Source organism: Rhodococcus sp. 06-235-1A (genome assembly GCF_002258785.1).
GTDB lineage: Bacteria > Actinomycetota > Actinomycetes > Mycobacteriales > Mycobacteriaceae > Rhodococcoides.
In genome coordinates this window covers 508,990-605,643 of the sequence record NZ_NOYI01000027.1, presented here as the reverse complement: position 1 = coordinate 605,643, position 96,654 = coordinate 508,990, and the positions used below count along the sequence as shown (strand labels likewise).

The window sequence follows — 96,654 nt, the reverse complement described above, 5'->3', positions numbered from 1 at the left end:
GGTCGTGGACGTGAGCCAGCCGGCGGGGCCGGGGAAGCCGAGTTTCTCGCGGCTCACGCGGGTGTCGATGTCGGCGACGAGGGCGATACGACGGGCTTCCAACAACTGGATCTGATGGGAGACCGCGGCGGCGTCGGCGAGGAGTTCACTCTCGCTCAGTTGCCAGATCGCGGTGGCCATGGGAGCAAGTGCATCGAACATGTATTCGATGCACAATGATAGTCGAATCGAAAACTATTGTCCTGCATAAGGATTCGTGAAACAGAATTTGTCGGTAGCTCCTGATATAGGTCGGCTCAACCGCCACGCTTCACGATTCGCGGTCTGCGATCACGGTTCCTTGGTGATGGAGTATTTTCCAGTCACCATCCCGTCTCTGCCACAAGGTAGTTCTGCGGGTATGCCTGCCGTCGAGCCGCAGTGTGTACGTCAGCAGGTAGGTGGCTGGGGCAATTTCCCGTAGCTCGAACGCGCTGGTCTCCCAATCACCGTCGAGCCGACCGCTCGGGTCGGACGAGTACCGGCCTTCGAGGACCGACCAGACGTGTTCGCGACTGTAGATCCGACCGAAGCTCCGATCTCCCAGAAGCTTGGATCGGTGAGGCGCTCGAAATCCCTCCGCGTGGTGCCGAACTCGCGGCGGTGGAAGATCGGTTCTCGTCCTTCGAGTTCCGCGAGTACCTCATGCAGCTCGGGCGCAGAGTGCCAATCGGGCCCGCGCACAGAATCAGCCCCCAACCGCTATCCGATGGTTCCCAGCGACGCCAGAGTCTTGACAACAGCCCGCGCTGCCTCGGCACCCTTCTTCTCCAGGTGCGCCGTGAAGAACTCGGTGTGGTCTGCGTGCTCGTGGAAATGGTGGGGCGTGAGCACCACGGAGAACACCGGGACGTCGGTGTCCAGCTGCACACGCATCAGACCGTCGATCACCGCCGTCTCCACGAAGTCGTGTCGATAGATTCCGCCGTCCACCACCAGGGCGGCAGCGACTATTGCGGAGTACTTACCCGTCTTGGCCAAGCGCTGCGCGTGTAGCGGGATCTCGAATGCTCCCGGGACCTCGAAGACGTCGACGGGAGTATCGGCCTGGCCGAGCCGCTCGAGTTCGGCGGCGAATCCCACTCGCGCGCGATCGACGATGTCCAGGTGCCAGCTGGCGTGGACGAAGGCAATGGATCCGGCGAGTGGAGTCGTCATGGGTGCGATGCTAGCGGTACCGCTCGTCGAGCAAGTCGAGTGTTGCGCCATCGAATTCACCGCCGAAATACTTTTGCAACACTTCGTCGAAAACGGACCGACCCTCGGTAGCCTCGGCGAAAAGGGTCATGGACGAATGCAGCTTCAGATTGTCGGGATAGCCGAAGATCTCGTCGACCGTCCGGCCCTCGATGCCGACGGTCAGCCGGGCCGCCTTCTTCAGGCGAGGCCCCAGCACCTCGTGAGACAGGTACAGCTCTGCCTCGGTCAGGTCTGCGATGCCGAAGTGTTGAGCGGTTGCGCTGCGCCCCAACCCTGCCAACTGCGGGAACACGAACCACATCCAGTGCGTCTGCTTCCGTCCCGCCTTCAGCTCCCGCGTCACCGCATTCCAGACGGGTTCCTGGGCGTCGACGAAGCGTTGCAGGTCGTATTCGGTCATGCCACTCAACCTAGGTGAAGCCACGCATCAGAGTGTCGACGGTTGCGTCCAGTAGATCCTCGGCCGGGACGCCGTCGAGCAGGTCGCCGGTGGCCAACATTGCAACGCCGTGCACGCTCGCGAAGGCCACTCGGGCAAGTATCGCCGGTGGAGCCTCGGTGATCACACCGGCCCCGATGGCATCGATCAGCAGCGACTCGGTTGCAGTCATACTTTCGTGCGCAACCTCTTTCAGCTCTTCGCTGGCATCGGGATGATGTTTCGTGCTGTACATGACGTCCAGTAATTCGGGATGCTCGACGGCGAAACCGAGGTAGGCACGGGCGACGCCACGGAACCGAGACATCAGCTCTCCGGAGCCGGTCGCAGCCGCAACCATCCGTCGGTTCAGTTCCTGAAAACCATGCAGCGCCAGTGCATCGAGCAGTGCCTGCTTGTCTCGGAAATGGCGAGCCGGGGCGGCATGACTGACTCCCACGTCTCTGGCCAATTGCCGCAGCGACAGCGCGTCGACGCCACCCTGCGCGATGCTCCGTTCGGCCGCGTCGAGCAATACCGCCCGCAGATCACCATGGTGGTAGCGCCGCGTTGCCATCCACTCACCCTAAAGGATGTTGGCATTGACAACAATGCTGGCACTGCCTACATTTGCATCCATGACTTCCACAGTGCTCATCACCGGAGCAAGCTCAGGCCTCGGCGAGGAATTCGCCAACCGATTCGCCGCACGCGGCGAGAACGTCGTCCTCGTGGCCCGGCGGGCCGATCGACTCGAGGCGCTCGCTCACCACATCGAAGCCGACCACGGCGTCACTGCCACCGTCGTGGCGATGGACCTGGGCGTACCTGGAGTCGGCGCGGCACTGCGAACCACGTTGGCCGAGAAAAGAATCACTCCCACTTCCCTGGTCAACAACGCAGGCTTCGGAACGCACGGCCGGTTCGCCGACGAGGATCCGGAGCGCGTGGCCGCAGAGATCGCCCTCAACGTCAGTGCGCTGGTCGACCTCACGCACGCATTCCTGCCGAACCTGACCGGTGCGCTGATCAACGTGGCGAGTACCGCTGCGTATCAGCCCACGCCCAACATGGCCGTGTACGGGGCGACGAAAGCGTTCGTGTTGAGCTTCACCGAGGCTCTGGCGTTCGAGCACCGCACCTCGTCGCTGAAAGTACTCGCGCTCTCCCCCGGCCCTACCCGCACAGAGTTCTTCGACGTCGTGGGGTCGAAAGACGCCGCAGTGGGCAACTTCCAGACGTCCGAGCAAGTGGTCTCGACGGCGATGCGCGCGTTGGACTCTCGTCGGACCCCGGCCAGTGTGGTGTCCGGCTTGTCGAACAAGATCAGCGCGGGCAGCGTTCGCCTCGCGCCGCGCGCCCTGGCAACAGTGATCAGTGGTCGCCTGTTGAAGGCCTGAGGCCTACCCCCGTGTACGACGCGAATCGATCACTCCTGTATCGAATCCGGCCAGATGTAATCCCCCGTGGAATCGCGCGTGTTCGATCTTGAGGCACCGATCCATGACGACGTTCAGTCCGGCTTCCTCGGCGTCATGGGCCACCTGCTCGTGCCACAGCCCCAGCTGCAGCCAGATCGTCTTCGCCTGCGCAGCAATTGTTTCGGAGAGAACATCGGGCAGGTCGTCGTACTTGCGGAACACGTCCACCAGATGAGGCGGCTTCGGGAGATCCGCGAGCGTCGGATAGACCGTCGTTCCTTCGATTTCGGCGATCGTGGGATTGACCAGAAATATCTCGTAGTTGCTCGTCGACGACAAGTACCGGTTGACGAAGTAGCTTGCCCGCGAGGGATTCTTGGACGCTCCGACGATTGCGACCGTCTTGGTTTCCCGCAGAATGCGCTGACGCTCTTGGGCGGACGGGCCCTGCCAGGTGCGTTCACTCACGAGCGTGCCTTTCCGGTTGCCAGCGTCAGGGCCTGATCCAGATCCCAGAGAATGTCCTCGACATCTTCGAGTCCGACGCTGATGCGGATCAATTCCGGGCCGACGCCCGCTCCGCGGAGTTGATCGTCGGTCAGCTGCCGGTGCGTGGTGCTGGCCGGGTGAATCACCAGCGTCCGCACATCACCGATGTTGGCGACGTGGCTGGCCACCTGGACGCTCTCGACGAATGCCTGCCCGGCGTCGCGGCCACCGTCGATTCCGAAGGCGAACACCGCCCCCGGGCCGGAAGGCAGATATTTCTGAGACCGACTGTGATGCGGGTGGCCCTGCAGCCCAGCCCATCTCACGTAGTCGATACGAGAATCACCGTCGAGCCATTCGGCGACGACGCGGGCATTTGCGACGTGAGCGTCCATACGCTGAGGCAAAGTCTCGACACCCTGGATCAGGGTGAACGCCGATTGCGGTGCCAATGCGCCGCCGATGTCGCGCAACTGTTCGCTGCGCAGCTTGGTCAGAAAGCCGTATTCGCCGAAGTTTCCCCACCACGACAAGCCACCGTACGAGGCCACCGGCTCGGTCATCTGTGGGAATTTGCCCGAGCCCCAATCGAATCGACCGGATTCGATCACCACGCCACCCAGCGTCGAACCGTGCCCGCCGAGAAACTTCGTTGCCGAATGGATCACGATGTCGGCACCGAACTCGATGGGCCTGCTCAGCCACGGCGTCGCCATCGTCGCGTCGATCACCAACGGGATTCCATGCTCGTGGGCAACGGCGGCAAGACCGTCGAGGTCGGCGATCTCCCCCGAGGGGTTGCCGATGATCTCGGCATAGATGAGCTTGGTCGAATCCGTCACTGCTGCGGCATACTCCGCCGGATCGGTGCCCGGTACGAACGTCGTGTCCACACCGAAACGTCGGAGCGTGACGTCGAGTTGAGTCACCGTCCCGCCGTAGAGACCCGCCGCGGCGACGATGTGATCCCCGGCGCCCGCGAGCGCGGCGAACACTGCGAATTCGGCCGCCAACCCGCTGGCGAACGCAACGGCTCCGATGCCGCCTTCGAGGCTCGCAATGCGCTCCTCGAAGGCGGCAACGGTGGGGTTGCCGATGCGGCTGTACACGTTGCCGTACTTCTGCAGAGCGAACAGATCGCCTGCGTCCGCTGAATTCTCGAAGACGTAGCTCGCCGTCTGATAGATCGGCACAGCACGCGAACCGGTGGAAGGATCAGGCCTCGCTCCGGCGTGAATTGCTCTGGTACGCAGGCCGAATGTCCGCTCGCTCATGAACTCAGGCCGTTTCGAGAACGGTGTGGATCGGGGTGGGATTGCGCGTCAGATCCAGCACGGGGCAATGATCGTCGACGGCCTGTTGCAGTTCCTCGTACCGTTCCCTTGTCTCGGGTCCGGTGACCGTGACGACGACGCGCACCTCGCCGAACCCGGGACGAACGTTGTCGTCGAAGCCGAAGAATCCGCGAACGTCGAGGTCCCCTTCGGCCTTGGCCTTGATGTCGTCTACGACTATGCCGAGCTTTTCGGCCCACACGCGGTAGGTGACCACCTGGCAGGACAGCAGCGACGCCAGGTAGTACTCGACGGGATTGGCGGCCGTGTTCTCGCCGCCGAGGGCCGGTGGCTCGTCGACCTCGACGCTGTATTTACCGAGCGTGACGGTGCTGGCGACGGCGTCATGCGCGGTTGCGGAGGCACGGAAGACCGCCTGGGCGTTCTTCGGGTCGGCCTGCACGGCGTCATCGGTGGCAGCGATGACGCCGCCGAGATGGGACACAGATGTGGTCATGAGAATTCCTGTTCGATTCGAGGGTTGCCGGAACTACCCGAGGAGCGCGAAATCTCGTCGGGGATGGGTTCGATCGACAGCTACGAACAGGAAGAAGTGCAGACGAGACCGAAGTCGATGGTGCGACGACGAACGAGCCTTCTGGCTGCGTCGGTCACGTGTGTCTCGGTCACGGTGCCGACAATAGCCTAGGAACGTCTCGCCTACGAGAACTGGTCCGCGCCGACGTCGGTCTCGTCGTCGGCGATGGCCGCGACGATCCGCGCTGCCACCGACTCCGGCGTCAGGCCCTGCGGAAGCTTCGGTGCCTGCCCCGCGATCGGCCGGGTTGCCAGACCGGTCTCGGTGTGTGGTGGACGCACGTCAACGATCCTGATCTTGGACTTGCGCGCCTCTGTCCGAACACTTTTCAGCAACGCACTGGCCGCTGCCTTGCTCGCCGAGTAGGCACCCATGTTCGGCATCGGCTTGTCGGCCACCACCGCGCTGATGTTGACCACGAACCCACCGGGCTGCAGGGTGGTCAGAGCTTCTCGCAATACCCGCAGCGGCGCGAGATAGTTCAGCAGCAACAGCTCGTCGACGGTGTCGTCGTCCACCTCTGCCACCGGACCGAACGCCACCACGCCGGCGGCGATGACGATCCCGTCCAGCCCACCGTGATGTTCGACGGCCTCCGCGACCGCCGCCTTTGCCGAATCCGGCAGCGTCAGATCGGCGTTCACCGTGTGGTGTTCCGAGGATTCCAGGCTGCGACCGCTGACGGTCAGCCGAGCACCGGCCTTCGCGAGCTGCTCGACGATCGGACCGCCGAGACCGCCACTGGCACCGAAAACGAGAATGCGTGCGCCGTCGAGAGTGGTCATGGTTTCGAGGCTAACGGCCGCCTCGCGGCCTCGCTGACGACTAGCTCAACAGCTTCTTCTGCACCTTGCCCATGGCATTGCGCGGGAGCGAGTCGACGACGCGAATCTCGCGGGGCCGCTTGTGAATCGACAGCTCGGTCGCCACCAGGTCGATCAACACTCGATCCTCGACAGCCGAGCCGACGACGAAGGCCACGATGCGCTGGCCCAGGTCTTCGTCCGGTAAGCCGACGACGGCGACCTCGTCGACGCTCGGGTGCCCCAGCAGCACCGTCTCGATCTCCCCCGCGCCGACGCGATAGCCGCCCGATTTGATCAGGTCCGTCGACGCACGTCCGACGATGCGGTGAAAGCCGTCCGGCTCGATGAGGGCGACATCTCCGGTGTCGAACCAGCCGTCCTCGGTGAAGGTCTTGGCCGTCGCCTCGGGGTTGTTCAGGTAACCGTCGAACAGCATGGGGCAGCGGATCTGCAGTGCGCCGATCGATTCGCCGTCGTGCGGCACGATTTCGCCCTGATCGCCGCGCAACCGGGTTTCGACGCCTGCGACCGGTAGTCCCACCGAACCCGGTCGACGCTCACCGTCGGCGCGGGTGCTGATCGTGATCAGGGTTTCGCTCATGCCGTATCGCTCGATGGGCGCCTGGCCGGTGAGTTCACGTAGCTTCTCGAACACCGGCACCGGCAGTGGCGCGCTACCGGATACCAGCAACCGGGCGTCGGCCAGGGCGCGAGCGGACGTCTCGTCTGCGGCGACCCTCGACCACACTGTCGGCACACCGAAGTACAGGGATCCGCGCGCTGCCGCGTAGAGCTCCGGAGTCGGCTTACCGGTGTGGATCAGCGGGCTGCCGACCCGCAACGGCCCGAGCATTCCGAGTATCAATCCGTGTACGTGGAACAGCGGAAGCCCATGCACCACAGTGTCTTTCCACGTCCAGCTCCAGGCCTCCGCCAATGCGTCGAGGCCGGCCGCAATGGCACTGCGGGAGATCAGGACGCCCTTCGGCGGGCCGGTGGTACCGGAGGTGTAGAGCACAAAAGCGATGGCCGACGGCTGCGGTTCGGCGTAGCTGTGCCACGAGCGTGCGTGTTGACGCACCGGCAGAACCTCGAGTCCCGAGGCATCGGGCGGCGCTTCACCGAGCCATGCCTGGGCACCCGAGTCGCGGAGGATGTGCTCACGTTCGGCAACCCCCGCGTCCGGCGGGACCGGCACCACGGTGACTCCGGCGATCAGCGCACCGACGACCGCGAGCACCGTCTTGACCGACGGCGTCGCGTAGATCGCCAGCCGGTCGGCCCGCGCGATGCGTTCGGCAACCGAGGTCGCCGCACCCAGGATGTCGGCACGGGAAAGCGAGACACCGTCGATGGTGATGGCGTCGGGAATATCGTCTCCCCGCGCAACGGCGAGTGGGTTCAGTGAACGAAGCAGCACATGGCTACCGTACATACATGGACGTGGACGGAATCGACACCGGCGACTACGCCGAGTACATGACGGTCGCCGCCGGCGACCTGCAAGCGGGTGTCTATCTGATAGGGACCGACGCCGAGCAGGACGACGATTCCGACGATGATCTGGACCTGGATCTCGACGACGAGGATTCCGACGACGACATCGAGATCGCGCATGTCACCGACGGTGCACCGCGGCTCGTCTACTCGGTGCAGTCCGACGATTTCTGGACCCGCGTCGAACTGGCAGATCTCCGAGCCACCCAGCTCTACGAGGAAGCCCACGCACGCAATCCCGAGGTCAACACCGAGCCGAAGCGCTTCACGACCGTCGAAGCATTCGGCAGCAACGAATTGGTCTACATCCTGCGCATCCGACGCGGCGGCTGGGACGTGAGCGAAGCGGACCTCGAGCCCTGAACAGCGATTTCTCAGGCGGCAGACCCGACCGTTCCGATGCCGAGGGCAACCAGGAATCCGGCGCTGATGCGGTCCAACCAGTCGGTCACCGCGGGCTTGCGCAGCAACGCGACCGCGCGTGAGGCCACGACCGAGAACACGCCCATCACGAGTGCGGCAACAACGACTTCGACCAGGCCCAGTGTCATGGCCCCGGTGAACGTGACCACGGTGAGGAACTGCGGCACCACGGCAAGGTAGAACAACCCGACCTTGGGATTGAGTGCGCACGAGAGGACTCCGGCACCGAACGCCGACCGCGCGGACGCGGCGACGGGTACCAGCGGCTCGCCGGCCACCTTGTTCTTCCGGCGCGCCCGAAACGCCTTCACACCCAGATACAGCAGATACAGCCCGCCGAGGACCTTGACCACGCGATACGCCGTCGCCGACTGCTCGACGATCGCCGCCAGACCGACGGCTACCAACACGGCCCAGAACAGTCCGCCGATCGCGACTCCCATCGCCGCCGCGATCCCGGGCTTGAGGCCGCCGATGCTGTAGCGGAGCACCAGAAACGAATCGGGTCCGGGCAGGATCGCCAGCAGAAAACACACGCCGGCGAAGCTGAGCAGGAGGGTGACGGTCATGGGTACATGAGAACACCCGGGCGGAGCCGAAGCCAACTGACTTTTCTGTCCACCAGAAGCCTCGAACTATCCGTGCAGGCGAGCCGCCGCAGCGTCGATGCGCTCGTCCGTGGCCGTCAGCGCGATGCGCACGTGCTGTGCACCGTTCGGCCCGTAGAACTCTCCCGGGGCGGCGAGGATGCCGCGTTCGGCAAGCCAGTCGACGGTGTCGCGGCACGGTTCGCCCCGCGTAGCCCACAGGTAGAGCCCCGCCTCGGAATGGTCGACGGTGAACCCCGCAGCCTCGACGGCCGCTTTGAGCACAGTCCGCCGGGCGCGGTACAGCTCGCGTTGAACGTTCTCGTGCTCGTCGTCGGCCAGTGCTGCGGTCATTGCTGCCTGGATCGGCAGCGGCACCATCATGCCGGCGTGCTTGCGCACCTCGAGCAACTCGGCGACGAGGGACGCGTCGCCGGTGACGAAGCCGGCGCGGTAGCTCGCCAGGTTCGAGGTCTTCGAGAGTGAGTGCACGGCAAGCAGATTGGTGTGATCGCCGTCGCACACGCGAGGATCGAGCACCGACACGGCGTCGGCGTCCCAGGTCAGTCCCAGGTAGCACTCGTCCGAGACGACGATGGCGTCGCGCTCGCGGGCCCACTCGACCACCTTGCGCAAGTGCTCGACGCCGAGCACCTTGCCCGTCGGGTTGGACGGGGAGTTGACAAAGATCAATGACGCCCGCTCGGGGCCGAGCCGCGACAACCCGTCGGCTCGCAGGATGCGCGCACCCGCGAGCAATGCACCCACCTCGTAAGTGGGGTAGGCCAATTCGGGGATCACGACCAAGTCGTCGGCTCCCAGACCCAACAGAGTCGGCAACCAGGCGATCATTTCCTTGGTGCCGATGGCCGGCAGCACCGCGTCGGTCGAGATTCCGGTGATCGAATAACGGCGCTCGAGCGCCGCCACCGCGGCCTCCCGCAGCGCGACGGTGCCGACGGTCGTCGGGTACCCGGGTTCGTCGGCAACCGAATTCAGCGCGGTGCGGATGACGTCGGCGACCGGATCGACCGGCGTACCGACCGACAGATTGACGATGCCGTCCGGGTGCGCCGACGCCTTCTCCTTGGCAGCGGTCAGCGAGTCCCACGGAAAATCGGGCAGCGCCGCTGCCACCGCTCTACGTGCCAAGGCGTCAGTTCTCGCCCATGGGAGGCAGAGCCTTGATGAACGGCGGGTCGTAATCGGTCTTGCCGAGCTTCGCGGCACCGCCGGGAGATCCCAGGTCGTCGAAGAAGTCGACATTGGCACCGACGTACGCGCTCCACTGCTCGGGAACGTCGTCCTCGTAGAAAATGGCCTCGACGGGGCACACGGGCTCGCAGGCCCCGCAGTCGACGCATTCGTCGGGGTGGATGTACAGCATTCGATTACCCTCGTAGATGCAATCCACCGGGCACTCTTCGATGCACGCTTTGTCCAGTACATCTACGCACGGTTCTGCAATCGAGTAAGTCACTGCTGCTCTCCCCTCCTGTATCGATCGTGGGCGCTCACGCGCCCTGAGCATCCTAGTATCGCGGTCCGAAGATGGGGCAAACCGACCAGGGTGGCCTCACCTGCCCCGGACGGCTATCGCCGCAGCTGCTTCGCGGGCACGTCTGCACCGAGGGCGGACGCCTTCTTGTGCGCCGCGAGCCACTTCCGGCCCTGCTTGGCGGCGCGCGAGAGCGCGCCGCGTTCACCGAGATATCCGGCGACGCCACCGACGAGCGGAATGGCTCCGAGCACTCGGTAGAACCCGCGTGGATGCGGGCGCTTCTCCAATTCGCCTGCGACGTCGCGCAGCACGTTGGCGATCTGCCACATTCCGCGCAGCAGTGCGAACGGGCCGGACTTCGGCGATTCTTCCTTCTTCGGGGGAGCACTGTCGGCCAAGGACGTCAGGTCGCGCTTGCACAGCACCGACCCGAGCAGCGCCACATGTGTTTCGCGGTCGGTCACTCCGGATTCGCGGGCCACGGCCACGAGCACCATCGCCTGGTTCGCGAACCCGAGCAGATCCTGGATCGGCAGACGGTTGACCAGGATGCCGAACACACCGGGGAATGCGACGGCAACGGTGTTGAGTGCGCCGATGCGATTGACCCACCACTGCGAACGAGCATCGCTGTCGAGCTTCTCCCAGCCGGCGGTACCCGGGAAGTCGGTTGTGTCGAAGGCTTTCGCGAGAAAGTCGATGACGTTGTCGAGGGTCGAATCGTCCGCAGAGGACTGACGGAACGTGCGCCCCTTCAGCCCGATCGGGTCACGTGTGGCCAGGATGTCGAGCACGGGATGAATGATGGCGACGGCACTGCTCAGCACCGCGGCGACTCGACGGTCGTCCATGTCAGACAAGCTCCATTTCAGACAAGCTCCATTTCGGAAAGCCAGGACTCAGGGTCATATCAGGCCGGCGACCGACACCGCCGGTGCCGGGCCGTACGTGGTGGTGCGCTGACGAACCGGTCGTCCGATGCCGTCGGCGATCTCGTGCAGTTCCGCAACGGTCTTCTCCGAACCGTTCTGCGAACCCGCCATCCGCGAGATCGTCTCTTCCATCAGGGTCCCGCCCAGATCGTTCGCGCCTCCGTTCAGCATCGCCTGTGTACCCGTGATTCCCAATTTCACCCATGAGGTCTGAATGTTGTCGATTCGGCCGTGCAGCATGATCCTGCCCAGAGCATGCACTGCGCGGTTGTCCCGGTTGGTCGGACCGGGCCGCGACGCACCGGCCAGGTACAGCGGCGAGGACTGGTGCACGAACGGCAGCGGCACGAACTCGGTGAACCCGCCGGTCTTGTCCTGGATCTTCTTCAGCACGTTCAGGTGCCCCACCCAGTGCGACGGATTGTCCACGTGCCCGTACATCATCGTCGAACTCGACCGCAGCCCCACCTCGTGGGCGGTGGTGATCACTTCGATCCACTCGGCAGCGGGCAGCTTGCCCTTGGTGAGCACCCACCGGACCTCGTCGTCGAGGATCTCCGCGGCGGTACCCGGAATCGAGTCCAGGCCGGCGGCCCGCAGCTCGGTCAGCCACTCGCGAATCGACTGGCCACCGCGCGAGGCCCCGTTGACGATCTCCATCGGCGAGAACGCATGCACGTGCATCGACGGCACCTTGGCCTTGACCGCCCGCACCAGATCGGCGTATCCCGTCACCGGCAGTTCGGGGTCGATTCCGCCCTGCATGCACACCTCGGTGGCTCCGACCACGTGCGCTTCCCACGCCCGATCGGCCACCTCGGTGGTGGACAGCGTGAACGCATCGGCGTCGCCCTTGCGCTGAGCGAACGCACAGAATCGGCATCCGGTGTAGCAGATGTTGGTGAAGTTGATGTTCCGGTTCACCACGTAGGTGACGGTGTCTCCGTTGACCTGTTTGCGCAGATCGTCGGCGAGAGCAGCGACGGCGTCCATGCCCGGGCCCTCGGCCGTCGCGAGCGCGAGGTACTGCTCGTCGGAAAGCCCCGCCGGGTCCTTCTCCGCGGCAGTGAGCGCCGACACCAGGTCACGGTCCACCCGCTCCAGCCCGGCGAGATCACGCACCTGCTCGCGGATCGATTCCCAGTCGCCGAACGCATTCGCCAGATCCGAGCGGGTCTCGGTGTTGCGACCCTGGGTGTCGATCTCGGTGTTCAGATCCACTCGGCCCGAGGACTCCCACTCCTCGTCCGGTTCCTGCCACGGCAGACCCGTCGGGTTCACGCCCTCGCGTGCCATTCCGGTCTCGGGATCGGCCACCGCCCGCACGTGCGCCGAGATCCGTGGGTCGATCCAGGGAGCACCGGCGAGAACGTACTGCGGCTGCGCGGCGGTGCGCTCGACCAACCGGTATCCGGCCGTTGCCGACAGCTCGGCGAGAGTGTCGAGATTCGGCCACGGCCGCTCGGGATTGACATGATCGGGAGTCAGCGGCGAGACCCCGCCCCAATCGTCGACGCCTGCGCCCAGCAATGCAGCGGTCTCTTCCGGTGCGACCAGATTCGGCGGAGCCTGAATCCGCATCGATGGGCCGAGCACCATGCGTGTCACCGCGATGGTCGCCAGGAATTCTTCGAGACCGGCGTCGGGCACCGACCGCATCGCGGTATCGGACTTGGCCAGGAAGTTCTGCACGATGATTTCCTGGACGTGCCCGAAAGACTTGTGCACCTTGCGAATTGCCATGATCGACTCGGCGCGGTCGCGCAACGTCTCGCCGATGCCCACCAGAATGCCGGTGGTGAACGGAATGTTCAGCCGGCCCGCGTCGGTCAAGGTCCGCAGCCGCACCTCGGGATCCTTGTCGGGGCTGCCGTAGTGCGCCTGCCCCTTCTCCTCGAACAACCGACGCGAGGTGGTCTCGAGCATCATGCCCATCGACGGGGCGACCGGCTTGAGTCGCGAAAGTTCCTGCCAGGACATCACTCCCGGGTTGAGGTGCGGCAGCAGGCCGGTCTCCTCGAGCACCCGGATCGACATGGCGCGCACGTAATCCAAGGTCGAATCGTAGCCACGGGAATCGAGCCACGCCTTGGCCTCGGGCCACCGCTCCTCCGGTCGGTCGCCGAGAGTGAACAGCGCCTCCTTGCATCCGAGCGCGGCGCCCTTGCGAGCGACGTCGATGATCTCGTCGGGATCCATGAACATTCCGTGCCCGGCGGCATTGAGCTTGCCCGGCACCGTGACGAACGTGCAGTAGTGGCACTTGTCGCGGCACAAGCGCGTGATGGGAACGAACACCTTGCGGGAGTACGACACCGTCTTCGGCCGGCCCGCGGATTCGAGCCCGGCATCACGGACCCGGGACGCCGACGCCATGAGATCGGTCAGATCGTCACCGCGAGCGTGCAGCAACACCGTGGCTTCGTCGACGTTGAGAGACACTCCATCGCGGGCACGGCGCAACACTCGTCGCATCGCGGAGGGAGCTGGTATGGAGTCCGGTAGAGAAGTCACCAGTCGATCATGCGCTTCCTGGTACGCACGTGCCACCCGCGGGTCGGGCTGTCGCCCTCGTGCGCGTTTTGCGGAGCTGGAAGTACGCAAAACGCGCACGAGGGATGAGGGCTAGGTTTGTACCCGTGATAACGATGACCGACCCCCAGTGGCAACCGTCTCCACGTGCGCGTCTGCTCTGGGCTCTGAGTGCCGGTCTGCTGTGGCTACCGGTCTTCGTCGCCCAGATCGTCTGGGCGGTCGTCGACTCCAATCGCACCACCTGGCCGCACGTCGCCGTCCTCGTCGCATCGATCGTGCTGGCACTGCTGCACATCGCGATCGTGCCGCAGTGGCGGTATCGGGTACATCGCTGGGAGATCAGCGACACCGCTGTCTACACCCGCACCGGCTGGCTGAGCCAGGAGCGACGCATCGCACCGATCTCGCGGGTGCAGACCGTCGATACCGAACGCGGACCGCTCGATCGCCTGCTGGGCTTGGCGACGGTCACCGTCACGACGGCGTCGTCCGCGGGCGCGGTGAAGATCACCGCGTTGGATCAGGATGTGGCGAACAAGACGGTTGCTCGACTGACCGATATCGCCGGCCGCACCGTCGGAGACGCCACATGACAGATCAGGAGCTCCTCGCCGTCGAGGAAGACCAGCCGTGGCTACGCTTGGACAAGCGAATGTTGTTGGTGCACCCGGTGAACGAGGGCATCAGGATTCTGCCGGTGCTGCTGATCTCCTTCTTCGTCGGCAGCCAGAGCGGTAATCACTATTGGAGCCTGGGCATCCTCGCGGTCGTGGTGGTGTTCGCGATACTGCGCTGGTTCACCACCAGCTACCGGATCGGCCCGGTACATGTGCAACTGCGCACCGGAGTGCTGCAGAAGAAGGTTCTGTCCATCCCGCGCAACAGGATTCGTTCGGTCGACGTGGAAGCGAACGTGCTGCACCGGGTGCTCGGATTGTCGATCCTGCGGATCGGCACCGGCCAGCAGGCGGGCAAGGGCGAGGCCTTCGAGCTCAACGCCCTCGACACCTCGCTGGTCCCCACACTGCGTGCCGATCTGCTGCAGCGAGTGTCGGGCCAGACCCCGGCAGCCGACGGTATCCCCGCCGCGGCACCGAATCCCGAAGTGGAGATCGCACACTGGCAGTTCTCGTGGGTGCGGTTCGCGCCGTTCTCCATCACCGGCATCGTCACCATAGCCGCGGCCGTGGGCGTGCTGTTCCAGTACGGACTGGGGCAGACGCTGGCCGAGTCGTCGGTGGTCTCGAACAGCATCGACTCCGCCGAGCAATTCGGAATCGCAGTGTTCGTCGTCGTGGCCCTGCTCGCGCTGCTCGTCGTGTCGAGCATCTTCGCGTGTGTCCGCTACCTGTTGACCTACGCCAATCTCACTGTCACCGACCAGGGTCGCACCCTGCACGTCAGCCACGGCTTGCTGCGCACCCGGCAGTCGACACTCGATCGCAAGCGACTGCGCGGCACCTCCCTGTCCCAACCGCTGCTACTGCGCGCGGTCGGCGGTGCCCGCCTGGACGCCATCATGACCGGCGTCAGCGCCGAGAAGAAGGAATCGTCCCTGCTGCTCCCCCAGGCCCCGCAGGCCGAGGCTCTGCGCATGATGACCACGGTGCTCGGCGACGCCGGTCTGCACGGCGGTGCCGAACGTCCCCTCCTGCAGCACGGGCCAGACGCGCGACGTCGCCGCTACACGCGCGCCGCGCTGCCTGTGCTGGTGCTCGGAGCAGGACTGGGCATCGCGGAATTCTTCGGCGCGCCCATCCCGATCCTCGCCTGGATCGCGCTCGGGGTGTTGTTCGTCGCCGCCTCGGGGCTCGCGCACGATCGCTACCGCGGTCTCGGCCACGCGGTGCTGCCCGGCTGGCTCATCACTCAGCACGGGTCTCTCGACAGGACTCGGCACAGCCTCGAGGCCGCAGGCATCATCGGCTGGACGGTGCGGCAGACGTTCTTCCAGCGCCGCGCCGGGGTGGCCACCATCGTGGCGGCAACTCCGGCAGGCGTCGGCCACTACGAGGTGATCGACATCCCCATCGAGAACGCGTGGGCCATGATCGACGCCGTCACCCCGGGAGCCGGAGACGTCTGGCTGCACCGGACGTGACATGACGCGGCCGCAGAGCATCGAGCAACTCGACATCGCGGTGTCGGAATGTCGCGCCTGCCCGCGCTTGGTGCAGTGGCGCGAGCAGGTTGCCGTCGAGAAGCGAGCCGCATTCGCCAACGAAACATATTGGGGCAAGGCAGTTCCCAGTTTCGGACCCGCAGATGCGGCAATGCTGATCGTCGGGCTGGCACCGGCCGCACACGGCGCGAACCGCACCGGGCGGATGTTCACCGGCGATCGAAGCGGTGACGTTCTCTATCGCGCGATGCATGCCGTCGGGCTGGCGAGCCAACCCGTCGCCACCCACATCGGAGACGGATTGACGCTCAACGGGGTCCGCATCGCCGCTCCGGTGCACTGCGCTCCGCCGCAGAACAAGCCGACCCCCGCCGAACGGAACACCTGCAGACCCTGGCTCGACGACGAATTGCGGTTACTGCGTCCGACTCTGAAGTCCATCCTCGTTCTCGGAGCCTTCGGCTGGCAGTCCCTGTTGCCCACACTGGCCGCGAACAGATGGGAGATACCAAGGCCTGCACCGAAGTTCGGTCACGGCGCTCAGCTCGACCTGGGATCGATCACCGTGTTCGCCAGCTATCACGTGAGCCAGCGAAACACATTCACCGGACTGTTGACTCCGACGATGATCGAGGACGTGCTGCGGGATGCGGGTCGACATGCACGCTTGCTGTGATCGCCTTCATCCGGAACATGAACAGCAATATTCCGGCGGGGCCTGCCCCGGCGATGATCAGCAGCATGGTGCGCCAATCGGCAAGCAGGAGGACATCGCCGCCAGGGCCGCCGAGCATGCACAGTACGACAGCGGCGAACCATCCGATCAGGGGCGACGCCACCCAGAGCGGCCGCTCGGCGACCTTGCGCGCGGCCAGAATCAACGCGACGTTGGCGATGCCGCCGAGTACCGCACTGATCGGAAATTGCACCGAACCGAGGTAGGTCGGGAGAAAGAAGACCGACAGGATTCCGGAGAGAAAGCCGTCGAACACCAGCACAGCGACCGTCGCCCAGGACACCAGGGCGACAGTATTGGATGCGGCCTTCGAGATCATGCGCCCAATACTGCCTTGACCCGTGTTGTTTCAGTGCATCGCATTCAAAAACCGGGCATCGGCACTCAGGAAACCGGCGGGTATCCCAGCGAGGTGAGCAAGTTGCTCGCACCCATGGCGATCTGACCCAGAACGTACTGGTACAGATCTGCCTGTGCGCCGAACTGTGGCTTGAGAGAATCGACGAACGCGACGATGGCGTCCTGCACTACCCAGTTGTACATATGTGTTTCCGCCCCTGTGTGGTGAGATCGGTGCTGCGACCTGTTCAGTGATGCACAGCACAGCCTAGTACGCCTGCGAAGAGGTCGTTCTCCCTGCCCGTCTCATCGGCGTCGAGTTCGCCTCGCACGAGCACGTACTGCTCGTCGAGCAGAATCGGCTGGGCGATGTCGTTGGACAATGCGTACTCGCGACCAGAAGGCGCAACGGTCACCTGAGTGGCGTGTGCGCGCAGGGCGTCGCGCTTGGCGTCGAGAACACCGCGGATGTCGATGCTGGTGGTGATCGTGTTCTCGGGAACGCTGGGTAGCTCACCGTCGACGGGCAGTCGCCATCCGGCCGGAAGGTCGCCGATCGCAGCAAGAGCCGACTGCAACTGGTCGTGGCCGGTGACGGTCCAGTAGAACTTCGACACCTCCCACGGAGCTCCGGCATCGGGGTAGGCATCCGTTCCGCAGACCTCGACGGCCTCGGTCACCAAAGAGTGCACCTGCTGGTGATCGGGGTGTCCGTACCCGCCCTCGGGGTCGTATCCGACGACGACCTGCGGCCGAAGCTCACGCATCACCGCCACGAGTGCTCCGAGAGCCTCGTCGCGGTCCGCGTTGACGAACGCGCGCGGCTTGCGGGCAGCCGACGTCCCGGCCATCCCCGAGTCTCGCCAGCGGCCGGCACCACCGAGAAAACGCGGTGGGTTGCAGCCCAGTGCCGCGAGCGCGCGATGCAATTCCAGAATCCGGTAGCCGCCGAGTTGATCTGCACGATCGACCACCAGATCGGCCCACGTCTCGCCGATCACTTCGCCCTCCTCGCCGAGCGAGCAGGTGAGTACCGTGACCTCGACCCCGGCGCGAACGTAGTGGGCGATGGTGCCGCCGGTGGTGATGGTCTCGTCGTCGGGATGCGCGTGTACCAGGAGCAACCGCTGTGGCTCCGTCATCGCCTGTTCGGTCATCGCCTGCCCTGTCATCGATCCTCGGCTCACTTCGTGGTTCGTCGCGGTGCCTCCGCTGCTATCGGTCATCGAGGCGTCCGCATCCACTGCACCGCATCGGCGAAGATCCCGACCTCGACCGGTCCGGTCAAGGAGACACCGGTGATGCCGGGAACCGCAGCAACCACGGACGAGTCCTGCATGATCGGCAGCGTCGACGCCAGCGCCCACAGCTTGGGCTCGACATCGTCGGTGGCCGTGGATGGATCGAGACCGCTCGCCAGAGCCCTGTCGATCGTCGGTTGAAGTTCGGGAACGCACAGGCCCGACAGATTCCGCGGGATCTCCACCCGGTCTCCACTGCCTGCGACTGCCTCTGGGACACAGCCGAATCGGGAGGCCAGCACTGTCGCAGGGTCCACTCCCGCGCTGTTCCAACCGACCACTGCGTCGACGGTGCCGTCGGTCAACGCCGTCGAATACAGCTCGTCGGCAGGCAGTGGAGTGACGGTCGCGTCGACGCCTGCACCGATCAGTTCGTCTGCGGCAGTTCCGGCGACAGCGAGCGCGATGTCGTCGTTCTCGACGGCGCCGATCACGAACCGCAGTGCGGTGCCGGTTGCGTCCGCAAGGCGAGTGACGCTCGGTACCGGAGGACTCGTGGTCACAGCTGCGCTCGACGGGTCGGCGGTGGTCGGCGGGGCTGCCGTGGTCGGTGCGGTCGCGCTCGGCGTCGACGTCACCATCGCGTCGGGTGTCGGAACGTAGCCGGCCCGACCGAGCAGATCGAGGGCGGCGGTCCTGCCGATGGGGGCGGGAGACGTTGCGGTGTATCCGGGGTCGGAGGGTGAGAGCAGCTGCGCGGCTGCTCGGCGATCCGTCGCGCCGCCACCGGCCCCGACGGTGGCCAGTAGATTCGGATCGAGTAGACCGAAAATCCCTTGCCTGACAACAGCATTCGACATGTTCGGGGCTCGTCCGTTCACAGTCATCGACAGCACCCGGGATTGTCTGATGGTATCGGTGCGCACACCGGGAATGGCCGAGAGTTGGGCGCGCAGTGCCGAGCCGCCACGAACCTGAGCGATCTGCGCATCGCTGGACCGCAGAGAATCGGCCAACTGAGCAGGGGTACCACCTCGACGAACGAGGACCTGGTCGGGTGATGCGGGCTGGTCCCAGAATCGATCGTTGCGCTCGAGCAGAATCTCGTCACGACCCTGATCGACGGTCTTGATGTTGAACCGGGAGCCGGAGACAGGCACGTTGTCGGTGAGGCCACCTTGGAAGCCGCCGGGTGAGTCCTTGAGCAGGTGCGAGGGCACCAGATCGGAGAACAGGCGCTGCCACGCCGGGTACGGCGATTCGAGTGTCACATCGACCGTTTTGCCACCGCCCGAGGACGCGACGTCGCTGATCAGTGCGTAGCCGGCCGGATCGACGACGCCCGGCTGGGTGATCATCTGCTGCCACAGGTAGCGGAAGTCCTCGGCCGCGATCGGTGCGCTGTCGGACCACTGGGCCTCGGTGCGCAGCTGGTACCGGATGGTGAACGGAGACTGCGACGTCACTTCGGCTGAAATCAACAGCGACAGGTCCGGCTCCCACGTCGTCGCGCCGGTGTCGGGGTTCCGGGTGGGGCGGAACGGGCTGGGCAACACCAGTGAACTCACCGCGGCGGTGGCAGGCGACTGGTCCGCCAACAGGTGCGGGTTGAAGCCGATGCCCACGTCGTCGATCGCCACCACGACAGGGTCACCGGTCTTGGACGGGACGGTCGTCGTGGTGACCGGTGTCTCGACGCTCTCGATCGGCGGGGGCGGATCCGCGGTGCACGCAGTGAGTACCAGAGCAATGGCGGAGGCCAGGACCACCGGCATCAGCACGTTACGCAACGAGGATCTCCTTCGTGATCGGCTACAGGTACGAGAGAAGCGACGTCTCACGATGGTGACACGCCGCTTCTCTCGTACAGGATCTGTCTTACAGAGCAGCCTTGTCGCGCGTCTTGCTGCGCGAGCGCTCACGGGCGCGCTCGTTGGAATCGAGGTGCACCTTGCGGACGCGGACGACCTCGGGGGTCACCTCGACGCACTCGTCGCCTGCACAGAACTCCATGGCCATTTCCAGGTCCAGCTTCTTGGGCTTGGCCAGGGTCTCCATGACGTCTGCGGAGGACTGACGCATGTTGGTCAGCTTCTTCTCGCGGGTGACGTTGATGTCGAGGTCTTCCTGACGCGGGTTGATGCCCACGACCATGCCCTCGTAGGTGTCGGCACCCGGCTCGACGAAGAACGTGCCGCGGTCGGCGAGCTGGATCATCGCGAACGGGGTGACGGTGCCGTTACGGTCCGACACGAGCGAACCGGTGTGGCGCGCCCGGATCTCTCCGGCCCACGGTGCGTACCCGTGGAAGACGGCGTTGGCGATGCCGGTGCCGCGTGTTTCGGTGAGGAAGTCGGTACGGAAGCCGATCAGGCCGCGCGAGGGAACGATGAATTCCATGCGAACCCAGCCTGCGCCGTGGTTCGTCATCTGCACCATCTTGCCCTTGCGTGCCGCGAGCAGCTGCGTGACCGCACCGAGGTACTCCTCCGGTGTGTCGACGGTGAGCTCCTCGAAGGGCTCGTGCAGCTTGCCGTCGACCTGCTTCGTGACCACCTGAGGCTTGCCGACAGTGAGCTCGAAGCCCTCACGACGCATCTGCTCGACGAGGATGGCAAGCGCCAGCTCGCCACGACCCTGGACCTCCCAGGCATCGGGGCGACCGATGTCGAGGACCTTGAGCGAGACGTTACCGATGAGCTCCTGGTCCAGACGGCTCTTGACCATGCGCGAGGTGAGCTTGTGCCCGCTGACGCGTCCGACGAGCGGGCTCGTGTTGGTGCCGATGGTCACCGAGATGGCCGGCTGGTCGACGGTGATGCGCGGCAGGGCGACCGGGTTCTCCAGATCGGCGAGGGTGTCGCCGATCATGATGTCGGGGAAGCCTGCGACGGCGACGATGTCACCTGCGACACCGCGCTCACCGGGGACACGCTCGACGCCGATGGTGTTGAGCAGCTCGGTGATCTTCGCCTTCTGGACGACGGGCTCGCCGTCGACCTCACGCATCCAGCTCACGGTCTGGCCCTTGGAGAGCTGGCCGTTGTGGATACGCACCAGGGCGAGGCGGCCGAGGAAGGCCGACGCGTCGAGGTTGGTGACGTGGGCCTGCAGCGGTGCGTCCACGTTGCCCTTGGGCGCGGGGACGTAGTTGAGGAGCACCTCGAACAGCTCGTCGAGGTTCTCGGCGTCGGGAGCGTGGCCGTTCTCGGGCTGCACGCGCGACGCCTTGCCCTCACGGCCGGAGGCGTAGAGAACGGGGAGGTCGAGTGCGAGCTCGGCTGCCTCGGATGCCTCGTCGTCGAGGTCGGACGCGAGATCGAGGAGCAGATCGTGGCTCTCCGAGACGACCTCTTCGATACGTGCGTCGGGACGGTCGGTCTTGTTCACGACCAGGATCACCGGCAGCGAGGCGGCGAGCGCCTTGCGGAGCACGAAGCGGGTCTGCGGCAGCGGGCCCTCGGATGCGTCGACGAGCAGGACGACACCGTCGACCATGGACAGGCCGCGCTCGACCTCTCCGCCGAAGTCGGCGTGGCCGGGGGTGTCGATCACGTTGATGACGGTGATGGTGCCGTCGGCGTTGCGCTTGTGGACGGCCGTGTTCTTGGCCAGGATCGTGATGCCTTTTTCTTTTTCGAGGTCACCCGAGTCCATGACACGGTCGATCGCTTCGGCACGTTCCTCGAACGCGCCGGACTGCCGAAGCATGGCGTCGACCAGGGTGGTCTTGCCATGGTCGACGTGTGCAACGATGGCGACGTTGCGGAAAGTGGTGGTGCTGTCGATGTTGTCTGCACTGCTTGGGGCGCTCACGCGAAAAATTCTCCTGGAGTCGAATGCGGGCTCTTGTTCGCTAGCGGGCTTATGTCGCTAGAGAAGCGCGCTGCACCGCGAAGTTCTCGCGACTGATCGAGTTTACCCGTAGTCCGACGGTACCCCGCGCCACCCTCAGGTCTGTGACCTGCGCCACCCATTAGTCTTGGTGCTCATGGGCAAGATAAAGGCAGTAGATGTCTCGGGGATGAAGCCCAAGAAAAAATGCTGCCGCAAGAAAGTCCGGTGCATCAAATGCCCGGTGGTCATCATGCGAATGAAGAAGCTCGAATCGGCAGGCGCAACGAAGAAGGATCTCAAGAAAGGCCTGAAGACCGCTCGGGCGAAGTGAGCAGCATTTCCAGCAGCTCGGGCAACCAGAGTCGGTCCGCATCGACCAGATCCATCGTCGACAACGTTGCCGCGTCCACCCACCGCAAAGCCGAATGTTCCAGCGGCGCAGGGGTTCCCGAGACGATCGAGGCTCGGTAGGCACGCAGAATCAGGCCGCCGGCAAGGTCGACGTCCCCGCTGAGCGCGGCACCGATCGAACACTCGACACCCAATTCCTCGCGCAGCTCACGCGTGAGTGCGGCGTCCTCGGACTCCCCCGGCTCGACCTTTCCGCCCGGCAGTTCCCACCGACCGGCCAGCTCCGGCGGACGAGTTCGTTGCGCGAGCAGCAGTCGGCCGCCGTCGATCAACGCGGCCGCGACAACAACAGCGGTAGGGGTGCCGGACATGCCACCATCTTTCTATGACCGAACTGCTGACCGACCGCGACATCGAGGACGCCCGGCTCACCGACTGGACGGTGGCGGGGAAATCATTGACGCGAACCGTCGAACTGGCGTCGTTTCGAGCAGCGATCGCGGTAGTGAACGGGGTGGCCGACGCTGCGGAGGCAGCAGACCATCACCCCGACATCGACATCAGGTGGCGGACGCTCACGTTCACGCTGTCGACGCACAGCGCCGGCGGCCTCACGCAGAAGGATGTGGATCTGGCGCGTCGGATCGACGCACTGATCGCGAATTGATGCGTCCCGCATAGGCGACCCAGCCGAGGAACAGCACCGAGCCGATCACGTCGACCGCGCCCGCCCATGCCTCGAAGGCCGGGCGGGGGATGGTCCAGATGGACTCCTGGAAGAAACTGAGCAGCCACGGCACCCCCACGGTCACCGTCACCAACCAGTAGCAGGCGACGAACTTGGCCCCGGCCACATCCCGAAGCGGCCCGTGCACCAGCCAGATCACCATCGGAATCACCCAGATCCAATGGTGTGACCACGAAATCGGTGATACCAGCAATCCGAACAGCTGAACGATCACCAGGATGCCGAGGTGATCGCGCCGATCGATCGCCCGCCACGCCGCGACCGCGAGCCCTGCCGCAACGACTGCGGCAACGATCCACAGCGGACCCTGACCGACGTCCTCGCCCACGATCCGACTGAGCGCTCCGCGCAGAGACTGATTCCAGACCGAGCCGACCGGGCCGATGCGGTCGGCATCGCCGAGCAGCGTGGTGAAGTAGGTGGCTGCCTGATGCCCCAACACCGCGTAGCTGAGCGCAACGGTGATCGCGAAGGCCACCGCAGAGAACGCCGCGGCCTTCCATCGCCGAGTGGCCAGGAAATACAGGCCGGTGATGGCCGGGGTCAGCTTGATTCCGGCGGCGAAGCCGACCAGCCCGCCTGCCACCCACCACCGACTGCTGCGTACCGCGAGAATCGCCAGCAACACCAGAAAGACGTTGACCTGGCCGTAGTCCAGCGTGGTGCGCACGGGCTCGGACCAGAGTCCCAGTGCGGTCCAGAGCATCGCGATACGCACCCAGCGAGGTTCGGCAGCGCGATCGTCACCCAGCACCATCGACAGTGTCAGCCGCACCACCGCGAACAGCGCGATCATGGTCGCGGCCTGCCAGACGACACCGACGAGGGTGAAGGGCAGATAGTGCAGCGGGAAGAAGACCAGCGCCGCGAACGGAGGGTACGTGAACGGAAGCGGAAAGTCCGGGGTCTGCACCGAGTACGTGTAGTCGTACAGGTTGTCGCCGAGCAGTGCTGCAGAGCCCTCGACGTAGACGTGCAAATCGACGAGATTCATTCCGTTGGGCGTGACGAACGCCCAGACGAAGCGGCTGATCACGGAAATTGCCAGCAGAACGGGGGCCAGCCGAACGAGTCGGTTCACTGTGCGTGCGGTTCCGTTCGGTATCGATGCCGTATATCGATCGCTGAGCTTATAGGTCGTCACAAATGTTCCCCAACCGCGCAGGCAGACGGATAACATTTGAATCACCTTTAACACTGGTAACTCCAGTAACAGGTTATCGTTTGCCTCTGCGGAGAATTCGCAGCGTGGACCATTTAGACTTCCCTGGCACAGATTCAACGGGGGAGGGTTCGGCGGCACTAGCTGTACATCGGGGATCGCGCTACATAGAGTGACCCCTCGAGCACCGGCTGTCGCCGAGGGCCCGCGTCTTGATCAGAATGGGGAATATCACCGTGCTTCGTACCCGCGGAACGCGTCGCGTCGTTACTGCATTTGCCGTAGCCGCAGCCGCAGCACTCGTCGTGCCGACCAGCGTATCCGCACAGCCGTTGGTGCCCATGGCACCTGCTGATCTGCCTGCACCCCCGGCCGATCCCGCCGCGTTGATCGCTCAATTCCTCCCCGCTCCCGGCGAGCCCATGCCCAGCCTGGCCGAGGTCGAGGCTCTCGCCTCGTTCGCACCGGCCATCCTCGGTGCCGCAGCCGGACCCGCCGACGTGGGTGCCGCCCCGGCCGCAGATCTGTTGGGACAGGCGCGTGCGCTGCTCGCGACCGCACAGCTGCCGGAACAGGTCAAGTCGCTGCTCGAGACGGTCATCACCTTCCTGGACGGATCCGGCGGCGGCGGACCGGAACTGCCGGCCGACGGACCTGCCATCGCCCAGTTCCTCTACCCGACGCTCGGAAAAGGGTGCATCTCCGACACCGCCGATTCCGTCGGGACCGCTCTCGCCGTACCGGGTCCGGCCACGTTGCCTCCCCCCGGACCGGCCGCAGGCCAGGCAGGCTTCGTGTTCACCGCTCTCGGCACCGCCCCCATCGCGGACCAGCAGGCCGCTCCGCTGACCGTCACCTGGCTCAACCTAGACAACCGTCGCTCGGGAACGCAGGACCTGACGGGCGCATCGAAGATCAACACCGACGGCCCGGCAACGCTGTCTGCCATCGCCGACACCGGCCCCGGACGCGTGCTCTCGGTCGTTTCCGGTTCGATCACCACACAGTCCAAGGAAGATCCGTCGGCCGCTCCCCGCAGCTGCACCTTCCTGCCCACCATCGGCACGGTCTACGTTCCGTAGTCCCGCTTCGGTACGACGCACTTCGCCCCCGGCTTCCGTATCAGCCGGGGGCGAAGTGCATTCAAGCCGTTGTTTCTGGTGGACGTGAGGCGATCGACGGACGACAAGAGTCGCGATGCGTTCTATCCACGATGAATTACATCGATGGAATTCAGGTGATATCGGCAGCAGATTTCGACCACTGGCCGTAGTCGGCTTTCAGAATGTTGTTGATGTCGACCTTGACGCCACCCACGAAATCCTTGTCGATTCGAATCTGGTGAATGTGCGCCGCGGGGTGGACGAAGCCCTTCGGCGAGCCCCAATTGTGCTGCCAATACCACTGGCCGAGACCGGCCACCGACGCCAATTCGATGGTCGGCGAATTGGCGTAGATACCCGTGTTCTCGGCTCCGATCACCGACTGCCATCCCAGGATGTACGGCGCGATCAACGTCGCGAACTCCACTGCGGTGGGGTTGTCGTCGATCGACGCGTAGATCGGACGGTCGGTGGGACCACCGGCCGCCGTGTGGAGTTCGAGGCCGCGCGTGGCATGCTTCACGCCCGCCGCGTACCCGCCCCGCCAGTCGGACGTGGTGCCTTTTCCGAACTGGTAGTTGGAGACGACCTCGAGCCCGGCATCGGTGAGCGAGTCGGCTTCGGACTTGCGCATCGGCTTACCGATCATCCAGTTGGCCTCGGGTCGGCGGTCGGAAACGTATCGGACTGCCCCGAGGTGACCGGCCTTCTTTATCGCCGAGGCCGACGGCACTCCACCCGAATAGTCGACGAGTGTTCCCAGGCCTGCGTCGGCGTGCGCGGTGGCCGTCCCCAGGGCGACCAATCCGACGGCGGCAGCAGATCCTGCTGCGGCGTACTTGAACAATTCACGTCGCGAAACCTGCACAAAAATCTCCATCGTCGCTCGATCGCCGCGGCGCGCCTACTCGCACAGGCGCACCACCACTGCTATCTTGTGATCTTTTGTCGTATCCCACCACAATCCCATCGGTATCGCCAGCCCCACTGTTCACACCCCGCACGCATCTCCCGTGGTTCACACCGGCACCTCGGGCACCGCGACGACAGGCATGAATAGGGTGGGTACGACGACGCACCGACGAACCTGCGAAGGAGTGGATGGACATGGGCGTAACTCTCGCCAAGGGTGGAAATGTCTCACTGACGAAGGAAGCACCGAACCTGACCGCCGTCTCCGTCGGACTGGGCTGGGATGTGCGCGCCACCACCGGCGGCGACTTCGACCTCGACGCGAGCGCCATCGGCCTCGGCACCACCAAGAAGGCCCTGAGCGACCTCTACTTCGTCTTCTACAACAATCTGCGCTCCCCCGACGGGGCAATCGAGCAGACCGGCGACAACCGAACCGGCGAGGGCGAGGGTGACGACGAGAGCATCGACGTGGATCTGGTGGCCCTGACTCCGGAGGTCGACTCCATCGTCTTTCCGGTCTCCATTCACAACGCAGACGCTCTCGGGCAGAACTTCGGTCAGGTGGTCAACGCCTTCATCCGCGTCGTCGACAAGTCCGACGGACGCGAGCTCGCCCGCTTCGACCTCAGCGAGGACGCCTCCACCGAAACCGCCATGGTGTTCGGCGAGCTGTACCGCCGCGGTGCTGAGTGGAAATTCCGCGCGATCGGTCAGGGCTACGCGTCGGGCCTGGAAGGAATCGTTCGAGACTTCGGTATCGACGTGGGATGAACGCGGCCGAAACCCGTTCCGACGGCACCGTCTCGATTGAACAACGGAATCCGTCTGAGCTTGTGATGCCGAGATGATGTGTGGTGATATCAGCGCAACCGCAACATAAGCCACATCAGTCACAGGAGTCACACATGTCTCGACGCCTCAGCCGTCTGGCGGGCGCGCTCGCGCTTTCCTGCGCGGCATTGCTCGCAGTTCCCGCCACCGCTTCGGCAGATCCGGCACCGGCCGATCCGCTGGCTCAGGCGATCACTGCACTGCAGGGTCAGGGCGGCGCCTCGCTCGACGCCGCGAACGCCATCGCCGAGTCGCGCACCCCGGTTGCCGAGAACACCTCCGCAGACCCCTTCGCTGCCCTCGACGCAGCCAACAAGGCCTTGACCGACTTCGGCATCACTCCGTTCTTCTACCCCACCGCTGCGATCAACTGCGCTGCCACACCGGGCGCACCGCTGGGAATCGTGCCGGGCGTCGCCGGTGGTGCCGGCGGACCGTGGCCCCAGCTGACCGTGCCGCCGATCGCCACTCTGCCCGGCCTGCCGTCGATCGCCGTGCCCGAACTCAACGCGGTGAACAAGGGCGAGACGATGTTCGCATTCGTCCCGGCCGGCATCGTGAACGACTCGGCCGACAAGTCCGGCATGCAGGTGGCGTGGTTCAACGTCAATACCCTGCAGGGCGGCTTCGCCGACTTCGGTGGGCTGGCAACCACTCTCGCCCAGTCGATCCTCGACAACTCCGGCATTCCGGCAGAGTTGAAGGAACTGGCCCGGCCTCTCGTGGTCAACGCACTCAATGCGTTGCCCGCCGCAGGTGCCCGCGCAGTGCCCGTCGACACCGGATCGGGAACCGTTCTCGCGGCGGTCTTCGGCACGGTGAACCACAAGGCACTCGACGGCTCCGACAAGAGCTGCTTCTTCTTCCCCACTGTCGGTCTGATCAACGTCGCGTAACACCAGACCCGAAAGGCCCTGCAGCGTAGTGCTGTGGGGCCTTTCGTGGTTCAGTCGCTGCCGATCCGGCCCAGCCGACCCAGCACCGCCTGCATCTCGGTGCGCTCCGAGCGCGCCGCCCACGGGCGCTGCCGGTTTCGTCCTCGCATCTGCATCGCCGCCCCTGTGAGAAGGTCACCGTTGGGGGCGAACTGAACTCGGACGATTTCGTTCCGTGAACGCCCCAGCGCGACGTCCCGAAAGCCGTTGAAGAAGCCGTGCGGAAACAGCGGCGCATCGGGCTCGTTGTACTTGCCGCCGACGAACACAGGCCGCCCGGTGCGAAAATCGCGGCACTGCGCGATGAATCCGTGGAAGGCACGCCCCCGTTCGCGTCCGTAGTAGGCGATACCCAATCGTCCGGACCCGGTGGCGGTGATTGCTCCGAAACGGGCATCGCGTACTCCCGGTGCCGAGACCACCACCGGCCTCGACCAACTCACCGCTCCGTCGGACGAACAGGCCGCGTGGAGCAGTCCGTCGCGGTCCGGCCATACCGCGTACACGTTTCCGTCGTCATCGACCGCTGTCGACTCCGGCAGCAGGTAGCGCGAACCGCGCAGCAGAAAATGCAGCGGGTTCTGGTACCTCGCCAGTGCCGACCCTGGAACCATCCGAACGTCCCAGTGCAATCCTTCGTCGTGACTGACTGCCACGGCGAACCGTCGACCGTACCGGCCACCGATGTAGACCGTGCCGTCCGGACCGACGACCCCTTTGCCGAACGAGACGTACTCCCGGCTCGGCAACCCGGGAATGTTCTTCGGATCGATGTCGAATCCGCCGGCCACCTCCCATTTCACACCACCGTCGTAGGACCGCCAGATCACCTGACGGGTGACATTGACCAGTGGCCGCACTCGAACCGCGAACGGGGTCGGAGCGGACAGGTACGTGACTCGGCCCTCGCCCGAAACACAAGGTCCAGCAAATATTTTCGCGTCCATCCTTGCCTTCGACGCCACTTTCCGGGTACGCCAGGTTTCACCGCGGTCGTCGCTGACCCCGAGGGTGAATCCCGTTCGCAGCGGGTGCGGGGGTACCGCGTCGAATCGGCCTGCATGTAGAAACAATCGATCGTCGACGTCGTCGAAATACAGGTACGGCCGATGCCGACTGTTCTGCACGCCTTGCGGAACCGATGCGCGCCATGACTTTCCGAAGTCCGACGACCGCAACACACCGATACCGTCGACTGTGAATGCGGGGGCGAGGAACACTGTGTTGTCCGCCGCGACCCCCAGCGTGCAGGCCGCGGAGCCGTACTCGGTGTACGAGATGTCGGTGACGTAGTCGGCCGACGCGGCGGCGATGGTCGAGGAACGAAGTCCCGCCCGATAGCCCGAGGCAACTCTGGGCGTCACGACTCCCACCGTGTGGCATCACGGCGTCGCGAAAGTGGGGCAAGGCGATGCATTGACCCAGGCTAGCGTCGATGTTGCCGGGAATCGGCGAGGCCATCGAAGAAGTCCTCGGCACGTAGTGGTGACAGTTCACAGAACAGGACCGGTCAGTTTGCAACCTGACGGGTCTCGCGGCGGCGCTTAAGCTCATCGGGTGCCCCGCGCCCGCTCCGACAGCAATCGCCCCGGCTCGATGCGCATGCACCCGGCCGATGCGCGCGCGTATTGGATGGCGTCGAAGATTCCGAGCGATCAGTTCCTGCTGTACTGCTTCGACGCCGGACCCGACGATCTCGACGCCGAGGTGGTGCGATTGCTCGAGCGCAGCACCGGCATCGAGGTGCTGCGCACACACATCGCCGACGCGACCGCGGGCCTCGACTATCCCCGGTGGACGGCGGCCGATCCGTGCACCGAGGCGATCACCGTTCACCGGAAATCGAATACGTGGGCGGAGTGCCTCCATGCGATCTCGTCGTCCTTCGATCGTCAGGTGGACCCCCGACTGTCGGTGTGGCACCTACACCTGTATCCGAACATCATCGATGCACCAGGCGGTACGCAACCAGCTCTCGTTGCCGTGCTTCAACTCTCGCATGCGGCCGCCGACGGAGCACTGGCAGCGCAGACTGCGCGCGACCTCTTCGGTACGCATCGACTCCCGCCCGCACCCCGTTCCGATCGGCGCTCCACGGCGGCTGAGGTGACGTCGACAATGGTTGCTGCCCTGGCCCTTCCGCTGCGTGTGGCGCTGATGGTTCGCGGCGGGTTGCGCGCTCGACGCGATGCATTGCGCCTCGAACACGCCACCGCCTCGGGCGAGATCCCTTCGCGGCCGAACTCACGGGCCCTGACGGCCCTCGACGTCCCGCCCACCGGCCGGACGTCCATTCGGACCATCGTGCTCCCCAAGGCGGCGCTGCAGTCCAGCGACACCACGATCACCGTCTTCGTCATGACCGCGATATCGATTGCGTTGCAACGCTTCCTCGACGATTCATCCGATCTGGCTGCAGAGGTGACCCTGGCCCGAGAGGTACGAGGAGACGCGCGTAACAATTTCGGGAACGTCGGAGTCGGGCTGTTCACCGCCGAACCGAACATTCGCACACGCATGCAGCTCATCTCGAAGGACCTAGCCGCACGACGAGCTCGCGCGAATCATCCACTGTCGGACGCGGCCCGTGTGTCTCAGGACGAGGTCGAGGCGCACGTGCCTGCTTTTCTCGCCGAATGGGGCGTCGCGCAATTCGATCCGGCGGCGACGCCACCGACTGTGACCGGCAACACCGTCGTGTCCAGCGTCTCGCGCGGGGCCGCAGACCTCACGCTCTGCGGTGGGTCGGTGCGGTTCACCGCCGGCTTCCCGGCCCTCTCCCCCGCCATGAGCCTGACCCACGGAGTCCATGGCATCGGCAACACCGTCACCATCGGTATCACGTCGAACAGCGCGGCCGTCCCCGACCCGGACAGCTACGAGGCGCTCCTACGCAACGCCCTGGATCAGGTACGCACTTCCTCGATCTGATCGGGACCGAACTGCCAGACAGTTCTCAGCATTTGCCGGGCGTCGAGCTCAGGTTTGCCCGCCAGACTCGAGACCATGAACCAGGATCAGGTCACCGTGCTCGCCGTCGGGGGTACCGGGGAATCGCATCCGTCCGACCATCGGACGCGCGTCACCGGACTGCTCGCGTGCGTCGTCGGCGAACTCGACGACCGATTCATCGGCCGCTGGGTCGGCTATCCGGCGTCGTACGGTCCTGTCGCCCTCGGTGGACTGTGCTTTCGGCACAGTGCAGACATCGGCGTGCGACGCCTGCGTCGGGCTGTCGAGAGCACCACCGGACCGATCGCACTGGTGGGATATTCCCAGGGAGCGACCGTCGTGCGCGAGGTGCTCGGCCTCATTCGCGACGGGAAGATCGACGGCACCCGCGTCGTCGCGGCAGGTCTGATCTCAGACCCACAACAACCGGCGGGTGCAGTGCCCGGATGCTCGGGACGCGGCGTCGCCGGTACGGGACCGGCTGTGCCCGAGTCCATTCCGGTCAAGTGGATCGGCTTCACCTCGGACATGATCTGCAATGCCAGCGACGACAGTCTGATTCGTGACATCGCCGACCTCACCCGGTGGATGTCGTTTCGCACCCCGAAGATTTGGCTGACAGAACTGTGGAAACTAGTGCGCAGCAACAGTTTCCAGAACGCCACTCGAACCCGACTCCGGCCTTCCCAATGGGTGAAGGATGTGCGACGCCTCCGCACTGCGGCCGCCGAAGTGGCCGGCTACCTGCCGCAGTCGATGCGCTGGCACCGATTCGAATGGGCCAACCCCGGCGGCGGCCGACACATCGCCTACGCGCGCGAACCGTACGACGGCGACCGCACCGGTTGTCAGGTGCTCGCCTGCTGGCTCACCGAGCAGGTGGATCGGCGCGAGGACGCGCTCAGTCCTGCTCTGCCACAGCGGCGAGTTGCCTGAGACCCTTCTCGAAATCCGATCCGACGAGTTTGTCCATCACCGGGAACACTGTCCCGATCAGGCTGAAGAGTTTGTTCTGCTTACCCGACATGCGCCAGGTCACCGTCGTTCCGTCGGCAGTGGGCTCGAGCAGGAACTCAGTGACGTTTCGGTTCTTGAACGGCTTGGTGAAGGCAAGATCGAGGACGACCCGGCTACCCGGCACCGACTCGGTGATCGTCATCGTCCCGGCCCCGGCTTTGCGGTTACCCGACCATGCGTACGAGGCTCCGACTCCAGCGTCGGGACCGGCGTATGTGCGCATCAGATCGGGGTCGACTCCTTCGTAGGGCGACCACTTCACCCACTCGTGGAAGTTGTCGATCAAAGCGTGCACGGTTGCCGCGTCGGCCCGAACCACAGTGGAGCGTTCGACGAGGACGGGGTGGGCTTCGCTGCTCATCGTGGATTCATCAGTCTCTCTTGCACAAGCAGAAGATGTGTCCCGCGGGATCGCGGTACACCCAGAACGAGGGCTGCGCGTGGTCGATGAGTGTCGCCCCCGCGTCGACGACGAAGTCCCTGGCCTGTTCCATGTCGTCGACCACCAGGTCGAGATGAATCTTGACGCTCTCGCTCGGCCAGTCGATCGGGGTGAAGTCCGGTGCCCGCTGAAACGCCAGACGCAGTTCACCGGGACCGTGGACCACTACCCAGCCGCCGTCGTCGTCCACCGATTCCCACCCCAGGATGGTGCTGTAGAAGCGAGCCAGCTCGGCGGGTTCCGGGCAGTCCAGCACCGTGTAGTCGACGGTGATTCTCGGGGGCGTCATGGCAAAAGAGTAACTATCAGCCGCCGAGCGCAGGGGCGATTGTCTCGAACCATGCCTCGTGCAGATGCTGCTCCCAGTGATTCCACCAGTGCACACCGGTACCGGTGATCTTGACGTTGGGCCGTCCGCCAGCGGCCTGCAGCAACGGAACGAATGCCCGGCTGCTCATGCCTGCGGCCGTCTCGAGCGGCACCATCTGCGCGAACTTGACGGGGTCGAAGCTGCTGCTGGCCGGGTTGAAGACCGGGTCCGTAGCCGGTGAGCCACTCCCCGAGGAGACGAAGACTGCCGTGTTGCGCAGCGCGCCGACGTTGAGGGACGGGTCGTTGCGGATCCAGTCCGCGGACGGCCAGGTGCCCCACATGTTGCGTGCGTTGCCGCCCATCTCGCCGACGGCCACCGAGATGCCCTGCGCAAATCCGGGGCTGCTCGCGGTCGGGTAGCCGCTGAACGATGCCACCGCCTTGTAGAAGTCCGGACGATGCGCGGCCAGGTTCAGTGCGGACGTTCCACTCATCGACAGTCCTGCGACGGCATTGTTGACGTTGTCGCTGCCGAACCGATCGGCCATGACGGGCGGCAGTTCCTGCGTGAGGAAGGTTTCCCACTTCACCCGTCCGAGCTTGGGGTCGTCGCGCTGCCAATCGGAGTAGAAGGTTCCGCCGCCGCCGAACGGAATGACCACGTTGACGTGCTTGTCGGCGAAGAACTGCTCGACGTCGGTCTCGATGAGCCAGCCGCTGTTGTCCTCGGGTGCGCGCAGGCCGTCGAGCAGATACAGAGTGGGCGCGGGTCCGCCGCCTGCGGCTTTGAGCACCTTGATCGGGATGTCCTTGTCCATCGACGGCGAGTAGACGTAGACGAGCTCGGAATCGGCCTTCGCCACACCGGTCCCCATCAGCACCGTTGCCATCGTGGCGACCAACACCGCCACTACAGCGAGCACCAGACTTCGTATCCGAGCATGCAGCATGAAGGTTGTCCCCTTGTTCGTATCGACCCGACCGTCCCGGGGAGGGTAACAGCCCGGTCACGGTAGCGCCTCTTCTAACGCACCGGGCTGTCGACGATCCACCACGCTGCATACGGCGGCAACCACACCGATCCGGCCTCGTCGACCTGCAGATCGTGCTGCGAGAGAACCTCCACCGGGGCCGGAATTCCGAGCTCGAGCAGCTGCGCGTGCGGAAACGAGCGGTGTTCGGCGGTGACGTTGTAGAGGGCGACGAGGGTGCCGCTGGGATGCCGCCTGCGCACCACGAGCAGACCGTCGTCCGTCTCGCTCTGCACGTCCACCGGAGCCTCCGCGTGCAGCATCGGCAGACCGGCGCGCACCTTCGCGATACGAGCGATACCGTCGAACACCCGTTGGGCGTCGCTGCCCTGCTGGAATCGGCCGGCGCGGTCGGCGTCGGTGACGCGGGGACGGTGGACCCACCTGTTGTCCTCGGCATGAGCAGGTTCGTCGGCCCAGTTCGGGTCTCCCGGGGATCCGAGCTCGTCGCCACTCCATACGACGGGAATGCCGCCCCATCCGGCGATGACGGCGTGAGCCAGGAAGATTCGTCCGAACGCGCCGTCGGGGTCGAGGCGGGACGGGCCGAGGCCGGTGAGCGCGGCCGCGGTTCCGCTGATCCGGCGGTCGCCGGTATCCGGGTTGTACTGGAACACCAGGCCTTCGGCCCAGGAGCCGTCGAATTCCCCGGAGTACCAGTCCGCCAAGAAGTGGCGATGCCCTGCGCCCGAGAGCCCGAGTGACGCTGCGTCCCCGTCGTCGATGGCCCAGCCGATGTCGTCGTGACAGCGAACGTAGGTCACCCAGGTTCCCGACGGTGGCGTCGGCGGTAGCGCGGACAGGGCATGACGTGCCAAAGCTGTACTGCCCGTGGCCAACATCGACCACACCTGCACCATCAGCGAGTTGTGGTACGCGATGTCCGAGACTCGTCCGGTGTGTCGCCCCTGACCGAGGTACGGCAGCAGATCGCGGGGCCCGACGATTGCTTCGGCCTTGAACAGCGTGGCCGGAGCAGCGAGCCGAGCGGTGGCGCGCAGGGCCTGGGTGATCGCATGCACCTCGGGTTGGTTCTGGCAGTTGGTGCCGAGCCGCTTCCACAGGAATGCAATGGCATCGAGGCGCAGCACCTCGACTCCGAGATTGGCCAGATGCAACACGATGCTCGCGAACTCCTGCAGCACAGCAGGATTGGCCCAGTTCAGATCCCATTGAAATTCGTTGAACGTCGTCCATACCCATTCGCCGAGGTCGTCGTCGAACGTGAAGCTGCCGGGTGCGAAATCGGGAAACACCTCAGGGAGGGTGCGCTCGTAGGAATCCGGAGTGGTCCGATCGGGATAGATCAGGAAGTAGTCTCGATACTTCGGATCACCGGAACGCGCCTTCACCGCCCACTCATGCTCGCGGGCAACGTGATTGAGCACAAGATCGACGACGAGGCTGATTCCGCGTCCACGTAGGGTCTCCGCGAGCGCGCGCAGATCCTCGTTGGTGCCCAAGTCTTCTCGCACCGCGCGGTAGTCCATCACCGCGTATCCGCCGTCGTTGTCGCCCGGACGCGGCTGCAGCAGCGGCATCAGATGCAGGTAGGTGACACCGAGATCGGTCAGATGGTCCAGCCGCTCGCCCACCCCGCGCAGCGTCTGCCCGTATCGGTCGACGTAGCAGGCGTAGCCGAACATGTCGGGCTGCTGGAACCAGTCCGGCTCGAGCAATCGGCGTTGATCGAGGCGGTGCAGATCCTCGGCTCGGGTGGCGTACGCGCGAGCGGCGATCTCCACCAGGCCGGCCGCCACGGCGTCGGGATCGGGGTAGACGGCGGTGACCGCGTCGTGCAGATCCGGAAACCACTGCTCGAGCCGCAACTCGAACGTCTCACGTCGGTGAGCGGGCAGTTCGGCGAGGATCTCGCGGGTGACGTCGGAGACGGCGGGGTGAACCATGGGCTCATTCTGGCATCGACACCGGGACGCGGACGCGCATACATCCGGTTACCGCGGGGTATCAAGGCGGCATGTCTCTCCTGACCCGCACGCTGGACACGATCCTCGACAGAGCAGTCGTTCCCGGTTACTCCCGCATCGGTGCCACGGTGCGTCGACGCTTCTGGGCCGCGGATCCGACGCCGTTTCCCTCCCCCATCGACATGGTGGTGACCGGGGCGTCGTCCGGTTTGGGCGCTGCGACGGCGAAAGAATTGGCGCGGCTGGGGGCACGGGTGCACCTGGTCGGTCGATCGGCCGACCGACTCGAGTCCGCCGCGGCGGCGATCCGAACCGAGGTGCCCGACGCCTCACTCGTGGTTCGTGAGTGCGATGTCAGCAATCTCGATTCCGTGGCGGCCTTGATCGCGGCTCTGGCGTCCGAACTCACGTCGGTGCACGCACTCGTGCACTGCGCCGGAGTGATGCCGGACGGACGGCAGCTCTCTGCGCAGGGACACGAATCGGCTTTCGCCACCCACGTTCTCGGGCCGGTCGCATTGACCGTGGGACTGCGAGAGCTGTTCGACGCCGGATCGCGGGTCGTGTTCGTCTCGAGCGGCGGCATGTATGCGGTGCCGCTGCAGAATTCGGACTTCGAGTACGAGAACGGCAAGTACTCCGGCATGACGGCGTACGCGCGCACGAAGCGAATGCAGGTGGTGGTGGCCGAGCAACTGGCCGAACGCTTTTCGCTCGAAGACGACCCGGTGGTGCACAGCATGCACCCGGGCTGGGCGGCCACTCCCGGCGTCACCGGATCGATGCCGATGTTCGGTTCGGTGATGAAGCCGATTCTGCGCAACGCACACGACGGGGCCGACACGATCGTGTGGCTCGTCGCGTCCGACCAGGCGTTGACCAGCACCGGCACGTTCTGGCACGACCGGGCCCCGCGCCCGACTCACTACCCCTCGTGGCGTGGAGATTCACCTCGCGTGCGAGATGCACTGTGGGCGAGCGTCGTCGAAGCAACGGGAATCGAGATCTGACGCTCCTACTGCTTCACTGCGGGCCGACGTCGCGCACCGGCCATGTTCCGAAGGATGATCAACAGGGTCAAGCCGAACCCCCAGCCGAGCATGCAGAGAATGACACCCACGCCCGACTGCCCGGTCTCGTCGGTGCTCGCTGAGATGCAGAACGCCGTCGAGAACCCAGCGGTCGTGCCGAGCGCTGCGACGTGTCCGCCGGTCTTCGCCCATCGCGACAGATGCGCAGCAAGCAGGCACAGCAACACCACCGTCGCCCCGCACGCAGCGATTTGCCATCCCGGGAACGCATTCGGAGCCGGGAGCCCGGGTCCGCGGAATTCGCCCCGTTGATCGGCAGACCAGCTCAGCCACCCTGCACACGCGGCGAAACCCGCTGCAACAGCAATGGATCCGGTGGCCCACGAGCCGAGCGGACCGGTTGCCGTTCCTTCTCGACGTTTCGAGAACAAGGCCCACAGAACAAGAGCCCAGAGCGACGACGGCACACCGACGAACACGAAGACTGTCCACAGAAATTGAGACCACGAAAAGTCGACTGCCATGCCCCGACGCTATCCGACGAGCACCGATTCGTTCGGATCACAGACCCAGCAGGTCGGCCGATCGTCGCAACCGCATCAGCACCTGAAGATCGAGAGCATCGTCCGGGTCGCGCCACTGGGTACCGATCAGCCGGTCGATCGCCTCGAGCCGTTGGTAGAGCGTATTGACGTGCACCCCCAAGCTCGACGCGGTAGCCGAATGATGCCGGCCGTGGGCCAGATACGTCGACAACGTCTCCATCAATGGGACTCCGCGCTTGGTCTGCTCGGCGAGCAGCGGCCCGAGCTTGTCCTCGGTCAGTTCGTCCAAGTGCTCACGGGCCAGGTGGCTCAGCAGGATTCGATAGATCCCCAGGCCGCGCGCCGAGGACACTTCTCCATCTCTGCCGAGAGTCGTCAGCACGTCAGCAGTCTGTTGCGCCTCTCGGAACGCCGTCGCCAGAGCGTCGGCACCTCGCGCGGGCTCGGAGATTCCCACGGTGGCACGGGTGGTGATCATGCGCCGAACGGCAGCGGACTCGCGAGCGGGAACGACCAGCAAGACCCTCGAACCCTGCTCTGCAACAACTGATCCCGGTGTCAGCGCGACGGCTTCCAGTTCGGCTCTCGACGCGTTGCCCTGCGCGACCGCCACACAATACGTCACGTCCGGGGTCAGTCCGGCACGGTGGAACTGCCTGCGTTCGTCCTCGGGCGTCGACGTCGGATGGAGCAGCAGGTCGAGCAGAAACGCGTCCTGCGCCCGGCGTGCAGACTCCGCCGCCGCGCGCTCCTCGGCCAACGACAGCGCGATGGCAGGCACAGCCCGATCGAGAAGTAGGTGGGTCTGGTCGTCGTCCGGTCCGACCGAGATCAACACCCCCAGAAAGCGCCCGGCAGCCACCACCCGACGCGCGGTGATCTCGTCGTCGACGGCGGTATCAGCGCCCGCCCGGCAGCGTTCGACCAAGGCGTCGACCTGAATCGCTCTGTCCTCCAGGGCAACCGGCACAGACGCGCCATCGGCCAGGAAGTACGCCGGGCGCTCGGTGGCCGACGCCACCTCCCGAACCAGGCTCCGCACACCGCCCCCTTGGAGCACGACCTGGGTCAAGGTGCGGTCCCACTGCACGGTCTGTTCCAATTCGACAGTGCGGAGCGACAATTCAGCATTGAGCGTTTCGAGCTTGTCGATCGCCCGCACGTTCTCGATGGCGATGGCCGCATGTGCGGCCAGTGCCGACAGCAGAGCGATCTCACTGTCCGCGAAATCCCGCTCCTGCCGCTTGCACGCGAACAGTGCGCCGATCACGCGGTCGCCCACCCGGAGCGGTACGCCCAGTAATCCGCGCATGTTCTCCGACCGCGCAGCACTGTCCGCTCCCGTGATGTGCCGAAATGCAGGTTCGCTCTGGTAGTCGGGTGTCCATGACGGCGAGGCACCGCGCACGATCAGCCCTACGAGCCCCTCGTCGAGCGTGAGCCTGATACCCACGAGCTTCGGTGTCAGAGCACCACTGGTGACCTCGATGACGAACTCGTCCCCGTACACCGAGCCCATGTAGGCCAGATCCACACCCAGGAGCCTGCGCGCCTGGTCCACCACTTCCTGCAACAGAATGCGATTGTCGCGCACAGTAGTCAGGCGCACCGCGATGTCGTTGAGCGCCGAGAGTTCGGTGCTGCGCTGTTTGCGCTGATCGAGCAGTGTGCGCAGCCGGAGCGCAGCATGCGCCTCGGCACCGGGATAGTTTCCGCGATGGGCTTCCAGCTGGTCGACGGACGCGTCGTCGAGCAGCAATTCCATCCATGACTTCGCAGAGGACATAGAGAAAACCTACATTGGCCGAGACGCGCGTCACAGCTAAAGTCGTATCCATGTCGCTTGTCGAACAATTGTCCGAGGTCCTGCCCGCGGATCGAATCGTGGTCGACCCGGACGTCATCGCTTCCTATCAGCACGACGAGGCCGAATGGGCCCCGTATTCGACGCCGGTCGCCGTCGTGCGGCCTCGCAGTGCGGAGGAAGTGCAGGCTGTCGTTCGCGCCTGTCTGGCCGACGGCACACCCGTCGTCACTCGCGGAGCGGGCACCGGACTGTCCGGTGGCGCGAACGCCACCGAGGGATGCGTCGTGCTCGCCCTCGACGGCATGGATGCGATCAAGGAGATCGACCAGCTCGAGCGCTACGCCGTCGTCGAGCCCGGGGTCGTCAACGATCACCTGCGCGCAGCCGTCGCCGAGCAGGGTCTGTGGTATCCCCCGGATCCGGCCAGCGCCCCGTGGTCGACCATCGGCGGCAACGTCGCCACCAACGCCGGCGGATTGTGCTGCGTGAAGTACGGCGTCACTCGCGATTACGTGATGGGCATGCAGGTCGTCACCGGTACCGGAGAACTGGTGAGGCTCGGACGTAAGACTGCGAAAGGTGTTGCCGGCTACGATCTTGCGGGTCTGATGGTCGGATCGGAGGGCACCCTCGGGATCATCACAGAGGTGACCCTCAAGCTGCGCCCGCTCCAGGACCCGCAACGGACCGTGGCCGGCTATTTCGATTCGATCGTCGACGCCGGGCGGGCCGTCGCTGCAGTGGCCGCAGCCGGTTTGACCCCGTCCGCACTGGAATTGATCGACAAACAGTGCCTCATCGCCGTCGACGCCTGGAAGAACATGGGCCTGTCGGTCGAGGCGAACGTGGTGTTGCTCGGACGGATCGACGATCCCGGTCTCATCGGAGACCAGGAAGCCGAGAAGATGCTCTCGTGCTTCGACGAGGCCGGGGCCACGTGGTCTGCGGTCTCGACCGATCAGGAGGAGGCCGACGCGCTGTTCGCAGCCCGACGGTTGGCGTATCCGGCGATGGAGCGCCTGGGCCCGGTACTGACGGAGGACGTGTGCGTACCGAAGAAGCATGTGCCCGAGATGCTTTCCCGCATCGAACAGATCGGCCTTCGCTACGAGACGACCATCGCCAATATCGCACACGCGGGCGACGGGAACCTGCATCCGTTGCTCATCACTTCGCACGACGACCTTCCGGCGCGCGAGCGAGCGCAGGCCGCCTTTGCCGAGATCATCGACGCTGCTCTGGAACTCGGCGGCACCGTGACCGGCGAGCACGGAGTGGGGCTACTCAAGATGGACGGTCTGGTGCAGGAACTCGACCCGGTGGTGTTGGACATGCACCGCGCGGTCAAAAATGCGCTGGATCCACAAGGAATCCTGAACCCGGGCAAGGTGTTCGCGCCCTGACAGCGCTGAGATCTTACGGTTGAGTGCGCAGATTGCCGTTGTGCAGCGCGGTCACCAGCAGACTCGGGAGGCCGTTGACCAACAACAGAACGGCCACCACGAGACCCATCGCCAGCCACGGCTCGGTCAGCCACAAATGATTGCCCAGTTGTAGCGCACCGACAATGCTCGATATCCATCCGGCAGATTGAGCACGTCGGACCCATCGGGCAGGTCTGACCGGATACGAGCCGTTCACGGCTGGCAACCTACGGCCGTAGTTCTCACGAGCGGCGATTCGAGCGGCTACGACGTGAATCAGAACAGCGAACGTGATGGCACACAACGCAAGCACCATGTATCCGTCTCCCCTTCCGATTCCGGTCAGCGCAGTCTCTCAGGCCAAGGACAATAGAACAATGACGACCAAGCTGACCATGGACTTCGGAGCTGCGCTACCCATCGGGTGGACCGAACTCGACCGAACTGCAGAAACGGAGCGCTGGTCGGAGTTCACGAGTAAATTCGGGTTTCGCCCCGGGACCGAACCTGAGTCGTGGCCGGCCATTGCCGAGCCTGCACCCTCCATGACCTTCGACCTGGACGCCCATGCCGTCCGCACGACGGCCTCGTGGTCTGCCCGTGCCGACGCGATCAACGCGGAAGCGTTGCGCTGCTTCGTCACCGAGTTCTCGGCCGACCCCACCTTCGTGGTCCTGGACTGGCAACACCCGTGCTACAGCTTCGACGCCGAAGCGCACGCCGAAGCGGCCGAGAACGCAGAATGGCGTGTTCCCGTCCACCCGAACGGCGACTACTACATCTTCGCCCGAGACGGATTCACCGAAGGGACCTTCGGCCACCCGTGGGAACGCACCTTGTGCGTCTTCGGACCACGCATGGTCGCCACGCTCGGCCGCACCTTGGCGACATGGCTTCCCACGATCCGCGTCGACGGCAAACAGGTCTCGAGTCGACGAATGTAACCGATCCCGACTTACTTGTTTGTCCGGGCGCTGGAAACCGGCCCGATGGGACTTCAGGCGAGAGCCTGAAACGGGTGCGCCGGCCGTCGTCGTGCACACGACCGACGGCCGCGAAGTGCCGGCTCGGCCGTGAAGCGACGTGGCATCACCACCCCGTCGACAACGAAGATTCAGAAGACATTTCGGGACCGTGTCTCTCGAGCGCGACTACAGCAGCCACCATTATCAGCGCAGCGCTGGCGATACCCGGTAACAATCTCGGATCCGGGGCGTACAAGAAAAACAGCACATACTGCAGCTGAAAGATCGCCACTGGCAACAGAATAAGTGCCCTCGTTCGACGCAACCGGCCGCCCGAGAAAAGGATCTCGCTGATCGAACCGACAAGGATCAGCGCCACCAACGGTGGCCCTCGATGCCATTGTCGTAGTACTTCCCAGTGACTTTGGCCAGTAAAATTGGACCACGTGAAGCCGGCGGACTCTTCTCAACAGCGAGTAACTGCCGTGTGGCGGCAAGCTATCACTCACGCAAGCCATTCCCACACCAGCCGATCTCCCTCGACGTACGGCTGGAATTGGCTCCACAGCGAGATCCGCATCGCGATCGGTGTGTTGCGCTCCAGCGAGAAATTCAAGTCTTCGAGCATCGCGCTCACCGACCGCCAGATCGGTGGCCGCCATGCCACGTCTGCATCCGGCCACATATTGACGCAACCGTGAAGCGGACCCGAGCGAGTGTCGACGAACAGTGTGGCAGCGTCATCTTTGGCGAACGGAACGAACCCCGGCAGCATCGCGCGGGCGGCGGACCCGGCAGGTTTGTTCATCTCGGCATCGAGGTCGGCCGTCGCTCCGTATTCGGGGTTTCTGTTGGACTGATCCCAGAACGCGTGAGTCTTCTCGACCTGCGAAAGTGACAACAGCTCGAAGTTCGGAGGCAAGAGCAGCATGCCCCGGCGGTCATCAGCTCGTTCGACACATCGGTAGAGTTCCCTCACTTCTTCGGGCCACGGACACGTCGCGGCCTCGGCTTCTGCGATCGCTTCGTCGGAGGCACCGAAATACTGGACCCCCAGATTCGCCGTCAGAAGCCGTGTCAGCCGGGCCCATTGGTGAGTTACCGAGCTTGGACGGGTCGCCTTCAGGAGCCGCTCGACCTCGGCGGAACTGAAGTCGGGCAGGAGTCTCTTCATTTCCGTTGGGTCGAGGTCCACATCGTTCACGAGAACAGTGTCCCAAACAGAGGACCGAGGGCGTCCAGGAACGTTCGTGTTTGCAGCCTACGAGCACCTCACGACCGTGCTGCCCTCTGAAGACCGTTGACTGCTTCCGTATTGCTCTCGGAGCGCACTCCCATTCGACTGCGCAGAGCGATCACCAGCACTACCGCCATCAGCATGACCCCGCCGACGACCCACAGGCCCGCTTTGGCGTTACCGGTGGCGTCGAGCAGCCACCCGGTCACGTACGGGGCACCGAACCCCGATGTGTTGCCGACCGAGTTGATCACAGCAATACCAGCCGCTGCCCCAGCTCCGGTGAGGAACGTACTGGGCAGGTACCAGAACACAGGTAGTGCACAGAACACCCCCACGGCGTTGACCGTTACCGCGATCATGGTGGTGAACGGTGAATCCATGTACAGCGCAAACGGAATCGAGATCGCACCGATCAGGGTGGGAATCGCCACGTGCCAAGTTCGCTCGCCGGTCCGGTCCGAGTGTCGACTCCAGAGCACCATCGCCACTGCGCCCACTGCGAACGGTACGGCCACGATGAGACCCGTTGTCACGAGGGAGAAGTCGGTATCGAACGTCTGCTTGAATCCCGCGACGATGCTGGGCAGAAAGAAACTCAGGGAGTAGAGACCGTAGGTGATGCCGAAGTACACCAAGCCGAGCATCCAGACCCGGACGTCACCGAGAGCGCGCTTGACCGAACCGCTGATGTGCCCGTCCTTCACAGCGTCCTCGGACTCCAATTCGGTGGTAAGCCAGTCCTTCTCGTCGACGGTGAGCCACTTCGCCTGGGACGGTCGATCCGTGAGATAGAACCAGGTGACCACTCCGAGCAGGACCGCGGGGATGCCCTCGAGGAGGAACATCACCCGCCACCCCGACAGTCCGAACAGCCCGTCCATGTACTGAATGATCGCACTGGACAGGGGCGCACCGAGCGCCGACGACACCGGCAGTGCCAGCATGAACAGGCCCATCAAACGGACTCGGTACGCGCGCGGAAACCACATCGTCATGTACAGCAACACCCCGGGGAAGAAGCCGGCCTCGGCGATACCGAGTAGCACCCGCAGCCCGTACAGCCAACCTGCTGTCGGCACGAATGCCATGGCGGCGGCCACAATTCCCCACGACACCATGATGCGGGCGATCCACCGTCTGGCACCGAATTTGTGCAGCGCCAAATTACTGGGCACCTCGAACAGCAGGTATCCGATGAAGAACAGTCCCGACGCCAGACCGAACATCGTTTCGGTGAGGCCCAATTCGTCGCTCATGGTCAGCTTGGCGAGACCGATGTTGGTGCGATCGAGATAGTTGACGAAGTAGGCCAAGCCGAGAAACGGGATGATGCGTCGGGCGACCTTCTTGACCACCCTCGTCTCGATCTCGGGCTTCGACGTGATTGCAGGCATGGGCTCGGCTTTCCTCGGGCGAAAGTGACCTGGACCACGTTATGAGTATGCCAAGCAAGGGTCTATGGAGAAACCACCCACCGAATGCGGAGTCCCGAGGGCGAAATCTCCAACACTCGCCTCGGGCTGCCGTGTTGCAGTCGTATGCCCACGCTGGAATCCTGTGGTTGTGCGAGTAGCTCTCATTGCCGATATTCACGGCAACATCGCGGCGCTCGACGCCGTCCTCGACGACATCGACCGGCAACGCGTCGACTCGGTGGTGAACCTCGGCGATCTACTGTCCGGCGGACTGCATCCGCGTCGGACTGCGGACCGGCTGATGGCGCTGGGCTTTCCCACTATCGCCGGCAACCACGATCGCTATCTGCTCGAGCAGGACCGCGAGTCCATGGGTAGCTGGGATCGGCACGCTCATGATCGACTCGACGACGAGCATCGACAGTGGCTGGGCTCGCTGCCATTCTCACTCGAGCTGGGCCACGGAATCCTGGCTGTGCACGGAACACCCACCGACGATCAGCAATATTTCCTGCACTCGGTGGACGCCAACGGCTCGCGCGAGGCAACCGGGGCCGAAATCCTCGAGCGGGCAGCAGGTTTCACCGACAGATCTGTCATTGCCTGCGGGCACACCCACCTACAGCGCCAATGGACTCTTCCCAGCGGCACACTCGTGGTCAACCCGGGCAGCGTCGGCACCCCCGCGTACGACGACGATCAGCCCTACCCGCACGTCATGGAATCCGGGTCGCCGCATGCGCGCTACGCAGTACTCGACGATCACGGCAGAGGCAGCTGGACGGTCTCGTTCGAGCTGGTCGAGTACGACCACGTCGGTGCTGCCGCCGATGCCCGCGCGCACGGCATGAACGCCATCGCCGACGCTCTTCTCACCGGTTTCGTCGGCTCTGAGCCTCAGCAGCCGTCACACTGATCGCGTGAAGATCACCGACGCCCAACGCCGATATCGGCTCGTTGCGCAGCACTTCTCCCGTGCCTCGACTGCCGACGACGTTGTGTCGTCATTGCTCGCACTGCATGCCACCGACCCGGCGACGGTGTATCTCTCGGTGTTGGCGCGTGCTCGATCGCTGGAACTATCCGATGTGCGCGATGCGATGTACGAACGCCGGAGCCTCGTCCGCCTGATGGCGATGCGTCGCACGATGTTCGTCGTCGCACACGAGGACGCCCCGATGATTCATGCTGGCGCGAGTCTCGGGGTTGCGCGCACCATGCGGGCACGCTTGGTCAAACAGGTCTCGACGCTGCCCACCGAACCTGTGATCGACAATGTCGAATCCTGGCTTGCCGCAACCGAAGAAGAAACCGAGGCGGCGCTGCGCTCGATGGGTACTGCCACCGGTGCGGAGCTGTCGGCAGTGGTCCCCGGCCTCAAGACGGCGCTGCTACCAACGACCGACAAGGTGTACGACGTCAGGCGATACGTCACCTCCGAGGTGTTGGTGATGATGGCCGCCGAAGGAAAATTGGTGCGCGTGGAACCACGGGGAGCATGGACTTCTCGGCGGCATGCGTGGGCACCGATCGACCATTGGTGGCCGGACGGGATTCCTGATCTCGACGAAACCGAGGCACGCGCCGAACTTGCCCGACGCTGGCTCGAAGCATTCGGACCGGCGACGCTCGACGACCTGCAGTGGTGGACGGGCTGGAACAAGACTCAGACTCGTGGGGCGGTCTCAGGCCTGGACACCGTGGCAGTCGAACTGACCGAGGGCGACGGAATCATGTTGACCGGCACTACCTTCGACAAACCCGCCGGTACGAGCGTCATGTTGCTGCCCGCACTGGATCCCACACCGATGGGATGGAAACACCGCGCCTGGTATCTCGGTGAGCACAAGGCACCGCTGTTCGACACTTTCGGCAACATCGGTCCGACCATCTGGTCCGGGGGTCGCATCGTCGGGGGTTGGGCTGTGACCGGATCCGGTGAGGTGGCCACCGAGTTCCTCGAAGACGTCGGCTCGACGGTATCCAAAGCCGCTGGAGCCGAGGCCGAACGACTCACCGCCCTGCTCGACGGCACCGCGGTGGTCCCGTCGTTCCCGACTCCGTTGGAGAAGAAGCTGCGGGGGAAGAAATAGCCCAATCGAGTTGCCATTGTCAGGCCTGAGATCGATGGTGAAGCCAGCCGAAGTGAGCGAACACAGTCGATCTCGATCTGCGCGCAGTCGAACTCTCGGATGGGCGGTCACTGGAAATGCACTACCCAGAGGAGTGGATCCATCGGTGAGCGAATCTCTGCACTACCGGGTCAACTTTCCCGTCGATGACGCCGAGCTGTCGCAGCTTCATCAGAGAGCATTCGGCGGAGAGTACGAACTCACTCCGTGGCGGGCCAGACTGGACACGCACAGTAAATCGTGGGTGGGCGCGTTCACCCACGGCCAGCTGTGTGGGTTCGTACACGCGGTCTGGGATGGAGGCAGACACGCCTTCCTCCTCGACACCGTCGTCGACCCTGCGCTGCAACGGCGCGGCATCGGAACTACCCTCGTAGCACGCATCGTCGCGGATCTGCGAGGGTCAGGGATCGAGTGGGTACATGTGGACTACGAACCACATCTACACGAGTTCTATTCTGCCGGATGCGGATTCAGAGAAACAACCGCGGGGCTACTCCGGCTCGAATGAGCGATGCGTGACTGCAGTCCTGAGGTTTCGGCCCGAACCGTCGCGTCAGAGCCGGTAACGGCCTTCGGCCCAGGCACGGGCTGCCGGCGGGGTCACCTCGTCGACCGCTTCACCGTCGCGGAAGTAGCTGGTGTGCAGGATTCGACCCGCGTCGACTGCTTCCTGCCACGCCTGAGTAGGGCCTTCACCGAACCAGAGCCACGGGGTGATGTCATCCATGATCACCACCGATTCCGAGGTGGCGAGCGCACGTAGATCGTCGAGGTCTGCGCGGGCACCCTCCACAGAGTGATCACCGTCGACGAAGATGACGTCGAATCGCGCGTCCGGGTGTTCCTTCGCGTAGGCCGCGATGGTGGTGTGCGAATCACCTTGGATCAGGGTGTGTCGGCCCGGAAAGTGTTCGTCGATATGGGCTTTCGCGGCGGCACTGTAGGTGTACGCGGCCAAGTCGAAGGACACGACGGTCACGTCGGGTGACGCGGACAGAAAGGCCCAACTCGAAAAGCCCGCATTGAACCCGACCTCACAGATCAGCGTCGTACTCGGCCGGGCCGCAAGCGAGGACAGATATGCCTGCTCCGCCTCATCGGCTCCACGCTCGAAAGGTTCCCCAGCAGTAGCCGTTCTGTGCACCAATGCCTCGAGTTCCTGCAGACCCATCTACGTTCTCCTATCGTCCGATTCGGAGCGTAGCCAAGTTCGCTGGGCGACGCAGACGACCGCGCTGAACCGACAGTTACCGATGCACGTCTCGCCGATGCCATGCTGAGCCAGGAATACGACCAGGTGTGGCCGTCCTGCGGAGTATGAACGGAATCAATCCGCGTGAACCTGCTGGACTTGCGCGGGGTACCTACCGAGCCGCGAACAAGCTCACGGCTCGAGCCCCGCAGCCAGCGTTGGCCAGCTCTGTGCAAGCTGGTCGGCCCAGTACGGCCACGAGTGCGTACCGGGGCTGCCCAGATCGAACGTGGCCGGGATGTTCAGCTCGACGAGTCTGTCGCGCAGCAGGCGCGTGCAGAAATCGGTGCCTACTTCGATCGCCCCGCCGATCACCAGCGTGTCGAGGTCTTCGAGCGACTCGTACCGCTCGTGCGGACCGGGCAGGCCACTGGCGGAAAAGAGATAGATGGACATTCCGCGTAGCGCTTCTGCGTTCACCAGCAGGTCGTGGGCGGCCCAGCGCTCGTCGAGGGGCCCGCCGAGCATGTTGTTCGCGTTGCCGCCGTAACCGGCGACGATGCTTCGCATGAGGACTTGCCCGAGTACGCCTTCAGATAAGAAGCACCCGCTGTACGCCGCGACGGCCGAGTACTTGTCCGGGTTCCGGGCGGCCAGCATCATCGCCGACTGAGCGCCCATCGACAGGCCCGCCACACCGTTCCTGCCGTTGCCCTCGAACTCGGCGTCGATCAACGGCGGAAGCTCCTGCGTCAGGAAGGTTTCGAAGCGGTAGCGGCCGAGGCGGGGGTCGTCGTTCTCCCAGTCGGTGTAGAAGCTCGCTGGACCGGCAAGCGGGAGAACCACGTTGACGTTCTTGTCACGGAAGAACTCCGCCGCGTTGCCCTTGCGAAGCCAGATGCTGCTCGACGGTTCGTTCTCCCCGGATCCGCTGAGCATGTACAGCGTCGGGCGCGGGCCTTTACGCTCGGCGGGGGTCAGAACCTGCACCTCGATGGTCCGATCCATGCTCGGCGAGTACACCGACAGCCACGTCAGCGTCGGGCTGGTATCGATTCGGTTCTCGATCCGCGCCGGCTGGCTCGGTGCCGGGTTTTCGGTGTCGATGTCTTGAGCAGCGGCGGGCACGCCCGCTACGAAGGTGAGCAGAACTGCGATCAGCACCAGAACCGGCCGCACGCCGAACATAGAACCCCCACTGCCCGCGGCTCTGTGCGACCGCTGTTGTCGAGGCAGTCTTGCACAAAAGGAGGGCAGGAATCGGACTAATCGTCGGCAAATTGTGAAAAATCCGGGATTCAGCCCGTTTTGTGCGGCACCGACTGGAGTAGGTCAGCACTTACCCAGGCCTCGAGATGCCTGTGGGTTGCCAACAGGTGAGTGACGCGCCCGGATGACCTACTGACGTCGCGCGCCGGGCTAGACGTTGAAGCGGAACTCCACGACATCGCCGTCGGACATGACGTAGTCCTTGCCTTCGATGCGCACCTTGCCGGCCGCCTTGGCCGAGGCCATGGAACCCGCGGCGATGAGGTCGTCGAAGGAAACGATTTCGGCCTTGATGAAGCCGCGCTCGAAGTCGGTGTGAATGACGCCCGCCGCCTGCGGAGCGGTGTCGCCTCGATGAATTGTCCACGCGCGGGCCTCTTTCGGGCCTGCGGTGAGGTAGGTCTGCAAGCCCAGCGTGTGGAAGCCTGCACGAGCCAACGCGTCGAGACCAGGCTCGGTCTGTCCAACGGATTCGAGCAGTTCCGCTGCCGATTCCTTGTCGAGTTCGAGCAGTTCGGACTCGATTTTCGCGTCGAGGAAGACCGCATCGGCGGGCGCGACGAGGCGAGCGAGTTCGCCGATCTTCGCGTCGTCGGTCAGCACCGACTCGTCGGCGTTGAACACGTACAGGAAGGGCTTGGTGGTGAGCAGCTGGAATTCACCGAGCAGCTCGAAGTCCAGCTTCGCCTTGGCCGAGAACAGCGTCTTGCCGTCGTTCAGCACGGCCTGTGCGGCCAGCGCCGCGTCGAGTGCAGGCTTGCGATCCTTCTTGATCCGCACCTCTTTCTCGAGGCGCGGGATGGCCTTCTCGAGAGTCTGCAGATCGGCGATCGCGAGTTCGGTTTCGATGACCTCGATATCGGCGGTCGGGTCGACGCGACCGTCGACGTGCACCACGTCGTCGTCGGCGAAGACACGAACGACCTGGCAGATGGCGTCGGCCTCACGAATGTTGGCGAGGAACTTGTTGCCCAGGCCCGCGCCCTCGGACGCACCCTTGACGATGCCGGCGATGTCGACGAACGACACCAGCGCAGGCACGAGCTTCTCCGAACCGAACACCTCGGCCAGCTTCTCGAGCCGGGGATCCGGCAGCGCGACCACACCGACGTTGGGCTCGATGGTGGCGAACGGATAGTTCGCGGCCAGCACATCGTTGTTGGTCAGAGCGTTGAAGAGGGTGGACTTGCCGACGTTGGGCAGTCCGACGATTCCGAGGGTGAGGCTCACGGTCTATGGAGTCTACTTTGACGACACCACCAGCTCGGACAGTGCCCGGCCAGCGTCGATACTCGACGCACCCAGCGGCGCCAGAACCACGTGATCTGCGCCGGCAGCGTGGTGGGCGGCCACCCGCTCGGAAATGTCGTCGATGCTCCCCCACACCACCAGCTCGTCGACCAGTCGGTCGCTGAGCTCGTCGACATCGGCCTCGGTGAAGCCCAAACGCAGGAAGTTCTGCCGATAGCCAGGGACTGTCGCGAGAAAGCTCAGTGGCTCCCGAGCTGCGGCGCGGGCTCGATCCGGATCGGACTCGGCCACGACGAACTGGTCGATCACCAACGTCGACCCACCGAGTGCACCGCGCGCCTGCGCGGTCCACTCGGGCGTGACCAGCAACCCGATTGCGCCGGCAGCGCGTTCTCGCGCCATCTCCAACTTCTTCGGGCCGAGCGCCGCGAGCAGTATGCGATCGGCTGGCACCTCGAGTTCGTCGAGGTACTTCCTCAACCCGGCCATAGGTCGAGCGCTCTGCGGCCCGCCGAGGCCGAGGACGAATCGACCGGTGTCCGAGAGCTCGTCGAACAGTTCACCGGCCTGTGCAGGTGAGTACACGTCGACCGGCACTATGCCTGGAACGACGGTGGCGGTCTCGGTCGCATGAACCAGATCGGCCAGCCTGCCGAGCCGATCGAGCTGCCCGCCCGGCAGCCAGAACGAGGTGAACCCGAGTGATTCCAACTCGCGAGCATCGTCGAGGTACGACGGCGATACGTCGATGGAAATGCCGATTGTGCCGAGACCGAGTGTGTCCATGGCTACGACGCTAAAACCTCGAGCGTTGTTCAGGTCAAGAGCTGATCGCCGAATTCGTGTCCCAGCTTGCCAGGATCGGCAGAATTTTCGCGGTGCTCGAGCCTTCCTCGACCGTGTAGACGATGAGACTCTGACCCGGCTCGCTGGGCGAGGTCAAAAACTCGATACCGAATTCGAGGGTTCCCGCCGCCGGATGCTGAATGATCTTGGTGGCGCGCTCGAACTCGCGGACCTCGTGATCGCTCCACCATTGCTCGAAAAAGGGCTCACTGGAACGTAATTCGCCGATCAGGGCAATCAGCGCTCGGTCTCCCGGTCGCCGAGCGAGGTCACGGCGCAGACCGGCGACCGAGGCGGCCGCGAACTGCGACCAGTTGACGATTCGCTCGCGGGCGATGGGATTGCTGAACAGGTAATGGAACAGCGATTCTCCGGCGGTCGACGGCAGACTCAGTACCGATCGAACCAGTGCGTTGCTGGCCAGGATGACGCCGCTACGACCGAGTAGCAACACCGGAACGTGATCGAGTGCCCTCATCACCTGGAGCAATCCCGGATCCGGTCGCTCGGTGGCGTCATCGACGGATCCGGCCGGAGACGCAAGATCGAGTAGATGAGCCGACTCCACCTCGTTCAACTGCAGTGCCCGCGCGATTGCCCGCAGCACCTCGTTCGAGACGTTGGCCTGGCGACCCTGTTCGAGTTTGCTGTAGTAATCCGGACTCACTCCGGCCAGAGCCGCTAATTCTTCTCGCCGCAGCCCAGGCACCCGTCGGGCACCCGGATACGTAGCAATCCCGGCCTCGATCGGAGTCATGCGGTCGCGCCGATCACGCAGAAACGCGCTGAGGGCGGACCTGTCCTTGTTCACGAATTCCACAGTAGCGACATGGGCGATTGCCAACCTGGTCATGACAGACCTAGGCAGAACGACGCCTGGTTGACTGCCTCGACCGACCGTAGACATGGCGTCATGACTTCTTCTACTGCCCCGCTACTCCTCGGACGAACCGCCGTCGTCACCGGATCGACCAGTGGGATCGGTGCTGCCATTGCGCTCACCCTCGCCGCCCAGGGGGCATCGGTGGTCGTCAGCGGCCGCGACGCCGAGCGCGGCAAGGCGCTGGCTCACCGCATTTCCGCGACAGGCGGCACTGCGGCCTTCGTCGACGTCGATCTCTCGGGCAGCTACCAGGAGCTCCGCGAGTTCGCCGCCCGCAGCACGGACGCTCTCGGCGGCCGCGTCGACATTCTCGTCAACAACGCCGGCATCTATCCGGCCACCGCAACCGCGGACCTGCCCGACGATCAGCTCGATGCGATGCTCGCCATCAACGTCCGAGCTCCACACGTGCTCGTCGGCGCACTGGCTCCCGCCATGGCCGAGCGCGGTAATGGAGTCATCGTGAACATCGGGTCGTGGATGGCCACGATGGGCAGCCCCTTCGCCGCGATGTACTCCGCCACCAAGGCAGCCGACGAGCAACTCACCCGCAGTTGGGCAGCAGAGTTCGGCCCACGCGGCGTGCGGGTGAACTCCCTCGCGCCCGGGGCCACGTCGACCCCAGGTAATAAGGATGCCCGTGCAATCTTGGACTCCATGACCGCCGGAACTCCTGCGGGGAAGGTGATGACCCCACAGGACATCGCCGACGGCGTTCTGTTCCTGGTCTCGGACAACGCCGCGATGATCCACGGAACGACCCTCTACGTCGACGGCGGCATCTCGGTCACCCGCGGGTGAGCAGTGATCCGCCGTCGATTCGTCACATGGTCGAGACGACCAAGCCGATGAACGCAAGGTAGAGAACGATGAAGGCACCGAAGATGATCAGCGACAGCTTCCCGAAGAACCCGGCACGACTCGACGAATACTGTGCTCCCTGAACGTCTCCCATCATCCACAGCGGGTGCACCTTCAGTGCGTGGTTGAACGCCGGAATGGCCAGCGGCCAGAAGAAAATGATGGCCACGACGGCCCAGCCTGCATTGGAGGACGGCAGAGCAGCTGGCTGCGAATACGGCTGCGGGGCCGGAAAGGACTGGCCCGCTGGAAACGGCTGCGCGGCTGGGAACGGTTGCTCGTACGGACCTGACATGAGAAATTCCCCCGATTGTTCGATGACGGACAACCAGTAGGACGCCGCACCGTCACTTCTGGTTCCATCGGAGGAGCGGGAATCTCAGACCAATTCGGCCGTGGCTGCCGCGAGTGCGACGATGGCATCCCAATCTTGTTCTGCAACAGCTGCGGCCGGAGTGAGCCACGATCCCCCGACGCATCCGACGTTCGGCAGCGTCAGGTAGCTCGACGCGTTTGCGGTGGAGATTCCACCCGTCGGGCAGAAGCGGGCGGCCGGGATCGGTGAGTGGATCGACTTCAAGAAGTTCGCGCCGCCCGATGCCTCGGCCGGGAAGAACTTGAGCTCGGTGTAGCCCGCTTCGAGCAGACCGAGCACCTCGGATACCGTTGCGGCACCGGGCAGATGCGGAAGTCCGGTATCTCGCATGGCCTTCGTCAGGGAAGGCGTGCAACCGGGCGAGACCAGGAACTGAGCACCCGCGTCGGCGGCCTGCTTGGCCTGGCCGGGAGTGATGATCGTGCCTGCGCCGACGAGGATCTCGGGAACCTCGGCGGCGATGCGCTCGATGGCGTCGAGCGCCACCGGTGTGCGCAGGGTCAGCTCGATGACGGGCACTCCGCCCGCCACCAGCGCACGAGCGATCGGAACTGCATGATCGAGGTCGTCGATGACGACGACGGGGATGACGGGCACGCGGTCGAGCAGGGATGCAGTCACGGTCTTACTTTCTCTCGAATCGGGTTCTCGGGTCAACGCATCACGAACATCGCGCCCTCGTCGGCAGGGCCGACGAGCGCACGCATACCGGAGAACAGGTCACGACCGGTGCTGGACCATTCGTCCTTGTCCAAGACTCGTCCGGTGACCGGCCGGGCCTCGAACTCGTCGAGCGGAACATCGATCGACAGTGTGCCGTCGAGAGAGTCGAGGGTGATCATGTCTCCGTCGAGAATCTTCGCAATCGGCCCACCGCTCGCGGCTTCGGGCGTGAGGTGAATTGCCGCAGCGACCTTTCCGGAAGCGCCGGACATCCGGCCGTCCGTGATCAGCGCTACCGACCGGCCCTTGTCCTGCAGGATTCCGAGAGCCGGGGTGAGCTTGTGCAACTCGGGCATGCCGTTGGCCTGCGGGCCCTGATAACGCAGCACCGCAACGAAGTCGCCGTCGAGAAGCCCTGCATCGAATGCTTCGAGGAAGTCAGCTTGGTCGTCGAACACTCGCGCCGGTCCGGTGACCACCCGATGTTCGGGTGCCAGGGCGGAAGTCTTGATGACACATTTTCCGATCGGCCCGGTCAGCATCTTCAGTCCGCCGTCGGCACTGAACGGCTCGTTCGCGCCACGTAACACGGTGTCGTCGTGACTCATCCGGGTCCCGTCCTGCCACATCACGCCGTCGCCGTCGAGCTTCGGTTCTTGGGTGTAGCGCCGCAGACCCTGCCCGGCAACGGTTTTCACATCCTCGTGCATCAACCCCTCGTCGAGCAGAGCGCCGATGACGAACCCGAGTCCGCCGGCCGCGTGGAAATGGTTGACGTCGGCTTTGCCGTTGGGGTAGATCCTGGCCATCAGCGGCACCACCGCCGACAGATCCGACAGGTCCTGCCACGTCAGCGTGATGCCTGCAGCTTTCGCGATGGCGACGAGATGCATCGTGTGGTTGGTCGAGCCGCCGGTGGCCAGCAGTGCGACGCAGCCGTTGACGATCGACTTGACGTCGACGACCTCCCCCACCGGGGTGTAGTTGTCGCCCAACGACGTCAGACCGGTGACGACGTGCGCGGCTTCGCGGGTGAGCGCGTCGCGCATCGCAGTGCCGGGGTTGACGAACGACGAGCCGGGCAGATGCAGACCCATGACCTCCATGAGCAGCTGATTGGAGTTGGCCGTTCCGAAGAACGTGCACGTGCCACTGCCGTGATACGACGCGGCCTCGGCGTCCAGCAGCGCCTCACGGCCCACCTTGCCCTCGGCGTAGAGCTGACGCGCTTTTGCCTTCTCGCCGTTGGGAAGTCCGGACGTCATCGGACCGGCGGGCACGAACACCGCGGGGAGATGGCCGAAACTCAGTGCCCCGATGAGCATTCCGGGGACGATCTTGTCGCACACCCCGAGCATCAGGGTGGCGTCGAACATGTCGTGGGACAACGCAATTGCCGTCGACATCGCGATGATGTCGCGGCTGAAGAGCGAGAGCTGCATGCCGTCGCGACCCTGCGTGATGCCGTCGCACATCGCGGGGACGCCACCGGCGAACTGCGCGATGCCGCCGGCGTCGATGACCGACTTCTTCAGCACGGCCGGGTAGGTCTCGAACGGCTTGTGCGCCGAGAGCATGTCGTTGTAGGCGGAGACGATCGCGATGTTGGGCTTGACCATGCCGCGCAGCGCTTGCTTGTCGGCCTTACCGGAGGCCGCGAAGCCGTGGGCGATGTTGGCGCAGGCAAGTCGGCCACGGGCCGGGCCCTGATCCCCGGCAGCAGCGATTCGAGCGAGATATGTGGTGCGGTCGGACTGGCTGCGGTCTGCGATGCGGTCGGTGACCTGACGCAGGACCGGATGAAGTGTGTCCATGAGTATCTCCGATGTTCGGTCTCTCACGACTCAGCCTAAGGCCGGTTAAGTCGATCAGCAACCTAACTTATGTTTTTCAAAGTTCTAAGTAGCATTTCTTAGGGTGTTGCCGTAGAAGTTGCCAGTTGGTTGAATGGCGTATATGTCGATGCCGCGCCTGAGCGCTCCACCTGCGACCGCAGGTGAGATCTTCGCTCTGGTTCGCGACGGAGAAGCAGATACTCGCGCCGAATTGGGCCGGATCACCGGACTGTCTCGCTCGGCCGTCGCCTCCCGTGTCGCTGCACTCGCCGGACTCGGCTTGATCATCGAAACCGAGGACACCCAATCGACGGGCGGACGTCCCCCTGCGCGATTGTCCTTCGACGTCGATGCGGGTGTCGTGCTCGCGGCAGCGATCGGACGCAGCCGTTCGCAACTGGGCGTCTTCACTCTCGGCGGAGAATCGCTCGCCGGCGACACCGTCGATCAGGAAATCGGCATCGGACCGGACGAGTTGATGCCGCAGATCACCAAGCGCCTGCAGGTCTTGCTGGACGAATCGCACCGAAGCGGACATCGCATCCTCGGCGTGGGCCTGTCCATTCCCGGCACCGCCGATACGGCGCGTGGTTGCAGTCTGGACTCGCCGATCATGCACGGCTGGGACGGAGTTCCACTGGCCCCGTTCTTCTCCGATACCACTGCAGCTCCGGTCTTCCTCGACAACGACGCCAACGCGATGGTCCTCGCCGAACGCCGTGACAACAGAGATCGCTTCCAGAACGCCTTGTTGGTCAAGGCCTCGACGGGTCTCGGTGCCGGGATCGTCGCGGGCGGTGCCCTACAACGTGGATCATTGGGTGCTGCAGGCGAATTCGGCCACACCAAGACCGCAGCCGCCGCAGGGGTAGCGTGCCGGTGCGGCGACAGCGGATGCCTCGAAGCCATCGCAGGCGGCTGGGCACTGGTGCGTGCACTCAGCGACCAGGGCCGAGAAGTCGGCCACATCCGCGGCGTCGTCGACCTCGCAGTGAGCGGTGACCCCGAAGCACGCAGACTCATCCGTGACAGTGGACGCCACATCGGCGAAACCCTGGCCGGAGCCGTCAATCTGCTCAACCCCGAGGTCCTCATCGTCGGCGGCGACATGGCCAATGCGTACGACATCTTCGTTGCCGGCCTGCGCGAGACCGTCTACGGAAACGCCACTGCGCTGGCCACCAAGGCACTCACCATCCAGGCGACCACCCACGGCGACCTTTCGGGAGTCATCGGTAGCGCAGCCCTGGTCTTGGATCAGGTACTCAGCGCCCGGGCCGTCGACGACGCGCTCGGTAACTGACCCTCGGCCACACTTCCCGTTCGTCGCACTCCAGCGACCGCCGGGCGCACGGCGATGCGTCGATTCGAGGACGCCGACCGGCTCCGCACATAGGGTGATCGCAGTCACAACTGCGAGCATGGAGACCCCACACATGTCACTGAAAGCACCCGACGATCCACACGTCGAACTGCTGAAGACAGATCCCGACCTACCACCCGTCGGCGTCGTCGAATCACATCCGATGACCACGGCGAAGCGTCTGATGCTCGTCGCAATCGGCCTTCTGGGCGGCGTCGCCTGGACGATCATCGCCATCGTGCGCGGGGAGAACCCCAACGCCGTGTGGTTCGTGATCGCCGCCGTCTGTACCTACATCTTCGCTTTCCGCTTCTACGCCAGGCTGATCGAACGCAAGATCGTCTTCCCGCGCGACGACAGAGCCACGCCCGCCGAGATTCTGGAAAACGGCAAGGATTACATGCCGACGGACCGTCGGGTGCTGTTCGGCCACCACTTCGCCGCCATCGCCGGAGCCGGCCCGCTCGTCGGACCCGTGCTCGCCGCTCAGATGGGTTACCTGCCCGGCACCATGTGGATCATCATCGGCGTCGTGTTCGCCGGTGCCGTCCAGGACTTCCTGGTGCTGTGGATCTCTACGCGTCGGCACGGACGCAGCCTCGGACAGATGGCCCGTGACGAACTCGGCGTCATCGGTGGCACCGCGGCGTTGGTCGCGGTGTTCGTCATCATGATCATCCTCATCGCGGTGCTCGCACTCGTCGTCGTCAACGCACTCGCCGAAAGCCCGTGGGGCGTCTTCTCCATCGCCCTGACCATTCCCATCGCACTCTTCATGGGTGTCTACCTGCGCTTCCTGCGACCGGGCAACGTCACCGAGGTCTCGCTCATCGGCGTCGTATTGCTGCTGCTCGCCATTGTCGCCGGTGGCTGGGTTGCCGAAACCGAGTGGGGCACCGACTGGTTCACCCTCTCCAAGGTCACCGTCGCCTGGTTGCTGATCGGCTACGGCCTGCTCGCGTGCATCCTGCCGGTGTGGCTGCTGCTCGCACCGCGCGATTACCTGTCGACGTTCATGAAGGTCGGCACCATCGCGCTGCTGGCCGTCGGCATCCTCATCGCGCGTCCCGAAATTCAGATGCCCGCCATGACGAGCTTCGCCACCGAGGGCAACGGGCCGGCCTTCGCGGGTTCACTGTTCCCGTTCCTGTTCATCACCATCGCCTGCGGCGCACTCTCCGGTTTCCACGCTCTGATCTCCTCCGGCACCACGCCGAAGTTGCTCGAGAAGGAAAAGCAGATGCGCATGATCGGCTACGGCGGCATGCTCACCGAGTCGTTCGTCGCCATCATGGCGCTCATCACCGCCTGCGTTCTCGATCAGCACATCTACTTCGCATTGAACGCACCGGCGACGTTGACCGGCGGCACTCCGGAGACTGCGGCGACGTACGTCAACGGATTGGGGCTGAGCGGCGGAGACATCTCGCCGGCCGAATTGAGCCAGGCGGCAACCGATGTGGGCGAGGAATCGATCATCTCCCGCACCGGCGGCGCACCGACACTCGCGTTCGGTATGTCCGAGGTACTGCACCAGGTGTTCGGCGGCGAATCGCTCAAGTCGTTCTGGTACCACTTCGCGATCATGTTCGAGGCACTGTTCATCCTCACCACGGTCGACGCAGGCACCCGCGTCGCACGCTTCATGCTCTCCGACAGCATCGGCAACCTGCCCGGCGCATCGGCCAAGAAATTCAAGGACCCGTCGTGGCGTCCCGGCGCATGGATCTGCTCCGTCATCGTCGTTGCAGCCTGGGGCGCAATCCTTCTCATGGGCGTCACCGATCCACTGGGCGGCATCAACACCCTGTTCCCGCTGTTCGGTATCGCCAACCAGTTGCTCGCGGCGATCGCGTTGACGGTAGTGATGGTGATCGTCGTCAAGCGTGGCCTCTACAAGTGGGCGTGGATACCCGGAGTTCCCCTCGCCTGGGACCTCATCGTCACCATGACGGCGTCGTACCAGAAGATCTTCTCCTCCGTCCCGGCCATCGGTTACTGGACGCAGCATTCGCAGTTCCGTGACGCGAAGGAGCAGGGCCTGAGCAGCTTCGGCAGCGCGAAGACCCCCGAGGCCATCGACGCCGTCATCCGCAACACCTTCATCCAGGGCACGCTGTCGATCGTCTTCGCGGTACTGGTCCTGGTGGTCGTGTTCGCCGGAGTGTGGGTGTGCATCAAGGCCGTTCGCGGAGCCGACCTGCCCGACAACGAGGAGCCCGAGGTGCCGTCGAAGATCTTCGGCCCCACCGGCTTCGTCCTCACCCCGTCGGAGAAGAAGATTCAGGCCGAGTGGGACGAGCTGATCGACGCAGGCACCGTCCGTCGCCCCGGATCGGCGCACTAGATGCGCGGGCTGTGGTGGTGGATCACCTCGGTGATGGGCGACCACGATTACGACCGCTATGTCGCCCATCTGGCCCGCCGCCACCCGGATCAGGAACCTCCGACCGTGCGGCAGTACTGGAAGGACCGGCACGCGGAGGCGGACCGAAATCCGGGGGCCCGCTGCTGTTAGGGCTTCGCCCTCGTGCGCGTTTTGCGTAGCTGGAGGTACGCAAAACGCGCACGAGGGGCGCAGCCACGTCCGATTTCCGCTAGCACTGGCGGGTTCGCGCTGACACAGTGAGTACATGAGCAACGAACGGCAGGTGCAAGAACTGGACTTCGACCGGTGTTACCGCGCAGTCTCCTCGCGTGACGCACGGTTCGACGGCCAGTTCTTCACCGCCGTTCGCACCACCGGCATCTACTGCCGCCCCTCCTGCCCAGCACGCACCCCCAAGCCGGGCAACGTCTCGTTCCTGGCCACGGCAGCGGCGGCCCAACAATCCGGGTACCGCGCCTGCCGCCGCTGCCAGCCCGACGCCACTCCCGGTTCCCCGCGCTGGAACATTCACTCGGACCTCAGTTCTCGCGCCATGCGATTGATCTCCGACGGTGCCGTCGAACGTGGTGGCGTCGACGGCCTCGCCAGTACCCTCGGTTACTCGAGCCGCCAACTGACTCGTGTACTGACGGCGGAGGTGGGCGCAGGCCCGCTGGCGTTGGCACGTGCGCACCGCGCCCACACCGCTCGTACCCTGATCCAGACCACCGACATGTCCATGGCCGACATCGCCTTCGCTGCAGGATTTTCCAGCGTTCGGCAGTTCAACGACACCGTCAAAGAAGTCTTCGCCGTCGATCCGTCGACGCTGCGGCGGGAGGCACACCGCACCGCGGTGACAACCGCAGGTGGAACGGTCACGTTGCGGCTGCCCTATCGCGCGCCCCTCGACCGCGGCTGGATCGAGTGGTTCCTTCGCGGTCACGTGGTCGAGGGAATCGAATCGTTCTCCGAGGACGGCGAATACGTCCGATCGCTACGTCTGCCGCACGCCGGCGGACTGGTGGCTCTGCGGGTGATGGACGAATTCGTCAGTGCCGCTGTGACATTGCAGGACATGCGAGACCTCGCCCCCGCCGTGGCCCGAATCCGACACCTCCTCGACCTCGACGCCGATCCACTCGCCGTCGACGATGCCCTGCGCACCGACCCACAGTTGGCACCGAGCGTCGACGCCCACCCAGGCATTCGTGCGCTCGGCGTGGTCGACGGCGCAGAGATGTTGCTGCGCACGGTGATCGGGCAGCAGATCTCGCTGAAGGCCGCGGCCACCCACACCGCTCGACTCGTCGATGCTCTCGGTTCACCACTCGATCTCGGCAACGACGCCGTCACCAGGTTGTTTCCCGAACCCGCCGTGATCGCCGAACGGGGCCACGAGGTACTCACCGGACCTGCGGCCCGCGTGCAGACCGTCATCCGCGTCGCCGACGCCATCGCGTCGGGAACCGTCGTGTTGCATCCCGCGCGAGAGGGCCCCGAACTCGAACGAGAACTGCTCGCGCTCAAAGGAATCGGCCCCTGGACGGCCCGCTATGTCGTGATGCGGCTGCTCGGCGATCCCGATGTTCTGCTCGATACCGACCTCGTCGTTCGCCAGGGTGCGCAAGCCCTGGACATCTCACTGACGAACTCAGCCCGCTGGGCACCGTGGCGCTCGTACGTCTCGATGCACCTGTGGATCACCGCACTGGAGAGAAGACAAGCATGACTGCCACTGCCGCCACCCGCGACACCCCGATCGGCCCTTTCACCACCATCGTCGACGCCGATCAGCGCGTCCTTGCCTCGGGTTGGACAGCGGACGTCGAGGATCTACGGATGCTGATCCACCCGACGCTGCGGCCCGATACCGTTCGCAGTGCCGCCGATCTCGGCGCCGTCACCGCTGCCGTAGACGCGTACCACCGCGGCGAACTCGATCGGATCGACGATGTGCCCGTCGCGCAACGGTCCGGTGAATTCCTGATGCACGCCTGGGATGTACTGCGCACCGTCGAACCCGGCGCTCCGGTGACCTACTCCCGATTCGCGGAACTCTCGGGCCGACCCGCGGCCATCCGCGGTGCAGCCTCCGCCTGTGCGCGCAATGCCGCCGCGCTGTTCGTACCGTGTCATCGGGTGGTCCGCATCGGCGGCGCGCTCGGCGGATTCCGCTGGGGTTTGCCCGTCAAGGAGTGGTTGCTGACACACGAGGCGGCCTGACCGGTATCGCGCCGGGTGGCGGTGACACACAGCCGACCGACACCGGGCGTTATGGTTCTTCACGATCCGCCATCCGCCGAATGTGAGGAAGCCACCGTGACCGAATCGGCAGTGCCAGGAAAACCCAGGGCATCAGCCAAGTCCGGGAAGGATCGCGGAGACCTCATCGGAGTCGGCGGCCTGTGGTTGGCCAAGTGGTCGCTCATCCTGATTTCGATATCCGCCGGGGCATGGGTGTTGGGCTGGCTCATAGGTCATCTGTGGGTGATCCTGTTGCCGGTGCTGCTCGCGGTGATCGTCGCGACGGTGTTGTGGCCGCCGGCCAAGTTGATGATGAGGCTGGGATTCCCACCCGCGCTGGCCGCCTCGGTCTCGCTCGTGGTGTTCTTCGTCGTCATCGGCGGAGTCATCACCCTGATCATTCCCTCGGTGGCCGAGCAGGCTCCCGAATTGGTCGACCAGGCGTCGGGCGGGATCGCGCAGGTTCAGGACTGGTTGAAGGGCCCGCCCCTGAACATCGGCGACGACCAGATCGACTCGGCGGTGTCGGCGATCGTGTCGCGCCTGCAGGACAGCGGGGAGGTCATCGCCACCGGCGTATTCACCGGCGTATCCGCGGCCGGCTCGCTGCTGGTCACTCTGGCGCTGGTGTTGGTTCTGTCGTTCTTCTTCGTCAAGGACGGCCCCAAGTTCCTACCGTGGCTGCACGGGTTCTCCGGTGGCCGCGCCGGACGCCATCTGGGCGAGGTGCTCTCACGGATGTGGGCGACGCTCGGCGGATTCATCAGAACTCAAGCCATCGTGAGCTTCATCGACGCCTTCTTCATCGGACTCGGACTCATCATTCTCGGCGTTCCGCTGGCGCTGGTGCTCGCGACACTGACGTTCCTCGGTGGCTTCATTCCGATCGTCGGCGCGTTCGTCGCCGGTGCGCTCGCAGTCCTCGTGGCACTGGTGGCGAACGGGCTCACGACGGCGCTGATCGTGCTCGCCATCATCGTCGCGGTGCAGCAGCTGGAAGGCAATGTGCTGCAGCCGATTCTGCAGAGTCGCAGCATGAACCTGCATCCGGCGATCGTGCTGCTGGCCGTGGCGGGTGGCAGCTCGTTGTTCGGCATCATCGGTGCGTTTCTCGCCGTCCCGGCTGCTGCGGTTGCCGCGGTGCTGATCCGGTACCTGTCCGAGCAGATCGACGCGCGCTCGAACGAACCGGACCAGGACGAACTCGAAGACGAAATCCCACCGCCCGATGGGCTGACCGAGGAGCAGGCCGGTCTGGACGACGAGGACGAGACGAAGTCCGACAAACCTGCGTCAGGTCAGGACGCGACGACCTGAAGCGTCGATCCGGTGCGCTCCCGCTTGACGTAGAGGCGGCTGGGAATGCGTTGCCGCATCTCGTCGACGTGGCTGACGACGCCGACGACGCGTCCGCCCGCACGTAGTTCGTCGAGGACGGCCATCACCTGTTCGAGGGTGTCGGCATCGAGCGTGCCGAACCCCTCGTCGATGAACATGGTGTCCAGGACGACTCCACCGGATTCGGCGGCCACGACATCGGCGAGCCCGAGTGCGAGTGCGAGCGAGGCGAGAAACGCCTCTCCGCCCGAGAGGGTCTTCGCCGAGCGGACGACGCCGGTGTAGTCGTCTCGGATGTCGAGGCCGAGCCCGCCACGCTTGCCGCGGGCACCAGCCTCGTCGGAGTGAACGAATTCGTATCGGCCCGAGGACATTCGGCGCAACCGCGCCGAGGCCGACTCGGCGACATCCTCGAGCCGGGACGCGAGCACATACGATCGCAGCGACATCTTCCGGGCATTCTGACCTCGCCCGGCCACCACGTCGGCCAGGTTGGCGAGCTCGTCGAATTCCGCGCGTTGCGGCGCGATGGCCTCGGCCGCCGTCGACAGTTCGGCGATCAACCGCTCCAGATCGTCTGCGCGCCGTCGATTCTCGGCGACCTCCGCGGCGGCGTGCCGGACCTTGCCCTCGACTTCGGCACAGGCGCGTCGCAGCGGATCCAGATCCACCGGCGGCTGCTCGGCGACGGCGACGATGGCAGGCTCGCGCAATACGTGTTCGGCGTGCGCCCGGCGCTCCTCGGCGGCACGGAGCTCGGCCTCGATGTGCTCGACGCGATCGGTGGTCAGAACGGCCACGGCTGCCGCCTCGGCGGTATCGAAATTCGATGCTGTCACTCGTCGATCGAGTTCGGCTCGCAGCGCGTCGGCCCGTGCGGTCGCGTCGAGCCAGCCGATCCGCGCCTCCTGGATTCGGCGGGCACCGTCGATCAAGGCTTCGCGATCCCGTACTCGGTCGGCCGGCGACGGGCCGTCTCCCACCTCCTCGGACACCGATGCACGCATCTGCGCCAGCGACTCCTCGGTGGCCGATATCCGCTCGTCCAGGGCTGCTCGCGACGCGACCAGGGTGTTGAGCGCGACCGTCAGTTCGTCCGATTCGCGGCGTAGACGGCTCAGTTCCACCCTCGCCGGATCGAGGTCCGCGGCGCTCGCACGGGCATCCTGCACTGCGCTCGTTGCGGTATCGAGGGCCAGCGTCAACTCCGCTGGCGACGCTCCCCCGGTGCGGTCGTGGAGCAGGTCCACCGCGAGTCTGGCCTCCGCGACTGCCCCGACCGCCCGGTCGAGGGCAGCAGCCGCCTTACGTTCCGCGGCGGCGGCCTTGTCTTCCTGTGCCTTGGTCACTGTCGAGGTCGATGCGGCAGCGGGGTGTGGATGCGCGGCGGATCCGCACACCTCGCACGGCTCGCCCGCTGTCAGACGGGCCGCCAGCTCTGCTGCCATTCCGTCGATACGGCGCTCGCGCAGATCGAGCAGATGTTCCCAGGCCGTGTTGTGCGCGGCACCGGCCGTGTCACGGGCGCGTTCGGCTTCGAGGAGAGCGGAGCGCTTGCGTACCAATTCGACTGCTGACTCGGCCGCGGCGCGGGCCCGTTCGCAGCGCTCGTCGAGACCCGGCAACTCTGCCGTTGCTGCCTCTGCTCGGGTCACCCGGGATTCGGCGGCTGCGATCCTGTCGGGCATCGTGGCCTGCTTCTGCATGGTGCCCTCGATCTGTACTGCGATGCTGCGTCGCTGCGTTCGGTGGTCGACCAGCGTGCCGTCGAGCCGATCTGCCTCCCGCACGACCCCGAGCAACGACTGCATACGCGCGACGTCGGTGGTCCAGTCGCGCACGAACTGCGCAACAACGGTGCGCTCGTCCGCGGGATCGCCCGGTGCGGGCGGCCAGTGCAACGCATCGTGAAACCGCTGCCCCTCCGGGGAAGTCGGTAGCCCGCGCTCTGCTGCCGTCAGCGCGGTGGTCGCCGCGTCGGCCGCCGCGCGAGCCAGGCGAAGGTCGGCAGCGGCGGCGGCGATGGGGCCCGCTGCCGCCGAGTCTGCAAGCTCGGTTCTGCGCGCTACCCGCGCCGGCTCCCCTTCCCGATGCTGCGCGAGTTGCTCCTCGGCGAGATCTCGTCGACGCTGCAGCTCGAGCACGGTCGTGGCCTCCGCCAACGCGTCCGATGCACGCCGAGCGGCCGCGTCGACCAGCACCGCTCGCCCTTGCGCGAGAGTTCGGTTCTGACGGGCGTCCCGAAGAACGTCGGCCGCCCACTCGAGCGGGTCCGATGCTTCCGCTTCGGTACTCACGGGCTCGGGCACTCCCGATGCCTGCGACACGCGGCCGAGCATGATGTCGATGGCGTGATGGGCATCGGCCAGCTCCGCGGCCAATTCCCGACGGCGCTGGGCGAACCACTCCTCGACATCGCCGAATCGTCCTGTGTCGAAGAGCCTTTCGAGCAGATTCCCGCGCTCGTCGCTGTCGGCTCGCAGGAAGCGTGCGAACTCGCCCTGCGGCAACAACACCACCTGGAAGAACTGGTCGGCGCTCATTCCGAGGAGCGCGTTGACGGCATCACCGATCTCGGTCAGTCGCGTGAGATTCTGCCCACGACCGTCCATCCAGGTGAGACTGGCCTTGGCGTGTTGCTTGGTGGTACCGCTGCTTCTGAGCTTGGGCCGTAAGAACTCCGGACTGCGCACGATGCGGATGCGTCGACCGCCGAGGGTGGCCTCCAGGGTCACCTGCGGAACCGCCCCGGCGACTGCGTGGTCGGACAGCAATCGCTTGCCTTCGCGACGTGCTCCGGGCACGGTTCCGTACAGGGCAAACGCCACGGCGTCGAGAACCGTTGTCTTGCCTGCCCCCGTGTGCCCGTGCAGCAAGAAAAGCCCATCGGCTCCGAGAGCATCGAAGTCGACCGCCTCGGTACCCGCGAAGGGTCCGAAAGCGGTGATCTCGAGCGAATGCAACCTCACGCAGCACCTCGGTCTGCAGCAGAGCCGTCGGTGACCTCGTCCTCGCGCTGCACGAACGCCAACGCGCGGGCCAGCAGTGCGGACTCCGCGGCGGTGGGCGCGCTACGCATGTCCGTCAGGAACGAGGTGGCAATGGCGAGATCACTGCGACCGCGGACGCGATCGCGGTAACGAAGCTCGCCGGAGCCCTCGGGGCGACGCCACTCGAGATGTATCGCATGCTGAAAACGCTGCTGCAACAAGCGCATTGCGTCGACCGGACGCACCTCGTCGGTGAGAACCGCGGAGACGTAGTGGTTCTCGAACTCGGAATACGCTGCGTCCGAGAGCAACTCCTCGACCGTTCCTTCGATGCGGGCGAGCCCGCGCACCACCGGCAGGTCCACTCGTTCGACGGTGCCGAGACCATCGGCATCGAGGTCGAGAATCCAGACGGCTTTGCGGTGCGATCGTTCACCGAACGAATACGGCAACGGCGAACCGGAGTACCGCACTCGGTCGGTGAGAACCTGCGGAGAATGCAGATGGCCGAGCGCAACGTAGTCGACGCCGTCGAACGCCGACGCCGGCGCGGTTTCGATGCCACCGGAGGAAATGGACCGCTCCGAACCGGTCGCCTCACCGCCGACGATGAATGCGTGCGCAAGGACGACCGAGCGAACGTGTTGCCCCGCATCGGTTCTCGCAGCGAGATCGCCGCGGACGCGATCCATTGCCGCTCCGAGTACCTCGGCGTGGGTGCGCGCGGCGGGAACATCAAGTTCGAGTCGGGTGGTCTCGGGCTCGAGATACGGGATGCCGTAGAACGCGACACCGCCGTGCTCGTCGTCGATGACGACCGGTGTGGCGACATCGCCCACCCGAGTCATCAGGTGCAGGCCGCCGGCCGAGGCGAACGCGGCACCGGCTCCGAGGCGCGCAGGTGAATCGTGGTTGCCCGACGTCGCGACGATGACCGCGCCGGCTGCTCGAATTGCCTCGAGACCGCGGTTGCACACCACGACGGCATCCGCGCTCGGAACGGCGCGATCGTAGATGTCGCCCGGTACCACCACCACATCGATCGATTGTGCCGCAACCAGTTCCGCGATGGACCCCAGCACAGCGCCCTGATCTGCCAACAGGTCGACACCGTGAAAGGTGCGTCCTATGTGCCAGTCCGAGGTGTGCAGGATTCTCATGAGTTCGACGCTATCGGGAACCACCGACAAACTCCCCGAGGCGCGTCGGCCAGTCGGGTGGTGAGCATGTGCGCACCGAAGTCTGTCGGTACCCTCCTGCATCATCTGCTTCCATGAACATTCTCACCGCGTTCGGCCTGCTCGTGGCCCTCGGTATCGGAGCGGTAGTGGGCTGGCTGCTGCATGCGTCTCGGATGGGCGATCGTGCCGTACGAGCCGAAGCCCAGCTCGCCGCGCTGCGCGAGCACGAGGGCATGCTTCGGCAGTCACTGAGTGCGGTCAACGAGGATTCCGCGCGGCGACATTCGACCGTGATCGGCCAGCAGGTCTCGCACCTGGTCGAGCCGTTGCACGACGCCGTCGACGCGCTCTCGGAGCACGTGCGGCACGTCGAGCACAATCGAATCAGGGCCTACGCGGGGTTGTCGGAGCAGGTCACCGGAATGCACCGCGCGTCGATGCATCTGTCCACGCAGACCGCCCAGCTGGTGACGGCACTGCGCGCGCCGCAGATCAGGGGCCGGTGGGGAGAGGTCCAGCTCGAGCGCGTCGTCGAACTCGCAGGCATGGTCAAGCACTGCGATTTCGACACTCAGGTCAGCAAGGAGGGCATCAGACCGGACATGATCGTCCGTCTGGCCGGCGGTCGACAGATCGTCGTCGACGCCAAAGTGCCGTTCGCGGCCTACCTCGATGCCGCACAGGACGAGGATTCCGGGGCACGCGAGAAGAACCTGCGCCGCCACGCCAAGCAGCTGCGGACCCACATCGACCAGTTGGCCGACAAGGCGTATTGGGAGGCATTCGAACCGACCCCGGAATTCGTCGTGCTGTTCGTTCCCGGCGACCCCTTCCTGGACGCGGCACTGACGTCGGACACCGGGCTGCTCGAGTACGCCTTCGGGCGGAACGTGATTCTGGCCACCCCCACCACCCTGGTCGCGCTGTTGCGGACCGTGGCCTACACGTGGAAGCAGGAGTCACTGGCCGAGGACGCGGCTCGTATCCAACAGTTGGGGCGCGAGCTGTACACGCGGATCGGCGTCGTGTCGACGCACCTGGACAAGCTCGGTGCCCACCTCGGCAAGGCTGTGGAGTCCTTCAATTCCACCGTCGGGTCCGTCGATACCAGGGTGAGTGTGACGGCGAGAAAGCTGCACGAGCTCGAGCTGTTCGACGCCGAGCCGGTGGACATCGCCCGGGTGGACGAGCGACCCAAACTGTCCGATTCGTCCCGCTACCGGCACGACTTCGGTCATGTCAGCGATGCAGTCGGCTGAACTACGGCTAACCTCGAGGGGTGTCTACCTCCCAACGTGCCCGATCCGGGGTACCGCTGGATCACCGATCCATCCTCGCGACTCTGCCCGGCGTGCCTGCGTGGGGTGCCGTCGCGATCGCCGCGGGACTGACTTTTCTCGGATTTCTCGTCGATGCTGCTCGTGGAACCGAGCTGACCGGCGCGTTCGCGTTCCTCTACATCCTCGGCTGCATCGCCGCCGTCGTGTTGGTGCGCTACCGGGGGCTGTTCACCGCGATGGTGCAAGCACCGCTGATCTTGTTCGTGGCCGTACCGCTGTCCTACCAATACTTCACCGACAACGCCGGAACCAGCCTCAAGGACATCATCCTCAACGTTGCGATTCCGCTGGTCAACCGATTTCCTTTGATGCTGCTCGGCACCCTCGTGGCCGTCGGACTCGGCGTCGTTCGTATCTTCCTCAAACGGCAGAACACGCACGCCCCGGCAGTTCGGCGCGGCCCGAAGCCCAGTGACGCGAAGCCGACGAGGGCGCAGCGACGAGCGCAGGAAGACCGCCCCGAACGCACCCGCACCCGCCGACCGACCGCAGATGCAGACCGCAGCGCTCCATCGGACGCCGAAGCCACCGACATCGTGCCCGGGCCGTACGTCGGCCGCAGGAGTACAGATTCGCAATCACGCGGCTCACGTCCCGGAATTACCCCCGAGACCGGTGCTCGCCGCCAGTCCGTCCCGACCCCGAGCGCACCGACCCGCTCTCGAGCGGCCGCCACCGACTTCGCCCGCGGCGAGCACTCCAAGCCCGACTATCAGACGCCCGAGAACCAGCGGACCCGATATCGCCCACCGACGCCCGAGGCGCGTCCCTCTACTGACACCCGCTATTCGACGGAACCTCGCCGCGAACGCTCGACCCGGATACAGCCGCCGCGCGAAGTTGCCGATCCCTTCGGTACCGGGGCTCGGCCGGTCGTTCCTCGGAGCAGTGTTTCCGGTACGGAACCGGACAGCAACTCCCAGGGCAGTCATTCCTTGCCGACGTCCAACCGAGACGACATTCCGCCGCATCCGGTGCCGCAGGTTCGGTACCGCGACCGCCACAGCGACTAGTTCGAGTCGCCGGCGTGCCGGGTGTGGTGGCGAAGCACCGCGGACTCTCGGGTTCTAGCGGGCCGGGCGAAGTTCGCGCGGTAGCGAGAACACCAGGGTCTCGTTTGCGGTGGTGACCGGCTGTACGTCTGCGTAACCGTGCTCGGCGAACAGGTCGATGACGCCCTGCACCAGGATCTCCGGTACGGACGCACCCGAGGTGATGCCGATGGTCTCGACTCCGTCGAGCCAGGCCAGGTCGATTTCCTTGGCGTAGTCGACGAGGTAGCTCGCCCGCGCACCTGCGCCCAGCGCAACCTCGACCAACCGCACCGAGTTCGAGGAGTTCTTGGAGCCGACGACGATGACCAGATCGCATTCCGGTGCCATCGCCTTCACCGCGACCTGACGGTTCTGCGTCGCGTAGCAGATGTCGTCGCTGGGCGGGTCCTGCAGCGTCGGGAATCGCTCGCGCAGTTTGGCAACGGTCAACATGGTCTCGTCGACGCTCAGGGTGGTCTGCGACAACCAGATGACCTTGTTCTCGTCGCGGACTGTGACGTTGTCGACCGAATCGGGGCCGTCGACCAGTTGAATGTGCTCGGGTGCCTCGCCGGCCGTGCCCTCGACCTCCTCGTGGCCCTCGTGGCCGATGAGGAGAATGTCGTAGTCGTCCCGAGCGAACCGCTTGGCTTCCTGATGCACCTTGGTCACCAGTGGGCAGGTGGCGTCGATGGTGCGCAGGTTTCGCTCGGCGGCGGAGGTATGCACGGCCGGTGAGACACCGTGGGCCGAGAACACGAGCAGCGAACCCTCGGGCACCTCGTCGGTCTCCTCCACGAACACCGCGCCACGGTCGGACAAGGTCTCGACCACGTGCCGGTTGTGCACGATCTCTTTGCGCACGTACACCGGCGCACCGTGCTGCTCCAGCGCTTTCTCGACGGTCTCGACCGCACGATCGACACCGGCGCAGTAGCCTCGCGGTTCCGCGAGCAGCACTCGCTTACCCCCTGCATACGAGGACTTACCCGTACCGGCGGACTGTGCAATACCAAGATTCAGTGGAACAGCCGAAGACATACCTCCCAGGATACGTGCACCGAGCTCGCCTGCCTCGTTTCCATGTCCCTCGGCCCCCGCCGAGAAGGGTCGTACAGCCTGTCGGCTACCCAAAGTTCATCGTTTCGGGCAGTCTGGTGCACATGACTCGAGTCCCCTTTGCAGCGCGTGTGGCTGCAGGCGTCGCCGCGACCGTCGTGGAAGAGGCTCGCAAGCTTCCCGGTTCCGCCCTGATGCTGCCGATGACGGTCGTCAGCGAGGCACTGGCGCGCGGGATGCGATTCCAGCAGCAGGTGACGGCGCTGGCCATCAAGGGCGATCTGATCATCGCGACCTTGCCGGTCATCGGGACCCCGAGCGAGGAGCAGCCCTCCTGGGCCAGCTTCGACGAGGACGAAGACGACGACACGTTCCACGCCCCCGTCATCACCGACGACGTCGATGTCCCGGACGCCCCCGTGGCCGAGCCGGTCGCTGCGAACGGTCGCTTCGCTCTGTACTCGACGCCTCCGCTGGACGAACCGGTCCAGGACACCTCGGCCAAGCGTGCTCCCTCCGTCGACAAGCCCGAGATCGTCGAGATGATCGACTTCGACACCCTCGCGCTCGCGCAGCTGCGCGCGCGACTGCGCACGCTCTCCGTCCAGGATCTCGAGACGCTGCTCGACTACGAGAACGGCACGCTCGCCCGCGCACCGTTCCAGACGATGCTGGCCAACCGCATCACCACCGCCAAGGCCAAGTGAGCACTCCCCCACCCCAGTCCGGTCCCGCCCAGTCGGGTTCAACTCAGTCGGGTTCAACTCAGGCTGCCGCGAGCACCGCCGAACAGCCATGGCCGGTGCGCACGGTCGCCATGAAGGTCGCCGGCTGGATCGACAAGCTCGGCAGCATCTGGGTCGAGGGGCAGCTCACCCAGATCAATGCTCGGCCAGGTACCCGTACCGCCTTCCTGACGCTGCGTGATCCGTCGGCCGACATGTCGTTGTCGGTGACATGTTCGCCGCAGCTTCTCGACCGTTCGCCCGTTCCACTGACCGAGGGTGCGCGCGTCATCCTCTACGGCAAATTGTCGTTCTTCACCGGTCGCGGCACGATTTCACTGCGCGCCACCGATATTCGTGCTGTGGGCGTCGGCGAGCTACTTGCCCGCATCGAGCGGCTCCGAGCTTTGCTGGCGGCAGAGGGACTGTTCGACCCACGGCTCAAGCGTCCGCTGCCGTTTCTGCCCGGCACCATCGGACTCATCACCGCGCGCGCAAGCGCAGCCGAGAAGGACGTCCTCACCGTTGCCCAGAGGCGTTGGCCTGCCGTCCGATTCGAGGTTCGCAACACTCCGGTTCAGGGGCCGCAATCGGTCCCGGCAATTCTGGACGCGTTGAAGGACCTGGACGACGACCCCGGCGTCGACGTCATCATCCTCGCCCGTGGCGGCGGCAGCGTCGAGGATCTGCTGCCGTTCTCCGACGAGGCCCTGTGCCGCGCCATCTCTCGGGCCACGACGCCGATCGTCAGCGCGATCGGCCACGAGCCCGACAGCCCGCTCAGCGATCACGTCGCAGACCTGCGGGCCGCAACGCCCACCGATGCTGCCAAACTGGTGGTGCCCGACGCCGTTGCCGAACAAGCGCTGGTGTCGGAGCTGAAATCCAGAAGTGCTGCAGCGCTGCGCAATTGGGTCGAGCGCGAGGCTCGCGGTCTGGACATGCTGCGACACCGGCCGGTACTGGCCGATCCATTGGCCTCGCTCGAACAACGTCGCGAAGAGATTCGACGGCTGCTCGACGCGGCTCGACGCGACGTGCAACGCGAACTGACCACCCAGGACACCCTCGTCGAACATCTGCGGGCGCGGCTGTCGACGCTGGGACCGGCTGCCACACTTGCTCGGGGCTATGCCGTCGTGCAACGTGTTGTTGCGGGTTCGGATCCCGAGGTGCTGCGTTCGGTCGAGGACGCGCCGCCGGGTACGCAGATCAGAGTGCGGGTGGCCGACGGTGCCGTCACCGCAGCAGTCATGGGCCGAGTGAAATGACAGAGGGAGTACGGATGAGCGAGAACGAAGACAAGCCGGTATCGGAACTGGGCTACGAGGAAGCCCGTGACGAACTGGTGGGCGTCGTGAAGATCCTCGAGCAGGGTGGGCTCGATCTCGATGCCTCACTCGCGCTGTGGGAGCGCGGCGAGCAACTGGCGTCCCGCTGCGAGGAACAGCTCGCGGGTGCTCGCAAGCGTATCGAGACCGCGCTCGCGAGCACCGAGAAGGACAGCTAGGGCACCAGCGGTTCGGTGACGTCGAGGGTCTCGGCGAGCATGGTGAAATCCTCGGTGGTCGCGGTGCCGCCCAGCAGTATTCGGGTATCACCGAAGTCCGAGACCCAGTAGTTCCGCGAACCCTCCTCGCCGTAGACCACCCAGTCTCGACCCGACACGTTTTGCGCGCCCGAGGCATACACCGGTTCCCCTGCCACGAACGGAACCAGCAGTTCCTCGGACGCGGTGGACTGAGTGAGCTGCAGGTACGCGCCGGTGCCCGTGATGTATCCGACAGTCGTCGCCGGCCCGCCGCTGTCGCCGGAGATCGTCGCTCGACTACCCGAATTGGGTGTCCAGCCCTCGGGAACAGCCGGATTGCGCACCGGGAAACCGATTTCCGACGCGTCGTACTGCAGGGCGGAGTTCACGTCGAAGTTGGGAATGGGCCCCTGTTTGGGCCCACCGGGGCTCAGCGAGCACTGGCTGGCGACGCCCGCAATCAACAAACATGCAATGACCAGCGGAATCAGCGACCAGACCATGTCGCGGTTGTTGTTGAGAATCCGGGGTTTGCTGTTCGCCACACCACCAGTATCCCCTCTGCACGGCAATGCTCGGTCGGCGCGTACCTCACAGTCGACCCGACCCCACCGCAGGCATCACAGAAGTGAGATAATCCTGCCTGGGTAACACCCCACCAACCAGGAGGCTACAAACCGATGACGGCCAGCACCGAGTCCACTCGCGCCATGGCGCCAGATCGCAACCTCGCACTCGAACTCGTACGCGTCACCGAGGCCGGTGCACTCGCGTCGGGTCGCTGGGTCGGTCGCGGCGACAAGGAGGGTGGCGACGGAGCGGCAGTGGACGCCATGCGTCAGTTGGTCGCCTCGGTCTCCATGCGCGGCGTCGTCGTCATCGGCGAGGGCGAGAAGGACGAAGCGCCGATGCTCTACAACGGCGAAGAGGTCGGCAACGGCAACGGACCCGACGTCGACTTCGCCGTCGACCCCGTCGACGGAACCACGCTGATGGCCAAGGGCATGCCCAACGCCATCTCGGTACTCGCCGTCGCCGAGCGCGGAGCCATGTTCGACCCGTCCGCCGTCTTCTACATGGAGAAGATCGCCGTCGGCCCCGACTACGCGGACGTCATCGACATCACCGCCCCCGTCGCCGAGAACATCGCCCGCATCGCCAAGATCAAGAAGGGATCCGCCTCGGACGTCACGGTGTGCATCCTCGATCGCCCCCGGCACGCCGAACTGATCCAGCAGGTGCGCGACGCCGGATCTCGTATCCGGTTGATCTCCGACGGTGACGTCGCCGGTGCCATCGCCGCCGCTCGTCCCGACTCGGGCACCGACATGCTCATCGGAATCGGCGGAACGCCCGAGGGCATCATCGCCGCCGCCGCGATGCGGTGCATGGACGGCGCCATCCTGGGGCGTCTGGCACCCACGGACGACGACGAGAAGCAGAAGGCCATCGATGCGGGCCACGACCTCGATCGCGTCCTCGACACCAAGGACCTCGTCTCGGGCGAGAACGTCTTCTTCACCGCCACCGGTGTCACCGACGGTGACCTGCTGCGCGGCGTTCGTTACGCGGGCGGCGGCGCGCACACGCAGTCCATCGTCATGCGATCGAAGTCCGGCACCGTGCGCATGATCGATGCCTACCACCGCCTCGAGAAGCTACGCGAATACTCCTCGGTGGACTTCGACGCCGACGAGTCCGGCCAGGCACCGTCCTTCTGATCCCCGAAACCACGACTGGCAAAGTAAGGCTCATGACGCAGACAGACGAACAGCAGTTCCGGATCGAACACGACACCATGGGAGAGGTTCGCGTCCCCATCGACGCACTCTGGCGCGCCCAGACTCAGCGTGCAGTGGAGAACTTCCCCATCTCGGGCCGCCCGCTCGAGCGCACTCAGATCCGCGCGATGGGCCTGCTCAAGGCCGCCTGCGCACAGGTCAACAAGGACCTCGGCCTGCTCGACGGCGCACTGGCCGACGCCATCATCGCCGCCGCAACCGAGATCGCCGACGGCAAGCACGACGACCAGTTCCCGATCGACGTCTTCCAGACCGGCTCGGGCACCAGCTCCAATATGAACGCCAACGAGGTCATCGCGTCGATCGCCAAGGCGAACGGCGTCGAGGTGCACCCCAACGACCACGTGAACATGTCGCAGTCCTCCAACGACACGTTCCCGACGGCCACTCACGTCGCCGCGACCGAGGCAGCAGTCACGTCATTGGTGCCCGCTCTGAAGCACCTGCACGAGGCCCTCGCCGCCAAGGCCGTCGAGTGGAAGACCGTCGTGAAGTCCGGCCGCACCCACCTCATGGATGCCGTACCGGTCACCCTCGGCCAGGAATTCGGCGGCTACGCCCGTCAGATCGAGGCCGGCATCGAGCGCGTCGAGGCCACCTTGCCCCGACTGGGTGAGCTCCCCATCGGCGGCACCGCCGTCGGCACCGGCCTCAACGCACCCGACGGCTTCGGCCCGAAAGTCGTTGCGGAACTGGTCAAGTCGACCGGCATCGACGCACTCACCGCAGCCAAGGATTCGTTCGAGGCACAGGCCGCACGCGACGGACTGGTCGAGGCATCGGGCGCACTGCGCACCATCGCGGTGTCACTGACCAAGATCGCCAACGACATTCGCTGGATGGGATCGGGACCGCTCACCGGCCTCGGCGAGCTCGCCCTCCCCGACCTGCAGCCCGGTAGCTCCATCATGCCCGGCAAGGTCAATCCCGTTCTACCCGAAGCTGTTACGCAGGTCGCAGCTCAGGTCATCGGCAACGACGCGGCAGTTGCCTTCGGCGGTGCGTCGGGTGCATTCGAGCTCAACGTGTACATCCCGATGATGGCGCGCAACGTGCTCGAATCGTTCAAGCTGCTCGCCAACGTCTCGGTCCTGTTCGCCGACAAGTGTGTCGTCGGCCTGGTTGCGAACGTCGATCACCTCAAGACCCTCGCCGAGTCCTCGCCGTCCATCGTGACGCCGCTGAACTCCGCCATCGGGTACGAGGAAGCTGCGGCCGTCGCCAAGCAGGCGCTGAAGGAGAAGAAGACGATCCGTCAGACGGTCATCGACCGCGGACTGATCGGCGACAGACTCAGCGAGGAAGAACTCGACAAGCGCCTCGACGTCCTCGCGATGGCGAAGGTCAAGGACTAGTTTTCCTGTCTGCCTCGCCGGACCCCTGAATGCGTGAATGGTCCATTGCACCGCCGAGAAGTGTGTGTGCAATGGACCATTCACGTTTTCGAAAGGGGCAGAAACCTCAGGCGAGGTGAGCGATTTCCTCGCGTGCCTTCAGGCCGTCCTCGCCCAGATCCGTGCGGTCGAAGATCTTCCAGCCGGCGAGCAGGGGCTTGAACACCTTCTCGCGTTCCTGGTCGGCGTCGTAGATGCCGGCTTCGGCGAGGGCGACGGTGCTGTTGCCGCGCTCGGGCAGGTTCACGACGGGGATGGCGAACCCGTTCACGCGGTCCGCGATGGCGCGCGCGGCCTGATCCGGCACCACGGCGAAGGCCTCATCGAGGATGTTGGCGTAGAACGTCGACTGCAATGCATCGTCGTCGGCGATCTTGCCGAGGATGGTGGCCAGTACCGGATCCTTGCTCAGAGCAACCGTGTTGCGGTGACGCAGCGCCGCAGCAGCTTCCTCGATGGCGAAGTGCGCCAGGATGTCGAGCAGATGATGGCTCGGTGCGTCGTAGCCGAGCGTCATGTGCTCCATCCGCACGCGCTCGAGCGCGACCGGATCGACGGCGCGGGTGAGTACCAGGTAGTTGCGGAGCACGATCGACTGCCGGTTCTCTTCCGACGTCCACCGGCCGGTCCACTTCCACCAGGCACCGAGGCCGGTGAGTGCGTGGGCCAATTCGCGGTGGTATGCGGGCAGGTTGTCGGCAACGAGAACGGCGACTGTCGCGGCCAGGATTTCGACGTCGCTCAGGTGCGACTGCTCGGGCGACCAGTCCTCGCCGCCGAGGAAGGCGAAGTTCTTGCCGTCGTCGAACGGCGCGAGGTCATGGGGGTGCCATTCGCTCGCTGCCTCGATGTGGCGTCGTAGATTCTCTTCGACCGCGGGCTCCAAACGGACCAGCAGATCACCGTCGGACAGGTTCGTAGACATGCGGTAACCGTAGCGCCTGCACCTGAGCGCCCGACGTCGTGCCCCGGACCATTGTGAATTCTCCTAACGCCAGGTCGTTGCGGGTCTATTCTCAGATGCATCCAGTCATCGACGTGAGGACTCCTCATGATGCGGTCGGGTCGAAATTTTCTGTGTCTTACTGTCGTGTGCTCGATGATCGCGCTGGTCGGGTGCTCGAACGACGCACCCACCGCAGACGGTCCCCCGCCATCCGAGCCTGCACCGACCAGCGATCTGTCCCCCGGTCAGGTCGCGGGCGTCGACGTTCCGGCCGGCCGCGTAGACGAGGCCGTCGGCAAGCTCGACGGCATCGCCGAGGAGCTGATGGCGTCGTCGAACATTCCGGGTATGGCCATAGCCGTCGTGCACGGTTCCGACGTCGTCTACTCCAAGGGCTTCGGCGTCCGTGAGGTGGGCAAGGACGACCCGGTCGACGGCGACTCGGTGTTCCAGTTGGCCTCGCTGTCCAAGTCGGTGGGCGCGACGGTCGTCGCGTCCCAGGTGGGAGCGGGAGTGATCGACTGGTCGACGCCGGTGGTCTCACACTTGCCGTGGTTCGCGCTCGACGACCCGTGGGTGACCCAGAACGTCACGGTCGGCGACTTCTACGCGCATCGAAGCGGACTTCCCGAACACGAAGGCGATCTGCTCGAAGACCTCGGATACGACCGCAGGCAGGTTCTCGAACGGTTGAGAGAAGTTCCCCTCGACCCGTTCCGCTCCACGTACCACTACACCAACTTCGGGATAACCGCCGCCGCCGAGGCCGTCGCTGCGGCGTCGGGCAAGGACTGGGACACCCTCAGCCAGGACACCGTCTACGGCCCGCTCGGTATGACCTCGACCAGCTCGTCGTTCTCGGACTACATGGCCAGGGCCGATCGAGCCGTGCCTCACGTTCTCGTCGACGGCGAGTACCAAGCGAAGTATCAGCGAGACCCCGATCCACAGACTCCGGCCGGTGGCGTCAGCTCCTCGGTGAACGACCTCGCCAAGTGGCTGACGATGCTCATCGCCGACGGAACCCACGACGGGAAGACCATCGTCGATCCCGACGCCCTGTTGCCTGCCATCAGCGCGCAGATCGTCTCGAGCCCGTCGTCGACGCCGGATTCACGCGCTGGTTACTACGGGTACGGATTCAACGTCTCCACCAGTGCGGCCGGACGGACGACGGTCAGCCATTCCGGAGCATTCGCGCTCGGGGCGGGTACCAATTTTCTGTGGATTCCGTCGCTCGACGTCGCGATCGTCGTGCTGACGAACGCCGCGCCCCTCGGCATCGCCGAAACCGTCACCGCCGAATTCGCCGACCTCGTCCAGTTCGGCGAGGTGCGCGAGGACTGGCGAGCACTGTACAAGAATGCCTTCGCCGGAATGAGCGAACCGGAGGGCGAGCTCGCAGGCAAGACACCTCCCGCGAATGCTGCTGCGCCACAGCCCCTCTCGTCGTACACCGGCGTTTACCAGAACACGTACTGGGGGCCGGCGACGGTAACGGAGTCGAACGGGAAGCTGGTGTTGGCCATCGGGCCGAACGGAACCTCCTACGACTTGTCGCCCTGGGACGGTGATACGTTCACGTTCGAGCCGACCGGCGAAAATGCACCCGACGGAACCATTTCTCAGGCGACGTTCAACGCGAACACGGTCACACTCGAGTTCTTCGACGGCGACGGATTGGGGCGATTCACCAAGTGACCGACACACAGCAGGCAACCGAGATCGTAGAAGACCTGTTCGACGCGTTGAGAATCCGCGACACAGATCGCGCACTGTCTCTTCTCGACGACCGCGTCGTGTGGCACAACGTCGGGTTACCGAAGGTACGCGGCAGGTCGAACGTCGGCAGGTTCCTGGCCTTGCTGGCCAAGCCGACATTCGGCTTCGATGTCACCATGCACAACATCGCGGCCGATGGAAACACAGTCCTCACCGAACGCACCGACGCCCTGATCTGGCGTCGGCTTCGAATCGAATTCTGGGTGTGCGGAACCTTCGAGCTGCGCGACGGCAAGGTGGCCGTGTGGCGAGACTACTTCGACACCACCGATTTCCTCAAAGGTGTTGTGCGAGGGATGTTCCGGGCTTCAGTCAGCCGGTGAGCCAGGTGAACGGAACTTCGTAGTGTTCTACGAAGTTCCGCTCACAAGGGGGTCAGGCTCCCGACGGCCCGAACTCTTCGAGCATTTCCGTCACCAGAGCAGCGATCGGTGAACGCTCGCTGCGGGTAAGCGTGATGTGCGCGAAAAGCGGGTGGCCCTTGAGCTTTTCGATCACCGCGGCAACGCCGTCGTGTCGACCGACGCGCAGGTTGTCTCGCTGCGCGACGTCGTGGGTGAGTACGACGCGTGAGCCCGAACCCAGCCGGGACAGTACCGTCAACAACACGTTGCGCTCGAGAGATTGCGCCTCGTCGACAATGACGAAGGAATCGTGCAGCGATCGACCGCGGATGTGCGTGAGCGGCAACACTTCCAGCATTCCGCGTGCGATGACCTCCTCCATCACCTCCGGGCTCGCGAGCCCTTCGAGGGTGTCGAAGACCGCCTGTCCCCAGGGGCCCATCTTCTCGCTCTCGCTACCGGGGAGGTAGCCGAGTTCCTGACCACCGACGGCGTAAAGAGGCCGGAACACAACGACTTTGCGATGCGAGCGACGTTCGAGAACGGCCTCGAGTCCGGCAGTGAGCGCCAGAGCGGACTTGCCCGTTCCGGCCTTTCCGCCTAGCGAGACGATGCCGATGCTCTCGTCGAGCAGAAGATCGAGCGCCACCCGCTGCTCTGCGGAGCGACCGTGCAAGCCGAAGGCTTCACGCTCGCCGCGCACCAGCTGGATCTGCTTGTCGGGCGTGACGCGGCCCAGCGCACTCTGCCGTCCGGCAAGCAGGCGAACTCCTGTGTGGCACGGCAGGTCTCGCGCCTCGGCCAGATCGATCACGCCGTCGTTGAACAGCGTGTCCACCGCATCGGGCGCGACGTCGAGCTCGGTCATGCCGGTCCACCCGGATGGCACCACGTCGTGAGCGTGATACTCGTCGGCGGGAAGACCGACGGCACCGGCCTTCACGCGCAAGGGAATGTCCTTGCTGACGAGCACGACATCCTTGCCCTCGGCCTTCAGATTGAGGGCGCAGGCGAGGATCCGAGAATCGTTGGAGTCGGTCCGGAAGCCGACGGGAAGTACCGAAGGATCGGTGTGGTTGAGCTCGACTTGCAGTGTGCCACCGGAGGTTCCGATGGGAACCGGCTGATCGAGTCGGCCGAACTCGACGCGGAGGTCGTCGAGCATGCGCAAGGATTCCCGCGCGAACCATCCCAATTCGTGATGGTGGCGTTTGCCCTCCAACTCGCTGATGACGATCAACGGAAGTACCACATTGTGCTCGGCGAACCGGATGACTGCCCACGGATCCGAGAGCAGGACCGAGGTATCGAGCACGAATGTCCGAAGAGGGGCGGAAACGGAGCGTGAAGTGGTCACGTGGGGCTCCTACGTCTGCGCGGTACCGCGCAAACTCGATCGCTCGGCCGGTCGGGTCCGATGTGTCAGGTGACACGAGGACCGGGTACCGGCCCTCTCGCGCTCACTAGCTCAGTCACGTATCAGAACCTCCCGCACAGGCAGCTTCCCCGCTGCCTGTTACTGCCGACGGTACCGCCGATATCCAGGATCGGCTCGCTGGAAGTCTGGCGTGTCGGTGAACAACGCGTTACGTCGACGTCGCCCCGGGTCGCCGACAGACCGGTGCCGAGAGTGCCTCCCCGGATGCGTCAATGGACCACTGCACACGTCTGAGCGGTGCGATGGTCCATCGACCCTGACCAGGATTCTGCGTGAATGAACCACTGCATACGTCTGGGCGGTGCAATGGTCCATTGACGCGGACCGGGGTGGGCAAGGGCAGGCAGGAGCCAGGGTCAGCCCAGCAATCCCCAGTCTTCGAGGCCCTCGTACAGCGGCGTGCTCTGTGCCAGTTTCACGACGCGGTCCTTGAGGGAATCGCTGGCTTCGCCGGTGGCGAGGGCGGTACCGATGATGTCGGCGACCTCGGTGAACTCGGCCTCGCCGAATCCGCGGGTGGCCAGTGCGCCGGTGCCGATGCGCAGGCCTGAGGTGACCATCGGCGGGCGCGGGTCGAAGGGCACGGCATTGCGGTTGACGGTGATGCCGACCTCGTGGAGGAGATCCTCGGCCTGTTGGCCGTCGAGCTCGGAGTTGCGCAGGTCGACGAGTACCAGGTGTACGTCGGTGCCGCCGGTGAGGACGGAGATGCCCTTGTCTGCGACGTCGGACGCGGTGAGGCGCTCGGCGAGCAGCGATGCACCGAGGAGGGTGCGCTCCTGGCGTTCCTTGAACTCCGGCGTCGCCGCGATCTTGAAGGCGACCGCCTTGGCGGCGATGGCGTGCATCAGCGGCCCGCCCTGCTGGCCGGGGAACACGGCGGAGTTGAGCTTCTTGGCCCATTCCTTCTTGGCCAGAATGATGCCGGAACGGGGCCCGCCGAGGGTCTTGTGGACGGTGGACGAGACCACGTCGGCGTACGGCACGGGTGAGGGGTGAACCCCTGCTGCCACGAGTCCGGCGAAGTGCGCCATGTCGACCCACAGCAGTGCACCGACCTCGTCGGCGATGGACCGGAACGCCGCGAAGTCCTGGTGCCGCGGGTAGGCCGACCAGCCGGCGATGAGCACCTGTGGCTTGGCGGAGATGGCCTGCTTGCGCACCTCGTCCATGTCGATGCGGTGATCTTCTTTGCTGACGCCGTAGGACTCGACCTCGTAGAGCTTGCCCGAGAAGTTGAGCTTCATGCCGTGCGTGAGGTGGCCACCGTGTGCCAGGTCGAGGCCCATGATCTTGTCGCCCGGGTTGATCAGCGCCATCAGTACCGCGGCGTTGGCCTGTGCTCCCGCGTGGGGCTGCACGTTCGCGAACTCGGCACCGAAGAGTTCCTTGGCGCGATTACGAGCGAGGTCTTCGACGATGTCGACGTGCTCGCAGCCACCGTAGTAGCGACGTCCGGGGTAGCCCTCGGCGTACTTGTTGGTCAGGACGCTGCCCTGGGCCTGCAGTACGGCGCGGGGGACGAAGTTCTCCGACGCGATCATTTCGAGGGTGTCGCGCTGACGTCCCAGTTCACCGGCCATCGCCTCCGCGACCTCGGGATCGAGTTCGGCCAGTGACAGGTTGTTGACGTCAGTCATAACGGGAGTCTCCAAGGGACAGCAAGAGTAAGGGGCGAGCTCAGTTTACGAGACGCGTACTGCACCCGGTGTCAGTGGCTCGTCGAGCAGCCTGCCGAACAGGTGCGCACGCTCGCCGAGTGTCTCGCCCTGGTCCAGCCAGCCGGCCAGCAGCCTGTAGCCCTCGACGTAGGTGCTGATGTACGCCCGCCACAGCGGGGAGGACAGAAAACGCAGGCTGTGCCGGGCGCGTTGCGGTGATGCCAGCGACCATCGCTCCAGGTAGGCGGCCACGTCGTCCTCGCTCTTGTGCTGGTCGTGCAGCAGCAGCGCGGCGTCCTGCCGCACCCCCAGCAGCTGGCTCGACGCAGCAGAGAGGCGCTCGGCCTTCTCGCCGTCGAAGCGCAGTCCCAGATCGGCGTAGATCTCCTGTGCCCACAGACCCCATCCCTCACCCACTATGGCACCGAGGGCGTGATCGGCCAGCCCCTCGGCCATCAGGCACTGCGGTGTGTTGACCACGAACAGCGTCTGCTCCAGCTGCCCTGCGCCCACCAGCCCCGTCTCCTTGCGGCAATGCTCGGTGTGGTGGCCGGGGTACGACTCGTGCGCGATCAGGTGCGGCAGATTGGCCATCTGCTGCTCGATGTCGGAGTTGATCGCGACGGTGGACTGGAAGTCGCCGAGGTAGTAGTTGAATCCGGACCAGGGCTTGTCTCCGACGACCTCGTAGGTGACCTTCTCGGTGTCGGGCAGCGTGTACTCGGCACGGACGCGGTCGCGCAGCGCGGAGGAGAAGGCTTCGACGCAGTCCTGCAGCCGGTCGGCCGGAATGATGTCGCTCCGGCGATGGGCGATCAACCGTTCGCTCAACGAGCCCGGCCCGGCGAGGACCTCGTCCATCTTGCGGTGGGCCTGCAGGTACTGGTCCTGATCGCCGGCGGAGATTCGCACGTCGAAGTACGCGTACACCTCGTCGACGAAGCCGATGTCCTCGCCTGCGAACTTGCGTGCCGAGCATTCGAGTGCGCGGAGGTGGACGTCGAGGAACGTCGTGCGCTCGGGTGTCAGATCGACGTTGCCGAGCTCGGCGCGCAGTGTCTGTGCTCGACGGACCAGCTCACGTGGCTCGGGTGCCGGGGCGTTCTCGGTGATACGACGCAACTCGGGATCGCCGGTGTACGCGTCGACGAATCCGTCTTCGAGTCGGTCGAAACTCAGGCCCAGCAGCAGGTATTCACGAACGAGGGAAGCAGCATCCATACCCGAACCCTAGTACGGCGAACGACCCCGCCCGTGCGTGAGCGTCCGCGACCGAGCACAATCTGAAGCCATGCGACTTCCGGACTCATCGTGCGCGTTTTGCGTACCCCCAAGTACGCAAAACGCGCACGACGGGAGCCGCGCGTGAGCGAGTCCAGTCCGTACGTCGAGTTCGACCGTGTGCAGTGGCGAACGCTGCGCCAATCCACACCGCTGGTGCTGACCGAGGAAGAACTCGTCGGTCTTCGTGGTCTCGGTGAACAGATCGACCTTGACGAGGTGGCCGAGGTCTACCTGCCGTTGGCGCGGCTGATCCACCTCCAGGTGGCGGCTCGGCAACGACTGTTCGCGGCGACCGCAACGTTCCTCGGAGAGAAGCACCCCGACCGTCAGGTCCCCTTCGTCATCGGTGTCGCGGGCAGCGTCGCCGTCGGCAAGTCGACGACAGCTCGTGTGCTGCAGGCACTCCTGGCTCGGTGGGACCATCATCCTCGGGTCGACCTCGTCACCACCGACGGATTCCTGTACCCGACGGCCGAGCTCATGCGTCGAGGCATTCTGCATCGCAAGGGATTTCCCGAGAGTTACGACAGACGCAAGTTGCTCAGATTCGTCACCGAGGTCAAATCCGGGACGGAAGAGGTGGGCGCACCGGTCTACTCCCACGTCTCCTACGACATCGTCAAGGGCCAGTATCACATGGTCCGGCAGCCCGACATCCTGATCGTGGAGGGGCTCAACGTATTGCAGACCGGACCGCGGTTGATGGTCTCGGACCTGTTCGACTTCTCCATCTACGTCGACGCCCGCATCGAGGACATCGAGAGCTGGTACGTCAAGCGTTTTCTCGCGCTGCGCAAGACGTCGTTCACCGATCCGTCCTCGCACTTCCACCACTACGCCGGCCTGTCCGACGATCACGCGCAGATCGCAGCCGAGGATCTGTGGCATTCGATCAATCTGCCGAACCTCGTGGAGAACATCCTGCCCACGCGACCGCGAGCGACGATGGTGCTGCGCAAGGACAACGACCACGCGATCAACCGGCTGCGCCTGCGTAAGTTGTAGACCATAATCCACCAATGACGGTGGAGAGGCGGACTATCGGAGACCTGCCGCTGATCGGCCGCGCCGACGAGCTGAAGCGGATCATGGATGCCGCTCGCACGTACGGCGGAATGGCCGTCCAGGCAGCGCCCGGTGTCGGCCGCACCCGACTGCTGACCGAGGCCGTGCGCTCGCTGGTGCACCTCGGCTGGCATCCACACCGAGTGGTGACGGTGATGCCGACCGGCACCGGGTTCGTCCCCGTCGAATCCGACCGGGCGCTGGCCGCCGCTCTGGCCGAGGCGCACAGCGGCCGACGCACGGTCGTGGTCATCGACGACGCCCAGTGGCTGGCCGATTCGACGATCGAGCTCCTCGCCCGCCGCATCGGCTCGAAGGACCTGTTCATTCTGCTCAGTGTCAGCGCCGGTCGACGTCGCACCCCGGTGCTCGACGGCCTGTGGAAGGACGGCCTGGTCGACCGCATCGATCTGGAGCCGCTCACCCCGGAGCAGAGCCGATCCCTGATGGAGTCCATGCTTCGTCGGGATGACGAGATAGTCGACAGCGCGGCGCTTTTCGCCGTCACCGCATTGTCCGCGGGAAATCTGGTCGTGCTGCGTGATCTGGTGACGACCGCGGTCGAGCGGCAGGCCCTGACCGTCTCGTCGCGCGTGTGGCGACTCACCTCTCCCCTGCCCGTCTCCGCCGGTCTGGCCGATGTGGTGCGCGATCATCTGGCCGAGGTGGTCGCACTCGCCGACTATGCGACAGCCACCGAGATCGCCGATGCGCTCGACATCGTCGCTCTGGCCGGTTCCCTGGCGTTCGGAGCCGCTGCCGCGGTGATCGATCCGCGTCTGATCGAGGAACTCGAATCGGTCGGCGTGCTCACCGTCCGCACCGAGCACAACGTCGACCGGGTGACGTTCGCGACGCCGATCACCGCGCAAGTACGTACCGAAGACATGGCGACGCTGCGCAGACGACGTCTGAGCCTGACGGTTGCCGATGCGCTCGACGCCTCCACCGACGGCCTCGGCCCTCGCGAACGCGTAACCGCAGCCCTGCTGCGCATCCACGCCGGCGTCGCGCTCGACGCGCAGACGGCCGTGGAGGCGGCTCGGTTGTCGTGGCGTTTCGTTCCTCCCGAGACGACGCTGGAGCTGGCCTCGGCTGCTGCCGCGGCCGGCGGCGGATTCGACGCTCAGCTGATTCTTGCGACGGCCGAGAGCCAGCTCGGTCTGACCGAATCTGCCCAGCAGCGACTCGACGAGCTGCTACGTGGGTCCGACAACGACATCCGCCGCGCGACGGCCGTGCGCGCGTGTACCGACAACATGGTGCTGCGGCTGGCGGATCCGACGCGGGCGCTGGCTCTGAACTCGAGCACGGAGCTCGCCATCGTCGACCCCGGTGTTCGATCGCAACTACGAGCGCAGCGTGGCCTGATGATGCATGCCATCGGCGATACTGCCGGTGCACTGGCCCTGTTGGAGCCGCTGATGGACGACTTGGAGGGTGCGACGCTGATCTCGGCCAGTTTCGCCGTCGCCGCCGGGGCCACCGTTGTCGGCCGATTGTCGGCCGCGTTCTCCGCGCTCGCCCGTGTGCAGCCCGGGCCCGACAACCCGGCGGCAACGGTGCTGGATCTGACGCGATGCTTCACGATCGCCTGTGCCGGCAACTTCGAGGAGGCATCGGCGCTCGCTCGGTACCGGTACGACGAAGCGGTGGAACAGTTCTCGCCGTTGCAGCAGGCGTGGTTCGGGTGGGCCCGGGGAGGTGTGTTGCTCTCGCAGGGCCACGCGACCGACGCGATCCGCTGGTGCTCGGAGGCCTACACGCTCGCGGGCACGCTCGGCCAGCGGTCGATGGAGCCGATGGTGGCGTGCGATCTGGTTCGTGCGCTCGCGCTCGCCGGACGCGCGGAGGAGGCATCTGCTGTCATCGAGGCCGCCGACCTCGACAACCCGGCCTCGCCCGCATTGTTCGGAGCTCGCGGGACACGGCTCGCGGCGCTGGGCTGGGCTGCTGCGGCACGCGGAGACGTCGACCGGGCGCGCGAGTTGCTCATCGCCTCGGCCGAGGCGCACGCCGCCATCGACCATCATCTGCCCGCCCTGTTCTCCTACGTCGACGCCGCCCGCTGTGGCGCGGCAGCCGCGGTGCTGGCTCCCGTCCACCACCTGGCGGGTCTGATCGAGGGCGACCTGGTCCGCACCGAGGTACGCATGGTCGAGGTGCTTGCTTCTCCGCTCGGGTCGGACAGCGCGGTATCGGAGCAGGCGGTGGCCGAACGGGCGGTGTCCGTGGCTGCGAGCGCCGAGAAGCACGGCCTGGATCTGCACGCCGCCGAGATGTATTTCCATGCACGAAATCTGTTGGTGCGCAGCAACCCTCGCGCAGCGGCGACCGCTGGAAGGCAGGGCCACGTACTCACCGAACGCTGCGGACATCCCAGCACCCCGCTCCTGCGCGGAACACGAGACCCGGCGCTGACCACACGCGAACGTCAGATCGCGACCCTCGCCGCATCCGGCCTGTCGAACCGCGATATCGCCGACGCCGTCGTGCTGTCGATCCGAACCGTCGAGACCCACCTCAATCGCATCTTCGGAAAGCTGGGCATCAGCACCCGCGCCGAGCTCACATCGCTACGAGGCTCACTGCTCGATTGACCGAACCGCCGGTGTACAGAGAGGCCTCGATATCGAGCAGGTAGCGCGAGGGAGCCACCCCGAGTTCGGTACGCAGAATCGCCTCGGCCCGCCGAAAAGCGACCACCGCCTCGGCCGTTCGGTGCGACCGATCGAGGGCGATCATCAGCTGGCCCCACAGGTGTTCGCGCAGCGGCGAGGCCCGTAGTGCGCGCTCGATATCGGCGATCACAGTCTCGTGCCGACCGAGGTGGAGGCGGGCCTCGAATGCCGATTCCAGCACCACGGCGCGGACCTCGTCCAGATGCACCCTCTCGTCGACAGCGAAGCCCAGGTCACCGAACTCGACGAAAGCGGGGCCTCGCCACAGCGCCAGAGCGCGACCGAACTGGCCGTCGGCCTCGGCGAACCTGCCCCGGCCGAAGGCGTCACGACCGCGGGCCGCAAGCATCTCGAACTCGCGTAGATCGAATCGGTCTCCACCCAGATCCAACCGGTAGCCCCAGGACGTCGTGACGAGCCGGGCACCGTCGTCCGCACCGAGGACTCGCCGCAGATTCGCCATGTACGCACGCAACGACGTCAACGCCTTGGCCGGCGGACGACGATCCCAGACGAGATCGATCAACCGGTCGAATTCGACGACGTTTCCCGCCTCCACCAGTAGCACCGCCAGTACGGCCCGCTGCTTGAGCCCACCGAGCGCCTTCACGCCTGCCCCGTCGCGCACCACCATGGGTCCGAGCACGTTGTAGTCCACGATCGGGAATTTTCCGAGCCTCGCGCCGATCGCGCCACAGATTACGTAGCGGTACAACCACAAGTACGTAGTGGCGTGGCAGTCGTGCCGTTCCAGGCTGCCGACATCGTTCGCCCCTGCTATCTTTGGCATCAATGCCAAACTATTGACCACAATGCCAGGGAGTCGCATGAATGCCGCACGAAAGGTGACCCTGACGCAAGAGGTGCGTCGGCGCCGGATCATCGACGCGGCCATCGATTGCCTTGCTCGCGACGGGTGGCACGGCACCACGCTGGCTGCGATCGCCGCGGAGGCCGGCATCAGTCGCGGCTTGATCTCGTACCACTTCGCCGGCCGCAACGACCTGTACGAGGCCGTACTCGAAACAGTGGTCACCACGATCTTTGCGGAAGGATCCGCGGAGATGCAGCAGAGAATCGACAGTGCACAGACCGCCGCGGCCAAACTTCAGGCGTACATCGAAGGCAATCTCGACTTCATCGGAGCTCATCGGCGCGAAATGGCAGCGCTGGGACAGGTGATGCCGAACCTGCGGGGCCGGGACGGTGCTCTGCACGCCAGCCCCGACGCCGAGGAGCCGATCATCGCCGGGACTGCGCTGCTCTTCGAGTTCGGTTCGAGCACAGGCGAATTCCGCGCGGTGGATGCGCGCCTGACGGCGTACACGTTGCGACGCTGCATCGACGGGGCGGCACTGAAGATCGTCGCCGACCCCGAGTTCGACATCGACGCCTACGCGCGCGAACTCACATCTCTCTTCCTCCGAGGAGTCCGATCATGACCACCGATGTGACCCCCGCAGTCCAACTGAACGGGCTGTCCAAGCGCTTCGGCACCCACCTCGCAGTCGATGCGATCGACTTGACCGTGCCCCCGGGAACGTTCTTCGGCATCGTCGGCCCCAACGGGGCAGGGAAATCCACGACACTCGCGATGATTGCCGGCCTGCTGACCCCCGACAGCGGGTCCGTCACGGTCGCGGGAATCGATGCCGCGACAGACCGAGAAAGATTCCTCGGTTCGCTCGGAATCATGATGGAGGGACTCTCCCTCCCGGAGCGGCTGACCGGCTCGGAACTGCTCGAGTACACCGCACGGTTGAGGCGGATCGGCAAGGACTGGCCGAAGCGCGCAGCCGACCTGCTCGAGATCCTGCATTTGGACCGGGCGCCCTCGACATTGATCGTGGACTACTCCACCGGGATGCGAAAGAAGATCGGCCTCGCCGTGGCTCTGCTGCACCGCCCCAGCGTGCTGGTGCTCGACGAGCCCTTCGAGGCCATCGACCCGGTCTCCGCGCGGGCAATCGAAGGACTGCTGGGTCAATACGTCGCCGGTGGCGGCACGGTGCTGCTGTCGAGCCACCTCATGGACGTCGTGGAGCGCACCTGCGAACGGGTGGCATTGATCAAGGACGGCCGAATACACACCGAGGGCACCATCGATGCGGTCAGAGCAGGCCGAAGTCTCAACGACACGTTCGTGGATCTCGTCGGCGCACCGGCGAACAGCGAGATCACGTGGTTGGCATGAGCATGAGCACGACGTTCGCGTCGATGCGGTGGAGAATTCTCCGGCACGGTCCGCACGACGAGCGCGGCTTCGGCTTGGTCGTCGGCTCGATCGTGGCGTCCGGGATCGTCGTGCTCGCGGCACTCGGGACCTCCGGCACGGTCGACCCGAGCTGGCTGACCGTGGGGATCTGTGCGTTCGGGGCGTTCTGGGCGATCGGCCCGATCCTGCTTCCGGGATCGTCGGCAACCCTGGATCCGCAGTGGTTCAGGACGCTGCCTGCGCGACCGACCAGGATCGCGCGGGATCTTGCAGCGAGCGAGGCGATAAGCGTCGGAACGGTTGTCACGGCGATAGCGCTGAGCAGTTTCGTGGTGGTAGCCGCAGCCCACGGGCCAGGTGCTGTCGTCGTCGCAGCGCTTGCCCTTGCTGCCCAGCTGATGTTCCTGCTCTGGCTCGGTCGGTGTGTCGCGGCAGTGGTCGCCCGCCTGCTTCGCTCCACCGCAGGGACGTGGGTAGCGGCCGTGCAGATGTCGTTGCTCCTCGCAGTGTCGTTCGCGGGCTGGGTGCCGGTCGCCGCGGTGGTACTACCCGATCTCGGCGATGGCGGAACGGAACTCGTCACCCCCTCGGTGGCGGGCACTGTGCCTGCCGGAATAGAGAACCTGCTGCTCGCCTTGCCGACAGGATGGGGTCTTGCCGCCGTGCTCGCCGCGACGACATCCGCCTCACTCGTCTCGGTGGCCCTGCCGCTACTGGGCCTCGTCGCCGGAGCGATAGTGCTCCGCGGTGCCTGGATCGTGCTGACGGCGAGTGAACTGCGCAGGCCACCGGCCCGGACGCCCAGCACCGTCGACGCCAGGCGGTCCGCGCCCGCGCGCTGCCGGCGACCAGGCGGACCGACGCGGGCGGTGTTCGACCGGGAGATCAAGACGTGGTTCAGGGACCCGCATCGCAGACTGGGAACGATTCACGCGTGGATCACCCCGTTGCTCATGATCGCCCTTGTCGCACCGACGAGCTGGTCCTGGGCCCTGCCGTTCATCGGCGTCATGGCTGCGGCGCTCGGCGCGATGGTTGCAGTGAACACCTACGCCCTCGACGGCACCGCGCTGTGGCAGATCCTCACGACTCCAGGAGCGATCCGAGCCGACGTGTGTGGCCGACAGCTCGCCTGGCTGCTGATGTTCGGTGTCCCCACCTCGGCTCTGACCCTCGCACTGTGCCTGGTCAGCGAATCACCCTTGGCGGCGGTCGCGTGCGGAATGACTCTGGCCGCCACGGGGGCCGCCTGCGCGAGTGCACCGTGGCTGGGGGTGATCATGCCCGCGATCGGTGCCGACGCGCGCGACCGCGTCGCCGCGACGAGTCGCACCGGAAATCCCGCAGGCGCGCAGTACACGATCTTCACCGTCGTGGTCGGCGTGGCCGTTCTGCCTCCACTTCTGCTTCACCTCGGCGGTGTGCACGTCCCGTGGCCGGTACACGCTGTGCTCGGCGCGGTCATCGGGGTGGGGGTAGTGGTGAGCCTGTCGATCCCGACACGATCGCGCCTTCGACGAAATGGAGCTGCCTTGTTGGCCGCCATGCAATCCGGCGACAGCTCACGGCTCGCAGGCGCACGAATCGAAGAGTGATCCGGCCGTTCGCGTCAGATACCGAAACGTCGGTGTCTGGCCGCGAAATCACGTAGCGCCCGCAGGAAGTCGACGCGTCGAAATTCGGGCCAGTAGGCCTCGGTGAACCAGATTTCCGAGTACGCGCTCTGCCACAGCAGGAAGCCGGAGAGTCGCTGTTCGCCCGAGGTACGGATGACGAGGTCGGGATCGGGCTGGCCGGAGGTGTAGAGGTGACTGTCGATTCCGTCGACGTTGATGGAGGCGATCAGGTCGTCTCCGGTGACGCCCTCGGCGATCTTCTCGCTCACCAGGGACTGCACGGCGTCGGCGATTTCCTGGCGACCGCCGTACCCGACGGCGACGTTGACGTGCGTTCCCGTCCGTCCCTCGGTGAGTGCGGCCGCTTCCTTGAGCCGGCGCGAGGTCGACGCGGGCAGCAGGTCGAGCGTGCCGACGAGTTTGACGCCCCAGTTCATCTCGGGCCCGCAGATTTCCTCGACGACGTCGGTGATGATGTCGAGCAGTGAATCGAGCTCGTCGGCATCTCGGCGGAGGTTCTCGGTGGAGAGCAAGTAGATCGTGGCCATCTCGATTCCGGCGGCGTCACACCAGCCGAGCATCTCGGCGATCTTCAGGGCACCCATACGGTGGCCGTGCGCGACGTCGGTGAACCCGTTCTCGCGCGCCCAGCGGCGATTGCCGTCGCACATCACCGCCACGTGCCGCGGATGCTGCACCCCGTCGAGCTGACTCAGTAGACGCCGCTCGTACACGTTGTAGAGAACGCCGCGCACCTTCTGCGGAATGATCACCACTACTTCGTCACCGCTGCTCTGATCACCACGGGGGATCACCTTACGCCGACGTCTGCGAGCGGGCGGCCGGTACAGTAGCGTCTGAACCTACGATTGCGTAGGTTCACGACGGCGGCACGGGAGGCAATCGACATGACGATGTTCGGACTCGACGAGATACCCGTCAAACCTCGCATGCGCGGGTGGATTCACCTGTACGCGTTCTGCGTGGCGGTGGTCTGTGCGATCACGCTCGTCACGCTTGCCTTCAGCATGGTCTCGGTCAGCGCGGGGCTCGCGACGGGCGTCTATGCCATCACCGTCTGCGGGGTTTTCGGGGTCAGTGCCACGTATCACCGTGTGCCCTGGAAGACCACGGCGTCGCAGATCTGGATGAAGCGCGCAGATCACTCGATGATCTTCCTCTTCATCGCCGGCAGCTACACCCCGTTCGCCGTGCTGGGCCTGCCCGCCTCGACCGGACGCACATTGCTGATCGTCGTGTGGCTGGGGGCCTTTGCCGGAGTGGCTCTGAAGATGTTGTGGCCCACCGCTCCCCGATGGGTCGGGGTACCGCTGTATCTGATCCTGGGCTGGGCAATCGTCCCGGTTGCACCCACGCTGATCGAACACGTCGGCTACGCACCGTTTCTACTGCTGCTCGTGGGCGGAATCTTCTACAGTGTCGGGGCCGTGCTGTACGCAACCAAATGGCCCAATCCGTGGCCGACGACATTCGGCCATCACGAATTCTTTCATGCAGCAACGGTGTTGGCGGCAATCTGCCACCTGGTCGCCGTGTGGCTCGTGCTGTTCTGAGCACCCTCAGGTGGGTCGGGACGCCTTGTCTCGATACATCAGCTCGTCGGCGCGTCGAATGAGCCGATCTCTGGATTCGCCGGCCTCCCGCACCGCAACGCCCACGCTCACCGACACCACGAGCAATCGAGAATCGAACGGCACCGGCTCACCGCAGATCGCGTCCCTGATCGAATCCGCGAGTCCTGCGCTGTCGAACGAACTCCCGTCAACCCCGTCGGTCACCGCGAACACGAACTCGTCTCCGGCGTATCGACCGACGACACTGCCACGCGGCGACCACTGGTGCAGTCGACGACCCGCTGCCTCCAGTACGGCATCTCCGGCAGGATGACCGTGAGCGTCGTTGATCGACTTCAATCGGTCGACATCGACGAACGCCAGGGCAACCGGCCGATCGGCCGCGATCCACTCGTCGACGTGGGCCAACAGGGGACCCCGCCGCAGCAAGCCGGTCAGATCGTCGCGTTCGGCGCGATCGCGCCAGTGCACGGTGTCGTCGACCACGGGATTGACCAGGTCCAGCAGTGCGACGATGAACCGCCGACCGGCGATGGTCGAGATCCCCACGTGCATCCAACAGGAGACGACCTCACCGTCGCTGCGCCGTACTCGCCGCAGAGCTCCGATCGGTCGACCACCCTCGGACGAGCCGGCTACGGGGTATCGGTGCTCGAGCTGCAGCGCCATGTTCTTGGCCGACGCGCGATCCCCGAGCGGCACGAAATCGGCAACGGGGCGACCCAACATGCCCTGCACCGGGCAGTCGAGTATCTCCTCGCACAGTGTGTTGGCACCGACCACCTCGAACTGCATGGAGTGGACCATCGCCGCCATCGGCACCGAAGCGACGAACTCTGCCACAGCCGCGCGCTGCTCGTCGGTTATCGCCTCGTCGACCGTGCCGTCGCTCACGACACTGTCCTTGGTGACGCCTTCGCTCATGACACACACCATCGATCCACTGATAGAAGTTTCCGCCCCAGGCCGAAGAAGATCCCGCAACGATACTGTTTGTCCGTCGAAGCATCGACGAGCTTCGTCAACTCTGCAGTGCGAACGCCAAATCGTCGGCAGAGGTCACAGGACGGTCGCAGACGAAGCCGCGGCACACGTACGCGGTCTCTCGGCCGTCGACGGGTGGTCGGTCCATCAGCAACACCGATGAATCCGTCTCTCCTGCAACGACAACCGATCCGCCCGGCGCCAGTGCCCGGGCCGCGGCGAGAAGACCACCGCCCGACGCCGTCGACACCGCCACCTGGATCGGGCCACGGACGGATGCTTCTGCGACGGCCAGCCAGTGCCCGCCGGATCGGGGCGCACGTTCGAGAATCGATGCCGCGCGAGCAAGCGTCGCCGCTGCCAGTTCGCCGTAACGCGACGAGGATTCGTGATCGACCAACGCAGCAGCTGTGAGCAGGGCCTCCGCCATCGTGGACGCTCCCGACGGAGTGGCCCCGTCGATCGGGTCTCGCGGCCGAGTCACCAGCGTCTCGGCGTCGTCGGCGGTGTCGAACCAGCTGCCGATGTCGTCGGGGTCGGCGAAATGATCGATCGCAGCGTCGATGATCGAGGTGGTGCGCTCGGTCCAGACCGCGTCGCCGGTGGCTTGGAACAACGCTGCCGCGGCGACGGCCAGGCATGCGTAGTCCTCGAGCACTCCGGTGGCCTCGCCCACCGCGCTGCCCAGAGACGCTCGACGCACCCGCCCCGACTCGACATGTGCGGCGAAGAGGTGTTCGCCGCATTCGACCGCGGCGTCGACCCATCTCGGTTGCCCCAGCCCGGTGCCGGCCTCGACCAATGCGGTGATCGCCAACCCGTTCCAGGCGGTGACCACCTTGTCGTCACGGCCCGGCTGTGGCCTGGACGCACGAGCAGCCGCCAGAGCACTGCGCACGCGGGCGAACCGGTCGTAGTCCTCTGGCTCGGCGGGCAGTTGCAGTACCGACATGCCGGCCTCGAAGGTGCCCGCCGAACTCACCGCGAACAACCCCGCTGCCCACACGCCGTCCTCGAAGCCGAGGGTCTCGATCAGTTGCTCCGGCGTCCACGCGTAGGTCAGACCCTCGACGCCTTCGGTGTCGGCATCGAGTGCCGACGCGAAACAGCCGTTCGCCGTGCGTAATTCGCGCAGCATGAATTCCGCGGTGTCCGACGCCACCCGCCGAGCCAGCGGATCGTCGTCGACCCGGGCGGCATGCGCGTAGAACCTCAACAGCAGGGCATTGTCGTAGAGCATCTTCTCGAAATGCGGGACGATCCACTCCGCGTCGACGGAGTAGCGCGCGAATCCGCCGCCGAGCTGGTCGTAGATGCCTCCGCGCGCCATGGCCGACGCGGTACGGCGAACGACGCCGAGGACCTCGACGTCGCCGGTGCGCTCGTAGTGTCGGAGCAGACCTTCGAGCAGCGCACCCGGCGGGAACTTCGGAGCCCGGCCGAAGCCGCCGAAGGTGGTGTCCTCGTCGGCGCAGATCGCCGCGGCCGAGGCGGCCAACGAATCGGCGTCGATCGGACGCCTACCCGCAGGCACCCCCGCGCCGTTCTTGCGCAGTTCGGCGACGATCGCCGCGGAGGCGTCGAACACGTCCTGTCGTCGCGTCGACCAGGTGTCGGCGATCGCGGTGAGCAACTGCTGGAACGAGGGCATCCCCTGGCGCGGGGCAGGCGGAAAGTAGGTGCCGCAGTAGAACGGCTCGGTGTCGGGAGTGAGGAAGCACGTCATCGGCCACCCACCCTGGCCGGTCATCGCCACGGTGGCGTTCATGTACACCGAATCGAGGTCCGGTCTTTCCTCACGATCGACCTTGATGCACACGAAGTGCTCGTTCATCAGTGCCGCTGTGGTCTCGTCCTCGAACGACTCGTGCGCCATGACGTGGCACCAATGGCACGCCGAGTAGCCGATCGACAGCAAGATCGGAACGTCACGATCGCGGGCGGACTGCAGAGCCTGCGGCCCCCACTGCTGCCAATGCACCGGGTTGTCCGCATGCTGTCGCAGGTACGGGCTGGTTGACTCACCGAGCGCATTCGCGTCGAGCATCAGGGCTCGTCGGGTACGGCAGGTTTGGGTCGGCGCGGTTCGGATGGGGTCGAATCCGCTATTCCGCCGCGATCGGTGCCCTCGTCGAGAGCCTGATCCAGTGTCGGATCCTCCTTCTCGAACGTGGCGGGCAGCCGCTTGATCTTCTTGTTCATCGACCAGATGAGGAGGGCTGTTCCGACCAGCAACGCCACCAGGATCGCCAGCCCGATCGGCGAGGACTTGCCGAACTCGGGTCCGGTGGGTTGCTGGGCGAGAAGGGAGACGATCACTTGTCGGTCTCTTCTATTCCGGCGAACAGGTCCGTCTCGGGCAGCGAGGTCGTCACCCGGGTGCGGGCCAGCTCGAATTCCTCGGTGGGCCACAGCTTGCGCTGGACGTCCAGTGGCACTGCGAAGAAGGATCCGTTGGGATCGATCTGCGTCGCATGCGCTCGGAGTGCGTCGTCGCGCTGTTCGAAATAGTCACCGACGGTCACCTGGGTGGTGATGCGGCCGATGATCTCGTCGCGTTGGCCGTCCCATCGCTTCAGCCAGTCGACGAACGGGCTCTCTTCCCCGCGGTCGATGAACCAGTCGTGGAAGAGCTGCATGCGCTTGCGAATGAAGCCGTGCGAGTAGTAGAGCTTGAGTGGAGTCCAGGGCTCACCTGCGTCGGGAAAACGCTCGGGATCTCCCGCCGCCTCCCACGCCGCCATCGAGACCTCGTGGCACCTGATGTGATCGGGGTGCGGGTAGCCACCGCGTTCGTCGTATGTGGTGATGACGTGCGGCTTGAACTCCCGAATCACCTTCACCAGCGCCTCGGTCGAGACCTCCAACGGGACCAACGCGAAGCAGCCATCGGGAAGGGGCGGGAGCGGATCACCCTCGGGCAACCCGGAGTCTTCGAAGCCGAGCCAGGTCTGCTGGACGCCGAGAAAGCGCGCTGCCTCGGCCATCTCCTCGCGCCGAACCTCGTGGATGCGCTCGTGCACCCCCGGAATGTCCATCGCGGGATTGAGGATGTCGCCTCGTTCACCCCCGGTCAGAGTGACGACCAGAACGTCGTGTCCTTCGGCCGCGTAGCGAGCCGTCGTCGCAGCGCCTTTGCTGGACTCGTCGTCGGGATGGGCATGCACTGCCATGAGCCGCAGTCCGGACACGTTCTTCCTCACCTCGGATT

The 96,654-nt window shown here is 65.1% G+C and carries 93 protein-coding genes and 1 pseudogene; 40 read left to right on the top strand and 54 right to left on the bottom strand.

All coding sequences use genetic code 11. The features are described 5' to 3' along the window. The 4 genes and pseudogenes from CH275_RS26605 to CH275_RS26585 all read right to left on the bottom strand — a co-directional run. A pseudogene (locus CH275_RS26605) lies at positions 1-180 on the bottom strand (HNH endonuclease signature motif containing protein); the annotation flags it as partial. A gap of 561 nt (positions 181-741) precedes the next feature. Then, positions 742-1,197 carry a 6,7-dimethyl-8-ribityllumazine synthase gene (locus CH275_RS26595; RefSeq protein ID WP_094681083.1) on the bottom strand — a complete coding sequence of 152 codons (456 nt, stop codon included), beginning with the start codon at positions 1,195-1,197 and terminating at the stop codon, positions 742-744. Positions 1,198-1,207: 10 nt separating this feature from the next. Next, positions 1,208-1,639: a DUF1810 domain-containing protein gene (locus CH275_RS26590; RefSeq protein ID WP_094681082.1), complete on the bottom strand. Its 432-nt coding sequence runs from the start codon at positions 1,637-1,639 to the stop codon at positions 1,208-1,210. 10 nt (positions 1,640-1,649) lie between these two features. Beyond that, positions 1,650-2,234, bottom strand: a complete 585-nt coding sequence (locus CH275_RS26585) for a TetR/AcrR family transcriptional regulator (RefSeq protein ID WP_094681081.1) — start codon at positions 2,232-2,234, stop codon at positions 1,650-1,652. Positions 2,235-2,295: 61 nt separating this feature from the next. On the opposite strand from CH275_RS26585, the gene CH275_RS26580 reads away from it, so the two are divergent. After that, a complete protein-coding gene (locus CH275_RS26580) occupies positions 2,296-3,057 on the top strand; it encodes an SDR family NAD(P)-dependent oxidoreductase (RefSeq protein WP_256991223.1) in 762 nt (253 codons plus the stop codon). Between the two features lie 3 nt (positions 3,058-3,060). Here CH275_RS26580 and CH275_RS26575 read toward each other — a convergent pair whose 3' ends face one another. From CH275_RS26575 to CH275_RS26555, 5 genes are all read right to left on the bottom strand, one after another. After that, positions 3,061-3,546 (bottom strand): CoA-binding protein, encoded by a 486-nt coding sequence (locus CH275_RS26575; protein ID WP_094681079.1) that lies wholly within the window; start codon positions 3,544-3,546, stop codon positions 3,061-3,063. Next, a complete protein-coding gene (locus CH275_RS26570; protein WP_094681078.1) occupies positions 3,543-4,841 on the bottom strand; it encodes an O-acetylhomoserine aminocarboxypropyltransferase/cysteine synthase family protein in 1,299 nt (432 codons plus the stop codon). The genes CH275_RS26575 and CH275_RS26570 overlap by 4 nt, the downstream gene beginning before the upstream one ends. Before the next feature lie 4 nt (positions 4,842-4,845). After that, a complete protein-coding gene (locus CH275_RS26565; RefSeq protein WP_094681077.1) occupies positions 4,846-5,358 on the bottom strand; it encodes an OsmC family protein in 513 nt (170 codons plus the stop codon). A gap of 203 nt (positions 5,359-5,561) precedes the next feature. Further along, positions 5,562-6,224, bottom strand: a complete 663-nt coding sequence (locus tag CH275_RS26560; protein ID WP_094681076.1) for an SDR family NAD(P)-dependent oxidoreductase — start codon at positions 6,222-6,224, stop codon at positions 5,562-5,564. A gap of 40 nt (positions 6,225-6,264) precedes the next feature. After that, a complete protein-coding gene (locus CH275_RS26555; RefSeq protein ID WP_094681075.1) occupies positions 6,265-7,680 on the bottom strand; it encodes an acyl-CoA synthetase in 1,416 nt (471 codons plus the stop codon). A 2-nt stretch (positions 7,681-7,682) separates the two neighbouring features. Here CH275_RS26555 and CH275_RS26550 point away from each other — a divergent pair, with 2 nt between their 5' ends. Then, a complete protein-coding gene (locus CH275_RS26550; RefSeq protein ID WP_094681074.1) occupies positions 7,683-8,105 on the top strand; it encodes a hypothetical protein in 423 nt (140 codons plus the stop codon). A gap of 11 nt (positions 8,106-8,116) precedes the next feature. Here CH275_RS26550 and CH275_RS26545 read toward each other — a convergent pair whose 3' ends face one another. From CH275_RS26545 to CH275_RS26525, 5 genes are all read right to left on the bottom strand, one after another. Next, positions 8,117-8,734: a LysE family translocator gene (locus CH275_RS26545; RefSeq protein ID WP_094681073.1), complete on the bottom strand. Its 618-nt coding sequence runs from the start codon at positions 8,732-8,734 to the stop codon at positions 8,117-8,119. A gap of 66 nt (positions 8,735-8,800) precedes the next feature. After that, positions 8,801-9,904 (bottom strand): succinyldiaminopimelate transaminase, encoded by a 1,104-nt coding sequence (gene dapC / locus CH275_RS26540; protein WP_094681072.1) that lies wholly within the window; start codon positions 9,902-9,904, stop codon positions 8,801-8,803. A 4-nt stretch (positions 9,905-9,908) separates the two neighbouring features. Continuing rightward, positions 9,909-10,232: a ferredoxin gene (gene fdxA / locus CH275_RS26535; RefSeq protein ID WP_008714223.1), complete on the bottom strand. Its 324-nt coding sequence runs from the start codon at positions 10,230-10,232 to the stop codon at positions 9,909-9,911. 113 nt (positions 10,233-10,345) lie between these two features. Then, positions 10,346-11,104, bottom strand: coding sequence for a hypothetical protein (locus tag CH275_RS26530; protein ID WP_094681071.1), 759 nt, complete (start codon positions 11,102-11,104; stop codon positions 10,346-10,348). A 54-nt stretch (positions 11,105-11,158) separates the two neighbouring features. Beyond that, positions 11,159-13,699, bottom strand: coding sequence for a bifunctional FO biosynthesis protein CofGH (locus tag CH275_RS26525; protein ID WP_256991222.1), 2,541 nt, complete (start codon positions 13,697-13,699; stop codon positions 11,159-11,161). Positions 13,700-13,833: 134 nt separating this feature from the next. Between CH275_RS26525 and CH275_RS26520 the strand changes: the two genes are divergently transcribed. The 3 genes from CH275_RS26520 to CH275_RS26510 are packed head-to-tail and all read left to right on the top strand — an operon-like array spanning position 13,834 to position 16,518. Continuing rightward, positions 13,834-14,313: a PH domain-containing protein gene (locus CH275_RS26520; RefSeq protein WP_094681069.1), complete on the top strand. Its 480-nt coding sequence runs from the start codon at positions 13,834-13,836 to the stop codon at positions 14,311-14,313. After that, the gene (locus tag CH275_RS26515) at positions 14,310-15,821 is read left to right on the top strand and encodes a PH domain-containing protein (protein ID WP_094681068.1); all 1,512 of its coding nucleotides are present in this window, start codon (positions 14,310-14,312) and stop codon (positions 15,819-15,821) included. Before CH275_RS26520 ends, CH275_RS26515 begins: the two co-directional genes overlap by 4 nt. A 1-nt stretch (position 15,822) precedes the next feature. Then, entirely contained in the window at positions 15,823-16,518 is a 696-nt protein-coding gene (locus CH275_RS26510) for a uracil-DNA glycosylase (protein WP_094681067.1), read from the top strand. Here the strand turns inward: CH275_RS26510 and CH275_RS26505 are convergent. From CH275_RS26505 to typA, 5 genes are all read right to left on the bottom strand, one after another. Continuing rightward, positions 16,445-16,897, bottom strand: coding sequence for a hypothetical protein (locus tag CH275_RS26505; RefSeq protein ID WP_094681066.1), 453 nt, complete (start codon positions 16,895-16,897; stop codon positions 16,445-16,447). The genes CH275_RS26510 and CH275_RS26505 overlap by 74 nt on opposite strands. A 65-nt stretch (positions 16,898-16,962) precedes the next feature. Continuing rightward, entirely contained in the window at positions 16,963-17,121 is a 159-nt protein-coding gene (locus CH275_RS29700) for a hypothetical protein (RefSeq protein WP_008714214.1), read from the bottom strand. Positions 17,122-17,165: 44 nt separating this feature from the next. Continuing rightward, positions 17,166-18,074: an N-acetyl-1-D-myo-inositol-2-amino-2-deoxy-alpha-D-glucopyranoside deacetylase gene (gene mshB, locus CH275_RS26500; protein WP_373453748.1), complete on the bottom strand. Its 909-nt coding sequence runs from the start codon at positions 18,072-18,074 to the stop codon at positions 17,166-17,168. Between the two features lie 65 nt (positions 18,075-18,139). Further along, a complete protein-coding gene (locus tag CH275_RS26495; protein ID WP_094681065.1) occupies positions 18,140-19,933 on the bottom strand; it encodes an ABC transporter family substrate-binding protein in 1,794 nt (597 codons plus the stop codon). 103 nt (positions 19,934-20,036) lie between these two features. Beyond that, positions 20,037-21,974 carry a translational GTPase TypA gene (typA, locus tag CH275_RS26490; RefSeq protein ID WP_094681064.1) on the bottom strand — a complete coding sequence of 646 codons (1,938 nt, stop codon included), beginning with the start codon at positions 21,972-21,974 and terminating at the stop codon, positions 20,037-20,039. A 175-nt stretch (positions 21,975-22,149) separates the two neighbouring features. Here typA and CH275_RS29695 point away from each other — a divergent pair, with 175 nt between their 5' ends. Beyond that, positions 22,150-22,326, top strand: a complete 177-nt coding sequence (locus CH275_RS29695; RefSeq protein ID WP_094612381.1) for a hypothetical protein — start codon at positions 22,150-22,152, stop codon at positions 22,324-22,326. Here the strand turns inward: CH275_RS29695 and CH275_RS26480 are convergent. Further along, positions 22,292-22,717, bottom strand: coding sequence for a (deoxy)nucleoside triphosphate pyrophosphohydrolase (locus CH275_RS26480; protein WP_094681063.1), 426 nt, complete (start codon positions 22,715-22,717; stop codon positions 22,292-22,294). The genes CH275_RS29695 and CH275_RS26480 overlap by 35 nt on opposite strands. Positions 22,718-22,731: 14 nt before the next feature. Between CH275_RS26480 and CH275_RS26475 the strand changes: the two genes are divergently transcribed. Then, complete coding sequence (locus CH275_RS26475; protein WP_094681062.1) at positions 22,732-23,013, top strand: 4a-hydroxytetrahydrobiopterin dehydratase; 282 nt, start codon at positions 22,732-22,734, stop codon at positions 23,011-23,013. On the opposite strand, the gene CH275_RS26470 is transcribed toward CH275_RS26475, so the two are convergent. After that, on the bottom strand, positions 22,958-24,175 hold the full coding sequence (locus CH275_RS26470; protein ID WP_256991221.1) for a mannosyltransferase: 1,218 nt from the start codon (positions 24,173-24,175) through the stop codon (positions 22,958-22,960). The two genes, CH275_RS26475 and CH275_RS26470, sit on opposite strands and share 56 nt — an antisense overlap. A gap of 302 nt (positions 24,176-24,477) precedes the next feature. Here CH275_RS26470 and CH275_RS26465 point away from each other — a divergent pair, with 302 nt between their 5' ends. After that, positions 24,478-25,338, top strand: a complete 861-nt coding sequence (locus tag CH275_RS26465) for an Rv1157c family protein (protein ID WP_094681061.1) — start codon at positions 24,478-24,480, stop codon at positions 25,336-25,338. A gap of 151 nt (positions 25,339-25,489) precedes the next feature. Here CH275_RS26465 and CH275_RS26460 read toward each other — a convergent pair whose 3' ends face one another. Beyond that, positions 25,490-26,239, bottom strand: a complete 750-nt coding sequence (locus CH275_RS26460) for a DUF1906 domain-containing protein (protein ID WP_094681060.1) — start codon at positions 26,237-26,239, stop codon at positions 25,490-25,492. A 227-nt stretch (positions 26,240-26,466) separates the two neighbouring features. Here CH275_RS26460 and CH275_RS26455 point away from each other — a divergent pair, with 227 nt between their 5' ends. Continuing rightward, positions 26,467-27,045, top strand: a complete 579-nt coding sequence (locus CH275_RS26455) for a TerD family protein (RefSeq protein WP_094681167.1) — start codon at positions 26,467-26,469, stop codon at positions 27,043-27,045. Between the two features lie 134 nt (positions 27,046-27,179). Beyond that, positions 27,180-28,001 (top strand): hypothetical protein, encoded by an 822-nt coding sequence (locus tag CH275_RS26450; RefSeq protein ID WP_094681059.1) that lies wholly within the window; start codon positions 27,180-27,182, stop codon positions 27,999-28,001. A gap of 50 nt (positions 28,002-28,051) precedes the next feature. Here CH275_RS26450 and CH275_RS26445 read toward each other — a convergent pair whose 3' ends face one another. After that, a complete protein-coding gene (locus CH275_RS26445; protein WP_143546880.1) occupies positions 28,052-29,404 on the bottom strand; it encodes a sialidase family protein in 1,353 nt (450 codons plus the stop codon). Between the two features lie 193 nt (positions 29,405-29,597). Between CH275_RS26445 and CH275_RS26440 the strand changes: the two genes are divergently transcribed. Both CH275_RS26440 and CH275_RS26435 read left to right on the top strand, forming a co-directional pair. Continuing rightward, a complete protein-coding gene (locus CH275_RS26440; protein ID WP_143546879.1) occupies positions 29,598-30,971 on the top strand; it encodes a WS/DGAT domain-containing protein in 1,374 nt (457 codons plus the stop codon). A 75-nt stretch (positions 30,972-31,046) separates the two neighbouring features. Further along, positions 31,047-31,928, top strand: a complete 882-nt coding sequence (locus CH275_RS26435) for a PE-PPE domain-containing protein (RefSeq protein ID WP_094681056.1) — start codon at positions 31,047-31,049, stop codon at positions 31,926-31,928. On the opposite strand, the gene CH275_RS26430 is transcribed toward CH275_RS26435, so the two are convergent. The 4 genes from CH275_RS26430 to CH275_RS26415 form a co-directional block, all read right to left on the bottom strand. Continuing rightward, on the bottom strand, positions 31,894-32,370 hold the full coding sequence (locus CH275_RS26430) for an SRPBCC family protein (RefSeq protein WP_094681055.1): 477 nt from the start codon (positions 32,368-32,370) through the stop codon (positions 31,894-31,896). The genes CH275_RS26435 and CH275_RS26430 overlap by 35 nt on opposite strands. A gap of 10 nt (positions 32,371-32,380) precedes the next feature. Then, positions 32,381-32,740: a VOC family protein gene (locus tag CH275_RS26425; protein ID WP_094681054.1), complete on the bottom strand. Its 360-nt coding sequence runs from the start codon at positions 32,738-32,740 to the stop codon at positions 32,381-32,383. 16 nt (positions 32,741-32,756) lie between these two features. Then, on the bottom strand, positions 32,757-33,713 hold the full coding sequence (locus tag CH275_RS26420) for an alpha/beta hydrolase (protein WP_094681053.1): 957 nt from the start codon (positions 33,711-33,713) through the stop codon (positions 32,757-32,759). Positions 33,714-33,787: 74 nt separating this feature from the next. Continuing rightward, positions 33,788-35,701, bottom strand: a complete 1,914-nt coding sequence (locus tag CH275_RS26415) for an alpha-amylase family protein (protein ID WP_094681052.1) — start codon at positions 35,699-35,701, stop codon at positions 33,788-33,790. Between the two features lie 71 nt (positions 35,702-35,772). Here CH275_RS26415 and CH275_RS26410 point away from each other — a divergent pair, with 71 nt between their 5' ends. Further along, on the top strand, positions 35,773-36,732 hold the full coding sequence (locus tag CH275_RS26410; RefSeq protein ID WP_094681051.1) for an SDR family NAD(P)-dependent oxidoreductase: 960 nt from the start codon (positions 35,773-35,775) through the stop codon (positions 36,730-36,732). 5 nt (positions 36,733-36,737) lie between these two features. Here CH275_RS26410 and CH275_RS26405 read toward each other — a convergent pair whose 3' ends face one another. Then, positions 36,738-37,277, bottom strand: coding sequence for a hypothetical protein (locus tag CH275_RS26405; RefSeq protein WP_094681050.1), 540 nt, complete (start codon positions 37,275-37,277; stop codon positions 36,738-36,740). A 37-nt stretch (positions 37,278-37,314) separates the two neighbouring features. Further along, positions 37,315-39,084: a helix-turn-helix domain-containing protein gene (locus tag CH275_RS26400; protein WP_256991220.1), complete on the bottom strand. Its 1,770-nt coding sequence runs from the start codon at positions 39,082-39,084 to the stop codon at positions 37,315-37,317. Between the two features lie 50 nt (positions 39,085-39,134). Between CH275_RS26400 and CH275_RS26395 the strand changes: the two genes are divergently transcribed. Beyond that, on the top strand, positions 39,135-40,508 hold the full coding sequence (locus tag CH275_RS26395; RefSeq protein WP_094681049.1) for an FAD-binding oxidoreductase: 1,374 nt from the start codon (positions 39,135-39,137) through the stop codon (positions 40,506-40,508). Between the two features lie 13 nt (positions 40,509-40,521). Here CH275_RS26395 and CH275_RS26390 read toward each other — a convergent pair whose 3' ends face one another. Continuing rightward, positions 40,522-40,845, bottom strand: coding sequence for a hypothetical protein (locus CH275_RS26390; protein WP_094681048.1), 324 nt, complete (start codon positions 40,843-40,845; stop codon positions 40,522-40,524). A gap of 61 nt (positions 40,846-40,906) precedes the next feature. Here CH275_RS26390 and CH275_RS26385 point away from each other — a divergent pair, with 61 nt between their 5' ends. Continuing rightward, on the top strand, positions 40,907-41,473 hold the full coding sequence (locus CH275_RS26385; protein ID WP_094681165.1) for a DUF2716 domain-containing protein: 567 nt from the start codon (positions 40,907-40,909) through the stop codon (positions 41,471-41,473). Between the two features lie 526 nt (positions 41,474-41,999). Here CH275_RS26385 and CH275_RS30470 read toward each other — a convergent pair. Next, complete coding sequence (locus CH275_RS30470; protein WP_094681046.1) at positions 42,000-42,668, bottom strand: SMI1/KNR4 family protein; 669 nt, start codon at positions 42,666-42,668, stop codon at positions 42,000-42,002. A gap of 98 nt (positions 42,669-42,766) precedes the next feature. Continuing rightward, a complete protein-coding gene (locus CH275_RS26370) occupies positions 42,767-44,128 on the bottom strand; it encodes an MFS transporter (protein WP_094681045.1) in 1,362 nt (453 codons plus the stop codon). 169 nt (positions 44,129-44,297) lie between these two features. Here CH275_RS26370 and CH275_RS26365 point away from each other — a divergent pair, with 169 nt between their 5' ends. The 3 genes from CH275_RS26365 (at position 44,298) to CH275_RS26355 (ending at position 46,792) form a co-directional block, all read left to right on the top strand. After that, complete coding sequence (locus CH275_RS26365) at positions 44,298-45,065, top strand: metallophosphoesterase family protein (RefSeq protein WP_094681164.1); 768 nt, start codon at positions 44,298-44,300, stop codon at positions 45,063-45,065. Positions 45,066-45,069: 4 nt separating this feature from the next. Then, the gene (locus tag CH275_RS26360; protein ID WP_094681044.1) at positions 45,070-46,242 is read left to right on the top strand and encodes a winged helix DNA-binding domain-containing protein; all 1,173 of its coding nucleotides are present in this window, start codon (positions 45,070-45,072) and stop codon (positions 46,240-46,242) included. Between the two features lie 145 nt (positions 46,243-46,387). Beyond that, positions 46,388-46,792, top strand: a complete 405-nt coding sequence (locus tag CH275_RS26355; protein WP_218828821.1) for a GNAT family N-acetyltransferase — start codon at positions 46,388-46,390, stop codon at positions 46,790-46,792. A 45-nt stretch (positions 46,793-46,837) separates the two neighbouring features. Here CH275_RS26355 and CH275_RS26350 read toward each other — a convergent pair whose 3' ends face one another. The 5 genes from CH275_RS26350 to CH275_RS26330 all read right to left on the bottom strand — a co-directional run bounded on the left by CH275_RS26350 (position 46,838) and on the right by CH275_RS26330 (position 51,653). Continuing rightward, complete coding sequence (locus CH275_RS26350; RefSeq protein ID WP_094681042.1) at positions 46,838-47,455, bottom strand: class I SAM-dependent methyltransferase; 618 nt, start codon at positions 47,453-47,455, stop codon at positions 46,838-46,840. 213 nt (positions 47,456-47,668) lie between these two features. After that, positions 47,669-48,664: an alpha/beta hydrolase gene (locus CH275_RS26345; protein WP_094681041.1), complete on the bottom strand. Its 996-nt coding sequence runs from the start codon at positions 48,662-48,664 to the stop codon at positions 47,669-47,671. Between the two features lie 231 nt (positions 48,665-48,895). Then, positions 48,896-49,975, bottom strand: coding sequence for a redox-regulated ATPase YchF (ychF, locus tag CH275_RS26340; RefSeq protein WP_094681040.1), 1,080 nt, complete (start codon positions 49,973-49,975; stop codon positions 48,896-48,898). Between the two features lie 12 nt (positions 49,976-49,987). Next, complete coding sequence (locus CH275_RS26335; RefSeq protein WP_094681039.1) at positions 49,988-50,782, bottom strand: TIGR03620 family F420-dependent LLM class oxidoreductase; 795 nt, start codon at positions 50,780-50,782, stop codon at positions 49,988-49,990. Between the two features lie 34 nt (positions 50,783-50,816). Further along, entirely contained in the window at positions 50,817-51,653 is an 837-nt protein-coding gene (locus tag CH275_RS26330; RefSeq protein ID WP_094681163.1) for a helix-turn-helix transcriptional regulator, read from the bottom strand. 102 nt (positions 51,654-51,755) lie between these two features. On the opposite strand from CH275_RS26330, the gene CH275_RS26325 reads away from it, so the two are divergent. After that, positions 51,756-52,526: an SDR family NAD(P)-dependent oxidoreductase gene (locus tag CH275_RS26325; protein ID WP_094681038.1), complete on the top strand. Its 771-nt coding sequence runs from the start codon at positions 51,756-51,758 to the stop codon at positions 52,524-52,526. A 22-nt stretch (positions 52,527-52,548) separates the two neighbouring features. Here CH275_RS26325 and CH275_RS26320 read toward each other — a convergent pair whose 3' ends face one another. The 3 genes from CH275_RS26320 to edd all read right to left on the bottom strand — a co-directional run bounded on the left by CH275_RS26320 (position 52,549) and on the right by edd (position 55,439). Further along, a complete protein-coding gene (locus tag CH275_RS26320; RefSeq protein WP_094681037.1) occupies positions 52,549-52,881 on the bottom strand; it encodes a CD225/dispanin family protein in 333 nt (110 codons plus the stop codon). Positions 52,882-52,965: 84 nt separating this feature from the next. Next, the gene (gene eda / locus CH275_RS26315) at positions 52,966-53,583 is read right to left on the bottom strand and encodes a bifunctional 4-hydroxy-2-oxoglutarate aldolase/2-dehydro-3-deoxy-phosphogluconate aldolase (protein WP_094681036.1); all 618 of its coding nucleotides are present in this window, start codon (positions 53,581-53,583) and stop codon (positions 52,966-52,968) included. A 32-nt stretch (positions 53,584-53,615) separates the two neighbouring features. Next, a complete protein-coding gene (gene edd, locus CH275_RS26310; protein WP_094681035.1) occupies positions 53,616-55,439 on the bottom strand; it encodes a phosphogluconate dehydratase in 1,824 nt (607 codons plus the stop codon). Positions 55,440-55,581: 142 nt separating this feature from the next. Here edd and CH275_RS26305 point away from each other — a divergent pair, with 142 nt between their 5' ends. The 6 genes from CH275_RS26305 to CH275_RS26280 all read left to right on the top strand — a co-directional run bounded on the left by CH275_RS26305 (position 55,582) and on the right by CH275_RS26280 (position 62,755). Further along, positions 55,582-56,763, top strand: a complete 1,182-nt coding sequence (locus CH275_RS26305) for an ROK family transcriptional regulator (RefSeq protein WP_094681034.1) — start codon at positions 55,582-55,584, stop codon at positions 56,761-56,763. Positions 56,764-56,896: 133 nt separating this feature from the next. Next, a complete protein-coding gene (locus tag CH275_RS26300) occupies positions 56,897-59,170 on the top strand; it encodes a carbon starvation CstA family protein (RefSeq protein WP_094681162.1) in 2,274 nt (757 codons plus the stop codon). After that, a complete protein-coding gene (locus tag CH275_RS26295; protein WP_094681033.1) occupies positions 59,171-59,341 on the top strand; it encodes a YbdD/YjiX family protein in 171 nt (56 codons plus the stop codon). Between the two features lie 115 nt (positions 59,342-59,456). Next, positions 59,457-60,923, top strand: a complete 1,467-nt coding sequence (locus tag CH275_RS26290; protein WP_094681032.1) for a DNA-3-methyladenine glycosylase 2 family protein — start codon at positions 59,457-59,459, stop codon at positions 60,921-60,923. Further along, on the top strand, positions 60,920-61,417 hold the full coding sequence (locus CH275_RS26285) for a methylated-DNA--[protein]-cysteine S-methyltransferase (RefSeq protein ID WP_094681031.1): 498 nt from the start codon (positions 60,920-60,922) through the stop codon (positions 61,415-61,417). Before CH275_RS26290 ends, CH275_RS26285 begins: the two co-directional genes overlap by 4 nt. Positions 61,418-61,468: 51 nt before the next feature. After that, positions 61,469-62,755 (top strand): AI-2E family transporter, encoded by a 1,287-nt coding sequence (locus CH275_RS26280; RefSeq protein ID WP_094681030.1) that lies wholly within the window; start codon positions 61,469-61,471, stop codon positions 62,753-62,755. Here CH275_RS26280 and CH275_RS26275 read toward each other — a convergent pair. Both CH275_RS26275 and CH275_RS26270 read right to left on the bottom strand, forming a co-directional pair. After that, on the bottom strand, positions 62,737-65,745 hold the full coding sequence (locus CH275_RS26275; RefSeq protein WP_094681029.1) for an AAA family ATPase: 3,009 nt from the start codon (positions 65,743-65,745) through the stop codon (positions 62,737-62,739). The two genes, CH275_RS26280 and CH275_RS26275, sit on opposite strands and share 19 nt — an antisense overlap. Continuing rightward, positions 65,742-66,926: an exonuclease SbcCD subunit D gene (locus CH275_RS26270; protein WP_094681028.1), complete on the bottom strand. Its 1,185-nt coding sequence runs from the start codon at positions 66,924-66,926 to the stop codon at positions 65,742-65,744. Before CH275_RS26270 ends, CH275_RS26275 begins: the two co-directional genes overlap by 4 nt. 113 nt (positions 66,927-67,039) lie before the next feature. Here CH275_RS26270 and CH275_RS26265 point away from each other — a divergent pair, with 113 nt between their 5' ends. Together CH275_RS26265 and CH275_RS26260 are read left to right on the top strand one after the other, a co-directional pair. Further along, positions 67,040-68,206 (top strand): DNA recombination protein RmuC, encoded by a 1,167-nt coding sequence (locus tag CH275_RS26265; RefSeq protein ID WP_094681027.1) that lies wholly within the window; start codon positions 67,040-67,042, stop codon positions 68,204-68,206. Positions 68,207-68,226: 20 nt separating this feature from the next. After that, positions 68,227-69,300, top strand: coding sequence for a DUF6542 domain-containing protein (locus tag CH275_RS26260; RefSeq protein WP_179276363.1), 1,074 nt, complete (start codon positions 68,227-68,229; stop codon positions 69,298-69,300). Between the two features lie 54 nt (positions 69,301-69,354). On the opposite strand, the gene CH275_RS26255 is transcribed toward CH275_RS26260, so the two are convergent. Next, the gene (locus CH275_RS26255) at positions 69,355-70,362 is read right to left on the bottom strand and encodes a 4-hydroxy-3-methylbut-2-enyl diphosphate reductase (protein WP_094681025.1); all 1,008 of its coding nucleotides are present in this window, start codon (positions 70,360-70,362) and stop codon (positions 69,355-69,357) included. A gap of 122 nt (positions 70,363-70,484) precedes the next feature. Here CH275_RS26255 and CH275_RS26250 point away from each other — a divergent pair, with 122 nt between their 5' ends. The 3 genes from CH275_RS26250 to CH275_RS26240 all read left to right on the top strand — a co-directional run bounded on the left by CH275_RS26250 (position 70,485) and on the right by CH275_RS26240 (position 72,615). Continuing rightward, on the top strand, positions 70,485-71,087 hold the full coding sequence (locus CH275_RS26250) for a lipid droplet-associated protein (RefSeq protein ID WP_094681024.1): 603 nt from the start codon (positions 70,485-70,487) through the stop codon (positions 71,085-71,087). A gap of 95 nt (positions 71,088-71,182) precedes the next feature. Then, a complete protein-coding gene (gene xseA / locus CH275_RS26245; protein ID WP_094681023.1) occupies positions 71,183-72,376 on the top strand; it encodes an exodeoxyribonuclease VII large subunit in 1,194 nt (397 codons plus the stop codon). 14 nt (positions 72,377-72,390) lie between these two features. Then, a complete protein-coding gene (locus tag CH275_RS26240; protein ID WP_094681022.1) occupies positions 72,391-72,615 on the top strand; it encodes an exodeoxyribonuclease VII small subunit in 225 nt (74 codons plus the stop codon). On the opposite strand, the gene CH275_RS26235 is transcribed toward CH275_RS26240, so the two are convergent. After that, positions 72,612-73,181, bottom strand: a complete 570-nt coding sequence (locus tag CH275_RS26235) for a DUF4245 domain-containing protein (RefSeq protein WP_094681021.1) — start codon at positions 73,179-73,181, stop codon at positions 72,612-72,614. The two genes, CH275_RS26240 and CH275_RS26235, sit on opposite strands and share 4 nt — an antisense overlap. Positions 73,182-73,316: 135 nt before the next feature. On the opposite strand from CH275_RS26235, the gene glpX reads away from it, so the two are divergent. Both glpX and CH275_RS26225 read left to right on the top strand, forming a co-directional pair. Beyond that, positions 73,317-74,357: a class II fructose-bisphosphatase gene (gene glpX, locus CH275_RS26230; protein WP_032380529.1), complete on the top strand. Its 1,041-nt coding sequence runs from the start codon at positions 73,317-73,319 to the stop codon at positions 74,355-74,357. Between the two features lie 32 nt (positions 74,358-74,389). After that, complete coding sequence (locus CH275_RS26225; protein ID WP_094681020.1) at positions 74,390-75,793, top strand: class II fumarate hydratase; 1,404 nt, start codon at positions 74,390-74,392, stop codon at positions 75,791-75,793. Between the two features lie 106 nt (positions 75,794-75,899). Here the strand turns inward: CH275_RS26225 and CH275_RS26220 are convergent, their stop codons facing one another. Beyond that, complete coding sequence (locus tag CH275_RS26220) at positions 75,900-76,757, bottom strand: acyl-ACP desaturase (RefSeq protein ID WP_094681019.1); 858 nt, start codon at positions 76,755-76,757, stop codon at positions 75,900-75,902. A gap of 129 nt (positions 76,758-76,886) precedes the next feature. Here CH275_RS26220 and CH275_RS26215 point away from each other — a divergent pair, with 129 nt between their 5' ends. Then, on the top strand, positions 76,887-78,479 hold the full coding sequence (locus CH275_RS26215; RefSeq protein WP_094681161.1) for a serine hydrolase: 1,593 nt from the start codon (positions 76,887-76,889) through the stop codon (positions 78,477-78,479). Next, a complete protein-coding gene (locus CH275_RS26210; protein ID WP_094681018.1) occupies positions 78,476-78,883 on the top strand; it encodes a limonene-1,2-epoxide hydrolase family protein in 408 nt (135 codons plus the stop codon). Before CH275_RS26215 ends, CH275_RS26210 begins: the two co-directional genes overlap by 4 nt. 52 nt (positions 78,884-78,935) lie before the next feature. Here CH275_RS26210 and CH275_RS26205 read toward each other — a convergent pair whose 3' ends face one another. The 3 genes from CH275_RS26205 to CH275_RS26195 all read right to left on the bottom strand — a co-directional run bounded on the left by CH275_RS26205 (position 78,936) and on the right by CH275_RS26195 (position 83,224). Further along, positions 78,936-80,261, bottom strand: a complete 1,326-nt coding sequence (locus CH275_RS26205; RefSeq protein ID WP_179276361.1) for a PhoH family protein — start codon at positions 80,259-80,261, stop codon at positions 78,936-78,938. Between the two features lie 437 nt (positions 80,262-80,698). Continuing rightward, complete coding sequence (glyA, locus tag CH275_RS26200) at positions 80,699-81,982, bottom strand: serine hydroxymethyltransferase (protein ID WP_094681017.1); 1,284 nt, start codon at positions 81,980-81,982, stop codon at positions 80,699-80,701. 45 nt (positions 81,983-82,027) lie between these two features. Continuing rightward, the gene (locus CH275_RS26195) at positions 82,028-83,224 is read right to left on the bottom strand and encodes a DUF885 domain-containing protein (protein WP_094681016.1); all 1,197 of its coding nucleotides are present in this window, start codon (positions 83,222-83,224) and stop codon (positions 82,028-82,030) included. Between the two features lie 99 nt (positions 83,225-83,323). Here CH275_RS26195 and coaA point away from each other — a divergent pair, with 99 nt between their 5' ends. Continuing rightward, positions 83,324-84,292 carry a type I pantothenate kinase gene (gene coaA, locus CH275_RS26190; protein ID WP_179276360.1) on the top strand — a complete coding sequence of 323 codons (969 nt, stop codon included), beginning with the start codon at positions 83,324-83,326 and terminating at the stop codon, positions 84,290-84,292. Between the two features lie 14 nt (positions 84,293-84,306). Further along, positions 84,307-86,952, top strand: coding sequence for a helix-turn-helix domain-containing protein (locus tag CH275_RS26185; RefSeq protein ID WP_094681015.1), 2,646 nt, complete (start codon positions 84,307-84,309; stop codon positions 86,950-86,952). Here the strand turns inward: CH275_RS26185 and CH275_RS26180 are convergent. After that, positions 86,921-87,823, bottom strand: a complete 903-nt coding sequence (locus CH275_RS26180) for an AfsR/SARP family transcriptional regulator (RefSeq protein WP_179276359.1) — start codon at positions 87,821-87,823, stop codon at positions 86,921-86,923. The two genes, CH275_RS26185 and CH275_RS26180, sit on opposite strands and share 32 nt — an antisense overlap. 37 nt (positions 87,824-87,860) lie before the next feature. On the opposite strand from CH275_RS26180, the gene CH275_RS26175 reads away from it, so the two are divergent. From CH275_RS26175 to CH275_RS26165, 3 genes are read left to right on the top strand one after another with little or no spacing between them, the layout of a single operon-like run. Beyond that, entirely contained in the window at positions 87,861-88,475 is a 615-nt protein-coding gene (locus CH275_RS26175; RefSeq protein ID WP_179276358.1) for a TetR/AcrR family transcriptional regulator, read from the top strand. Further along, entirely contained in the window at positions 88,472-89,227 is a 756-nt protein-coding gene (locus CH275_RS26170) for an ABC transporter ATP-binding protein (RefSeq protein WP_094681013.1), read from the top strand. The genes CH275_RS26175 and CH275_RS26170 overlap by 4 nt, the downstream gene beginning before the upstream one ends. Further along, positions 89,224-90,843 carry a hypothetical protein gene (locus CH275_RS26165; RefSeq protein ID WP_143546876.1) on the top strand — a complete coding sequence of 540 codons (1,620 nt, stop codon included), beginning with the start codon at positions 89,224-89,226 and terminating at the stop codon, positions 90,841-90,843. Before CH275_RS26170 ends, CH275_RS26165 begins: the two co-directional genes overlap by 4 nt. A 14-nt stretch (positions 90,844-90,857) precedes the next feature. Here the strand turns inward: CH275_RS26165 and CH275_RS26160 are convergent, their stop codons facing one another. After that, entirely contained in the window at positions 90,858-91,640 is a 783-nt protein-coding gene (locus CH275_RS26160) for an isoprenyl transferase (protein WP_094681011.1), read from the bottom strand. 132 nt (positions 91,641-91,772) lie between these two features. Here CH275_RS26160 and trhA point away from each other — a divergent pair, with 132 nt between their 5' ends. Then, the gene (trhA, locus tag CH275_RS26155) at positions 91,773-92,438 is read left to right on the top strand and encodes a PAQR family membrane homeostasis protein TrhA (RefSeq protein WP_094681010.1); all 666 of its coding nucleotides are present in this window, start codon (positions 91,773-91,775) and stop codon (positions 92,436-92,438) included. Positions 92,439-92,444: 6 nt separating this feature from the next. Here the strand turns inward: trhA and CH275_RS26150 are convergent, their stop codons facing one another. From CH275_RS26150 to mca, 4 genes are all read right to left on the bottom strand, one after another. Further along, positions 92,445-93,383: a sensor domain-containing diguanylate cyclase gene (locus CH275_RS26150; protein ID WP_179276357.1), complete on the bottom strand. Its 939-nt coding sequence runs from the start codon at positions 93,381-93,383 to the stop codon at positions 92,445-92,447. Between the two features lie 97 nt (positions 93,384-93,480). Beyond that, positions 93,481-95,490 carry a thioredoxin domain-containing protein gene (locus CH275_RS26145; RefSeq protein ID WP_094681008.1) on the bottom strand — a complete coding sequence of 670 codons (2,010 nt, stop codon included), beginning with the start codon at positions 95,488-95,490 and terminating at the stop codon, positions 93,481-93,483. Continuing rightward, positions 95,490-95,762 (bottom strand): hypothetical protein, encoded by a 273-nt coding sequence (locus CH275_RS26140; protein ID WP_094681007.1) that lies wholly within the window; start codon positions 95,760-95,762, stop codon positions 95,490-95,492. Before CH275_RS26140 ends, CH275_RS26145 begins: the two co-directional genes overlap by 1 nt. Beyond that, positions 95,759-96,634, bottom strand: a complete 876-nt coding sequence (gene mca / locus CH275_RS26135; protein ID WP_179276356.1) for a mycothiol conjugate amidase Mca — start codon at positions 96,632-96,634, stop codon at positions 95,759-95,761. The genes CH275_RS26140 and mca overlap by 4 nt, the downstream gene beginning before the upstream one ends. Positions 96,635-96,654 lie beyond the last annotated feature (20 nt).

Excerpts from the sequence above, each read along its gene's own strand:
- CH275_RS26595 (WP_094681083.1), bottom strand. The coding sequence starts at position 1,197 with ATGACGACTCCACTCGCCGGATCCATTGCCTTCGTCCACGCCAGCTGG.
- CH275_RS26590 (WP_094681082.1), bottom strand. The coding sequence starts at position 1,639 with ATGACCGAATACGACCTGCAACGCTTCGTCGACGCCCAGGAACCCGTC.
- CH275_RS26585 (WP_094681081.1), bottom strand. The coding sequence starts at position 2,234 with ATGGCAACGCGGCGCTACCACCATGGTGATCTGCGGGCGGTATTGCTC.
- CH275_RS26580 (WP_256991223.1), top strand. The coding sequence starts at position 2,296 with ATGACTTCCACAGTGCTCATCACCGGAGCAAGCTCAGGCCTCGGCGAG.
- CH275_RS26570 (WP_094681078.1), bottom strand. The coding sequence starts at position 4,841 with ATGAGCGAGCGGACATTCGGCCTGCGTACCAGAGCAATTCACGCCGGA.
- CH275_RS26565 (WP_094681077.1), bottom strand. The coding sequence starts at position 5,358 with ATGACCACATCTGTGTCCCATCTCGGCGGCGTCATCGCTGCCACCGAT.
- CH275_RS26560 (WP_094681076.1), bottom strand. The coding sequence starts at position 6,224 with ATGACCACTCTCGACGGCGCACGCATTCTCGTTTTCGGTGCCAGTGGC.
- CH275_RS26555 (WP_094681075.1), bottom strand. The coding sequence starts at position 7,680 with ATGTACGGTAGCCATGTGCTGCTTCGTTCACTGAACCCACTCGCCGTT.
- CH275_RS26550 (WP_094681074.1), top strand. The coding sequence starts at position 7,683 with ATGGACGTGGACGGAATCGACACCGGCGACTACGCCGAGTACATGACG.
- CH275_RS26545 (WP_094681073.1), bottom strand. The coding sequence starts at position 8,734 with ATGACCGTCACCCTCCTGCTCAGCTTCGCCGGCGTGTGTTTTCTGCTG.
- CH275_RS26530 (WP_094681071.1), bottom strand. The coding sequence starts at position 11,104 with ATGGACGACCGTCGAGTCGCCGCGGTGCTGAGCAGTGCCGTCGCCATC.
- CH275_RS26520 (WP_094681069.1), top strand. The coding sequence starts at position 13,834 with ATGACCGACCCCCAGTGGCAACCGTCTCCACGTGCGCGTCTGCTCTGG.
- CH275_RS26515 (WP_094681068.1), top strand. The coding sequence starts at position 14,310 with ATGACAGATCAGGAGCTCCTCGCCGTCGAGGAAGACCAGCCGTGGCTA.
- CH275_RS26510 (WP_094681067.1), top strand. The coding sequence starts at position 15,823 with ATGACGCGGCCGCAGAGCATCGAGCAACTCGACATCGCGGTGTCGGAA.
- CH275_RS26505 (WP_094681066.1), bottom strand. The coding sequence starts at position 16,897 with ATGATCTCGAAGGCCGCATCCAATACTGTCGCCCTGGTGTCCTGGGCG.
- CH275_RS29700 (WP_008714214.1), bottom strand. The coding sequence starts at position 17,121 with ATGTACAACTGGGTAGTGCAGGACGCCATCGTCGCGTTCGTCGATTCT.
- mshB (WP_373453748.1), bottom strand. The coding sequence starts at position 18,074 with ATGACCGAACAGGCGATGACGGAGCCACAGCGGTTGCTCCTGGTACAC.
- CH275_RS26495 (WP_094681065.1), bottom strand. The coding sequence starts at position 19,933 with ATGCCGGTGGTCCTGGCCTCCGCCATTGCTCTGGTACTCACTGCGTGC.
- CH275_RS29695 (WP_094612381.1), top strand. The coding sequence starts at position 22,150 with ATGGGCAAGATAAAGGCAGTAGATGTCTCGGGGATGAAGCCCAAGAAA.
- CH275_RS26480 (WP_094681063.1), bottom strand. The coding sequence starts at position 22,717 with ATGTCCGGCACCCCTACCGCTGTTGTTGTCGCGGCCGCGTTGATCGAC.
- CH275_RS26475 (WP_094681062.1), top strand. The coding sequence starts at position 22,732 with ATGACCGAACTGCTGACCGACCGCGACATCGAGGACGCCCGGCTCACC.
- CH275_RS26465 (WP_094681061.1), top strand. The coding sequence starts at position 24,478 with ATGGGGAATATCACCGTGCTTCGTACCCGCGGAACGCGTCGCGTCGTT.
- CH275_RS26460 (WP_094681060.1), bottom strand. The coding sequence starts at position 26,239 with ATGGAGATTTTTGTGCAGGTTTCGCGACGTGAATTGTTCAAGTACGCC.
- CH275_RS26455 (WP_094681167.1), top strand. The coding sequence starts at position 26,467 with ATGGGCGTAACTCTCGCCAAGGGTGGAAATGTCTCACTGACGAAGGAA.
- CH275_RS26450 (WP_094681059.1), top strand. The coding sequence starts at position 27,180 with ATGTCTCGACGCCTCAGCCGTCTGGCGGGCGCGCTCGCGCTTTCCTGC.
- CH275_RS26435 (WP_094681056.1), top strand. The coding sequence starts at position 31,047 with ATGAACCAGGATCAGGTCACCGTGCTCGCCGTCGGGGGTACCGGGGAA.
- CH275_RS26430 (WP_094681055.1), bottom strand. The coding sequence starts at position 32,370 with ATGAGCAGCGAAGCCCACCCCGTCCTCGTCGAACGCTCCACTGTGGTT.
- CH275_RS26425 (WP_094681054.1), bottom strand. The coding sequence starts at position 32,740 with ATGACGCCCCCGAGAATCACCGTCGACTACACGGTGCTGGACTGCCCG.
- CH275_RS26420 (WP_094681053.1), bottom strand. The coding sequence starts at position 33,713 with ATGCTGCATGCTCGGATACGAAGTCTGGTGCTCGCTGTAGTGGCGGTG.
- CH275_RS26415 (WP_094681052.1), bottom strand. The coding sequence starts at position 35,701 with ATGGTTCACCCCGCCGTCTCCGACGTCACCCGCGAGATCCTCGCCGAA.
- CH275_RS26410 (WP_094681051.1), top strand. The coding sequence starts at position 35,773 with ATGTCTCTCCTGACCCGCACGCTGGACACGATCCTCGACAGAGCAGTC.
- CH275_RS26405 (WP_094681050.1), bottom strand. The coding sequence starts at position 37,277 with ATGGCAGTCGACTTTTCGTGGTCTCAATTTCTGTGGACAGTCTTCGTG.
- CH275_RS26400 (WP_256991220.1), bottom strand. The coding sequence starts at position 39,084 with ATGTCCTCTGCGAAGTCATGGATGGAATTGCTGCTCGACGACGCGTCC.
- CH275_RS26395 (WP_094681049.1), top strand. The coding sequence starts at position 39,135 with ATGTCGCTTGTCGAACAATTGTCCGAGGTCCTGCCCGCGGATCGAATC.
- CH275_RS26390 (WP_094681048.1), bottom strand. The coding sequence starts at position 40,845 with ATGGTGCTTGCGTTGTGTGCCATCACGTTCGCTGTTCTGATTCACGTC.
- CH275_RS26385 (WP_094681165.1), top strand. The coding sequence starts at position 40,907 with ATGACGACCAAGCTGACCATGGACTTCGGAGCTGCGCTACCCATCGGG.
- CH275_RS30470 (WP_094681046.1), bottom strand. The coding sequence starts at position 42,668 with ATGAAGAGACTCCTGCCCGACTTCAGTTCCGCCGAGGTCGAGCGGCTC.
- CH275_RS26370 (WP_094681045.1), bottom strand. The coding sequence starts at position 44,128 with ATGCCTGCAATCACGTCGAAGCCCGAGATCGAGACGAGGGTGGTCAAG.
- CH275_RS26350 (WP_094681042.1), bottom strand. The coding sequence starts at position 47,455 with ATGGGTCTGCAGGAACTCGAGGCATTGGTGCACAGAACGGCTACTGCT.
- CH275_RS26345 (WP_094681041.1), bottom strand. The coding sequence starts at position 48,664 with ATGTTCGGCGTGCGGCCGGTTCTGGTGCTGATCGCAGTTCTGCTCACC.
- CH275_RS26335 (WP_094681039.1), bottom strand. The coding sequence starts at position 50,782 with ATGGACACACTCGGTCTCGGCACAATCGGCATTTCCATCGACGTATCG.
- CH275_RS26325 (WP_094681038.1), top strand. The coding sequence starts at position 51,756 with ATGACTTCTTCTACTGCCCCGCTACTCCTCGGACGAACCGCCGTCGTC.
- CH275_RS26320 (WP_094681037.1), bottom strand. The coding sequence starts at position 52,881 with ATGTCAGGTCCGTACGAGCAACCGTTCCCAGCCGCGCAGCCGTTTCCA.
- edd (WP_094681035.1), bottom strand. The coding sequence starts at position 55,439 with ATGGACACACTTCATCCGGTCCTGCGTCAGGTCACCGACCGCATCGCA.
- CH275_RS26305 (WP_094681034.1), top strand. The coding sequence starts at position 55,582 with ATGTCGATGCCGCGCCTGAGCGCTCCACCTGCGACCGCAGGTGAGATC.
- CH275_RS26300 (WP_094681162.1), top strand. The coding sequence starts at position 56,897 with ATGTCACTGAAAGCACCCGACGATCCACACGTCGAACTGCTGAAGACA.
- CH275_RS26295 (WP_094681033.1), top strand. The coding sequence starts at position 59,171 with ATGCGCGGGCTGTGGTGGTGGATCACCTCGGTGATGGGCGACCACGAT.
- CH275_RS26290 (WP_094681032.1), top strand. The coding sequence starts at position 59,457 with ATGAGCAACGAACGGCAGGTGCAAGAACTGGACTTCGACCGGTGTTAC.
- CH275_RS26285 (WP_094681031.1), top strand. The coding sequence starts at position 60,920 with ATGACTGCCACTGCCGCCACCCGCGACACCCCGATCGGCCCTTTCACC.
- CH275_RS26280 (WP_094681030.1), top strand. The coding sequence starts at position 61,469 with ATGGTTCTTCACGATCCGCCATCCGCCGAATGTGAGGAAGCCACCGTG.
- CH275_RS26270 (WP_094681028.1), bottom strand. The coding sequence starts at position 66,926 with ATGAGAATCCTGCACACCTCGGACTGGCACATAGGACGCACCTTTCAC.
- CH275_RS26265 (WP_094681027.1), top strand. The coding sequence starts at position 67,040 with ATGAACATTCTCACCGCGTTCGGCCTGCTCGTGGCCCTCGGTATCGGA.
- CH275_RS26255 (WP_094681025.1), bottom strand. The coding sequence starts at position 70,362 with ATGTCTTCGGCTGTTCCACTGAATCTTGGTATTGCACAGTCCGCCGGT.
- CH275_RS26250 (WP_094681024.1), top strand. The coding sequence starts at position 70,485 with ATGACTCGAGTCCCCTTTGCAGCGCGTGTGGCTGCAGGCGTCGCCGCG.
- CH275_RS26240 (WP_094681022.1), top strand. The coding sequence starts at position 72,391 with ATGAGCGAGAACGAAGACAAGCCGGTATCGGAACTGGGCTACGAGGAA.
- glpX (WP_032380529.1), top strand. The coding sequence starts at position 73,317 with ATGACGGCCAGCACCGAGTCCACTCGCGCCATGGCGCCAGATCGCAAC.
- CH275_RS26225 (WP_094681020.1), top strand. The coding sequence starts at position 74,390 with ATGACGCAGACAGACGAACAGCAGTTCCGGATCGAACACGACACCATG.
- CH275_RS26220 (WP_094681019.1), bottom strand. The coding sequence starts at position 76,757 with ATGTCTACGAACCTGTCCGACGGTGATCTGCTGGTCCGTTTGGAGCCC.
- CH275_RS26215 (WP_094681161.1), top strand. The coding sequence starts at position 76,887 with ATGCGGTCGGGTCGAAATTTTCTGTGTCTTACTGTCGTGTGCTCGATG.
- glyA (WP_094681017.1), bottom strand. The coding sequence starts at position 81,982 with ATGACTGACGTCAACAACCTGTCACTGGCCGAACTCGATCCCGAGGTC.
- CH275_RS26195 (WP_094681016.1), bottom strand. The coding sequence starts at position 83,224 with ATGGATGCTGCTTCCCTCGTTCGTGAATACCTGCTGCTGGGCCTGAGT.
- CH275_RS26185 (WP_094681015.1), top strand. The coding sequence starts at position 84,307 with ATGACGGTGGAGAGGCGGACTATCGGAGACCTGCCGCTGATCGGCCGC.
- CH275_RS26180 (WP_179276359.1), bottom strand. The coding sequence starts at position 87,823 with ATGCCAAAGATAGCAGGGGCGAACGATGTCGGCAGCCTGGAACGGCAC.
- CH275_RS26175 (WP_179276358.1), top strand. The coding sequence starts at position 87,861 with ATGAATGCCGCACGAAAGGTGACCCTGACGCAAGAGGTGCGTCGGCGC.
- CH275_RS26170 (WP_094681013.1), top strand. The coding sequence starts at position 88,472 with ATGACCACCGATGTGACCCCCGCAGTCCAACTGAACGGGCTGTCCAAG.
- CH275_RS26165 (WP_143546876.1), top strand. The coding sequence starts at position 89,224 with ATGAGCATGAGCACGACGTTCGCGTCGATGCGGTGGAGAATTCTCCGG.
- trhA (WP_094681010.1), top strand. The coding sequence starts at position 91,773 with ATGACGATGTTCGGACTCGACGAGATACCCGTCAAACCTCGCATGCGC.
- CH275_RS26150 (WP_179276357.1), bottom strand. The coding sequence starts at position 93,383 with ATGAGCGAAGGCGTCACCAAGGACAGTGTCGTGAGCGACGGCACGGTC.
- CH275_RS26145 (WP_094681008.1), bottom strand. The coding sequence starts at position 95,490 with ATGCTCGACGCGAATGCGCTCGGTGAGTCAACCAGCCCGTACCTGCGA.